The following is a 109,284-nucleotide window of genomic DNA, read 5'->3' as shown; positions in this document are numbered from 1 at the left end:
TCGTTGACATCTGCTGCCTCCAGGTTGTGCGTACCGGTCGTTCGGCCGCCGTCCGGAGCAGTCTCGGGGTCGTCCGCGACACCGTCCTGTCGGTGTTTCCAGATCACCCGACAGGGCTTCCTCCGACCGGGCCGTCAGCACCGCCCGCCGATGCGCCTCAGACCAGGCTCAACGCGCGGACCCGTTCGTGCGGGATGTCCAGATCCGTCGGGCGGAACTCCCGGACCACCACGTCGGGCAGCGCCTGGACGCTCCGGATCCGGTCGGTACGGAAGCAGCGCAACTCGTCGCGCAGCCGGCACCAGGCGAGCAGGTACCAGTGTCGGGGGTTGCCGAGGTAGCCCAGCGGTTCGACGTCGCGCACCGAGTCCGCGCCGGCGCGGTCGGCGTACCGGATGCGCAGCACCCGCCGCGCGGTGACCGCGTCGGCGACGATGGCCGGGACGGGCGTGGCCGGTCCGTCGCCGACGAGGTGCACCCGGCCGGCGAGGCGGTGCGCTTCGGCGGCGTCGGCGGCCGGCAGCACCGCCACCAGTTTGCGCAGCGCGGTGGCACCCGGCCCGGCGAACGGCGTGCCGTCGAGCCGGTGCAGCGCGACGGCCATCGCCACCGCCTCCGCCGCCGTCAGGTTGACCGGCGGCAGGGTGCGGCTGCGGTCCAGGACGTAGCCGCCGGTGCGCCCCGGCTCGGCCCAGATCGGCACACCGGCCTCCTGGAGAGCGCCGATGTCCCGCTCGATGGTCCGGCTGCTGACCTCGAAGCGGACCGCCAGCCAGCGCGCGCTGCGCGGCCGGGGCGACATCGCCCGCAGCTCCTCGACCAGGGCGTAGAGCCGGTCCGTACGGTTCATGCCCCGCACGCTACGACCGGGGTACGACGCCCGGACCCGCACGCGACCGGCCCGGCGACCGGACCGGGACCGACCGCCGTCAGGCGATGCAGGCGCAGACGATCAGCGCGGCGCCGAAGTGGGTGGCGGCGCTGACCCGGGCCGCCGGGTGCGGCTCCGGCGAGCAGATGACCTCGCCGAGCTTGCCCGGGGTGAGCAGGTCCAGCACCACGAAGGCCAGCGCCATGATCGCCAACCCGAGCAGCCCGAACACCACAGTGGAGGCGAGCCCCCTGCCGAAGTCGCTGTAGCTGGTCAGGATCGCGGTGAAGACGATCCCGGCGATGCCGAGCTGGTTGGCGGCCAGCAGCAGCCCCGCGTTGGCGTTGCGCTCGACCCAGATCAGGTCCCGCAACCGCCCGGGGGTGAGCAGGTCGACCAGGCCGAACCCGGCCGCCATCAGCCCCACACCGACGATCCCGAACACGACGCTCTGCCAGGCACCGCTGAGCAGATCCTCCAGCACCGACTTGCCTCCCGACTCTCCGCCCGGAGGGGTACCGGCGCGGTGATCGAGACGATAGCGGCAGTACGCAACCGCGTCAGCCCCCGGCGATCAGAGCGCCAGGTAGCGCTGCCGCTCGTACGGGGTGACCTCGCGGCGGTACTGCTCCCACTCGGCCCGCTTGTTGCGCAGGAAGAAGTCGAAGACGTGCTCGCCGAGCACCTCGGCGACCAGCTCGGACCCGGCCATCACGTCGATGGCCTCGGCGAGGTTCTCCGGCAGCGCCTCGTATCCCATGGCACGCCGTTCGGCGCTGGTCAGCGACCAGACGTCGTCCTCGGCGCCCGGCGGCAGCTCGTACCCCTCCTCGATGCCCTTCAGGCCGGCGCCGAGCAGCACCGCGAAGGCCAGGTAGGGGTTGGCAGCCGAGTCCAACGAGCGGACCTCGACCCGGGCCGAGTTGGGCTTGCCGTACGCGGGAACCCGGACCAGCGCGGACCGGTTGAGGTGACCCCAGCAGACGTACGCCGGGCTCTCGGTGATCCGGTCCGGCAGGGCCTGCGGGAAGAGCCGCTTGTACGAGTTGACCCACTGGTTGGTGACCGCCGTGTATTCCCGGGCGTGCACCAGGAGGCCGGCGATGAACGACTTCGCCACCTTGGACAGCTTCATCGGGTCGCCGCTGTCGTGGAACGCGTTGCGCTCCCCCTCGAACAGCGACAGGTGGGTGTGCATCCCACTGCCCGGCTGGTCGGTGAACGGCTTCGGCATGAAGCTGGCCTGCACACCCGTGGAGAGCGCCACCTCCTTGACCACGTGCCGGAAGGTCATGATGTTGTCGGCGGTGGTGAGCGCGTCGGCGTAGCGCAGGTCGATCTCCTGCTGGCCGGGCGCGACCTCGTGGTGGCTGAACTCCACCGAGATGCCGATCCGTTCCAGCGCCAGCACGCCCTGGCGGCGGAAGTCGCGCGCCACGGCGTGGGTGGTGTGCTCGAAGTAGCCGCCGGTGTCCACCGGGGTCGGCACCGAGCCGTCCTGGGGGCCGTTCTCCAGCAGGAAGAACTCGATCTCGGGGTGGGTGTAGAAGGTGAAGCCCTTCTCGGCCGCCTTGGACAGCGCGCGGCGCAGCACGTGCCGGGGGTCGGCCCAGGACGGACCGCCGTCGGGCAGCAGGATGTCGCAGAACATCCGGGCGCTCTCGCCGCTGACCCCGCCCTCGAACGGGAACACCTGGAAGGTCGTCGGGTCGGGCATGGCCACCATGTCCGATTCGAAGACCCGGGCGAAACCCTCGATGGCCGAGCCGTCGAAGCCGATGCCCTCCTCGAAGGCCGCCTCCAGCTCGGCCGGCGCCACCGAAACGCTCTTGAGCGTGCCCAGCACGTCCGTGAACCACAGCCGGACGAACCGGATGTCCCGCTCTTCCAGCGTACGGAGGACGAACTCCTGCTGACGGTCCACTTCCCCAACCCCTCGCGACGCTCTTTTTGTCCGCCTTGGTCGGGCTGCGCCCGACCTGATCGCCCAGTCTCCCCGGGCCTGGTTACGCAGACGTTACGCGAACTGCCGCCGGTCGTCCCCTCGTGTCCCGCCCGGCGAGCGCGAGCCCCGGCCGGGCCGCCCCGCGTCCGCCGCCGTGCCGGCCGGGCTCCTGCCGTCGCGGCCTCGCGGACGCCCGTCGCGGCAGGTGGCGGCAATCTCGTCCGAGGGTACGGATTGTCGCGCGGAGGCTGGGGCAAGATGAGGGCATGCCCACCCTGCGTCTCGCCCTGTCCCAGGTCAACCCGAGCGTCGGCGACATCGCCGGCAACGCGGACCTGGTCCGCAGCTGGACTCGCCAGGCCGCCGATGCCGGTGCCCAGTTGGTGCTCTTCCCGGAGCTGATGCTGACCGGCTACCCGGTCGAGGACCTGGTCTTCCGGCGCTCCTTCGTCGCCGCGTCCCAGGCCGCCGTCGAGCGGCTCGCCGCCGACCTCGCCGCCGACGGCCTCGGCGAGTTGCCGGTCGTGGTCGGCTACCTGGACGCCGACGGGCCGCCGCAGGTCAGCGGGGACGCCGAGCCGGGCCGGGGCGCCCGCAACGCCGCCGCGCTGCTGCACCGGGGAGTCGTTGCCGCCCGCTACTTCAAGCACCACCTGCCCAACTACGGGGTGTTCGACGAGGACCGCTACTTCGTCTCCGGCGACACGCTGACCGTGGTGCGGATCGGCGGCGTGGACGTCGCGTTGACCATCTGTGAGGACCTGTGGCAGGCCGGCGGGCCGTTCGCCGCCGCCCGGCAGGCCGGCGTCGGGCTGGTGGTCAACATCAACGGCTCGCCGTACGAACTGAACAAGGACGACATCCGACTCCCGCTGGTCCGCCGCCGGGCCGCCGAGGCGGGCGCCGCCATCGCGTACGTCAACATGATCGGCGGGCAGGACGAGCTGGTCTTCGAGGGCGACTCGATGATCGTGAGCGCCGACGGTGACCTGCTCACCCGTGCCCCGCAGTTCGTCGAGCACCTGCTCGTGCACGACGTCGACCTGCCGGCCGCCACCTCCTCGCCGACCACGGAGACCATCGCCGACGGGATGCGGATCGCGCACCACACGCTGGACGGCATTCCGCCCACGCCGTCCGGCCCGGCCGCCACCGGCGGGCTGATCGAGCCGGTGGCCGACGAGGCCGAGGTGTGGCAGGCGCTCGTGCTCGGCCTGCGCGACTACGTGAACAAGAACCGGTTCCCGTCGGTGGTGCTCGGACTCTCCGGCGGCATCGACTCGGCGGTGGTGGCCGCGCTGGCCGTCGACGCCCTCGGGCCGGACCGGGTGGTCGGTGTGTCGCTGCCCAGTCAGCACTCCTCCGAGCACTCCCGGGAGGACGCCGCCGACCTGGCCAAGCGCACCGGCCTGGACTACCGCGTCGAGCCGATCCAGCCGATGGTGGACGGTTTCCTGGCCAACCTGTCGTTGTCCGGGGTGGCCGTGGAGAACCTCCAGGCCCGGGTCCGTGGCGTGATCCTGATGGCCCTGTCGAACCAGGAGGGCCACCTGGTGCTGACCACCGGCAACAAGAGTGAGCTGGCGGTCGGCTACTCCACCCTCTACGGCGACTCGGTGGGCGGCTTCAACCCGGTCAAGGACGTCTGGAAGACGCTGATCTGGCGGCTCGCGAAGTGGCGCAACCGGGACGCGGATCGGCGCGGCGCGACCGCCCCGATTCCGGAGAACTCGATCGGCAAGCCACCGAGCGCCGAGCTGAGCCCGGGCCAACTGGACAGCGACAGTCTGCCCGACTACGACGTCCTGGACCCGATCCTGATCGGGTACGTCGACGGTGACCTGGGCCGCGACGGGCTGGTCGAGTCGGGCCACGACCCGGCGGTGGTCGACAAGGTGCTGCGGCTGGTGGATACCGCCGAGTACAAGCGACGCCAGTCGGCACCGGGCACGAAGATCTCCATGAAGGCGTTCGGCCGGGACCGCCGCCTGCCGATCACCAACCGGTGGCGCGAGCACGGCTGAGTCGTACTCCTCGGGGTGCCGGGTCGGTGCGGCCGGCCCGGCGTCGCCTCGCGCGGCCCGCGCGGCGCGGACCTCGCGCGGTGCAGTGATATCTCGCACTGGACTCTGCCGTCGCCCCGTCTCGCGGTGCGACGATCGCGACGGAACCCGGGGACCGCGCAGGCGGCCTCGAGGAAGGGAGACAGAGATGGTGGAGTCCACTCCGAGCGAGGTGACCGCGCTGTACGGCGGGCCGGTCACCCGTCGGGTCCGCACCCGTGACCTGCTCGCCGCCAAGGAGCGCGGCGAGCGGTGGCCGATGCTGACCTCGTACGACCAGTACACCGCAGGGATCTTCGACCAGGCCGGCGTGCCGGTGCTGCTGGTCGGCGACTCGGCCGCGAACAACGTGTTCGGCTACGAGACCACCCTGCCGATCACCGCCGACGACCTGCTTCCGCTGGTCCGGGCCGTGGTGCGCTCGACCCGGCAGGCACTGGTCGTCGGTGACCTGCCGTTCGGCTCGTACGAGGAGGGGCCGGCGCAGGCGCTGCGCACCGCCGTCCGGTTCATGAAGGAGGGTGGCTGCCACGCGGTGAAGCTGGAGGGTGGCCGCCGCTGCGCCGAGCAGATCGCCGCGATCGTCGGCGCCGGCATCCCGGTGATGGCGCACATCGGCTTCACCCCGCAGAGCGAACACACCCTGGGCGGTTACCGGGTGCAGGGTCGGGGCGACACGGCGGACGAGGTGCTCGCCGACGCGCGGGCGGTGGCGGAGGCGGGCGCCTTCGCGGTGGTGCTGGAGATGGTGCCCGGTGAGGTGGCCAAGCGGATCACCCACGAGCTGCCCATCCCGACCGTGGGCATCGGCGCCGGCCCGGACACCGACGCGCAGGTGCTGGTCTGGCAGGACATGGCCGGGCTACGTACCGGAAAGGCGCCGCGTTTCGTGAAGCGCTACGCGGACCTGGCCGGCGCCCTCACCGACGCCACCCGGCGTTTCGCCGACGAGGTTCGCGGCGGCGAGTTCCCGACGGCCGAACACACCTTCTAGTCCGGCCCGTCGGCCGGTCTCGCGCGGCGCGACCGGCGCGGCTTGATCCACTCCGTGTTCTTGAGGTCGGGGTGTCCCAGTGCGAGGGACACCCCGACTTCCCGGAAGCCGAGTGGATCACGCCGCTCGACTCAGAGGTCGGTGACGCGGATGCCGGCGTGTGCCTTGTAGCGCTTGTTGATCGCGATCAGGTTGGCGGTGAACGCCTCGATCTGGTGGGCGTTACGCAACCGGCCGGCGTAGATGCCGCGCATCCCCGGGATCCGGGCGGCGAGCGCGCCGACCACGTCGACCAACTCGCGGTCCTCGGTGCAGATCAGCACGTCCAGGTCGATCCGGTCGATCTCCGGGTCGGCCAGCAGCGGGGCACTGACGTGGTTGAACGCCGCGCAGACCCGGGAGTCGGGCAGCAACGCGGCGGCCTGCTGCACGGCGCTGCCCTCGGCCACGGTCAGCGCGTACGGGCCCTGCTTGTCGAAGCCGAGCGGGTTGACGCAGTCGACGACGATCCGGCCGGCGAGTGGCTCGGCGAGGGCGGCGACGGTGGCGGCGTGCCCATCCCACGGCACCGCGATGATCACCACGTCGCTGCGGCGGGCCACCTCGTCGTTGGCCGCGCCCGTGACACTGCCGGTGGCCGCCACACCGGGCAGGGCGGCGATCTCGGCTGCGGACTCCGCGGCCCGCTCAGCGTTGCGGGAGCCGATCAGCACCGTCTGCCCGGCCCGCGCGAACCGGTAGGCGAGCCCTCGTCCCTGGTCGCCGGTCCCACCGATGATGCCGACCGTCAGCCCGGACACGTCGGGCAGCGTGCTCGCGTCGTATGCCATGGGTTCATCCTCGCAAACCGGCCGAGCCGGCAGCGGCCCGGAGCACTGTGACGATCCCCGCTGAGCCGGGCCGCCGCGCCGGCGGGGTCAGGCCAGCTCGAACAGCACCGTGCGGGCCGTCGGGTCGGCGGTGACCAGTCGGACGCGGACCCGTTCGCCGAGCGGCAGTTGGCCGAGGCAGCGGGCGCGCACCGGCGGGGCGTCCAGCGCGACGGTGCCGCCCGGTGGTCGCGGGCGGGACTTGCCGTTGGGCGGGGCGTCCACGTCCAACACGGCCGCGTCGAAGGTCTCGCCCACCCGGTGCTCCAGCACCGCCGCCTCGGCCAACTCGACGGCTCCCCGGGCTGCCGCCGAGGCGACCCGGTCGGTGCTGGCCATCACCTCGGGCAGCCGGGGCAGCGCGGCGCGGGCCCAGTCGGGCACCGGAAGGCCCGCGTGCAGGGCCAGGCAGACCTCGGTGGCGTACCGGTCGGCCAGACGCCGCAACGGCGCCGTGACGTGGGCGTACGTGGCTGCCACGCCACCGTGTTCCGGGTGCTCCGGCAGCTCCCCGTCGAAGGCGGTGTACGCGGCCCCACGCATCAACTCGGCCGCCTGGTCGATGAACGCGGCGGCGCGCGGCTGGGAGGCGTCCAGACCGGCGATCACCTGACCCGGGGCCACGCCGTCCGGCCACTGCACGCCCAGCGGTGCGGCGGCGGCCCGCAGCCGCTGCACGGCCTCCGGTTTCGGCGCCGGCATCGTCCGCAGCAACCCGATCCGGCCGGCCAGCATGATGTCGGCGGCGGCCATCCCGGTCAGCAGGGAGATCTGCGCGTTGTGCTCCTCCATCGGCACCGTCGGACGCAGCACCAGCCGCCAGCCGTCGCCGTCGGGTTCCAGATCCTGCTCGGGCAGCGGCAGGTTGATGGCGCCCCGGCGCAGCCCTCGGGCCGTCAGCCGGTCGCCGATCTCGGGCAGCAGTGCGATCGGCTCGGGCAGCCGCCCGGCGTCGGCCGCCGCCTGCACCCCGGTGTAGTCGAGTTTGGCCCGGCTGCGGACCAGGGCACGTTCCAGCTCGACGGCCACGGTGCCGCCGTCGGCGTCCAGGTCGATGGTCCAGACCACCGCGGCCCGGTCGTCGTCGGGAAGCAGGCTGGCCGCGCCCTCGCTGAGCGTCCGGGGGTGCAGCGGCACGTTGCCGTCGGGCAGGTAGATGGTCTGCCCGCGCCGCCAGGTCTCCGCCTCCAGCGCGCCGCCCGGGGCGACGTGGGCGGCGACGTCGGCGATCGCGTACCGCACCCGGTAGCCGCCACCTGTCCGCCGGGCGAGGTGCATCGCCTGGTCCAGGTCGCGGGAGGTGGCCGGGTCGACCGTGACGAACGGTATGTCGGTGCGGTCGACGGGCGGCCGAGGCGGCGCTCCGGCCGCCTCGTCGGCCTCCCGTTGGGCGTCGGCCGGGAACTCCTCCGACAGGCCGAGTTCGCGGCGCAGCGCGCCGAAGTCGATGCGGGGCGCGAGTACGCGTCGAATGACCACGGGTCAATCCTGACAGCGCCGCCGGTGATCCGCTTCCCGTGACCGGCCGAGATATGTCCCCGGCGAGCCGGGGCGACAGGTGCTCAGCCGGTTGCCTTCCGGGCGGTGCTGCGCGTACTCCGGGGGGCGGTGGCGCGGGCGGCGGCAGGGCGGGCCGGTGACTTGCGGGCGGTGACCTTGCGGGCCGGGGCCTTGGCCGCGACGGTCTTCTTCGCCGGGGCCTTCTTAGCCGCCGCCTTGCGCGCGGTGGCCGACGACGTGCCCGTCGCCTTCGCGGCCGGAGCCTTCTTCGCCGGGGCCTTGCGGGCGCCGCCGCTGGGACCTGTCGACGCGGTCTTCTTCGCGGGCGCCTTCTTGGCGGCCGTCTTCGTCGCCGCCGTCCTCTTCGCCGCTGTCTTCTTCACGGCGGAGGCCTTGGTCGCGGTCTTCCGCGCCGGCGCCTTGGCCGCGGCGGTGGTCTTCTTCGCCGCCGAGGCGGTGGTCTTCTTCGCGGCGCTTGTGGTCTTCTTCGCGGCGCTTGTGGTCTTCGTCGCGGCGCTGGTGGTCTTCTTCGCCGTGCCCGTGGTCTTGTTCGCGGCGGCGGTGGTCTTGCGCGTCGCCGACGCCGAAGCCCGCGTCGCTGACGCCGAAGCCCGCTTCGTTGACGCCGGTGCCCGCTTCGTTGACGCCGAAGCCCGCTTCGTTGACGCCGGTGCCCGCTTCGCCGCGACGGTTGTCGCGCGGGTGGTGGTCTTCTTCGCGGGGGCCTTCTTCGCCGCCGTACTCGTGGCCTTGGTCGTGGCCTTCTTCGCCGGGGCCTTCTTCGCCGCCGTGGTGGTCTTCTTCGCCGGGGCGCGCCCCGCGCCGCCGGCGGCCTTCCGGGCCGGAGCCTTCGCCGCCGCCGCACCCGCGGTGGACTTGCGCACGGGGGTGGTCCGGCTCGCCGCCGTGTTCCGCTCGGCCGCGGCGGTCTTCTTCGCGGTGGTGCGTCGGACGGTCGGGCGGGTGGTGGCCTGCTGTGCTTCGGCCATCGTGGTTCCCTCCTTGGGGACGTGCTCTCGCGTGCGTCCTCGCGGAGCACGAAATACCTCGGCGCGGGACGTCCCGCGCCGTCTACTTGTCCTCCCCGGCCCAACGAGCGTCCTCGGCATCCCACGCCTCGTTGCGCTCCTGCACTCGCTGCAGGGCGTTCTCCGCGTCGGCCGCCGAGTTGTACGGGCCGAGAACGTGCTTCGCCGGACACACGTTGGCGTCCGTCTCGACCCGGTGATGCCGGGTGCACCAGTAGAACTGCCCACCACGTTCGCTGTCGCTCATGGGAATCACTGTGCACCGCGAACCGGCAGGCCGCCACCGGATCGCACAAGTCGCCGACCCTCTCCACAGTAGATATGCATGGCGTTCGTCGGGCCGAAACGGCGAAACGCGTGGGACTGGAAAACCAGAAGGTGCGCAGGTGAGCCCCGCTGTGGGCGCACACCTATGATCGTCGGATGGCGACACCGGACTACATCGTGGGGTTGCGCAAGCACGTCGGTCACGACCTGCTCTGGCTGCCGAGCGTCAGCGCCGTCATCCGCAACGACGCCGGTGAGCTGCTGCTCGGCCAGCGCGCCGACGACGGGCGCTGGTCGGTGATCAGTGGTTTCGTCGAGCCGGGCGAGCAGCCGGCCACCGCGCTGGTCCGCGAGGTACGCGAGGAGACGGGCCTGGACGTCGCCCCGGTGCGGATGTCCAGCGCCGTGTCACACCCGCACACGTATCCGAACGGGGACCGCTGCGAATACCTGAACCTGGGGTTCCTGTGCCGGCTGGTCGCCGGCACCGCCCGGGTCAACGACGACGAGTCGCTGGCCGTGCGGTGGTTTCCGCTGGACCGGCTGCCCGAGCTGGACAAGCACGCCCTGCTGGTCATCGCGTACGCGCTGCGCGAGAACCAGCTGGCCGGTTACCTGGAGCCGGGTACGACGTGGGACGACGTACCCGACTGAGGTTCACACCGGGGTCGGCGCGAGGGCGACCGGCGCGACGGGCGCGGACCGGGCCGCCCGGATGGTGTACGCCAGCGCGTACGGCGTGCAGGCCAGGTAGAGCATGGGCTCCACCAGCACCCGGTTGGTGATCAGGAAGATCTCCCAGTCGATGGGCCGGGGCAGGCCGAAGTTCCAGTCCGTCCAACAGGCGAAGAGCCACAGCGGCGCGGAGATCGGGTCGACGTGCTCCCGCGCGTGGATCGTCGGCCCCGCGCCGATCGCGGTGGGGTACGTGTCGACGACGACGAGGATCACCGCAAGGTCCGCGGCGACGAGTGCGCCGAGGACGCCCACCCACCAGGCGGCGCGGAGGCGACCCCGGGCGGCGAGGCTCGCCGCGGCCCAGAGCGCGAGGGTCAGGCCGGCCAACCAGAGCAGCAGACCGGGTACGGCGGCCAGGTCCTCCGGGCCGATGAGCTGCATCAGCACGATGACTGTCGCACCGACCGGGAGCACCACGCCGAGCGCGATGCGCAGCGGGCCGTCGAGTGCGGTGTGCCGGGCCCAGCGCGCGGCGAACACCGCCAGCAGGACCGCCAGCCCGACGGTGACGGCCGCCCAGAGTGGTTTCTGCGCCCGCTCCAACCAGTTCGGCCCCGTCAGCCAGACCTCGGCCCGGTACATGGCGGCCCCGCTGCCGAGCACGATCCCGACGCAGGCGAGCGGCGACAGCAGCAGTGCGGCGGCGCTGCGACCGACGCGACCGCGGGCCAGGGTGCGGTCGACGAGTGAGGCACCGGCACGGCTGACGGCCAGGCTCGCCGCGAAGCCGAGCATCGTCGTCCAGCGGCCGTTCTCGGCGAGGACGTGCAGCTCGGCGGCCCACTCGCGGCGCAGGTCGTCGCGGACGTCGGCCGGCCAGCGGCGCGCGGCCAACGCCAGCAGCAACACGGCGATGCGCCGGGTCACCACGCCGGCGCCCCGGTGGGCTCGGTGCCGCCCCACGAGCGGCGACCGTCGGGGATCGCGGCACGCAGGTCGGCGAGCGCCTGGCGGGCCTGCGCCACGCCGTCGGCGGTGAGGCGGTAGTAGCGGCGGGCCGGTCGGCCGGCCGCGACGGGGTCGATCGCCTCCCAGTCGGCGGCCAGCCAGCCGGCGCCCTGCAACCGGTGCAGCACCGGGTAGAGGGTGCCGCTGGGCAGGCCGGTCAGTCGCATCAGGTCCAGCCCGTAGCGCTGTTCGTCGGGCTCGGCGAGCAGCGCCGCGAGCACCTTCGCGACCGGAATGGTGATCCGCATCCGACCACTGTATCGGAACTCTACATAGGGTAGGGGTCGTATCCTGGCGGACTTTGCGTCGTCGGGAGGTTGGCGTGGCCGAGTATCCGCAGGACGTCGTGCAGCGCTTCCACGGCACCCCCGAACAGGTCGACGCCGGCCTGGTGGGCGAGCCGCCACGGACGTGGGAGTCCGTCGTCATCGAGGAGTACGACCCGGCCTGGGCGCAGCGGTTCCGCGCCGTCCGGTCGTCGCTCACCGAGGCGCTTGGCGGGCTGATCATCAGCCTGGAACACGTCGGGTCCACGGCGGTGCCGCAGCTCGCCGCCAAGCCCGTCATCGACGTCGACCTCGTCATCGAGGACACCGCCGAGGAGGCCGGCTACCTTCCCGCCCTGGAACGGCTCGGCTACCGGCTCGTCCTGCGGGAGCCCTGGTGGCACGGGCACCGGATGCTGCTCAGCTCCGCCGAGGACGTCAACCTGCACGTGTGGCCGCGGGGTGCGCCGGAACCGGTCCGGCACCGGCTCTTCCGCGACTGGCTGCGCACGCACCCACACGACCGGGAGCGGTACGCCGCGACGAAACGACGCCTCGCGCGGGACACCGCCCATCGGCCCCGGGAGTACAGCCTGGCGAAGAACGAGGTCATCGACGAGATCTACGCGCGCATCTTCGCCGCCTCGGAGGCAGCAGCCGAGGTCGAGCAGCGGGGCGCCACGACCCGGGCCGACGGTTGATAATCCTGGCGGTCACTCTGCCAAAAAGGGGTCTTCGATGGTGCGATGGCGCTGGGTCGCCGGGGTGGTGGCGGCGGCGATGCTCGCTGCTTGTGACACCGACGCGAACGCCACGGTCGACGCTGCGCTACCCCGCGGAGAGAGCCTCGTTGAGCTGCGTCAGCAGGCGCGGGAGGGCTTGGCCCGGTACGACCAGGCCTTCATCGACGCAGGTGGCGCTGACGCCGTCACCCCGACACCCCCACCGTGGAACTCCCCGCCGGGCATCGCCATCGAATCGGCGGCCACGACCGGGGCCGGTACGCAGTTGATCGTCGGCTTCACCGGAACCTTCGGGCCGGCGACCGGACGCTGTGGCGCCGACTACCACGCGGAGTCGGTCGAGTCGGCCAACGCCGTCGTGGTCATCGTCATCGCACAGCACCACAACGGCGGCGAGGTGTGCGACCTCATGGGCTCGCCGCGTACCGCGACCCTCAATCTGGCCCAACCGCTGGGCAAGCGGGTGGTCCTCGACGTACGCCAGGGGCAACCGGTCCCGCTCACCCGCAGGTGAGCGCGTCGGCTGGCCATCCGGAAGTCGTCAGGAACAGTCGAAGCGGTAGTCGAACGGCCTGGTGGGGCAGGCGGTGCAGACGAAGAGGTAGATGCCGCCGACGTCGCCCAGCATGAGCCCGCTCGGGTTCTGGATCGTCCGCCACGGGTGATCGTCGTCGGTGTCCCATCCCCAACCGGCCATCGCCGGACGATCCTCCACCGGAATCCACCGCTTTTCGTGGTGTCGTCCACGGCTCGTGGTCGAACGGGCACCACAGGACCTGAAGCATGTCCGTGCCGGCGAGGAACGGCACCTCGGGCACGTCCTCGGCCAGCAACTGCACCACCGGCACCAGCGGCGCCGCCGGTTCACCCGGACAGTCGCGGTAGTGGTCGTCGGGCTCCGGTCCGTCACACATCGGCCAGGCTTCGTCGGCCGGCCACAGCAGCGGGCCGCCTACCGAACTCTGCTCCGCTGTCGGCGAACCCGGGCGGGGATGTAACCGGACGGTCGTCCGCGCGAAGGGGGCGACCGCCGGAAAGACCTGCGGCACGTCGATGGGGCTGGAAGGGGTGATGTGCACCCGCCGATCGTAGAATGCGCGAAATCCGGCGGCGTTGACCCTGACACGGTGGCAGACCGGAGACTGGTCCCATGGACCTCGATGACTACCGGAGCCACTCCCCCTACAGCGACCCCGGTCGGCACGGCGGGCTCCTCGACGCCGTGGCGACCGACATCCCCGCCGTGGCGGCGACCGCCCGCAACGTGATCGTCCACTACCGCGCGGGCGGCGTCGAGCTGCCCGACAGCCGGCTGGACGAGGTGAACTGCCGCTGGGTGGACCGCATCCTGGACACGGACCAGTCCCGCTTTCCGCTGCCACTCACCGCCGAGCGTCCGGCCGTCGACCGGGTGGCCGGCTGCTGCCGGGACCACACGTTGCTCGCGGTGGCGGTGCTTCGCCAACACGGCATTCCCAGCCGCAGCCGGGTCGGCTTCGCCTCCTACCTCACCCCAGGCTGGCATTATGATCACGTACTGGTCGAGTACTGGGACGGCCACCGTTGGGTGTGGGCGGACCCGGAACTCGACCCGGCCGGCGACTGGCAGTTCGACGGCTACGACATCGACCCGACGGCAGGGCTCTTCGACTCGGCAGCGCGGGTGTGGTCGGCGTACCGGGCCGGGACGATCGACCCGGACGCCTACGGCGTGGCCCCGGAATCCCCGATCCGCGGCGCCTGGTTCATCCACGACTACGTCATCCAGGAACTCGCTCACCGGCAGAAGGACGAGCTGTTGCTGTGGGACCGCTTCGGCGCGATGACCGACGACCTCGCCAACGCCGACCTCACGCTCACCGACGAGATCGCCGCCCTGCTGCTCGAGGCCGACGGCGGCGACGAGGCCGCCGAGAAGGCGCTCGCCGACCGGTACGCGACCGACAGCCGCCTGCGTCCCGGCGCTCGGATACGCAGCTTCTCACCGGTCTCGGACACGGTGAGCACTGTCGATCTGCGCGTCAGCCGAAGGTGAAGGCGTACGCCTCGGCGCCGGGCTCGTCGAACGTGATCTCCAGGGTCCGCTCCCGGACCGCGCCGTCCTGGCGGATGAGCTGGTAGAGGCGGCCGTCCTCCAGCACGCCGTTGCCGGCCTCGTCGACGTCGACGCCGTGAGACGGGCCGGGAGGCGTCCCGTCGAGCAGCACGCGGAACGGGATCGGCGCTCCCGTCCCGGGGGCCAGCACGAGATGCGCGTCGCGGGCGTGGAACCGGAAGGCGATGCCGCCGCCCGCCCGGTCGAGCACGACGTTCTCCGACCCGATCGTCCACTCCCCCGCCAACGCCCACTGGTTGAGGCCGAGGCTCTCCGGCACCTGGTAGACGCGGCGCTCGTCGAGCACCGGGCCGTTGGGCGACGCGAAGTGTTCGCCGCGACTGAAGCCGAGGTACGTCTCGGGCGTGCGCAGATTGCCCCAGTCGGCCTCCGCCTCCGGGCCGAGCCCCTTCACGGGTACGGGTTCGCGCTCGATGCCGAGCAGTTGCTGGAGAACCCGCTCGGACTGCTCGTAGCGCCCCTCGCCGAAGTGCTCGTCGCGGATGACCCCGTGGTCGTCGACGAAGTAGAGCGCCGGCCAGTACTGGTTGGCGAAGGCGCGCCAGATCGCGTAGTCGTTGTCGACCGCGACCGGGTAGTCGATCGATCGGGCCGCCACCGCCCGCCGCACCCAGTCGACCTCGTGCTCGAATCCGAACTCGGGGGTGTGCACCCCGATGACGACCAGCCCGTCGTCGCGGTAGGCCTGCGACCAGGCCCGCACGTACGGCTCCTGGCGCAGCCAGTTGATGCAGGTCAGCGTCCAGAAGTTGACCAGGACGACGCGCCCACCCAGGTCGGCGGGGCCGAGTGGCTCGGAGTTGAGCCACTCGGCCGCCCCGTTCAGCGGGGGCAGGTGCACGGCCATCTAGCGCAGCGACCGGAAGGCGGTGCGAAGCTCCTCGGAGAAGATCTTCGGCTGCTCCCAGGCCGCGAAGTGCCCGCCCACGTCGAGCTTGTTGAAGTAGATGAGGTTGGGGTACGCCTGCTCGGCCCAGCTCTGCGGCGCCTCGTACAGCTCGTCGGGAAAGACACTCACGGCGACCGGGACGGTCACGCCCTTGGCGGCGAAGAACGACAGCTTGTTCTCCGCGTACAGCCGGGATGCGGAGACCGCGGTGTTCGTCAGCCAGTAGAGCGAGATGTTGTCCAGGATGTCGTCGCGGGTGAGGCCGGCCGTGGCCCCGTCGAAGACCTGTGCGATCAGGGCCAGGCTCTTCGCGTCGTGGTCGAGCAGGAAGGACGCCAGACCGACCGGGGAGTCCGCCAGCCCGGTCAGCGTCTGCGGACGCGTCGCCATCATGAGGGCATACGCGACGTGCTTCCAGACGTAGTTGACTTCCTCGGCAGCGCGCATCTCGTCGGCGGACAGGCCGGACGGCAGCGAGCCCATGGCGTTGTTCGCGCCGGTGGTGTCGCCCTGGAACAACAGGTCGATCTCGGGTGGGACCGCACCGGGCATGTTGGTGTGGATGCCGAGCAGCTCCGGCGGCGCCTGCTTACCCATCTGGTCCACGATGACGGCGCCCCAGTCGCCGCCCTGGGCGACGAACCGCGAGTAGCCGAGACGCTTCATCAGCTCGGTCCAGGCGGCCGCGATCTTCTCCGGATTCCAGCCCGACTCGGTCGGCTTGCCGGAGAAACCGTGGCCCGGCAACGACGGGATCACCAGGTGGAAGGCGTCCGACGCACTGCCACCGTGGGCGGTGGGGTCGGTCAGCGGTTCGATGATCTTCATCTGCTCGATCACCGATCCGGGCCACCCGTGGGTCACGATGAGCGGCAGCGCGTCCTCGTGCTTCGAGCGCACGTGGATGAAGTGGATGTCGACGCCGTCGATGGTGGTCATGAACTGCGGTACGGCGTTCATTCGTGCTTCGACCTTGCGCCAGTCGTACTCGTTCTCCCAATAGCGGGCGACGGCCTGAATGGTGGCGAGTGGGACGCCCTGCGACTGGTCGTCCACCGTTTCCTTGTCCGGCCAGCGGGTGGCCGCGATGCGCCGTTTCAGGTCGTCCAGGTCCGCCTGGGGAATGTCGACCGAGAACGGCCGAATCTCCGTGGTGCCGGGGCGAGTCTTGGTCTTGACAGCCATGCGTGTTCCTCTCCGTCTAGGTTTGCGCCTCGTGAGGGGAATCATGGGGTGAGGGCACTGCCCGGACCTGTGTGCCAATTCGAGATGGGCACGCCGCCGCCATATCTCGGAGCCTAGAACGCCGCGCCCCGGGCTCGTGGCGATACGAGCAGTCCCTCAGTTGTCGTGCTCGGGGGCGGGCACCGCGTGCTCGGCGGCCCGGCTGACCTGTTCCCAGCCCGCCCAGGTGTCCATCCGTCGGCGGGCGATGTCGAACGCCAGGTCGTACACCATGCTCCCGAGCAGGAGCCGCAACGGCGGGTCGTCGCTGTCGACCAGGCGCAGCAGCGCCTCGGCGGCCAGCCGGGGCTCGCTGTCGATCGACCCCTCCGCCCACTGTCGTTCCAGTTCGGCGCGCAGCGGCGCGTAGTCCTCCATCGGAGTGGTGGCGCTCAGACTGGTGTAGAGGTCGGTCCAGTAACCGCCCGGCTGCACGATGCTGAGTGTGATGTCGAAGGCGGCCGCCTCCATTGCCAACGCCTCGCTCATGCCTTCCAGGGCGAATTTGCTCGCGCTGTACATGCCGGTGCTCGGAAAACCGCCGAGCGCGGCGATGCTGGACACCTGCACGATGTGGCCGGACCGTTGGGCGCGCAGGTGCGGCAGCACCGCCTGACTGACCCACAGCGCCCCGAACAGGTTGACCTCGAACTGGGCTCGCGCCTGCGCCTCGGTGAACTCTTCGACCATTCCCATGGACAGGGTCCCCGCGTTGTTGACGACGATGTCGAGCCGTCCGAAGTGCTCGACGGCGACGGCCACGGCGGCGAAGACCGCCGCCCGGTCGGTCACGTCGAGGGTCAGGGTCAGCAGTCGGTCGCCGTACCGCTCGTCGAAGTCCTCCCGGGTGATGGTCCGAGCGGCGGCGACCACCCGGTCCCCACGGTCGAGCGCCGCGTTGGCGAAGGCGCGGCCCAGGCCGCGGCTGGCACCGGTGATGAACCAGGTACGCATGTCGGTCTCCACTCTCCAAGCGAGACGAGACGGTCCGTCTCGTTGTGATGGAGGTTAGGCCGCGCCACGCCTGCCGTCAAGACGAGACGGTTCGTCTCGTCGCTGATATCGTGGTGCCCCATGACGCCCAACACGGCCCGCCGGAGAGAGACCTCCCGACGCGCCATCCTCACCGCGGCCTTCGACCTGCTCCAGGAGATCGGGTACGCGAAGGTCAGCATCGAGGGCATCGCCGCGCGAGCCGGCGTCGGCAAACAGACCATCTACCGCTGGTGGCCGTCCAAGGGCGCGGTCATCTTCGACGCCTTCCTCATGCTCAGCGAGACCACCGAGGGTGGACCGCCAACGTTGCCGGACACCGGCGACCTGGCCGCCGACCTGACCCTGGTGCTCCGCGCCACGGTCGAGGAGATGAACGATCCCCGCTACGAGCAACCGATGCGCGCCCTGGCCACCGAGATCGCGCTCGACCCCGAGCTGGCGGCCGCCTACGCCGAACGCCTGGACGGGCCGTTGAAACAGGCCAAACGGCAGCGCCTGCGCAGCGCCCAACAGGCCGGACAACTGGCCGAGGACATCGACCTGGACGTGGCGGTGGACCTGATCTGGGGACCGCTGCTCAGCCGATGGCTGCACCGCAGCGGCCCGCTCACCGCCGAGTACGCCGACCTCGTCGTCACCACCGCCCTGAGCGGATTACGCCCCCGGCCATGACCACCGCCGGGTGGACTCTCGGCAGGGACGCTGGCACTGGCACCGAGGTCAGGCGAACGACAGTTCGGCGAAGCTGATCCCGGCACGCTCGGCGGGGGTGAGCATCTGCCGGGCGACATGCTGCGGCGGCGTCCGAAGGAACTGGGTGTAACCAGAAGCTCGGAGGCGGAGATCGAAATTCTGACCCTCGATGTGCCACAACGGCTCCGGGTTGCTGTCCGGGGATTCGAGGCGGTGCAGGTCGGCGATCTCCATGATGTCGTGGAGCGGGCCGAGCCGGCCGTCGACGTCCCACGCGCCGTCGAACACGAGCGTCGCCGGCGCGATCCAGAAGGTGAAGCGCTGGCCTTCTTCCGCAGGTTGCACCCACCGCACGATGTAGTCGAGATCCAGCAGCATCCTGGCGGGCGGAAGGGTGTCGTCCACGCAGTCGGCAACGCTCAGCGCATGGATCCGGCAGTCATGCCATCCCATGCTCGGGAAGTCGGCGTCGGTCCAGGTGGCCTTGGACAGTCCTGACGGACCGTGCGGCAAGCTGATCACCGAATCAGTATCCCCGAGTGGTCCGCTCGTTCATCAGGCGCGCCGCCTGGAGTCGAGCCATTCAGCTTCGTTCCACATTACCGGAGTTGCGCCGACCGGTTCGAATCGAATGCGCGGATCATTGCTCTGCACCAGGCACATCAGACGGCGACCGAGGAGGGCAGCGCTGCGCGACTGGTCAGCCACGATGTCGAGCACGCTCTGAGCCGCACGGGGGCAGCGGGCGGCGAAGCTGTCGTAGCTGCGGAATACCAGCGCCAGTCCGGTGGTATTCGACGCCCAGCCGTAGCCCTGACTGACGACGTCTCGCATGCAGTCGTTGAGGGCGTCAAGGTTATGCCCGTAATAGTGGGGAAAGTCCAGTGCAGCGGCAATATCGCGGTGGAGATCGCGCTCGGTGGCCCAGTGTGCGGCGTCGATACGGGTGACCTGGTAGCCGTGCGCGCTCAACCAGGCGGTGGTCTGATCCAGGATCGCCGAACGCCAGAACAGGGTCACCGAGGTATTGGTCAGCAGTCGGAGATCGAGATCGTGCCCGAGCTCATCCGCGGGGTCAGAGGCCACCATGATTCCCGAGGCTAACGGCAAGTCGTCACCACCGCCCTGAACGGACTGCTACGCCGCTGTTTCGACGCGTGACGGTTCGCCCGACGACTTTGCGCTGCCCCGCCATGCTGCGGCAACATCAGGCGCCGTGACGGCACCAGACGCGGCTCCCGAGAACGACACCCCGGTCGGCACCAACGACACACCCCGGCGGAGTCGGCGGGTCAGACACCTGTTGGCCGGTGCCGGAGTCACCGCTCTGGCCGCCGTACTCGGCATCACCCTCGCCGTCCGCGGCGGCGCCACCCCGGCCTGCGCCGCACCACCGACGGGAAACACCGTCCACAAGGCGAAGGCCAGCTTCTACGACGCCGGCCGTTCGGGCGGCAACTGCTCCTTCCCGGGTCCACCGGCAGACCGGCTCTACGTGGCCCTCGGCTCGTCGGCGTACTCCGGGTCCGCGGCCTGCGGCAGCTACCTGGACGTGACCGGTCCGAAGGGCAGCGTCCGGGTCATGGTCATGGACCAGTGCGGCGGGTGCGGTACCGGCAAGATCGACCTCTCCGACGAGGCGTTCGCCAAGATCGCCGATCGGGCGCAGGGCATCGCGCAGGTGACGTACCGGGCGGTGGTGAACCCTCCGCTCGACGGCGGCCTCACCTTCCGGATGAAGGGTGGCGCCTCGCGGTACTGGTTCGCGGTGCAGGTCGGCAACCACGGCAACCCGCTCCGGTCGGTGGAGGCGAAGGGACCCGGCGGCGGCTTCCGCAAGGCGGCCCGCCAGAGTGACAACTACTGGACCGTCGAGGGCGGCCTCGGCCCCGGGCCGTACAGCATCAGGGTCACCGACGTGTACGGGCGCCAGGCGACCGCCACCGCCATCCGGATGGTCACGAAGCAGGTCCAACGCAGTACGGCCGCCCTCGCCACGCCCACGCCCAGCAGTTCGCCCTCGGCCCCGCCGTCCCCCAGCATCGCGCCCTCGCCGGCCCCGTCCGAATCGGTCGCGCCAACGGCGACCGTCGAAGCGCTCGCCGGTGCCGTCCCGCTCAACGCCCCCCGCTGCTGACTCACCCGCCCTAACCTGCCTGGGTCCGGGCGCGGTTGAGGATGGTCCGCGCGAGCGCGGCGAGCTGGGTCCGCAGCTCGTCGTCGGCCCGTCCGTGGAGGTCGTCCTCAAGACGAGTGGCCAGCGCGCTGACGGCCGGAAGCAGGTCGTCCAGCTGGCTGCCCTCGTATCCCACCACGTAGAGACCGTGCGTCCCCACCTCGGCGGTGATGCTCCTGTCGAGGATCCGCTCGGCGGTGTCGGCCGCGATCAGTGCCACCGCGGTTGGCAGGTCTGGCTCCCCGAGCCCCAGTTCGGCGAGGACCGCCGCCAGGCGCCGGTTCGCGTCATGCACCGGCAGTGTCCGGGCTGACTCCGACGCGAGCGCCACCACGGCCTCGCCGTCGACGCCGGCCACCAGCAGGTCGCAGGCCAGCATCACCGCGTGGTGCGGGTCGGCGTTGTCGAGCAGCGCTCGGGCCTGCTCGACCCGGAGCCGGCGACGGAGTGTGTCGTCCACGAGCCGAGGCTAGGCGACCTCGCACAATCGGCTCGGACAGTCGTTGGTCAGTGTGAGCACGGCTTCCCGCCCCGGAGTTGATCCATCCGATCACCGGAGGGGCAGGGGGCAGCAGGCGCTGTCGGCGCAGGCGACCAGGTCGTCACAACCGGCCGAGATGGCGTCCCGCAGGGTGTCGCGGATGACCGTCAGGTCCGCCAGCCGCTGCTCGACCTCGATGAGCTTCTCCCTGGCCCGTGCCTGGAGGCCGATGTCGGACCGGCCCCGGTGCCGGCCGGCGTCGAGCAGGTCGGCGACCTCCTTGAGGGTGAAACCCAGGCGTTGCGCGGTCTTGATGACCCGCAGCAGGGTGACCGTCTCGGGCGGGTAGAGCCGGTGCCCGCCCGGCGACCGCTGCGGCGAGTCGAGCAGACCCCGGCGCTCGTAGTAGCGCAGCGTCTGCTGGTTGACTCCTGCCGCATCGGCCAGTTGACCGCTGCGCAGGCCCGACCCGGTCACCTCTGATCCCGCAGGGACACGGCCCGTTCGGCGAGGGCGTCGAGCACGTCGACGTGGGCCGCCGGCACCCGGACGTCCAGCGAGAGCGAGTCGGGGTCCGGCCGGGAGAGGTCGAACGTGAAGAACGAGCAGCAGGACGACTCCCGGGCCGTCAGGTCCCGCGCCATCTCCTCGGTCCGCGCACCACCGTCGAGCCGCAACCGCAGGTGCCGCGCCGACAGCCGGTCGAGGCCCCGCACGGCAGCGGCGCAGAACTGATCGAACTCGGCGAGCCGCAGCGGCCGTTCCGCCGTCGGGAGGGTGCAGGCCTCCGGCACCCGGGCGTCGTCAGTCGTGACGTGGCGATCACTCATACCGTCGACGGTAAGCCTGTACCCAGGTATCAGATGCAAGCCCGACGCACGGGACCTCAGGCTCGACCGGACCGGCGAGGCCGTCGGGCCAGGGACAACCACCCGAGGAACCGGGCGTGCATGGCCGGCAGGTTCGGACGCAGACCCAGACCATGTACGTCGTCGATCGCCTCGTGCATCGACGCGGCCAGGTAGAACGCCAAAGCGATCGAATGACCGTAGAACTCGGCCGCGAGATCCAGTTGAGCCCGGCCACACGGCCAGGGCGCGGCGCAGTTTCGGCACAGCCACGCCGGGCGCATCGGCAGGTGTGGGCGAGGGCGGGCGGTCATCCGACCCGCACCGAACCCCGGCGGACGGGCCGGCGCCTGGCGGGTTTGGTCGGTGCCGCGGGCTGGGCCTGGAGCCGTACGCCCGCCCGCAGCACGTACAACTCTCGCCGCGCCACCGCGTCGCCGGCGGCGCTCAGCTCGTACCCCTCAATCCACACCCAACCGTCGTACGTGTGCCGCTCGGGCAGCTCACGGATCACGCGCACGAAGATCGGGCGCAGGAACTGCACGCTCGCCGCCGTGGTCAGGAGGACCACATCGCCGGCCTTCATCGTCCCGATCACCACGACCCCCTGGGGTACGCCACAGCGCGGCTCACGCCGTCTGGCGCGTCCGGGTTCGGGGGCTTGCGCTTCTCGGGCATGTTGTCGGGCACCGGTCTCCCCCTGGTGTCGTTGGGAAGGGGCCGCTCCCGTGAGTGCTCGCCCACCGGGAGCGGCCCCGCTACGAACGCGACCGCCAGACCTCTTCGTCCTTACGGCCGCGCCGCCTGGTGACACTCTGCTGTGGAGACCACTACGCTCGACAGGTGCGCCCGGCGTCTGGGCTGACCTGGCAGAACACGCCCGACCGGTGGGGAATCTCAGGAAGCGGATCTCCGATCTGAGGAGCGTTGCATGGCTGATGTGCCAAGTCCCCTCGCGGACTTCATCGTGAGTGAGATCCGCCGCGCCCGTGGAGCGTCCGGAATGACGCAGGAGGCGTTCGGCCGGGCAGCGGGCTTCAGCGCATCGCATGTCAGCGCCGTGGAGAGCGGCACCCGGGCGCTGACGATCGACTTCATCCGGGGAGCGGACCGCGCCTTCAGTAACGGCGGGCTGTTCGGACGACTGGTGGTGAAACTCGGCGCACCGTCGTGGTTCCTGCCATGGCTGGACGCCGAGCGCGGCGCGCGACAACTTCGCCTCTTCGAGCCACTACTGATCCCGGGGCTACTCCAGACCGAGAACTACGCCCGCGTGGTGATGCGCCTGAACGACCTCATGTCAGCCACCGAGGTGGACCAGCAGGTAAGCGCTCGCATGAGCCGACACAAGATCCTGACCGGTGACACGCCGCCGCAGGTGGTAGCCGTGCTGGATGAATCCACGCTCCGTCGCGCCGGCGACGAGCACGCCGGCATCATGGCGGAGCAGGTCGCGCACCTCATCACCGTCGCTGAGTTGCCGCACGTCCACGTGCACGTGATCCCGGCGGGAGCCGGCCTCCACATCGGGTTGTCCGGACCGTTCGCGCTGGCGCGGGCCAGCGACGGAACATGGGTCGGGCACCTCGAAAATCAGCTGGGCGGGATCGTGGTCGACAGCGAAGATGGGCTACATACTCTTCAGACGAGGTGGGAGAACGTGCGGAACGAAGCGCTCCCGCGCCGACAGTCCAACGATCTGATGAAGGAAGTGCACAGCGATCATGGACCTCACTAACGCCACCTGGCGCAAGTCCCGGCGCAGCGGATCGTCCGGGGGCAACTGCGTCGAAATCGCCGACAACCTGCCCGGCGTCATCGGCGTTCGGGACAGCAAGGACCCTGCCGGCCCGGCACTGACCTTCGCCCCGGCTGATTGGCGGGCGTTCGTCGCTCAGGTCGCCGAGCGGCGGTAACGGGAGCCGTCTCGTCGGACCTCGGTGCCAGACTGCCTGGATGACCGAACGCCTTGCGCCTGTCCTCCGAACCACGGACGCCAACGCCGCCGCGACGTGGTACTCCCGCCTTGGTTTCGTGCAGCAGTGGGAGCACCGGTTCGCCCCTGACCTACCGCTCTACGTGAGCATCGTCCGCGGCGGTGTGGAGATCCATCTGTCGGAGCACACCGGGGATGCGCGGCCAGACACCCTGTTGTACCTGTACGTCGACGACATCGATGCGGCGGCGGCTGCCTGCGGCGTGGGAGCCGTCGGACAGAAGGACTGGGGACGTGAGTTCGAGGTGGTCGACCCGGACGGCAACCGGCTCCGCATCGGGGCTCTGCACCGATGAGCCTCCCGCCGTCATCGACGGCGCCCACTCGGAAGGAGTATCGGTGAATCAGCCGTACCATGCAGTCGCCGCGTGGCGTGCCGCCGGCGAGGCAGGTGACGCCGCGGCGGCGGTCGCCGCTCTCAGCCCGGACGTCACACTGGTCTCGCCGATCACCGAGCAGTTCGCCTTCCACGGTCGCCAACAGGTACGCGACCTGCTTGAGGTGGCCCTGGCCACGATCGAGGGCATCACCTACACCGACCAGGTCGCCGAGGGTCGTACCGTGGCGCTGTTCTACGAAGCCCGGATCGGCGACCGGCGCCTGTACGAAGCGCAGCGCCTCCGCCTGGCCGCCGACGGCCTGATCACCGAGATCACGCTCTTCATCCGCCCTCTGCCTGCGCTGACCCGGCTGATGACCAGGCTCGGCCCCGAACTGGCCCGGCGCAACAACCAACCCGGTCTTGCCCGGCTCATCCCGCTCGCCGCCGGCATGTTGCACTCGATGGCCGACACCGGGGAACGGCGCATCATGCCGCGCGCCGCGCCTCGATAGCATCGCTTGTGCCTGCTCTCCACGTACTCCGGGTGTTCTGCGGTCCCGGCGGTCGGTACGGGAACCCGCTCGGCGTTGTTCTCGACGGCCCTGCCGTGGCTCCTGGGCAGGACCGTCAAACCGTGGCCGCGCGGTTGGGTTTCAGCGAGACCGTCTTCGTCGATGACGCCGGGAGCGGGGTCGTCGACATCCACACGCCGAGCGTGCGGCTGCCGTTTGCCGGGCATCCCCTGGTGGGCACGTCCTGGTTGCTGAGTCGGCTCCACGCCGGCCCGGCAGTCCTGCACCCGCCGGCGGGTCCGGTGCCAACCTGGCAGGACGGCGAGTTCACCTGGATCAGGGGTCGCGCGCAGTGGGCGCCCGACAGGCTCATGCAGCAGTACGCCTCGGCCGAGGTGGTCGACGGGCTGCCGGCTCCGCCGCCCGGTGAGGGATGGCTGTACGCGTGGGCGTGGCAGGACCGCACCGCCGGTCGGGTACGTACCAGGGGATTTCCCCGCCGGGGCGACGGCATCATCGAAGATGAGGCCACCGGGGCGTCCGCGATCGTGCTCACCGCCGAACTGCGCCGCGCGTTGGACATCAGGCAGGGCAAGGGATCGCAGATCCTGACCCGACCTGGCCCGGACGACACCGTCGAGGTGGGCGGCCGAGTCGTCCTCGAGGAAATCCGCTCCCTCTGAATGAGATTCCGGAGCGAGGAGCAGTGGGGTACGAGTAGCAGGATCCCCAGCGGGTAGGGGAATGTCGTGAATAGCAAGGATTCGACCGACGAACAGCACTCCCGCCCAGCAGGGCTGGACGACACCACAGTCGAAGCGCTGGGCGAACTCAGCAAGGCGATGGAGACGATCCATCGGGTACGCGGCCACCTGTATTCGGCGCACCAGCTCGTGGGCGGGGCCGACCTCACCCTCGATCGGGTGGTGAAGCTGCTGCGCGACGCGGGTCACGACGACGTCGCCAACCGCGTGGAGAAAGAGCTACTGGGCCGGAACCTCCTGCCCGGCCGCTGGACCTTCCAGATCGTGGAGGAGTTCGACGACGGCTACTACGCCACGTTCCAGGAGATCGAGCGGGATGCGCGGGAGAAGCTGGCCGGCGGACGGCGGCACATCTACGAAGCGGAGATGAAGGAGCGACGGCGTAGCCACGGGATGCCGGGGCACGAAGCCACGCCGTAGGGATCACCCGAGGGCGCTCAGGCCCCCAGGCGTGCCGTCCACGACGCCACGTCGGCGACCGTGGAGTTGCCGCCACAGAGCACGAGGCCCAACCGGGCATCGTCACCCACCCGCTCCCGTACCCGGCGGGCGGCCGGCAGCAGGCATCCGGCGGCCGGCTCGGCCCAGACCTTCGCATGCTCGGCCAACTCCACCGTCCCCCGCACCGCCTCGGCGTCGGAGACCACGAGCACGTCGCTGACCAGGGCTGTCACGTGGTCGTAGGTGAGCTGCGAGACGGTCGGCGCGCTGAGCGTGGTGACGATCGACGACAGCGGCACCTCGACCGGCCCACCCTTGGCCAGGGCCTGCGACATCGCCTGCGCGCCCTCGGTCTCCACACCCCAGATCCGTACCCCCGGCCGGCGTGCCCGCAGCGCCGCGGCCACCCCGGAGATCAGCGCCCCGCCGCCGATGCTGACCAGCACGTCGGTCAGCTCACCGGCGTCGTCGGCGAGCTCCAGTCCGACCGTGCCCTGCCCGGCGAGCACCACCGGGTCGTCGAACGGGTGCAGCAGGGTCAGGCCGTCCTCCCGCAGCCGGGACATGAGCGCGAACGCGGCGGCCATGCCGTCGGTCAGATGGACGTCGGCACCGGCCGCGCGGGCTACCTCGACGGCACGCGCCGGCGCTGTCCGGGGCATCACCACGGTCGCCGCCACGCCCAGGGCGCCGGCCATCACCGCGACCGCGATGCCGTGGTTGCCGCCACTGACCGCCAGCACGCCCGCCGCCCGCTCGGCGTCGTCCAGGACGAGCAGCTTCGCCGCCGCGCCACGCGCCTTGAATGACCCGGTACGTTGCAGCAGCTCCAGCTTGGCGGTGACGGGCACGCCGAGCAGCTCGGACAGGCCGGGGCTGGGCACGGTGGGCGTGTGGACCACATGGCCGGCGATCCGGTCGGCGGCCGCCTCGATGTCCGCGAGCTCGATCATCACCGAAGCGTGCCACAGCAGCGGCACGGGCCAGCCCGCGGCTCAGGAGCAATCGACGTGAAGCCCCATCAGCGGTACCGGGTCAACTGCTCCGACCGAAGGTCGACGCCTGTTTGGGTGTACGCCTCGAAAACGTCCCCGAGCCGCAGCGCGGGGAGGTCTTCCAGCTGGTATTCGGAGATCAACGAGAAGATGACCTTGCCCTCCGGTATCCAATACATTTCGAGGGAAGCCAGATGCACACGGCGGACGTGATAGATCTCCACGCCCGCGCTGACGAGCCGGTCGGCCACCTCCTCGAACGGCACCCGGGGCGGGAAGCTCCCGTACCGGCTGCCGATCACCTCGGGGACCATGTCGTCGAACCGATGCAACTTCTCCGGCTTGACGTTGACGCAATCACAGATCCACTCGCCCGACCCGTCATGGAAGTTGGCGTCGACGATCCCGAACTGCCGCACCAGGTGGCGCTCGTTCCACGACCCCTCATCGAAATCGGACCCCAGTACGCCCGGCCAGTCGTCCGGACGGGAGCCGAGACCGACGCCGAGGACCATGCCGCTGACCGCGAAGTCAGCGAAGAAATCCAGATACGAGGACATCTCCCAAGTCCACACCCCCGCTCCCGGAGCACGCCACCATAAAACCTGGCAGCCTGGATTAGGGCGGCTGAACTGGTAGGTGACGGACGAGTCGCGTCTGGCGAAATCAGGGAGCCTTGACGATGCAACCGCTTGGAGACAAGCCGGCCGGATCGCACTGCCACTATCGGGCCGCCGTCGGGCCTAAGAGGTCCGGGGACACGAGGAAGACGGCCGTTCCGTCCTCGGCCGTTACGCTGTCAGGCTCGGTCGAGACCAGGACCAGCGGCCCCGACGAGGCATAGGACTCATCCCGGAACGCCTTGACGACGCACCGCACCGCAGCCGGCCTCGGCAACGCGGACTCGGGATCGAGGTCGGCCCGTCTTCTCGTCGTATTCCTCGGGTCTAGCCGCCGAAGGCCTCGGCCAGCAGGGCAAGGCGGTCAGCCGGCGCTCCCAGGTGACGAGGGCCGTGGTGGCCGAGGCAGACGGGCAGCCCCTTCTGCTCTGTCCAATCGCTGTCGCCCCAGAATCGATTGCTTCCGGCCAGCAGCTCCCCGGCAACCTCGTTCTGTCGCCGTTGAGCGCCTACAGCGGTGACGGCCGCCGCTACCATCTGTTTGGCTCCGCGCGGGATGGCAGCATCGCCCACAGCAGGAAGGAGCAGGAGGAGACGTTCCGCCTGACTGTGCTTCGGGTCCGGTTGACTCGCTGTCCTGACCAGCTCGGGCCAGGAGAGTGCCGGCCCGTGGAAACCGCCCTCCAGCGACGCGGCGGTGATCACGTCGTCGGATCCCGCTTGCTGAAGCAGGTAGTCCCATCCCGAATCGTCCTCGTAGTTGCGGAAGAGGATGTGCATGCGGTGGCCTTGGGCGAGGTTCAGAGAGATGACGGGCCAGATGCCGTGCTGGTGCATCTCCTCCGCGTAGACCTCGACATCTGCCGGATCGAGGTCGAAGGTCACCGCAGCCGTGTACGAGCCGCCCACGGAGAGCAGGAACGCCGGCCAGAACAAGGGGTCAGTAAGCCACGGCGTCGCGTCGACAAGCACGGATGCATCAACCGGTGGGCGGAAGCGGTTGAGATAGCCGAGGAGGGGCATCTGCCGATCCTCGCAGAGGCGTAGCCACTCGCGCTGGTGCGGGCTGACTGAGCTTGGCTGGTGACGCCGGTACGTTGGTGCGTGCCCCTACGTGCCCGTCGCGCCGGGAAGCCACGGGGAACGGCGGTCAACCACGGGCACCGTGACCAGGAGCGCGGTCCGTTGACTTCGGCCCGGACCGGCACCCCAGCGATTTCCCAAGCTGACGGTGCTGCCCCAAGATCAGGGCGCGCTCAGTGCGTCAGGGCGTCAAACGTCGCCCAATGTTGACCGTCAACGCCAACCAGCGTCAGAACATGCGACCAGGTCAGGGCCTTGATCGCGGCTCTGAGCTGGTGGGCGACGGACGAGTCGACCTGTACGCCGGATTCTGTGCGCGGCGCGTACCCCGAAAGGTTTGCGCCGGCGGCGGCCATCCATCTCGGCCTGCCGTTGCCGGCAGGCTCCAGCGGCCTACCCGCAGACATCGGGCGGGCAGCCCTCAAGCGTCTGCGCCGGGTCGTCATCTTGCGGTGACGGCCCTTGCTTGGCCTTGCTCCGGGTGGGGTTTACCGAGCCACCCCGGTCACCCGGGGTGCTGGTGGGCTCTTACCCCACCGTTTCACCCTTACCGTCCCCGATGGGGTCGGCGGTCTGTTTTCTGTGGCACTGTCCCGCGGGTCGCCCCGGGTTGCCGTTAACAACCACCCTGCCCTGTGGAGTCCGGACGTTCCTCGGCGGCGGGCCGAAGCCCGCCGACGCGACCGCCCGGTCGACTCGTCCGTCGCGCTCTCATCCTAACGACGGACGCACTACCGGTATTGCCGCCCCGCCTGCACAAGATCGCGCTGCTCAAGGGCGGCGGTCCGGCGGGCCCTCCCGGTCGGGCAGCGGCTAGCCTCGTGGGGCTATGGATTTCCCCCACGCCGCGCTGCTGCTCGCCGCCGGACTCGCTGCTGGCACGGTCAACGCGGTGGCCGGCGGTGGTTCGCTGATCACCTTTCCGGCGATGATCGCGATCGGGTTGCCCCCGGTCGCGGCGAATGTCAGCAACTCCATCGCGGTGTTCCCCGGTTACCTGGCCAGCGTGGCGGGCAGCCGGATGGACCTGCCGCGCCCCCGCGCCCTGGCCACGCTGCTGCCCACCACGATCGTCGGCACGATTCTCGGCGCGCTGCTGCTGCTGGCCACCCCGGCCCGCGCGTTCGAGCTGGTCGTACCCTTCTTGGTCCTCGGCGCGACCGCGGTCCTGGCCTTCCAGGACCCGCTGCGCCGGCTGGTCGGTCACCCCCGGGATCTGTCCCCGCGCCAGCGGACGGTCACGGTGCAGACGATGGTCGCGCTGGGTGCGGTGTACGGCGGGTACTTCGGGGCGGCCCTCGGGGTGATGCTGGTCGCCGGGTTGGCCCTGGTGCTGGATGCGACCCTGGCGCGGGTCAGCGCGATCAAGAATCTGCTCTCCGCGCTTGTCGGGTTGACCACGCTCGTGGTGTTCGCCGTGTTCGGCCCGGTGAACTGGACGGCCGTCGCGGTGGTCGCGCCGGCCACGCTGATCGGGGGGTACGCGGGCGCCCGGCTGGTGCGCCGGCTGCCGCCGGTGCTGCTCAAGACGCTGATCGTGGTGTTCGGCACGACGATCGGCCTGTACCTGCTCTGGCGCGCCCTGAGTTGAGCCTCCCGCAGGGCGCGGCGGGTGCCCGCTCAGTACGCCTCGCCCACCGGTTCCTCGGCGGCGTTCTCGGTGCTCGCGGCGGCGCGGTTCCAGCGGGACCAGAGCACCCGTTCGCCGTAGCCGGCGGCCATCAGGTGCGCGAAGGCCAGGTAGACCAGCACGCCGACGGCGAGGACCCCGAAGCCGACCCAGAACGGCAACGACAGCGAGTGTTCGGCGAGCTTGCCGGAGATGATCGGTGCTGGCGCTGCGGCACCCCAGCGGACCAGGTTGAACGCGCCGGTGGCGACGCGCCGGTCGCTGGAGCCGAGGCCGAGAGCCAGGTCGGTGAGGTTGGCGTTGGCCAGGCCCATGCAGAGTCCGGCGAGCACCAGCACCACGAGCGCCTCGGCGGTGCTGCGGGAGGTGGCGAAGAGGACCATGCAGACCAGCAGCCCGGCGATGGCCACGCCGACGGTCTGCACCGCGCCGATGCGGTGGGCCAGCCGGTGGCCGATCACCATGATGCCGGCGGCCAGGCCGAGCCCCCAGCCGGTGAAGGCGAGCCCCAGCGGGATGACGTCCAGGCCGAGGAAGAGCGGCGTGTAGCCGAGCACCACGAAGAACACGAAGTTGTACGCGGCGGTCACCACGCAGAGGGCGATGAACGCCGGCCGGCGGTAGGTGGCGAAGATCTGGCCGACGCGTACCGGGGCCTGCCGGTTGGTGGGCTCGCGCAGTTTGCGGGAGGCCACGCCGAGGGCGAGGACCATGAAGACGCCGCAGACGAAGAACGGCAGCCGCCAGCTGACCTCGCCGAGCAGGCCACCGATCAGCGGTCCGACGGCGAAGCCGAGACCGAGGGCGGTCTCGAAGAGGCCGACCACCCATTCCCGGTCGACGGCCAGGTTGACGAGCACCACCATGGCGGTGGCGAAGAACATCGCGTTACCCAGCCCCCAGACACCGCGCAGCACGGAGAGCTGCACGATGTTGTCGCTGAACGAGGCGAGGATCGCGGCGAGGCCGACCACGGAGACGCCGGTGATGAGCACCGGCTTGAAGCCGAACCGGCCGCTGGCCAGCGTCGCCGGGATCATGCCGAGGGCCATGACCGCGATGTACGCGGTGAACAGCAACTCGACCTGCCAGGCGCTGACGCCGATCGCCTCGCCGATGGCCGGCAGGATCGGGTCGACGACGGCGATGCCGGCGATGGCGAGGAAGGCCACCAGCGTGGTGGCGTAGATGGCACTGCGGTTCGGTTCGGTACGCCGATCCACTCCGACTCCCCAACTAGCTGTATCGTACAGGTACTTATTCTGTATCATACAGCTATGAGCGACGACCACGACGAGACCACCCTCGGCCAGATCGAGACCGAGGTGGCCCTGCTGATGCGCTTCGGCGAGGCCACCCGGCGGGCCACCGGCACCGCCGAGCACCGGGTGCTGGACCGCGCGGCGTACGTCATCCTGCGCCACCTGGCCGACGCCGGCCCACAGAACGTCTCCGCGCTCGCCGCCCGCCTCAACCTGGACGGCTCCACCGTGACCCGGCAGGTCTCCGCGCTTCAGCGCGACGGCCTCATCACGCGTACGCCGGACCCGTCCGACGGCCGCGGCACGGTCATCTCCCCCACCCCGGCCGGTCTCCAGCGGATGGCCGTCGTGCAGGCTGCCCGCACCCGGCTCTACGGCGACATGCTGGCCGACTGGACCACCGAGGACCGGGCCACCCTGGCGAGTCTGCTGAGCCGCCTCAACCAGGCGCTGATCAACCGCAACCGCCGCTAGACCGCGCCAACCCCACCCCACCCCGACCCACCCCGACCCACCCCACCCCGGCCCACCCCACCCCGGCCCACCCCACCCCACCCCACCCCGGCCCGTCGATCTTGCAGTTGTGGTGGGGGACAAAAGGACGGAATCACCATCTGCTGGGCACCACAACTGCAAGATCGACGCGGGAGACGCGGGAGGCGCGAGCGACGCGGGAGACGCGAGCGACGCGGGAGACGCGAGCGACGCGGGAGACGCGAGCGACGCGGGCGCGGGACAGGGCGCGGGACAGGTACGCCCGGGCACCGACACACGTCGGCGCCCGGGCGTACGTGCCTGGGGTCAGGCGACCGGCTCGCGGGCCGAGTCGGCGTCGCGATCGGTGCCGGGGGTGATGCGCGGGTCGCCCTCGTCGGCGAAGTAGTCGTCCGGCTCGGTGCCGTCGACCCCTTCCTCGACCTTCGCGGCCCGCAGCGCGAGCGTCACCAGTGCCGCCACGGCCAGGTTGACCGCCACCGCCACGATGCCGACGTAGATCGTCTTGGTGGTGTCGAACCCGAACTCGGACAGCGGGAACGCCGAGCCACCGAAGTGCTTCCGGGTCGGGCTGGCCACCTGGTAGAGCATCCACATGCCCAGCCCCATGCCGACCGCCCAGCCGACGATCAGGCCGGTGCGGTGGAACCAGCGGGTGTAGAGACCCAGCGCCACCGCCGGCAGCGTCTGCAGGATGATCACGCCACCGATCAGCTGGAGGTCGATGGAGAACTGCGGGTCGAGGAAGACGATGCAGGCCACCGCGCCGACCTTCACCACCAGCGAGGTGATCTTCGAGACGTTGGCCTCCTGGGCCGGGGAGGCGTCCCGCTTCAGGTACTCCTTGTAGATGTTGCGGGTGAACAGGTTCGCCGCCGCGATCGACATGATCGCCGCGGGCACCAGCGCGCCGATGCCGATCGCCGCGTACGCGACACCGGCGAACCAGTCCGGGAACTGCTGGTCGAACAGCAGCGGCACGACCGTGTTGCTGTCGACCGTGCCCTCCTTCGCGCCGGGCAGCGGCTTCACACCGGCCGCGATCGCCATGTAACCGAGCAGCGCGATCAGCCCGAGCAGCAGGCTGTACGCGGGCAGCGCCGACATGTTCCGCTTGATCACGTCACGGTTCCGGCTGGCCAGCACACCGGTGATGCTGTGCGGGTAGAGGAAGAGCGCCAACGCCGAGCCGAGCGCCAACGTCACGTACTGGAGCTGGTTGTTGCCGTTGAGCAGGATGCCGTCGTTCGGGTTGGGTGAGGCGTCGAACTTCGCGTCGGCGGCGGCGAAGATGTCCCCCCAGCCACCCAGCTTGTACGGCAGGTAGACGACCGCCACCAGGATGACGATGTAGATCAGGCTGTCCTTGACGAACGCGATGAGCGCCGGCGCGCGCAGCCCCGACTGGTAGGTGTACGCGGCCAGGATCGCGAACGCGATGATGATCGGCAGGTGCCGGGCCACCGCGTTGTCGCCGGTGACCCCCATCGTCTTGAGCACGGCCTCGATGCCGATCAGCTGCAACGCGATGTACGGCATGGTGGCCACGATGCCGGTGATCGCGATCAGCAGGGCCAGCACCGGCGAGTCGAACCGGTTGCGGACGAAGTCGGCCGGGGTGACGAACCCGTGCCGGTGCGACACCGACCAGAGCCGGACCAGCACCAGGAACACCAGCGGATAGATCACGATGGTGTACGGCACGGCGAAGAACCCGGCCGCTCCGGCACCGAACATCAAAGCCGGCACCGCCACGAAGGTGTACGCGGTGTAGAGGTCACCACCGACCAGGAACCAGGTGATCCAGCCGCCGAAGCTGCGCCCGCCCAGCCCCCACTCGTCCAGGTGCGCCATGTCCTTCGGCGCCCGCCACCGGGCGGCCACGAAGCCCATCACGCTCACCAGCAGGAAGAGGAACGAGAAGACGATGATCTCGGTGAGATGGTCACGCCACATCAGGAACCACCCCGCTTCTTCGTCATCTGGTAGACCAGCGTCGTGGTGCCGACGCCAAGCAGGATGAACGCCAGTTGCAGCCAGTAGAAGCGCGGAAAGCCGAAGACCCGGGGCGAGTCGCCATTGAAGAAGACCGGGATCAGCGGCACCACGATGGGGATGAAGAGCAACCAGTTCCAGGGGCTGTGGTCCTTCGCCCTGGTTGGCGCCGTGGTCGGCGCCTCCGGTTCCGGTGCAGCCATCTGACACACCTCCGGGGAGTCGAGGCTCTCGATGTAACGGCCGGAGGCTACGACTCTGTGACGGCGGTCACCTGACCCGCCCGGAGGGTGCTGCGCCGAACGGCCGACCGGCTGCGCCGAACGGCGTGACCGACCAGCCGGGCGGGAACGTGTGAGGAGCGCCGGCTCAGATTGCGGCGAGGTGGGCGGTGTCGTTGACCGTGCGGACCGCGATGCCGCCGTCGGGCCACATGTCGAGCACCGAGATGCCGGCCGCGTCCAGGAAGAGCCGATGCAGGAACCCGTCGCCGGCCGCGAGGGCGTCGCGCAGCACCAGCTTGATCGGCGAGACGTGCGAGACGACCACCACGGTCTCGCCGGGGTACGCGGTGACCAGCCCGGTGACGACGCGCTGCGCGCGTTCGGCGACGTGGGTGAACGACTCCCCGTCCGGCGGCGCGATCCGGGGTGAGGCGAGCCAGGCGTCCATCTCCCCCGGCCACTGCTCGCGCACCTCGGTGAAGGTGCGACCCTCCCACTGGCCGAAGTCGCACTCGATCAGGTCGTCCTCGGTGCGGACCGGCACGTCGCCGTCGAGCGCTTCGGTGATCGCCGCCGCGGTGGCCGTACACCGGGACAACGGTGAGCTGAGCACGGCCGCGACGGACGGGGCCAGCGCGGCCACCCGGGCGCCGGTGGCCAGGGCCTGGGCCCGGCCCTTCGCGGAGAGTGGCACGTCGCCGCGGCCGGAGTAGCGCCGCTGCTCGGTGTACTCGGTCTCGCCGTGCCGGACCAGGATCAGCCGGGTGGCGGTGAACGACGGCCGCGGCTCCCACGAGGCCGGCGCGGTGGCCGGGTCGCTGCCCGTCGCGGGCGTCGCCGGAGGTTGGCCCGTCGTCGGGGTCCGCGCGGGTCGGCCGGCGGCGGCGTCCATGGCGGCGTTGGCGAGCGCGTCGGCGTGCCGGTTCTGCTCGCGGGGGATCCACGCGAACCGGACCGCGGCGAAGCGGCCCACCAGCACGGCCGCCTCGGCGGCGAGGGGTCGCAGGCCGGGGTGCTTGATCTGCCACCGACCGCACATCTGCTCGACCACCAGCTTGGAGTCCATCCGGACGTCGACCTCGGCGGCGCCCAGCTCGGCGGCGGCGGTCAGCCCGGCGATCAGTCCCTGGTACTCGGCGACGTTGTTCGTCGCCGTGCCGAGCGACTCGGAGCGCTCGGCGAGCACCTCGCCGGTCTCCGCGTCCCGCACCACCGCGCCGTAGCCGGCGGGGCCGGGGTTGCCCCGGGAACCGCCGTCGGCCTCGATGCTGACAACCCGCGGGGCCACGACCTACAGACCCGACTCGTTGGTGCGGACCATGATCCGCCGGCAGTCCTCGCAGCGGACCACGTCGTCCGGGGCGGCCTTGCGGATCCGGGCCAGGTCGGCGCCGGACAGGTCCAGCCGGCAGCCGCCGCAGCGGCCCATGGTGAGCAGTGCGGCACCCAACCCCGTGTCCGCGCGGATCTTGTCGTAGAGGGTGACCAGGTCGGCCGGGAGGTCGGCGGCGAGCGGCTGACGGGCGCCGCGCTTGAACTCCTCCTCCTTGGCGATCTCGGCCATCGCGTCGTCGCGGCGCTGCTCGGTCGCGGCCCGCTTGTCCCGGGTCTCGGCCAGCCGCTGCTCCACGCCGTCCAGGACGCCCTGCGCGGTCTCGCGCTGCTCCATCAGCTCCAGCTCGGCGTCCTCCAGGTCGCCCTGGCGCCGGTTCAACGAGACCAGCTCGTGCTGGAGCGCCTCCAACTCCCGGGCCGGGCCGGTGCCGGCGGCGAGCCGGTTCTCGTCCTTCTCCTTGCGGGCGCGGACCTGCTCGACGTCCTTTTCCAACCGGGCGATGTCCCGGTCCAGGTCGTCGACCGCCACCTGGGCGCGGACCCGCTCATCCTCCAACGACGACAACTCCCGGGCCAGCGACTCCAGTTCGGCCCGCTCCGGCAGCGAACGCCGGCGGTGCGCGAGCTGGGCGAGGTTGGTGTCGATCGCCTGGAGGTCGAGCAGGCGGCGCTGCACCTGAGGGTCAGCCTTCACGGTCGGGCTCCTTGTCGTCCACAGCGGGTGCGGCGGCGTGCACGGTCCACGGGTCGGTGTCCAGGTCGGACACCAGCGTCTCGACGCCCAGCGCCTCCCGCAGGAGGGCGGCCAGGTCGTCCAGCCACGGTCGTTCGGTCGCCCAGTGGGCGGCGTCGATCAGGGCGGGACCATCGGCGGCGAGGTGCTCGCCGGCCGGGTGGTGCCGCAGGTCGGCGGTGAGGAACGCGTCCACCCCGGCGGCGGTCGCGGCGCCGAGGAAGCTGTCCCCCGACCCGCCGCTGACGGCGAGGGTACGAACCATACGCCCGGGATCCCCCGCCGCGCGAACTCCCCAGGACGTGACGGGGAGCACGGCGGCCGCGTGTCGGGTCAGCTCGGCGAGAGTCATCGGCTGGGGCAGCTCCCCGATCCGGCCGAAGCCCCGGTCGTCGCCGTGGGCGGCCGAGCCGGACGCGGGCCGCTGCAGCGGGCGCAGCCCGGTCAGCCCGAATCGGGCGGCGAGGGCGTCGGAGACGCCCGGGGCGGCCACATCGGCGTTGGTGTGCGCCGCGTAGAGCGCCACCCCGGCCCGGATCAGCTGGTGGATGATCCGGCCCTTGAAGGTCGTCGGAGCCACCGAGGAGACCCCGCGCAGCAGCAGGGGGTGATGCGCGACGATCATGTCCACGTCGGCGGCGAGGGCCTCGGCGACCGTCTCGGGCACCACGTCGACGACGCAGAGCACCCGGCGGACCGGGGCGGCCGGCTCGCCGAGCACCAGGCCCACCCGGTCCCACTCCTCGGCCCAGGCCGGTGGATAGCGCCGTTCCAGCTCGGCCACCACCTCGGTCACCGTGGGGGCGGATCTGCTAGTGCTCACGGCGGGCCAGCTTACCGGCGCGGGGGCGGTCCAGCGGTGACACCCGGCCAGGCCGGGTCGCGGGCAGGCCGTACGGGTGAGCGTCAGGCAGCGCTCACGGAGACGGCGTCCAGGGCGGCGAGCGGCATCGCCCACGGGAAGGTGTGCAGGTACTGCTCCCCCGTGCCGGGCGGATGCAGGGCGATCACGTGGTCACCGAAGAGCACCGTGACGCCCCACTCGGCCAGCCGGGCCACCCCGGCGCGGAACGCGGGGTGGACGGCCATCGCGGCGTTGGTGTACGGCACCGCGACGATGGGGACGCCCTTGCCCTGCGCCTCGACCAGCAACCCGAGCGCCAGGGTGTCGGTGATCCCGGCCGCCCACTTGTTGACCGTGTTGACGGTGGCCGGGCAGACGATCATGGCGTCGGCGGGCGGCAACACGTCCGGGTCACCGGGATTCTTGTAGTGCGTCCGCACCGGGTGGCCGGTCTGCCGAGCCAGTGCGGCCTGGTCGACGAACTTCGCCCCGTCCGGGGTGACGACCACGCAGACGTCCCAACCATCCTGCTGGGCAAGGTCGACCAGGCGACCGACGTGCCGGGCCAGCGGTGAACCGCAGGCGATGACGTAGAGCACCTGGCGGTGCCCGCTGTGGCGTGCTGAACCGGCCATCACACCGGCTCCGCGCTCATACCCCTACTCCCATGTGCTCAGCCAACTCCGCTACCGGAGAAGGCGGCGCACCACGTGTGCGACGAAGGATGTCCGACATCACCTCGTGGGCGATCGGCCGGCAGCGGACCTCCGACGGAGCGAGTCGGTCACCGAGCAGCAGCATCTCGCCGGCGTTCGCCACGTCGCCCAGTTGGGCGTACCCGCGGGCGATGTCGAGCAGGTGGTGGGCGCGACGTTCGGGCAGCAGCGCGTTGAAGGCGGGCTCCGCGATGCGCATCTGGTGCACCTCCACGGCCCGCCCCCCGTCACCCAGCTCCACCGCGGCGGCGGCCCGGTGCAGTTCGACGTTCGTCGGACCGAACGACGTCCAGTAGTGGTTGTGGTCGCCGCCGAGCAGCGTGGCGGCCTCCTGCGCGCAGTTGATGAGGTCGTCGACGCTCGCCGTGTCACCGATGCGCGACGCGGCCATCGCACCCTGGAGCAGCAGCATCCCGTAGACGGAGAGGCGGGCCGGGGTGACCCCGTTGCTCCCACCCGGGGCCAGCCGGTTGGCGATCTGGACGTTCAGCTCCAGCGCGGGGCGGGCCCGGCCCATCGCGACGAGCGCGTTGCAGACCCGGGTGGTCGCGATGCCGGCCAGCAGAGGGTCGTCGGCCCGCTGGGCCACCGCCATCGACCGGTCGGCGGCCAACCAGGCGAGGTCGCACTCGCCGAGCTTGCGCAGCACCGAGGAGGCGATCTGGTAGACCTGCCCGAGCAGGTGGGCCGCCTCGGGTGCCCGGTCACCGCCGTAGGCGGCGTCGGCGGCCTGCGCGTCGCGCAGCAGCTTGGGCAGCGCCCGGGTGAGCATGCCGTAGCGGCCGTACTGGTAGGTCAGCCAGGCGTGGTTGACGGCCTTGCGCAGGTCGTCAAGCGGCGGCGGACACGGCACCGCGTCGAAGTACGCGCTCATCGAGTCGTAGCGTTCCAGCGCCGCCCGGATCTCCTGCACCTCGACCTGGTCGATGCAGTTCAGCGCGTCGGTGCGGCGCTCCGGGTCCTTGCCCAGCAGGAGCTGCACGTCGACCTGGAGGATGTCGGCGATCTCGTAGAGGACGGAGAACTTGTCCAACCGGCGGACGCCGCGTTCGACCTTGTCCACCCAGCTCTTGGACTTTCCCAGGCGGTCGGCGAAGACCTGCTGGGACATCTTGCGGCGTCCCCGCCAGTACGCCACTCGCCGTCCTATGGGTAGCTCGTCCATCTGCCCATCCTCCCCTGCCGCCGCCGACCGATCGAGCCGGGGCGATGTCCGCGGGTGCGACGACGGCCGTTCGCTTTCAGGTTTTCGCTGGTCGCACACGATGTACGTCAGCCGTACAGCCAGTCCTCGTACTTTTCGTGCAAGTTGCACGAGCCGTTCGTCAACCTCAACGATCGTGGGTTACGGCAGTGACGGTGCTCGACATGCGACCTGGCGACCGCCGGGCCCGACGAAGGGAGATGGCACACATGTGGGGGAACGTCGGACCGCGCGTCGCCGAACTGTCACCGCTGGAACGAGTCCGGCTGCGCCGGGTCGCCATGCGGTACGCCACGCACGGGTGGGAGGTCACGCCGGGGGCCTGTCTGGCCCGCAGCCGTTTCGTCTGCGGCCGGGCCGGCTGTCCCACCGTGGGTTGCCATCCCGCCCTGGAGAACTGGGAGTTGGCCGCCAGCGCCGACCCGGCCCGGGTGGCCACCTGGTGGCGGAACCGTCCACACGGGGTGCTGCTGCCCACCGGCCGGGCCTTCGACGTGCTGGAGGTGCCCGCCCACCTGGGCCGGCACGTGCTCGACGCGGTGCAGATCCACCCGGCCGGCACCGGCGTACGAGGGCCGGTGCTGGTCACCCCCACCGGGCGGTGGATGTTCCTGGTCCGCCCCGGCGACCCGCTCCGGCCGGAGTTGGAGCACTGCTTCCACGTGGTCCGGCACGGGCCGGGCTCGTGGGTCCCCGCGCCGCCCACCCGGCTGCCGGAGGGCACGGTCCGCTGGGCGGTCGCCCCCGAGCAGGCCCGCTGGCAGCTGCCGGATTCGTACCTCGTGCAGAACACGTTGATCGGGGCGCTGCGCGCCGCCGGGGTGACGCTCGCCCCCGACCTGCTCCCCGGTCACCTGCCACTGCCCCGACGAGGCAGGTGAGACGTGCCGGGCCGGCGATTCCATCAGGTGCCCGACAGCGTCGCCGGGGCGCCGGTCCTCGTTGACAGGGAGACGGCGCGAACGCGCGCCACGAACGGGGGAACGATGTCCACGAACGACAGGGCGCCTCATCCCGGCGGCACCGAACCGCCCCGCCGCAGCCACCCACGCCACCGGTGGGCCGGCACCCGGCCGTCCGGCTCGCGTCCCGGCCGCCCACGCCCCACCGGCTCCCGCCCGGCCGGCACCCACCGCCCGGTCCGCTAGGAGCCCCGGCCGGGCTGCGCGGCCTTCTAGTCGGTGAGCGGCAGGCCGGCGGAACCGTACTGGCGGGCGTCGTCGGTCACCACCGCGTGGGTGTGGTCGTCGAGGCCGTTCAGCCAGCCGAGGCCGGGTGTTCCCATGGCGAGGGCGGCGGTGGCGTACGCGTCGGCCACACCGAGGTCCGCGCCGACCACTGTCACCGAGCGCAACCCGCTGGCCGGGGCGCCCCGGCGCGGGTCCAGCACGTGCCGGCCACGCTCGTAGACGCCGGACGTGGCCACCGCCAGGTCGGTGCCGGTGAGCACCAGGCAGGTCGCCATGGCGTCCCAGGGGTGCCGGATGCCGACGCGCCACGGCGCCCCGGCCGGGGAGAGGCCGCGCACCCGCACGTCACCGCCGGCGTTCACGCAGTGGTTCGCGGCGCCGGCCGCGAGCAGGCGATCCGAGGCGACCTGAGCGGCCCAACCCTTGACGAAGCCGGACGGGTCGAGCCGCCCGGTGGCGTACGCGTCGAAGAAGCCGTCGGTGGCACCCCACAGGTCCGCGCAGGCCTCCAGCACGAACCGCAGATCCGCGGACGCCTCGGAGAGCAGCACCTCACCCCGGTCGAAGCGGCACACCTCGCTGTCCGGCCGGTACGTGCTGAACCGGGCGTCCACCTCGCGCATCCAGGCGAAGACGTCGTCGGCCAACTCGTGCAGGGCCGCCGGGGGCAGGTCGTCGGCCAGGTCCAGGGTGATCGCCGTACCCATGATCTGCTCGACCCGGCACAGCCCGGGTCGGATCATCGCGGCCGGCACGTCAGAACGCCTGCTCGATCGCGCCCCGCAGGGACTGCTTGTAGGAGTTGCTGGTCTCGGTGGCGCCGGAGACGGTGTTGACGTTGGCGCTCTGCTTCTGCACCACCTCGCCGCCGGTGCCGTCGTACCTGCTGCTGACGTCGTCGCTGTGGATGTCGGACTCGCCGCCGCTGGGCAGCGACAGCGAGACGGCCTCGACGATCCGGGTGCCGGAGACGACGATCTGCACCTGGACGAAGCCGTACTCGTTGTCCACGCCCGGCCCCGTGACCCGCCGCGTGGTCGACTCCGGCGCCTTGGTGGTGGTCCGCGGCGCGGAGGGAGCCTTCGTGGTGGCGCGGGGGGTGCTGGGCGGCCGGGTGGTGCTCTTGGTGGGTTTGGCCGACGACGGCGCGCTGGGCTTCACCGACGGCGTCGGTGCCCCGGCGGGCGGTTCGGCGGTCGCGCCGGCGGGCGGTTCGGCGGCCGGGTCGACACCCTGCGGGGTGGGGTTGACCGGCTGGGCGGTCGGCAGGTTCTGGGCGACCTGGGTGGCGCCCGGCGAGCCCTTGAACACCACGAGCGCGGTGGTGCTGGCGGCCAGGCCGGTGATCGCGAGCAACGCGCGACGCATGGGGATGCCTTCCTACAACTCGAACGTGGCCAGATGGATCTGCCGTCGGGGCACGCCGGCGCCGCGCAGCGCGCGGACCGACTGCTCCACCAGGCCGGGCGGCCCGCACAGGTAGACGTCGCGCCGGGCCACGTCGGGCACCAGTTGCCGCAACCCGTCCGGGCTCATCAGCTGACGGGGACCGGGGTCGTCGCGGGAGCCGATGACGTACCAGACCGAGGTGTGCCGCTCCTGCGCCAGCCAGTCCAGCTCACGGCTGAGCAGCACGTCGGCGGGCGTACGGGCCCGGTAGATCAGGGCCGCGCCCGGCGGCAGCTCCTCCAGCATCGCCCGGATCGGCGTGATGCCGCTGCCGCCCGCGATCAGCAGTGCCCGCTCGCGGACCCGGTGCGCGGCCGTGAAGGTGCCCGATGGGCCTTCCGCCCAGACCCGGCTGCCCGGGGTCAGGTCGCGCAGGTCCGCGGTGTGCGTGCCGACGACCTTGACGGTGAGCCGCAGCCAGCGACCGTTCGCGGCGGCGGAGACGGAGAACGGGTGCGACTGCCACCAGCAGCCCCGGGTGAGGAAACGCCAGCGGAAGTACTGGCCACCGAGCATCGTCAGCCGGCCGAGCCGCTCGCCGGTGAGATAGATGGAGATGGTGTCGGGGCTCTCGGCGACCACGTCGGCGACCCGCAGCCGGTAGCGCAGGTTGAACGCCAACGGCGCGAGCACCCGGCCCCAGAGCAGGGCGGCGACCACCAGCACGTAGAGCGCGATCCAGCCGGTGCGCACCGGACCGGGCTTGTACAGCTGCGCGCCGTGGGCGAACTGGTGGCCGAAGCCGAGCAACAGGATGAGGTAGCTGGACAGGTGCAGCAGGTGCCACATCTCGTAGGGCAGCGCCCGGCGGATCCCCCGGATGCTGCTGAACCCGACAAGCATCATGAGGCCGGCGGCGACGAACGCCGACACCATGTCCTCGTAGTCGCCGAGCAGCGTGCCGACCTCGGCGAGGAGCGATTGGTTCCGCAGGTCCGAGTAGCCGACGATGATCAGCGACAGGTGCGCCAGCACGGCGACCAGCAGGGTGGCGCCGACGTCGCGGTGCCAGCGGGCTATCTGCTCACCGCCGATCCACCGCTCCAGCACCGGCAGCCGGCTCATCATCAGCACCTGCACCAGCAGCAGGTAGCCGGCGATCAGACCGCTGATCCGGCCGGCCGCGGTGACGGTGGACGCGGTGCTGCGCAACGAACCGGCGGGGGTGCCCAGCCACCACGGCAGCACGCTGGCGAGCAGGCCGACCAGGAGCAGCAGGCCCAGCAGCCGCCGGCCGCCGGGTCCGCGCCGGTCCGGGACCTGCGGGGGTACGGGAGCAGCCGACCGGCCGCCGTGCCGGGACGAGGTCCCGGTACGACGGCCGGCGGCGTGGGTGTGCGGGTACGTCACGCGTACAGCTTCATCGGGGCGTACTTCTGGCGGGGGAAGACCTTCTCGACCTCCGCGTTGGTGAGCCCGAACCGGCCCTGGGCCACCGCGCCGTACACGTTGAACATGTTGTTGTACTCCGGCACGTCACCGGAGTCCGGCTTGTCCAGACCGTTCCAGTCGCCGAGCAGCGAACCGGCCAGCTTCTTGCCGGAGAGGATCGTGACCACCCCACCGTGCCCGTGGTCGGTGCCGCCGGTGTTGGAGCGGATCCGACGACCGAACTCGCTGGACACCATGATCGTCACGTCGGCGGCCTGCGGACCGAGGTCGGTGAAGAAGGCCGCCATCGCGGTGGCCAGCTCGTTCAACTTGCGGTGCAGTTGGCCGCCCGCGGCGGTGCCCTGGTTCTCGTGGGTGTCGTAACCGCCCATCCCGACGGTGGCGACCCGGACGTTCGCGCCGCCCTTGATCAGTTGGGCGAGCTGCTTGAACGAGTTGCCGACGCCCTCGTACTTGACGCCCTCGGCGGGCTCGTACGGCTTGGCCGCCAACTGCTGGGCGGTGGCCAGCGCACCCATGCCCTCCTGCACGGCCTCCTCCACCGGGTGGTTGATCCCGGTGAAGAGCCCCCGGATGGCCGCCTCGGTGGCGGCCCGGTACTTCTGGTCGCCGTTGAGCCGCAGCGATCCCACGTTGTTCAGCGACAGGGCGCCGTTGGTGCCCACCAGCGAACGGGGCAGCGTGCTGCCGATGCCGACGCTGCGGAACGCGGTGCCCTTGCCCAGGTGGTCGACGAGGCCGTCGAGCCAGCCCCGGCCACCGGTCTCGTTGGGCAGGCCACCCAGGTTGCAGGCGTCCGCGGCCTGGAAGTGGCTGCGCGACAGGCGCGGGTCCGAGGTCCCCGGGACGAAGCCCAGCTGACCGGCCGCCAGCCACTTCTCCAACGGCTTGAACGCGCTGGTCATCTTGAACCCGCGGTCCAGGGCCAACGAGTCGTTGCCGAGCAGCAGGTCGGGACGGTCCTTGGCGAGCACGGGGTCGTTGTCCGGCGCGACCAGGCTCAGCCCGTCCAGGCCGCCGTAGAGGAAGACGTGGATCAGGGTGCCGGTCGGGGTCGCGGCGAACGACGCCGACGTGGTGACGAACTGGGCGGTGGCCAGGGCGGTGGCGGTGGCCGCGGCACCCACGACGAAGGTCCGGCGGGTGACGCCACGACCGTCCTGCTGCGCCTCCTCCAGATTCTCCAGGGTGCGGTAGCGGTCCCGCTCGGCGGCGCTCTCGGCGGCGACGATGTCCGCCTCCGCGCGCAGCAACGCCTCGGCCGGGTTGTCGGCCAGCCGTCGCACGTCGGGGCATTCGGGGTGCAGGGGGAAAGAGTTGTACACAGTCTTCTCCATCGGGTGCCTCACCGGAGGTGGTGCTGGGGGGAAGCGAGGATCGCCCGCGCGACGGCGGTGATGGCCCCGTTGAACGTGGCGTCGACCTTGGCAGTCGGCGGGACACCGGCCACATTGAGGATCAGGTCCTTCTCCCGCGTGCTCAGCTTCTGACCCACCAGCCGCTGGGAGAGCGCGTCCACGTACGCCCCGGCGGTGGCCGGCGGCGCGGCGACCAACTTCTCCGGGGCTGTGTACGTGAAGGTGGTGCGGTAACCGCCGATGATCTCGCCCGCCTCGTTCCAGCCGTTGACCATGGTGCCGGCCGACGTCCAGGCGACGTAGACATCCGGGTAGCCGTCCGGGGTGGGCTGACCCATCGGGAAGTGGCCCAGCTCGCGCAGCTTGTCGTGGATCTGCCGCAGGCCCCGGGCGTACGGGGTGCGCTTGTTGTCGCCGTTGTTGTGCTTCGGCGACGCCTCCGGTGAGACACCCAGGGTGCGGTACGTGGCGACCAGGTACTCCATCGGCCGGCGCACCTTCTGGCCCACACCGGCCCAGAACTCCGAGGAGGAGAACAGCGCCATCAACACCGGCTTGATCAGGCCGTTGTTCGTGGTGTACGTCTTCGCGAGCCGGTCCACCAGGGACTTCGGCGGGGTGTCCGAGACGAACCGGGTCGCCAGGCTCTGCGCGACGTACTTCGCCGTCGACGGGTGCAGCGCGATGTAGGCGATGTACGCGTCGATCGCCGCGTCGGCCTTCTTCGGGTCCAGCGAGTCGTTGGCGTGGGTGAAGCCGAGGATCTTGACCTTGCCGACGTAGTGCTGCTCGGGCTTGAAGACGTACTTGCCCTCGCGGTCGATGCCGCGGCCGGTCTGCAGCATCGCCGCCTGCCGGACGTCCTGCTCCTCGTAACCACCGTCGACGCCGACCGAGTAGAGCTCCAGGTTCTCCCGGGCGAGGTTCTCGTTGATCGCGTCCTTGCGGGAGTCCTTCTGGTTCAGGTAGATCAGCAGCGCGGGGTGCTTGTTCGCGGCGACAAGCATCTCCGGGTAGCTGCCCAGCGCGTGCTTGCGCACGACGTCCTGGTCGAACGAGTTGCGGTAGGCCTCGCCGCCGTCGAAGTCGGCGGCGACGTGCAGGAAGTCGTTCCAGAAGTCGACCATCACCTCGAACAGCTGGCGCTTGGACCAGATCTGCCGGGCGATGGTGGCGTCGACCATCTCCCGCTCCGGCTGGGCGCCCTGGTCGTTGAGCTGGTCCCGCTGGGCGCGCAACTGCTGTGGGTCGAGCTTCAGGGTCGGCAACTCGGCGAGCTTCAACTCGGCCTTGCTCGGCTCGATCTTGTCCGGCTCCAACTGGGCGCGGATCCAGGCGTCGATACCCTTGCTCTTGATGTCGGCGATCACCTCGGGCGTCGGTCCGAAGGTGGCGCGCCGGGCCAGGTGCAGGATCGGGTCCTTGGCCAGCACCGTCTTGACGGTCACCTTGGTCGACGTGGCGGCGGCGGCGGGGCCGGACAGGGTCCGTCCGGTCGTTGGCGCGTTCTTCTTCAACGCCTCGCCGGCCCGGGAGCCCATGTAGCTCTCGTTCTGCTCGGTGTACGTCCGCACCGTGCTGGGCTGCTGGCCGCTGGGCCGCGCCGCGGTGCCGTCGGTCACCGTGCTGCCGGTCGCGTCGCCAGCCTTCGCCGCCGCCGTCGTCTCGTCGCCGAAGAGGCCACGGATCTGCGGGGTCATGGCGAGCGCCGCGCCACCGGCGACGACGGCAGCGGTACCGCCGAGGGCGAACACGGCCTTGCGCCGGCCGACCTTGCGACCCGAGTCGTCGTCATCGTCCAGAGCGGGCAGTCCGGCACCGGCCGGTCGCGCCGGCGCCGGCCGGCCGAGACCCTCCGGGCCGACCCACTGCGGTCCACGCGGACCGGGGGCGGGGTGTCCGGCGTGGGCGTAACCGTCGCCGTACTGCTCGCGCGGGTCGGCCTGCGCGGGGTAGCCACCCTGGTAGGGGTGGGGCGACTCGTACCCGTAGGGCGCGGACGTGCTGGGGTCGCCGTAGCCGTCCGCGTTGTGGTGCTGGCGTCCGTCCCAACCGCGGTCGTCCCGCGGTCGGCGTGGTGGCACATTCTGGTCGGCCATGTACCAATCCCGATTTCTGATGAGCGCCGGAAGCTGCGACCGGGCAGGTGCGGCAGGTGCGGCGACTGTTGCCTGAGGGGGGTTGCTACGGCAAGGTAACCAAGCACTCAGGTGCCTTCAAGGTGGGCTGAACACCCTCGCGAGGGCACTTAAGACAGCGCTCAGTGCGGCATCGCGGTCGGGCGCCGGGCGCCGGGCGGGCGCGGAGCTTCCCAGCAGGGCGGACGCGCGGCAGCCGGGCACAGACCGGACCGCTCCGCCACACGCGACACGTTCCGCGTCGTTCACCACCACAGGCAAACTTAAGGTTTGGGTAAGCCGGACATGAGGTGACCTCACGTGGCGGAAAAGTAGCAGCAGCGGGTGAGCGTGAGCCGCCGCAGCAGCGGGTATGCCGCCGAACCGCTGAACGCGTGAGGGGAAGGCAGCGCCATGCTCAGCAAAGAGGATCAGCGCAGATTCGACCAGATCACCCGTCAGCTCCGGGAGAGTGACCCGGCCTTCTTCAACCGGCTGGACCACCGGGCCCGGGCCCGCAGGGGCCGCTACCTGATGTTGTTGACCATCGTGCTGTGGGCGTCGCTGCCGGCGATAGCCGTGTTCGCCGGTCGGTTGACCGGCGCGATCTGCGCGGTGGTGCTGGTGGCCAACGCCGCGGTCATGTGGCGGTTCCGCCGCCGGTGGACGTGACGGCTCACCGGTCGGCCGGGTTGAACGCCCGGTACGCGCGGCGCAACCGTTCGAGCAGTCCCGGCCCGCCGATGGCCGGCGCTGGCGCTCCGAGCTGGCGCAGCAGCAGGTCGGGGCCGGTCGCCAGCCGGGGTGGCCGATCGGGCAGCGGCACCGGCGGCATCCAGAACCGGTCCGCGGCGTCGGCCAGCGGAGTTGCCGGCAGACCGGCCAGCGCACGGGCCGCACCGACGGGTGCCACGACGTCCACAGTCGATCCCTCGTCGTCCGCTTCGGACGGTGGATCGACCGGGGCGGGTGGCAGGGCCGTTCCGGTGGCCTCGACCCGCCGGGCACGCAACTCGTCGAGCAAATCGGCACGGGATCGACCGCGCCAGTGCAGCAGCTCGAACGGGTCCGCGTCGAACGCCTCGGCCAGCAGGTAGAACGTCGCCGCGAGGTGCTTGCACGGCACGGCGAAGTCGGGGCAGTTGCACCGCTGGGTCAGCTCGTCCACGCCGGTCGGGAAGAGCGGCGCGCCGGCGGCGATGAACAGCTCCTCCAACTCGTCGGGGAGGTCCCCGGCGAGCAGCCGGGCGCTGAAGAACGCCTGGCCGGCCAGCTCCGCCTCGATCCGGGACCAGAGCGCGGACGGAAACGGCTTCAGCGCGATGGATGCCTGGTACGGCTGCGGCCGGGAGCCCTGCACCACCGCGCTGACCCGTCCGGGCGCGATGTCCAGCGTGAGCACCTGGCCGGCCCGCGCGTACGACCGACCACGGGTCAGCCGGGTGCCGAGCGCGAACGACTCCAGCACCTCCAGAAACCGCCGCGACCACCAGGAGCGACCGATCGCCCCTCGGGCGCTGCGTGCCCGCAGTCCCCCGTCGACCCGGCGGGGGCGCCCGTAGTCGGCGAAGTCGGTCACGCCAGCGCTCCGCTGCGCTCCGCGCCGGCGTGAGGCACCACGCTGTGCCTGATGGTTCGCGCGCTCCGCTCGCTCACTCCACCACCGCCCCGGCCTCCAGGGTGAACAGGTCCCGCAACTGACCGGTGGACAGCTCGGTGATCCACTGCTCGCCGGTGCCGACCACCCGCTCGGCGAGGCTGCGCTTGTCCGCGATCATCGCGGCCACCTTCTCCTCGACCGTGCCGGCGCAGACGAACTTGCGGACCTGCACCCGTCGACGCTGCCCGATCCGGAACGCCCGGTCGGTGGCCTGGTCCTCCACCGCCGGGTTCCACCACCGGTCCACGTGCACCACGTGGTTGGCGGCGGTCAGGGTGAGCCCGGTGCCACCGGCCTTGAGGGAGAGGACGAACAGCGACGGACCGTCCGCCGACTGGAAGCGCTGCACCATGGCGTCCCGTTCGGCCTTACCGAGGCCGCCGTGCAGGAACAGCACCTCCCGGCCGAACCGCGCCGACAGGTGACCCCGCAGCATCGCGCCGAACTCGGCGTACTGGGTGAACAGCAGTGCCCGCTCCCCCGCCGCCAGCACCTCTTCCATGATCTCGGTGAGCCGGGCCAGCTTGCCGGAGCGGCCCTCCAGGGGCGAGCCGTCACGCAGCAGTTGGGCCGGGTGGTTGCAGACCTGCTTGAGTCGGGTCATGGTGGCCAGCACCAGGCCGCGTCGCTCGATGCCGTCGCTTGTCTCGATCCGGGCCAGCATGTCGTCGACCACCACCCGGTACAGGGCGGCCTGCTCGGCGGTGAGGTTGCAGAGCACCTCCATCTCCAGCTTCTCCGGCAGATCCGAGATGATCGACGAGTCGGTCTTGAGCCGGCGCAACACGAACGGCCCGGTGATCCGGCGGAGCCGTTCGGCGGCCTCGGCGTCGCCGTGCCGTTCGATCGGCTCGGCGAACTGTTTGCGGAACGTCGCCGCCGGCCCCAGCAACCCCGGATTCGCGAACTGCATGATCGACCACAGGTCGGCGAGCCGGTTCTCCACCGGCGTACCGGTCACCGCCACCCGCTGCCGGGCGGGCAGCGCGCGGACCGCCTCGGCCTGCCGGGTCGACGCGTTCTTGATCGCCTGCGCCTCGTCCACCACCACCCGGTGCCAGTCGATGCCGGCCAGGTCGGCGGCGTCGCGGGCGGCCACCGAGTAGGTGGTGACGACCAGGTCCGCGCCGTGCGCGGCCGCGGTGAACTCCGCCCCCCGCGCCCGCTCCGCCCCATGGTGTACGTGCACCCGCAGCTGCGGGGTGAACCGGGCCGCCTCCCGCTGCCAGTTGCCGACCAGTGACATCGGACAGACGAGCAACGTCGGTCCGGCCTCCGGTGGGTCCCCGGCGAGCAGCGCGAGCAGTTGCACCGTCTTGCCCAGCCCCATGTCGTCGGCGAGCACGCCACCCAGGCCGAGTGAGCGCAGGAACGCCAGCCAGGCCAGCCCACGCTGCTGGTACGGCCGCAACGTCCCCTGGAAGCCCGGTGGTGGGTCCAGCGGGGTGAGCCGACGCTCGACCGCACCGGCGAGCAGGTCGCCCAGCGCCCCGTCGGCGGTCACCTCCAGCACCGGCAGCGCCCCGGTGGCCTCACCGTCGGCCAGCCCGAGGCGGAGCAGGTCGGCGACGGTCAGCTCGCCCGCCGAGCGGAGCAGCCGCAGACCGGCGGCGAGCCGCCCCGGGTCCAGCTCGACCCACCGGCCGCGCAGCCGTACCAGCGGGGTCTTCATCTCCGCCAACGCGGCCAGCTCCTCGGCGGACAGCGGCTGGTCCCCGAGGGCGATCTCCCAGCGGTAGTCGACCAGGGCATCCAGCCCGACACCGGCCTCCATGCCACCGACCGTGCCGGGCGCGGTGCGGCTGCGGGCCCGCAGCCGGGCGCCGAGCCGCGCCGACGAGCGCTGCCACCAGGACGGCAGCAGCACCCCGAACCCGGCCGCGTGCAGCACCGGAGCGCCCTCGCTGAGGAACCGGTGCGCCCCCTCGACGTCGAGGTCCATCGCCTCGGGGGCGGCGGTGCGCAGTGCGGCGTCCAGGTCCGGCCAGAGCCGGCTGGCCCGGCCCAGCTCGGCGAGCAGCGTCTCCTGCGGGCTGGTCGTCCGGCCGGCCAGGCCGCCGAGCGTCTGCGGCGCCCGCCAGACCTGCCCGGCGTCGACGTGCAGGCCGGGCTCGTCCGCGGCCTGCAACCCGAACTCCAGCCGCCAACGCCCACCACCGACCGACTCGACCGGCGCCGGCACGATGTCGTTCGGCGCCGGTCGGGTCGCCAGGATCGGTTCGGTGACCTCGTCCGGGGCCGGCTCCACCAGTCGGAAACTGGCCCGCACCGGGCCGCCGGCGGCGTCCCGCTGCCAGGCGTCCAGCTCTTCGCGCAGCGTGGCCAACGCCGTCGGATCGACGGTGAAGTCACGCTGCGGGCCGGCGAGCGCCGCCAACCAGGCCGGTGCCGGGCCACCCGGGCGCAGTCCCCGGGCCAGGGTGGTGGTCGCCAGGGCGGCCCGCGCGGCGGCGTCGGTGAGCGCGTCGAGCGCATCCGCGACGACCTCGGCCGCGGTCAACTCGCTCCCACCCGAACCACCGGCCAAGGCCGCGATGCCGGCCGGGTCAAGGGTGGCGGAGTCCACGGCGGCTCGGGCGGCTGGCGGCAGGGCCAGCGCCAGCGAGCGCGCCCAGGCGGCGTCGGTGCCGGTCAGCAGCGGACGCCAGACCGCCTGGGCCGGCACCTGGACGGAACCGCCTGACGACGCCCCTGCGACCGTGCCACTGACCGCCGCTGCGCTCGCCGACGTCCTGCCCGGCGACGCGACGACCGCCGGCGTCCTGTTTGCCGCCACCCCGCTCGCCGACGGGACAGCCGTCGTGGCGACGCCGGGGAGGACTCGACCGCGGGTCACCAGGTCGGCGGCGAAGTCGGCCAGGTCGGCGAGGTGGCGCAGGGTTGACCCGGGCACCGCCGGGAGGTCGTCCAGGGCGCGGAGCAGCGAGAGCGCGTCGTCTGGGGCGTACATCAGCACGGGGACGCGCCACCCGGCCAGGGTGAGCCGGCCGCGGGCCGGGGGTGCGACGGCGGTCCGGATCAGCTCGGGCGAGTCGACCGGCGCGCCCGCCCGGGTGGGCAGGGTGAGCAGCGCGGTGCCGGGGTGGGCCGGTTCGGCGGCGTCGGCGAGGACGGCGACCAGGTCGGCGTGCCCGGCGGCGAAGGGGTGCGGGCGTTCCCGGGGCGGCCGGCCGGACCGGGTCGGCGCCTGTGGCGCGGCGCTGTCCTCGGCCCAGACGGCGAGGCCGCCGGTCGAGTCGTCGCCGGGCAGCCACAGCCCGTGGATGACCAGCACCTGCTCCTCCTCGTCGCCGCCCGCGCCCAGGATAGGCGGCCCCCGCGCGACCCCGGCGCGACCCGGCGCACCCCTCGCGCGATCTTGCAGTTTCTGTCGGCGATGCGTGGCGTATGCCCCTTATGCCGCGACAGAAAGTGCAAGATCGCGGGGCAGCGGGGTTCAGAGCGCGCCGCACTCGCCGTCGGTCAGCTCGCGCAGGATGTCGGCGTGACCCGCGTGCCGGGCCGTCTCCTCGATCAGGTGCACCAGAATCCAGCGCAGCGACACCTCGCCGAGCTGTGGGTGCGGCACCACGTGGTCAAGGTCGAAGCGGGCGGCGATCGCCCGCGATCGGGCGCAGGCCCGCTCGTACGCCTCGGTGAGCTCGGCGACGGTGTCCTGGTCACCGAGCGTGAAGCTCGCCACCGCATCCTCCTCCGAGGTCAGGTAGACGTCGCCCGGCTCGGGGGCCAGCAGGGTCGGGAACCAGTTCCGCTCGACCAGGGTCAGATGCTTGACCAGCCCGGCGAGCGTGGTCGCCGAGGGCACCAGCCGTCGGCCCGCGTCGGCGTCGGAGAGACCGCGTAGTTTGCGCAGCAGCACGGCCCGGTGGAAGTCGAGGAACGAGTCCAGTACGGCGCGCTCGTCGCCGGTACGGGCGAGCACCGGGCCGAGCGTCGGATCGATCGTCTGCTCCACCCGCCGACCCTAGCCACGGGTCGGGTCGCCCCGCTGCCCCGCTATCCGCTGCGGGCGGGCGGCACGACGGGCAGGATGGGCGCATGGCTTCATCCGTGCGGATCCTTCTCGTCGGCGGCACGGCGGACGGGCAGACCATCACCGTCGAACTGGACAGCAACGGCCGTCCACCGCTGACCCACCACCACCTCGGCTCGGGTGGGCTGGCGCAGGCACAGATCTACGAGCTGGAGACCGCCCACGAAGAGGCCCGCGAGTGGCGCTACCGGTGGACGGGTCCCGCCGTGTGACCGCCCACTCAGACCCGGGTGAGGGCCTGGCTGCGTAGGCCCTCCAGCACCCCGCGGGTGACCTCCGAGGTGCCCCGCGCCTGCTCGCACACCTCGGCCACCCGTCGGGCGGTGGCCTCCGCGCGTTGCTCCCGCTCGTCCCACAGCCGGTCGACCTCGGCCAACAGCGGCCCCTCGACCTCCCGCTCCACGCCGCGCAGCGCCGGCACGCCGAGCCGCTGGGCCAGGTCGAAGACCTTGCCGGCGTACGGCAGGGGCAGGAACGGTGTGCCGACCATCGCCGCGAAGATCAGGAAGTGCAGACGCATGCCGACGGCCAGGTCGAAGTGGCGCATCAGTCCGAGCACCTGCTGCGGCGAGTAGGTGCCGTGCAGGATCCGACCGTGATCGGCGGCGACCATGTGGGAGAGCACCCCGTGGGCGTGCCGGATGTCGTCCCGTTCCATCGGCACGAACAGCACGTACGCGTCGATCCGGTGCACCAGGAAGTCACCGATCTGGGCCAGCAGCCGGTGGTAGCCGTCCACGTCGAGCCGCTCGGCGGCCCGCCCCGGCTCCCGCACGCTGATCCCGACCAGCCGTTTACCGACCGGCACCCCCTCCTCGGCGAGCAGGTGGGCCGGGAAGTCCTCGGGTTGCAGGAGGAACGCCGGGTCGGCGGTGACCGTGATCGGATTGAGCAGACCCGCCTCCTCCAGCACCATCCGGGACTCCTGGTCACGGACCGTCACCTGGGTCGCGCCGGAGAGCGTCTCCCGGACCATGCCGGTGTCCACCGCGTCGCTGAGCGGCCCGACCCCCACCGCGTACGTGATCAGGGGCAGGCCGCGTTCCTGTGCGACCCGGACCACCCGCAGGTAGCGGCGGGCCTCCCGGTCGTAGAGGATGCCGCCGCCACCCAGGATCAGTAGGTCGAGTTGGGCCAGGACGAGGGCGGAGTCGGTGCGGCTGACGCCTTCCCAGGGCACCGCCTCGACGTCCGGGTGGGCGGCCCGCGTGTGCTCCGGGTTACGGGAGAAGACGATGATCCGGGCGTTTGGTTCCTGCGTACGCAGATCGGTGAGCAGGCCGGTGAGGATCGCCTCGTCGCCGAGGTTTCGCCCACCGTACGAGCCGAGCACACCGATGGTCAGTCCGACACCGTGCGTCATCCGTCGCTCCTCCCCAGGTGCGGTCCGCGCCGGTTTCCCGCTGGGCAGGTGAACAGTCCTGCCCAGGGGACCGGCCTGGGGTCGCTCCGGGGCCGCGCCGCCGGCTCAGCCCGCCGCGGCGATCCGCTTCACCATCTGCTGCGACGTGACCTCGAAGCCGAGACTCCGGTAGAGCCCGATCGCCGCGGTGTTCGTACCGAAGACGTTCAGACCCAGCTCGGGCACGTTGAGCTGGGCGAGTTCGGCCTCGATGAGCTGGATCATCCGACGTGCGTACCCGCGTCCCCGCTGCGCGGGATGCACCTCGATGTTGTCGATCCAGGCCTGGCTCGGGGCGGCCGTCGTCGGCAGGGTCACCCAGATCCAACCGACCTCGATGCCGTCGACCCGGCCCACCCGCAGCAGCGCCCTCTCGGACGCCGCGCCCGCCGGCAGCGACTCCCGGATCTGGGTGGCCGACCGCTCGTGGGCCGCCTCCGGGGTCAACCCCCGGTGCGCCACCAGGTCCTCGGCGTACGCCTGCTCCAGCTCCCCGAGCAACCGGGCCAGGTCCTGCTCCGTCATCGGTGTCAGCGTCAACTCCACCGAGTCCTCCCCTCCGTCGTCGACGGGGAAGAGTGCAGCAGATCCGACCCGGGTACGCCACCGGGTTCGCCGGTCAGCGCGCGGTGGGCGACGGGTCCAGGTGGCGCGTCAACTGCGTCAGGTCGTCGAGCCGCAGGTCGCCATCGAGCCCTTTCAGCGCGGCGGTCATCGCGCCGGCGGCCCGCCCGGCCCGCAGGCCCACCTCGGCGTCCTCGACGACCAGACACCGCGGCACGGGTACGCCCAACCGGGCGGCGGCCCGCCGGTAACCCTCCGGATCCGGCTTGCCGACACGCACGTCCTCCACGGTGACCAGCACGGGAGCGATGATGCCGGCGGCACCGAGCCGAGCCTCGGCCAGCCGCCGGTCGGCGCTGGTCACCACCGCCCAGGGCAGTCCCAGCCGGGCCAGCGCGGTCAGCAGGTCGTGCGCCCCCGGGGTGGCCACCACGTCGGACAGGTCGTCGTACTGCAACGCGAGCTGCCGCGCCGCCGCCGCGGCGACAGTGGTGTCGTCGAGCGCGGGCAGCAGGCGGCGGATGGTCCGGTCCGCGGGGCTGCCATGGGCGATCGTCAACGCCGCCGCCGGGTCGACCCCGTACTCGGCGGCCCACTGTTCCCAGGCCCGCTCGACGGCGGCGTCGGAGTCGACGAGGGTGCCGTCCATGTCGAACAGCACCGCCCCGATGCCACCCAGCCCCACGATCACCCTCCCCGTCGCCCGGTCCCCAGGCCACCCTCCCCCGCAGCCCAAGATCCGCGCAACTTCGGTGCTCCTGCTGTCTCGTCGGCCGTTGAGGCAGCACGATCCCTGAAGCTGCGCAGATCTTGAGGCTGGGTGGGTGCGGTCGCGGGTATCGGACCTGGAGGTGGGAACGAGGGGTCCGATCGCCGCCAGACCGGGAGGTCGGCACGGCCGCATGATCGTTTGCATGACGACACTCAGCGACAAGGTTGCCCTGGTGACCGGTGGTTCCCGCGGCATCGGGGCCGGCATCGCCCTGCGCCTGGCCCAGGACGGGGCCGACGTGGCGTTCACCTACCGACAGGACGCGGAGCGGGCCGCGACAGTGGTGCGGCAGATCGAGGCGCTCGGCCGGCGAGCACTGGCCGTCCAGGCCGACGGCGCCGACCCGAGCGCCGTGCGGGACGCGGTCGACCGGACGGTCGCCGACCTGGGTCGGCTGGACATCCTGGTGAACAACGCGGCGGTCTTCCTCGTCGGCGCCGTGGACGAACTGGGCATGGCAGAGGTGGAGCGGACGATCGCGGTGAACATCCGGGCGCCGTACGTCGCCGTGCAGGCGGCGCTGCGGCACCTGGGCGAAGGCGGACGGATCATCAGCATCGGCAGCAACGTCGGAGAGCGGGCCGTCTTCCCCGGGCTGACGCTCTACTCGATGAGCAAGACCGCTCTGGTCGGCCTGACCCGGGGCCTGGCCCGCGAGCTGGGACCACGGGACATCACCGTCAACCTGGTCAACCCCGGGCCGACGGACACGGACGCCAACCCGGCGGACGGACCGAACGCGGCGGCCATCAGAGGATTCACCGCCGTCGGCCGCTACGCTCGGCCCGCCGACATCGCCGCCACCGTCGCGCACCTGGCCAGCCCCGAGGCCGGGTACGTGACCGGCGCGGTGGTCAACGTGGACGGCGGCTTCACCAGCTGAGGACCCCGGGCGGCGTCGCCGCGCCCTCCGGCGCCGCCCGACCTCAGGTTCGACCCGCTGGACGGCTTGACCGGACGGCCTACGGTGCCGGCCATGCCCCTGCGCGCGGCACGCCTGCTGGTCTGGCCCTTCGCCGTGGCCGCGTTCGCCCTGCGGGTGTGCGCCGAACTGTGGTTCAGGCCGGTGACCTGGCGGATCGACCCGAGTGGCGTCGCCTTCCTGGCGTGGATGGCTGTCCTCTCCGGCACGCTCCTGGTGCCGTGGGTCGGCTACGCCCTGTTGACCAGACGCAACCGGCGGCCCGCGACCTGGCTGGTGGACCCGCAGCGGCACCGCTTCGTCGCGCCGGCGAGCCCCGCGTGGATGGGCTCCTGGTCGATGGTTCTTGGCTGGATCGCGGCGGCCTTCGTGCAGACCGAACGGATCGCTGGCGGGGATCGCGCGCAGCTCGTCCGGACCACGGGCGCGGTGGCGCTGGCCATCGCTGTCGCGGCCGTCGTCCTGGGCGGTATCGCGCTCACCCTGCTGCTGAACCGGCCACTGCTCACCCTGGACCGCGATGGCATCACGGAACAGGGCCTCGTCAGGCGGACCTTCCTGCCCTGGGATCGCCTACTGCCGGGTGGTCCGCCTCCTCCGCCCCGCAGGGCCGCGAGCATCCCCCTGATGCGGTTGGCCGCGGCGCCAGGAAAGCCGCCCCACCCGTATCCGCTGCCGGTCGGGCGGCTGCACGTGGACCCGGCGTTCCTCGCGAACACGGTTCGGCAGTACGTGGAGCACCCCGAGCACCGCCAGGCCATCGGCACCCAGCGCGAACTGGATCGGCTGCACGCGACCCTGACGTGAACCCCTCAGCGGGGCGGGTCCTCGCCGGTGAGCCCGTCCACCGACTCCCGGATCAGGTCGGCGTGACCGACGTGCCGGGCGTACTCCTCGATGAGGTCGACGAGGACCCGGCGCAGGCTCGGTACGCGATCGTCCGGCCACTCACCCCGGGCCAACTGCTCCGGTCCGGCGTCGGTCAGCAGCTCGGCGACGGTGGCACGGGAACGGGCCACCGCCTCCCGCCAGAGCGTGTAGAGCTGCTCCGGGGTGTCCTCGGCGGCGGAGCGCCATTCCCAGCCGGGGTTCGCGGCCCAGTCGACCGTCTCCCACGGTGCTCCCGGTGAGCGCCCGGCCAGCTTCAGCGAGAAGTAGAGATCCTCGACGAAGGCCAGGTGCTTGAGCAGCCCACCCAGGGTGATCGACGACGGGCCGAGCGTCGCCCGCAGGCTGTCGGCGTCGAGCCCACCGGTCTTCCACGCGAGGGTCGCGCGCTGGCGGTCCAGGGAACCCAACAGGGTGGCGGTCTCGTCGCCCGCGATCGGCGGCTCGGGGTGACCGTCCTCGTCCACGTTGGTCATGGTGGACGAGGCTAACGGGCCGATCGGGGTCGGTCCATCCCGCGTGGACCCGAATAGAATTCGGTGGGTGAGGCCACAGGCGGTCCTGCTGGACCTGGGAGTTTCTCCGTCGCCCGCCGGGTCGGGTGAGCTACTGCTGGCGGACGAGCGGAGCTGTCGTCTCGTCTTCGTCGCCGAGGCGCCGCACCGCGTGGCGATGGCCACCTTCGTCGGTTTCACGCAGGTGCTCTTCGGCTATCCGAACGACGAGGCGTTGCCCGGTCACCCTCTCCACGACCCCGACTGGGAGTACGGGTTCTACGAGGTGCAGGGTTCGCCGTGGCCCGGCAGGTTGGAGGCACAGAACGCGGTGCCGCTCCCGGATCAGACATCCTCGGGCTGGCGGCAGCTGCGCCACTTCCTCGTGGTCTGCCACGAAGACCTCGTCGAGGTCCTCGCCGACGACGTGAGCGTCGAGGTGTTCGACACGTCGTTCGAGGAGGTGGCGATGCACGCCCTACGGCTCAACCTGGGCAGCGACTCCTGATGCCCGACGAGATCCTCGTCGGGCTGTGGGACAGCGGCCCGTACGACTACGGCGCGTTGGAGTCCAGTTGGGTGTGCCTGCGAAGTGACGGCACCGGCTGGAGCGCGTGGGCCAACGCCGCCGGTGGCGCTTCGGTGAGCCAGTTGAGCTGGAGTTGCCCCGAGGACGGCGTGTTGGAGTTGCGGTACCGCTGGACCGCCTCGGGCAGCGGTCGCCCGGGCACGCCGCCCGAGCTGATGGACATCGACGAGGAGGGCCCGGACGACACGCTGGTGCGGACCCGCTTCGTGGTTCGCCGCGACACCCCACCGTTGGTGGACTCGCCCGTCACCAGTCTCCACCTCGACGCAGCCGTCGAGTTCGCGCATCGCTTCGCGATCGTCACCCGGGACCTGACGGATCCCGCACACTGACGCGCACGGTCCGTCCCGGGGGGCAGGCGTCAGGGCAGTTCGTAGCCGGCTTCCTCGACGGCGGCACGCACCTCGGCGATGTCGAGAGGTCGGTCGCTCGTCACCGTGGCGGTGTCACCTTCGACGTCCACTGCCACGTCGGTGACACCGGGAATCCGTTCGATCTGCTCGGTGACGAAGCCCGCGCAGTGCCCGCAGGCCATACCGATCACGCGATAGCTGCTGACGGTCATGTCGACAGCTGCTCCTCGTCGCTGGCCCGGACGGGAACGGCACGGGTGAGCATGTGCGCCTGCCGCATCCGCCCGTCGTCAGCGAACTGCCCGAAGAAGTACACGTCCACACTGCCCACCCGTTTGGGGGTCTGGAAGTGCAGGGTGTAGCGGGCGGCGATCCGGTCCCCGTCGGCGATCGCCTCGTGCACCTCCCACCGGGCGCCGGTCTGGTGCTTGCGGGCCGGGCGGGTGTGCGCGATGAGCTTGGCGCGGTCCATCAGGTGGCCGTCGGCGACCTGCACAATGTCGGGCGTGTGGTAGCGGTCCACGACCGTCGCCGGATCCTCGTCGCCACGGACCAGATCGTGCATGAAAGAGGTGAAGAAGTTGGCGATGAACTCCTTCGGGTCAGTGCCGTCGGAAGCCTTCATCTCACCCATCCTTCGGTCGAAGCTTTACAGCTTGTAAAATATCGACCCTCAACAACTTTGGCAAGGTGTAAGAGATGAGTGGTTCAGCGGACCGCAACCGCCGCGCGGACGCGCGCCGCAACAGCGGTGCGATCCTCGACGCGGCGCTCCGACTGCTCGACGCGCAGCCCGACGCCAGCCTCGATGCCATCGCCGGTGCCGCCGGCGTCACCCGGCAGACCGTCTACGCCCACTTCCCGTCCCGTGAGCACCTGATGGTGGCCGTCGTCCGACGGATCACCGACGAGGCCGTCGCCGCGATGGACGCCGCCGAGCCGGACCGCGGACCCGCCCCGGACGCGCTCATCCGCGTCCTCACGGCCGGCACCCAGATCGCCGAGCGCTATCCGGGCCTGACCCAGCAGATCGCGTCACTGCCGGTGAGCCCGCAGGTCGACGAGGAACGGCACGCGCCGGTCGCCGACCGGATCGACCGGGTGGTCCGGCGCGGACAGGCGAGCGGCGAATTCGACAGTGGACTACCGGCCGGGTTGCTCGCCGCGATCACCATCAAGATCGGCCACGCCGTGGGCGAGGAGGTCGACGCCGGCCGGATGTCCCGGGCCGAGGCCGCCGACGCGCTGCGTACCGTCCTGATCAGGCTGCTGCGACCCAGCAGGTGATCATCCGCGGACGCTGAGGTGCGGCCGCGGCCGAGCCTCGATCGGCAACGATGGGCGACATGACCCGGCTGAGAAAACCGATGACGTGCGACGACCGACCCGGGGAGGCGCGGTGACGCAGCGCCCGCCGCACCAGCGGGGCCGGTGTCCCGTCTGCAAACGCCTCGTACCCCTCACCGCCGAGGGCGACGTGGCGCGACACAACGGCACCATTCGTGCCTACGCCCCGCCCGAGGAGTGCCCCGGGGGTGGACAGCGAGCGGAGGCCACGGGGTCGTGAGCGGAAGCGCGAGCAGGCCTCGTGGGCTGGGCCAGGAGACGAGATGGGCCGCCGGATCACCGGCAGCCCATCTCGCTTGCTGGACTGAGGGGTGGGCGCGGCAGGTTTCGAACCTGCGACCCCCCGCTTGTAAGGCGGGTGCTCTCCCACTGAGCTACGCGCCCGGATCGCCCGTGCGGCGGGCCGGTGGCTGGCAAGCTTACCTGCTCGCCGCCGGCCCCGGCGCACGGCGTACTCCGGTCAGCCGGTCACTTCGGCGAGGGCCTTGCGCCAGCCCTGCTGGTCGCGGGCCTCGCCCGGGCCGTTCATCTCGGCGAAGCGGACCACGCCGGCCTTGTCGATGACGAAGGTGCCCCGGTTGGCGATGCCGGCGACGTCGTTGAAGACCCCGTACGCCTGGGCGACGGCGCCGTGCGGCCAGAAGTCGGCAAGCATGGGGAACTGGTAGCCCTCACGGTCGGCCCAGATCTTGTGGCTGTAGACCGAGTCGACACTGACCGTCAACACCTGGACGTCGTCGTTCGCGTACGCGTCGAGGTTGTCCCGCACCTCGCACAGCTCACCCTGGCAGGTGCCGGTGAAGGCGAGCGGGTAGAAGACCAGCAGGACGGAGCGCCTGCCCCGGAAGTCCGACAGTCGGACCTCCTGGTTGTTCTGGTCCTTCAGGACGAAGTCCGGCGCCTCGGCACCAACCTCGATGGGCATGCGTACTCTCCTCGGGGGTCGAGTCGGGTTACGGCACCAGCCTGCCACCCGACGGTGCGGACCGCCGGGCTGCGAAGCGGCGCGGGCTACTTCTTGGCCTTGGCCCCTCGGCGCAGCACGAGACGTGCGCCGCTCCAGTCCCGGCCGGCGTTGACGGTCGAGGTCTGCTGAAGGCCGGCGGTGGGCGCGGACTCCGCGACCTCGCTCGGCTCGACATGCCCGTCACGCCCCGCCTTCGGGGTGAGGAGCCACACGACCCCGTTGTCGGCCAGCGGGCCGAGGGCGTCGACGAGAAGTTCGAAAAGGTCACCGTCGCCGTCGCGGTACCACACCAGCACGGCGTCGACCACCTCGTCGGTGTCCTCGTCGACCAGATCTCCACAGCGGTCGGTCAGGGCGTCTCGGAGATCCTGGTCGACGTCGTCGTCGTACCCCATCTCCATGACGACCATCCCCGGTTCGATACCGAACCGGTCCGCCAGGCTGCGTACCCCGTCGGCGGCCTGACCAGCGGTCGCGCTCACTGTCGCGTGCCTCCTCATCTCGTCCCTGCTCGCGGCGTCGGTGCGACGGCCGTCAGGCAAAGTCCACACAGTTGTTGGTCCGCGCGCAAGTGGCGCACCGGGTGGAACGGAATTTACCGTGCCAGCAGCGTACGGGCACCGTCGGTAATGGCTTCCGCGGAGACCAGTACGTGACGCGCTGCCGGACCTAATGGTACAAACGAGTCAACTCCGGCCACCCGACGTGCGGCACCGACATATCCCGCGTCGACCAGGGCGGCGATGACCCCCTCGCCCACCCCGCCGGATCGGCGCGTCTCGTCCACCACCAGCACCCGGCCGGTCGCCGACGACTCCCGGATGATGTCGGCCACCGGCAGCGGCGCCAGCCAGCGCAGATCCACCACCCGGGTGCCCACCCCCTCCTCGGCGAGGACCGCCGCGGCCCGCAGCGACATCCGCACCCCGTTACCGAAGGTGATGATGGTCAGGTCGTCGGCCGAGCCGACCCGGTAGACCCGGGCCCGGCCGATCGGCACGTGCCCGGACACCCACGCGCCCGGCTCCGGATAGCCGGCCAGCCACTCCCCGTCGCCCTCGGCGTACAGGTCGCGCGTGTGGTAGAGCGCTATCGGCTCCACGAACACGCAGACGCTGCCATCCACCGCCGCGCTGGCCAGGCAGGTCCGTAGCATCGGTGCCGCGTCGTCCGGCCGCGCCGGCACCGCGACCACCAGACCGGGCACATCCCGGAGTACGGCCACCGAGTTGTCGTTGTGGAAGTGCCCGCCGAACCCCTCCTGGTACGCCAGCCCGGCCACCCGGACCACCATCGGGTTGCGGAACGCACCCCGCGAGAAGAACTGCATGGTGGCCGCCTCGCCGCGCAGTTGGTCCTCCGCGTTGTGCAGGTACGCCAGGTACTGGATCTCCGGCACCGGCAGCATCCCGGCCAACCCGGCGCCGAGGCCCAACCCGAGGACCGACGTCTCGTCGAGCAACGTGTCGAAGACCCGGGCCGCCCCGAAACGGTCACGCAGCCCCTTCGTCACCCCGTACACGCCGCCCTTGGCCGCCACGTCCTCGCCGAAGATTGCCATCTGCGGGTGGTCGAGCATCCCGTCGGCGAGTGCCGCGTTGATGCTCTGCGCCAGGGTCATCGGCCCGGCCAGCTCCGGCGGTTTGCCCCCGAACGCCTCGGCCCGCGCACCGGCGCCCGGTCCGCTGGCCCGCGCCGCGGCGTCGCCCACCGCCCGCGCCACCCGCACCGGACGGCGGGGCGCCAGCGCCGACACCACGTCGGCCGCGGAGGCCAACTTCGGCTCGCCCAGCACCTCCTCGGCCAGCCGCCGTACCTGCCAGCCGGTCTCGTCGTACCGGGCCAGCAACTCCTCGCCGGTGGCCACGCCGGCGTGTACGAGCAGCCGCGCGGTGGCGACCACCGGGTCCCGGTCCAGGTCCTCGGCCAGTTCGGCCGCGCTCCGGTACGCCGACTCCGCGTCCGCGCCGGCGTGTCCCATCAGCCGTACCGTCCGCAGGTGCAGCACGGCCGGCCGCCGGGTACGGCGTACCCAGGCCGCGGCCTCCGCCGCCACCGCGTACGTCTGCACCGGGTCGGCCCCGTCCGCGCTGAAGTAGCGGATGCCCGGCCTGGCCCGCAGGGTGGCCTCGACCCAGCCCTCCGGTGAACGGACGCTGATGCCCAGCCCGTTGTCCTCGCAGACGAAGAGCACCGGGATACGCAGCTTGGCGTGGTCGTACCACCCGGCGGTGTTGAACGCCGCGGTGGCACTGGCGTGGTTGACCGAGGCGTCGCCGAAGGAACACACCACGATCGCGTCCGGGGGCCACGGGGCGGCCGCTGGGACCGCGCCACTGCCGACCCCGGTACGTCGCCCGGCGTTGTCCAGCCGGCGCAGCCGCTGCACGGCCAGCCCCATCCCGACCGCGCGGGGCAGGTGCGAGGCGATGGTGGAGGTGGTCGGCACGATGGCCAGATCGGCCCGGCCGAACACCTTGTGCCGGCCGCCGGCGACCGGTTCCTGACTGGAGGCGACCATCCCGCGCAGCACGTCCCGGGCCGCGTCCACGTACGGCGCGAACCCGCCGGTGGGCGACTCGGACCCGATGGGCTGGGCGTCGGTCGGCTCGGAGTCGGTCGGCTCGGAGTTGCTCCGCTCGGCGTGGGTCAGCTCGGAGTCGGGCGGCTCGGAGTCCGTCGGCTCGGCGTCGGGCGGCTCGGCGTCGGGCGGCTTCGGGTCGGCGGTCGATGCCGAGTCGGCGGCGACCTGCGCGGCGCGGACGCAGTAGAAGGCGCCGGAGCGGTAGTGCAGCAGCGCCGGATCGGTGGGGCGCAGCGCGGCGGCGACCGCGGCGTTGCCCTCGTGCCCGGCCGAGCCGATGGTGTAGAAACCCTCCCCGAAGCTGCGCAGCCAACGGCCGGCCAGGTCGAGCTGCCGGCTGGTCACCTGCGCGTCGAACAGGTCCAGCACCTGCGCGCCGGTCAGTGGGGCATCGTCGCTGACCGGGTCGGCGGGATCACGCCGCCGCCCCGCGGCGGGCAGAGCCGCCAGGGTCTCCCGGAACCGGTCGTCGAGATCTTGCGGGGTTGTCACGTGGGACAGCATTACCGACGAGGGCCCTGGTCGCCCAGTGGGACACGGTCGGCGCGTGTCGACTCACTCCGGCCCGCAGGGCTCCAGACGGTCACCGGAGGACACCTTCCGGACCAGGTCACGAAGGGTGCTCAGCTCCCGGTCGGTCAGCCCGGACAGGAGTCGGGAGTCGGACATCACCTCGGTCACCCGGTCCCGTTCGATGCGTCCCCTCTCGGTCACCACCAACGTCTTCTGCCGACGGTCCCCGGGGTCGGTGCGGCGCTCGACCAACCCGGCCTGCTCCAGCTTGTCGACCAGCATCGTCACGTTCGACCTGTCGCAGCCCAGTCGACCGGCGAGATCACGGGCGGGCAGCGGGTGGTCCGGGTCCAGTTCGCGCAACGCCCGGGCCGCCGCCGGCGTGAGCCCCAGTTCGGCGAACGCGGAGCCCTGCCGGTGACGCAGAGCGTCGCTCACGTGGGCCATCCGGCGCAGCACGTCGGCGGCGAGATCAGCCCGATCCACCGGTCCACCTGCTGCGGAACCCACCTCCTGCGTCACGGCCACATCGTACGCAGTGCGCCCAGGACGAATCGACAGCGGTCGTCGGTGTTCGACTGCCGGCGACGAGCCGGGCCACTGACTGTCATCTGTCGGCCACCGGGGCTCGCCAGGCTCCCGGTGTCACGCAGATCGGACTCTGGGGAGGATTCGTGTCACTGTCCCGACGTACCATCCTGCTGTCCGGCGCCGCAATCGGCGCCGCAGGCGCGGTCACCGGGCTGCCGGCGGCGGCCGGCGCGGCGGCGGCCCGGCCGCTGGCCTACCCGTTCACCCTCGGTGTGGCCTCCGGCGACCCCGACCACGACGGATTCGTGTTGTGGACCCGCCTGGCCCCGCAGCCACTGGCCGAGGACGGCCTCGGCGGCATGCCGGACCGCGCCGTGCCGGTCCACTGGGAGTTGGCCGTCGACGAGCGGTTCCGGCATGTGGTGCGCCGCGGCGTCGCCGTCGCCCGCACCCGCTCGGCGCACAGCGTGCACGTGGAGTTGGCCGGCCTGCTGCCCGGGCGCGAGTACTTCTACCGGTTCCGGGCCGAGCGCCACGTCTCGCCGACCGGACGTACCCGCACCGCCCCGGCACCATGGAGCATGCCGGCCGCCCTGGCGATGGGCTTCGCCTCCTGCTCCCAGTACGAGCACGGTTACTTCACCGCCTACCGGCGGCTGGCCGAGACCGAGCCGGAGCTGATCCTGCACCTGGGCGACTACCAGTACGAGTACGCCCCGGACACGTACAACGTCCCCGGTGGCAACCCGCGTGACCACGAGGGACCGGAGACCCGGACGCTGGCCAACTACCGGCAGCGGCACGCCCAGTACAAGACCGACGCCGACCTGCAGGCCGCGCACGCGGTGGCGCCGTGGGCGGTGGTGTTCGACGACCACGAGGTGGAGAACAACTGGGCCGACGAGGTGCCCGAGGCGCCGGACCCGGAGTTTCCCGCGCGGCGGGCGGCGGCGTTCCAGGCGTACTACGAGAACATGCCGCTGCGGCGCACCTCGATCCCCCGCGGCATCGACATGCAGCTCTACCGGCGGGTGCGCTGGGGGCGGCTCGCCACGTTCCACCTGCTCGACACCCGGCAGTACCGCGACGACCAGGCCTGCGGCGACGGCTATCGGGACTGCGCGGCGGCAGCCGACCCGTCCCGGTCGATCACCGGGGCCGAGCAGGAGGCGTGGCTGCTGGACGGCTTCCGTCGCTCGGACGCCCAGTGGGACATCCTGGGCCAGCAGGTCTTCTTCGCTCAACGGGACAACAACTCCGGTCCGCTCACCGTCACCAGCATGGACTCCTGGGACGGCTACGTCGCCTCCCGGGACCGCATCACCCGGGGTTGGTTGGCCGCCGGGGTACGCAACCCGGTGGTGCTGACCGGCGACGTGCACGCGCACTGGGCCAGCGACCTCAAGCTGGACTACGCCGATCCGACCTCGCGCACCGTCGGTACCGAGCTGGTCTGCTCCTCGATCACCTCGACGGGTGACGGCGCGGACTCGGCGTCCGGCTCGCACCCGTGGTTCGCGTTCAACCCGCACCTGCGCTTCCAGAACAACCTGCGGGGATACGTGCGCACCACGATCACCCCGGGACAGCTCACCGCCGACTTCGACGTGCTGCCGTACGTCAGCCGACCGGGCGCGCCCGCGTACACCCGGGCCTCGTTCGTGATCGAGGACCGCGTGCCCGGCCTGCACCAGACGGCGGACAACCCGGTCCCGTCGGCGGTTCGCAGCGCCGCGCCGTCCGCGGACCCCGGCCAGCAGACCGTCGATCAGGAAACCGTCCGCCCCTAACCGCCCGACGCCGCAAGATCCGCGCAACATCGGGGAAACTGCTGCCTCGGCACAGGCTGAGGCAGCAGTTTCGGAGATGTTGCGCGGATCTTGAGCTGAGCGCCGACACGGAGCGGCGGCACGGGTCGAGGCCCAGGACGGCGATCAGCCGGGGAGGAACGAGAAGCGGACCTGGCGGGTCGGGTTGTCGCCGTTGGTGTCGACGAGACAGATCGACTGCCAGGTGCCGAGCGCGAGCCGGCCGCCGAGCACCGGCAGCGTGGCGTACGGGGGGACGAGCGCCGGCAGCACGTGGTCGCGGCCGTGGCCGGGCGATCCGTGCCGGTGCCGCCAACGATCCGTCGTGGGCAGCAGGTCGTCCAGCGCGCTCAGCAGGTCGTCGTCGGAGCCCGACCCGGTCTCGATGATCGCCAGACCGGCGGTGGCGTGCGGCACGAAGACGTGCAACAGGCCGTCGTCCTCGCCGGAGACGAACTGCTGGGCCTCTGCGGTGATGTCCCGGACGGTCGGCCGTGACCCGGTCTGGACGGTGATGACGTCGCTGCGCATACGTCGCATTCTGCCGCAGGCACGAGTCAGGATCCGCCGCCACCGCCACCCGAGTCGCCGCCACCGCCACCACCGGAACCGCCACCGCCTCCGGACCAGCCACCGCCGTCGGACCAGCCCTCAGCGCCGGTGCCGCTCCCGTAGTCGCTCGAGCCGCTCCCGTAGTAGGTATGTGGGGTGTAGGTGTCCTCGTGCCCGCGGCGCTGACCCGGCACCGGCCGCGTCCTCGCGGGGGCCGGGGCCCGCAGGCCGCGGCGCGCCTGGACCGCGCCGAACACCACGGCGGCCAGACCGAAGATCACGACCGGGAGTACGGCGGGGTCCCCCGACGCCAGCACCCATGTTCCGGGGATCGCCGCGAGGGTCCCGACCGCCAGAAGCGCACCGCCCGCAGCCACTCGTCGCCCGTTCATGGCGTCACGATAAAAGGCCCAGACAAGGGGTCGAGGGCACTTCGTAGCGCTAAGTTACCGGCGGGTACCTGTGTTCAGCATCGCGTCCGGGGGACCTAGGCGTGACGAGGGGTGCCACGAGAGGGCAGGATGGCGCTAGAGACCTATCCCACACACAACCGAGGGAACGCCTGTGGCTACGGAACGCAAGCGCCCGGTGATCAGCGACGGCCTACCGAGCCAGCTTCCGGACATCGACCCTGAAGAGACAAGCGAATGGGTCGAGTCGCTTGACGGTGTCATCGACGAACGCGGTGCCAAGCGCGCCCGCTACGTCATGCTGCGCTTGCTGGAGCGGGCCCGTGAGCGCCAGGTCGGGGTTCCGCCCCTGACCACCACCGACTACATCAACACCATCCCGTCGGAACGCGAACCGTGGTTCCCGGGTGACGAGCACGTCGAGCGGCGGATCCGGGCGTACGTCCGGTGGAACGCCGCGATGCTGGTACACCGGGCGCAGCGCCCGGAGATCGGCGTCGGCGGGCACATCTCGACCTTCGCCAGCTCGGCGTCGCTCTACGAGGTGGGCTTCAACCACTTCTTCCGGGGCAAGAACCACCCGGGCGGCGGCGACCACATCTTCTACCAGGGCCATGCCTCCCCCGGCATGTACGCGCGGGCGTTCCTGGAGGGGCGGCTCAGCGAGCACCAGCTCGACGGGTTCCGCCAGGAGTTGTCGCACCCCGGCGGTGGGCTGCCGTCGTACCCGCACCCGCGGCTGATGCCGGACTTCTGGGAGTTCCCCACCGTCTCGATGGGTCTCGGCGGTCTGAACGCGATCTACCAGGCCCGGTTCAACCGCTACCTGCAGCACCGCGGCATCAAGGACACCTCGCAGCAGCACGTGTGGGCGTTCCTCGGCGACGGCGAGATGGACGAGCCGGAGACGCTGGGCGCCATCGGCGTGGCCGCCCGCGAGGAGCTGGACAACCTCACCTTCGTGATCAACTGCAACCTCCAGCGGCTGGACGGCCCGGTCCGGGGCAACGGCAAGGTCATGCAGGAGCTGGAGTCGTTCTTCCGGGGTGCCGGCTGGAACGTCATCAAGGTCGTCTGGGGCCGGGAGTGGGACCCGCTGCTCGCCGCGGACACCGACGGCGCGCTCGTCAACCTCATGAACACCACGACCGACGGCGACTACCAGACCTACAAGGCGGAGTCGGGCGCGTACGTGCGGGAGCACTTCTTCGGCCGCGACGCGCGGACCCGCAAGATGGTCGACCCGCTCAGCGACGACGAGATCTGGAACCTCAAGCGGGGTGGGCACGACTACCGCAAGCTCTACGCGGCCTACAAGGCGGCCACCGAGCACACCGGTCAGCCCACCGTCATCCTGGCGAAGACGATCAAGGGCTGGACGCTCGGCTCGCACTTCGAGGGCCGCAACGCGACCCACCAGATGAAGAAGCTGACGCTGGAGGACCTGAAGACCTTCCGCGACCGGCTCTACCTGGACATCCCGGACAAGGCGCTGGAGGACAACCCCTACCTTCCGCCGTACTACAACCCGGGTGAGAAGTCCGAGGAGATCCAGTACCTGAAGGAGCGGCGCGAGCAGCTCGGCGGCTACCTGCCGTCCCGGCGGACCAGCACCAAGCGGCTGACCATCCCCGGTCCGGAGCGGTTCGCCGACGTCAAGCGCGGCTCGGGCAAGCAGAAGGTGGCCACGACGATGGCCTTCGTCCGCCTGCTCAAGGACATCATGAAGGACAAGGAGTTCGGCAAGCGCTGGGTGCCGATTATCCCGGACGAGGCCCGTACCTTCGGTCTCGACTCGATCTTCCCCACCGCGAAGATCTACTCGCCGCACGGCCAGCGCTACACCTCGGTCGACCGGGAGCTGTTCCTGTCGTACAAGGAGTCGACCACCGGGCAGATCCTGCACGAGGGGATCAACGAGGCCGGCTCGGTCGCCTCGTTCACCGCCGCGGGTTCGGCGTACGCCACGCACGACGAGCCGATGATCCCGATGTACATCTTCTACTCGATGTTCGGGTTCCAGCGGACCGCCGACGGGCTCTGGGCGGCAGCCGACCAGATGGCGCGGGGCTTCCTGCTCGGCGCCACCGCCGGTCGGACCACGCTCAACGGTGAGGGCCTCCAGCACGAGGACGGGCACTCGCTGCTGATCGCGGCCACCAACCCGGCCGTGGTCGCGTACGACCCGGCGTTCTCGTTCGAGATCGCGCACATCATGGAGCACGGCCTGCACCGGATGTACGGGGACGCGCAGGAGAACGTCTTCTACTACCTGACGGTCTACAACGAGCCGATTTTGCAGCCGGCCGAGCCGGCCGGGGTGGACGTGGAAGGCCTGCTCAAGGGCATCTACCGCTACTCCCCGGCACCGGAGGTCGACGGCCCGAAGGCCAACGTGCTCGCCTCCGGCACCGGCATGCAGTGGGCGCTCAAGGCCCAGCAGTTGCTCGCCCAGGACTGGGGGGTGGCCGCCGACGTCTGGTCGGTGACCTCCTGGACGGAGCTGCGTCGCGACGCGGTGGAGACCGAGGAGTACAACCTCCTCAACCCGGGCGCCGAGGCGAAGGTGCCGTACATCGCGCGGAAGCTCGCCGACGCGGACGGGCCGAAGGTCGCGGTCAGCGACTGGATGCGGGCGGTGCCGGACCTGATCGCCCGCTGGGTGCCCGGCGACTACACGTCGCTCGGCACCGACGGCTTCGGCATGTCGGACACCCGGCACGCGCTGCGCCGGCACTTCCACGTCGACGCGGAGTCCATCGTGGTGGCCACGCTGCGGCAGCTTGCCCGCAGCGGTGCGGTGGCGGCCAGCGTGCCGGCCGAGGCCGCCAAGAAGTACGCGATCGACGACGTCAACGCCGCCCCGGTCGGCGAGACCGGCGGCGACAGCTGATCCAGCACCATCGAGAAGGGCCCGGCGCTTGCGCGCCGGGCCCTTCTGTTCGATCACACCCCCCCCCCCCCCGCTCGGGTCGATCATGGAGTTGTGGTGGGGGACGAAGCAGTCAAGACACCTCGCACCGGGCACCACGACTCCATGATCGACCCGAGCAGGGGTGGGCGCGACCGCGCGGCCGGCGGGGTCGGGAGCCGGAAGCGGCGGCGGTCCGGGGTCCCTGGCGGGGATCCGGACCACCGCCGTCGCGGGTGACGCCGGGAGGATGGGCGCTCGTCAGCCGACGGCGGCCAGGTCGGTGAGCCGGGCCAGCGAGTCCTCCAGGTCGGCGCCGACCCGACGCAGTCCGAGGCGCAGCAGGGCGGCCTTGACCGGGCCGGCCGGCCAGCGGACCACGATGAGCCGCACGATGGTCCCGCCCTCCTCCTCGTCGGTGGTGAGCTGGACGTAGATCTCGGTGCGCGCCTCCGCCCGAGAGCCCGCGCCCTTGGCCCGTTCCCGCCAGCCGATCAGCGTCGGCTCCTGGTAGGCGATCACCTCGGCCTCGTGCGCCGAGCCGCGCCCTGCCTGGACCAGTTGTCGCCGGCCGAAGCCCTCTCCCGAGAGCACCTCGGCCGCGCGGACGCCCGCCAGCCAGGCCGGCAACTGCTCGGCCCGCTGGACGACATCCCAGACCACTTCAATTGGCGCCGCCACGTGCGCACTGCGTTCAACGAGGATCATTTCCGTCTTTCCTCCGGTGAGGACATCACACGATATCGGCACTCTATGCGCTAAATCGGACTTACCTGGACGGGTTCGGAAAAAGACACGCCGATCAACCATTGCGGATTGCGCCAACCCGGCCTATGGCGCATTGATGGAGAGCGCCCTAAAGTCCCGAGCACGTTTCACGTTGACCGGGAGGGCGCATGTCGACCGCACCGATGCCGGGGTTCCCCGCCGGCTTCCGTTGGGGCGTATCCACCTCGGCCCACCAGATCGAGGGCGCCGCCACGGCCGACGGTCGCGGAGCGTCCATCTGGGACACGTTCGCCCACTCCCCCGGACGGATCAGCGACGGCAGCAGCGGCGAGGTCGCCTGCGACCACTACCACCGGTACGCCGAGGACGTCGCGCTGATGTCCGGCCTGGGCGTCGGCGCGTACCGGTTCTCCATCGCCTGGCCCCGGGTGCGGCCCACCGGCACCGGCCCGACCAACCCGGCCGGCCTGGACTTCTACGACCGACTGGTGGACGAGTTGCTGGCCGCCGGCGTCGACCCGGTGGCGACCCTCTACCACTGGGACCTGCCGCAACCACTCGAAGAGGCCGGCGGCTGGCTGCACCGCGACACCGCCGCCCGGTTCGCCGAGTACGCCGACCTGACCGCCGCCCGACTCGGCGACCGGGTCCGGCTCTGGATCACCCTGAACGAGCCGTTCATCCACATGAGCCTCGGGTACGGCATGGGCGAGCACGCCCCCGGCCGGGCGCTGCTCTTCGACGCCTTTCCGACCGCCCACCACCAACTGCTCGGGCACGGGCTCGCGGTCGCCGCGCTGCGCACCCACACCAGCAGCCCGGTGGCGATCGCCAACAACTACTCGCCGGTGCGGGTGCTCGGCGACCGCGACGCCGACCGGGCCGCCGGGGCGGCGTACGAGGCGCTGCACAACCGGCTCTTCACCGACCCGCTGCTCGGCCGCGGCTATCCGGAGCTGCCCGGCCTCGACCCGAGCGTCGTGCGCCCCGGCGACCTGGACACCATCGCCGCGCCGATCGACGTGCTCGGGGTCAACTACTACAACCCCACCGGCGTACGGGCCGCCGAGGAGGGTTCGCCGCTGCCGTTCGACCTGGTGCCGCTGGACGGCTATCCACGGACCGCCTTCGACTGGCCGGTGGCCCCCGACGGCCTGCGCGAGCTGCTCGGCTGGCTCCGCGACACCTACGGCGACGACCTGCCGCCCATCGAGATCACCGAGGGCGGCTGCGCGTACGACGACGCACCCGACGCCGACGGGCAGGTGGCCGATCCGGAGCGGATCGCGTACCTGGACGGGCACCTGCGGGCGGTCCGGGCCGCCATCGACGACGGGGTGGACGTCCGCGGGTACTTCGTCTGGTCGCTGCTGGACAACTGGGAGTGGGCCGAGGGGTTCACCAAGCGCTTCGGTCTGGTGCACGTCGACTACGCCACCCAGACGCGTACGCCGAAGTCGTCGTACACCTGGTTGCGGGACGTGATCGCGGCCTCCAGGGACGGGTCGGCGCGGTGACCACCCTCGACCCGACGCCGGCGTCGCTGCCGGCCGCGCTCGCCGAGCCGACCGTGCCGGTCCGGCGCGGCTGGATCGGTCTGATCTTCGCGGCCAACCTCGGGGTGTGGATGGCGTTCTTCACGCCCATCCAGGTGCTGCTGCCGCAACAGATCGAGCAGATCGCGCCCGGCGACAAGGAGAACATGCTGGCGGTGGTCACCGGCCTCGGCGCCCTGGCCGCGGTGCTCGCCAACCCCCTCGCGGGGGCGTACTCCGACCGGACCTGCCTGCGGATCGCCGGCCGGGAGTTCGGCCGCCGGCACGTCTGGACCGCGGGCGGGGCGCTGCTCGGCGCGGTGGCCCTGGTGCTGCTGGCCCAGCAGCGGACCATCCTCGGGGTGGCCCTCGGCTGGGTGGCGGCGCAGGTCTGCTTCAACGCGATGCTGGCCAGCCTCAGCGCGGCCATCCCGGATCGGGTGCCGGTCACGCAACGCGGCGGCGTCTCGGGTTGGGTGGGCATCCCGCAGGCGCTCGGGCTGGTGCTCGGCGCGGTGCTGGTCACGGCCGTGGTCACCGGCAACGCGGCCGGCTACCTGGCCATCGCGGCGGCCATTCTGGTGCTGTCGCTGCCGTTCGCGCTGTTCACCCCCGACGAACCGCTGCCGCGTGCGCATCGGCCCGTGGTGCGCACGCGGGCACTGCTGGCCTCGATGTGGATCAGCCCGCGTCGACACCCGGACTTCGCCTGGGCCTGGATCACCCGGTTCCTGGTCCAGCTCGGCAACGCGTTGGGCACCCTCTACCTGCTGTACTTCCTCACCGACGGGGTGCGCCACCCCGACCCCGAGGGTGGGCTGCTGGTGCTGATCCTGCTCTACACGCTCGGCATGATGCTGACCGCGGTGGTCGCCGGCCGGCTCTCGGACCGCTCCGGGCGCCGCAAGATCTACGTCATCGTGTCCGGGCTGATCATGGCGGTGGCGGCGCTGCTGCTCGCGGTCGCGCCGGTCTGGCCGATGGCGATCGTCGCCGCGCTGCTGCTCGGCGCCGGCTACGGCGTCTACCTCGCGGTGGACGCCGCGTTGATCACCCAGGTGCTGCCCCGGGCCACCGACCGGGCCAAGGACCTGGGCGTCATCAACATCGCGAACTCGGCGCCGCAGGTGCTCGGCCCAGCCCTGTCCGCCCCGCTCGTGGTGTACCTGGGCGGTTACCCCACGCTCTACGCGGTCACCGCCGTGGTCACCCTGGTCGGCAGCGCCCTGGTGGTGAAGATCCGCTCGGTGCCGTGAGTCGAGGCCCCTGGCGGAATGCGGTCGCGGGCCGCCGTAGGCTGGGGGACGTGACGGTACGTGTGCGCTTCGCCCCCTCCCCGACCGGTATGTTCCACGTCGGCGGTGCCCGCTCGGCGCTGCAGAACTGGATCTACGCCAAGCAGCAGGGCGGGGTGTTCGTGCTGCGCGTCGAGGACACGGACGCGGCGCGCAACAAGCCCGAGTGGACCGAGGGCATCCTCTCCGCGCTGGACTGGATCGGCATCTCCCGGGGCAGCTACGAGGGTCCGTACTTCCAGTCGGAGAACGCCGGCGAGCACCGGGCCGCCGCCGCTCGTCTCTACGACTCGGGCCGCGCCTACTACTGCGACTGCACCCGCGAGGACGTGCAGGCCCGCACCGGCTCCCAGTACCAGGGCTACGACGGCTACCACCGCGACCGTGGCCTCGGCCCGGGTCCGGGGCACGCACTGCGCTTCCGGACGCCCGACGAGGGCACGACAGTGGTGGTCGACCTGATCCGCGGTGAGCCCACCTTCGAGAACAAGCTCATCGAGGACTTCGTCATCGCCCGCGGCGACGGCTCGCCGGTCTTCCTGCTGGCCAACGTCGTCGACGACATGACCATGGGGATCACCCACGTGATCCGGGCCGAGGAGCACCTGCCCAACACGCCCAAGCAGCAGTTGCTCTGGGACGCCCTCGGGGTCAAGCCGCCGATCTGGGCGCACGTGCCGGTGGTGGTCAACGAGAAGCGGCAGAAGCTCTCCAAGCGCCGGGACAAGGTCGCCCTGGAGGCGTACCGCGACGAGGGCTACCTCGCCGGCGCGATGCGCAACTACCTGATGCTGCTCGGCTGGGCACCGTCCGGCGACCGGGAGATCGTCCCCTGGTCGGTCATCGAGGACGAGTTCCGGCTGGAGGAGGTCAACCCCTCCCCCGCGTTCTTCGACGAGAAGAAGCTGCGCGCGTTCAACGGCGAGTACATTCGCGCGCTGCCCGTGCCCGACTTCATCGACGCCTGCCAGCCGTGGCTGACCGGCACCGGGACCATCGCGCCGCCGCCGTGGCAGCCCGAGGAGTTCGACGCCGACGCGTTCGCCGCCGTCGCCCCGCTGGCCCAGACCCGGCTCGCGCTACTCAGCGAGATCGTGCCGAACGTCGACTTCCTCTTCCTCGCCTCCCCGCTGATCGACGAGGCCGCCTGGGCCAAGACGATGAAGGACGGCTCGGCCGAACTGCTGGACGCCGCCATCGCGGCGTTCGAGGCGCTGGAGCCGTGGGACGCCGAGGCCCTGAAGTCGACGCTGGAGGCGGTCGGCGCCGAGCGTGGCCTCAAGCTCGGCAAGACCCAGGCACCGGTACGCGTCGCGGTCACCGGCCGCACCGTGGGCCTGCCGCTGTTCGAGTCGCTGGAGGTGCTCGGTCGCGAGCGCACCCTGACCCGGATGCGCGCCGCCCGACTCCGACTGGTCTGACCGTGCGGCTGGCCGGGTCGGCCACCGCGCTCAGCGGCGGGTGGCCCGGCGGCGGATCAGAAGACCGCTCACCAGCGCTGCGAGCAGCACCAGCGCGCCGAGCGCCCCGAACCACAGGCGTGCGGCGGAGTTGTCGCGCTCCTTGTACAGCGGCGCGACCACCGTCGGGATGACGCCCTGCGTTGCCGAGGCCGGTCCGCCCGACGGTGAGCCGACCGTGGCACCCGGCGGCACGGCGGTGCCACCGTCCGCCGCCGGCAGGGCGGACGGGCTGGCTGAGGCCCCGGTGGTGAGGGTGAACCGCACCTCGCCCTTCACCGGGTGCCCGTCGCTGGACGCGAGCTGGTAGCCGACGACGTAGAGCCCCGCGGCCGCCGGCGTGAACGGCACTCGCACCCGCTTGCCGGCGAAGACGGGCGGGCCGCCAGCGACCACATTGTCCGGTCCCGTTATTGTGATCTTCGTCGTAGCCGGTGCGGGCGTGGCGAGGAACCGCAGCTCGATCCGGGCGGGCGCCGTCGCCACTCGGGCACCGTCGCGCGGATCGCTGCCGGTCAGCGAGTTGTGCGCGGCGGCCGGAGCGGCCGGCACCAAAAACGACACACCGAACGCCACGCCGAGCACCACTGGCACGACCCGTGCCATACGTGTAACCCTGCCCCCCATGAACCCCTCCGTAAGGGTACGATCCGCCCGCTGATCAAACGGCTCCTCATTAGTCGAGCAGAGATCGCAGATAGTTCCAATTACTGTTCCACAAGCTGCAACTCATCGACGTTTTGCGGAGTCTGTAGGTGTAGGACCGACCCTCCTGGTCGGCGTCGCATCGACAGACCGCTCCAGGCGTCACACCGAAGCCATCCATCGAACGGGGCGAGGAGGCGGGATGGTCCGACACATGAGGCGGTTGGCCACCGTGGTGGTGGGCGCGCTGGCGACGGCGCTGCTGTCGTTCGGCACCGCCGGTCCGGCCTCGGCGGCGCCGAACCCGGCACCAGCCGGGGTGGACATCACCGGTGTGGGCCTCGACGCGCCGCTGCGCCTGCGCGCGGACACGCAGCCCGCACACGTCGGCGCGGTCATCGACCAGGTCAACTTCCTCGGGCAGACCGGCATGCGGACCGGGCCGAAGCCGGCCGACCTCGGTCCGAAGTACACGGTCGTGGTGTTCGCCGGTGAGACGGCGCAGCAGACGTACGACCTCTATCCCAAGGCGGTCGGCGGCCCGCGGGTCTACCGACCGGCGAAGCAGCCGGACGCCCGCAAGATCAGTGCTGGCTGGTTCCTGGGTCGGCTCAGCATGTCCGAGACCCTGCGCACCGCCGGTGTGCCGCTGGAGCGGCAGTTCGACACGGTCAGTGGCGGCGCGGGCGGTGGCGAGCGGGTGCTCCCGGAGGACACGCTCGACCCGGCGAAGGACCTCGACGACGCGCTCGGCGATCTGCAGCGCCTGCTACTGCTCAACGTCGGAGTGATGTTGACGATCACGGTCGGCCTCGCCGGGATCGCCCTGCTGATCCGCCGTCGTACCCGTTAGCTCCGGGCCGCCGTCGCCGAGGCGCCGAGGGGCTCAGCACCAGCGGCGCGGTGGCCGCTCCCGGCGGGTGGCGCGTCGGCGCGGCCGGACCGGACCGTGCCGATGGGCCCCGGCCCAGCCGGCAAGGTCGCTGAGGCAACCAGCGGGGACGTCCGCGTCGGGCTCGCTCCGGGCGGGCGGCTCGGCGGAGCGCTGACGCGGGAGGGTGGACTCGTCGTCGGCAAACGGCTCGACCGGGTGCGAAGGCGCGCCGGCGGTCGGCCGACGGTGCTTGCCACTCACCTGCGGGTCGTGGTGCCCCGGCCGGCAGGACTCGCCCTGGGCGCAGCCGTGCTCGGCCTCCCCGTGCGCCATTCCCGGTCTCCTCACGCTCGCCTCACCCGCGGGTGCTCCCCCGACGTGCCCCTGTCACCGTACTGGCCGGGACCGACGGGCCGCGCGCAGCGTACCTGGGGTCGGCACCGGCCAGCTCACGCAGACGACGGCGAGCGCGGAACCTGGTCGCGCAGTTCACAGCTTCTTTTCGTGCCGTTCACGCGGCGGCCGCAACCCGGTCCGGGCGGGCGCTCAGCCGACGCGGTGCGCCTCCAGATCCGCCCGGCGCAGGAGCGCCCGCAGCGCCACGCCGTGACCGGCGAGCGCCTCGGCCCCACCCTCGGCGCGGTCGATCACGCAGAGTGCGTGTTCCACCCGGGCACCCAGGTCGCGGAGTTGGCCGGTGGAGATGACCACCTGTCCGCCGGAGGTGACGACGTCCTCGACCACCAGCACCTGCCGCCCGGTCAGGTCCGCCCCCTCGGCCAGCCGGGCCGTCCCGTACGGCTTGGCGCTCTTGCGGACGAACGCGCACGGCAGCCCGGTGTGCCGGCCGAGCGCGGTCACCACCGGGATACCCCCCATCTCCAATCCGGCCAGCACCTCGGTGCCCGTCGGGACCAGGTGCGCGAGGTGGGCGGCCACCCGGTCCAGCAGGCGGGGATCGGCCTCGAAGCGGTACTTGTCGAAGTACTCGTCGGCGGTCCGCCCGGAGCGGAGCACGAACGTGCCGGTCAGTCGGCAGGTCGCGTCGATCTCGCGGGCCAGGGCGGCCAGGTTCTCCCGATCAGTCATGTTGATCATTCTCGCGCTGTCGGGCATCGCCGCGCGTACCCCTTTCGGCGCATGTCGGTGCCGTCGGGCTCCTTCTCCGGGCGGTGTCGAAGCGTCGGCGGCTGTGGTGGGATCGTGGGCATGCGACCGCCACCGTGGCTCGGCTCCGGCACCCTCGGCCGCGACCTCGCGCTCGCCGCCGCGTCGCTGGCCGGCGGCCTGGTCCTCTACGCCCTGGGTTGGCAGCCGCAGGTCCGTCCGAACACGGGCGTGCCCTCGGCGCTGTTCCTGCCGCCGCTGCTGGTGATGTGCGCCGCCGTGGGCATGCGTCGGGTGGCCCCACGCGCCAGCCTGGCCGTGGGCACCGGGGCGCTGGCGGTGGACACCGCGCTCGGCAACTCGCTGGGCACGATCCTGGTCTACACGCAGGTGCTCTACGACGCCTGCGTGTACGGCCCGCCCCGGCTGTGGCGGTGGCTGCTGCGGGTGACCATCGGACTGAGCCTCGTCGGTGCCGTCGTCGGCGTAATCTCCCTCGACAACTGGCGCGGCGTCACCATCGGGGTGCTGGTGGTGCTCGCCGGACTACTGCCGGTCCTGACCGGGATCAGCGTGCGTCAGTACCGCGACCAGGCCGCCGCCGAACGGGCGCGGGCCGAGCAGACCGCCCGGCTGGCCGAGCTGGACCGCCAGCAGGCGGTCAGCGCCGAACGTGCCCGGATGGCCCGGGAGCTGCACGACGTCGTCGCCAACCACCTCAGCGCGGTCGCCATCCACGCCACCGCCGTGCTGTCCGTACCCGGCCTGGACCGCGGTCAGATCTCCTCGGCGTTGCGGGTGATCCGGGAGAGCAGCGTGCAGGGCCTGGCGGAGATGCGTCAGATGATCGAGCTGCTGCGCGAGCCGGCGACCGGTCGCGGGCCGGCTCCGACGGGCGACGGCCCGGCGCTGCCGGAGGTGGTCACCGCGCGGCTCGCCGAGGCGGACGGGTTGGTCGAGCGGATCCAGGCCGCCGGCCTCGCCGTGCGGGTGCGCACCGACGGCACCCCCGGCCCGCTGCCGGTGGGGGTGGACCTCGCCGCGTACCGGATCGTGCAGGAGTCGCTGACCAACGCGCTCAAGCACGGCACGGGTGAGGCGGAGCTGACCATCGCGTACCGGCCGTCGGAGGTGGTGGTGACGGTGGAGAATCCGGTGCGCGCACCCGGCGCCGGGTTGCCGGGCGCCGGAGCCGGGCTGATAGGGATGCGGGAGCGGGCCACGCTGCTGGCCGGGCGGTTCACCGCCGGGCCGCAGGACGGGCGCTGGCAGGTCCGGGCCGCCCTGCCCACCGGGGAGGTCGGGTGACCGGGCCGGCGGACGACGCGACGGTGCGGGTGGTGCTTGCCGACGACCAGCCGGCGGTACGCGCCGGCCTGGCCCTGATCCTGGGCGCCGCCGCCGGCCTGACGGTGGTCGGCGAGGCGGCCGACGGCGACGAGGCGGTCCGGCTGTGCCGGGAGTTGCGCCCGGACGTGGCCGTGCTGGACGTTCGCATGCCCCGCCGGGACGGGATCTCCGCGACCCGGGCGATCGTCACCGAACTACTCGCCGACGTGCTGGTGCTCACCACCTTCGACCTCGACGAGTACGTCTTCGGCGCGCTGCGCGCCGGCGCGGCCGGGTTCCTGCTCAAGGACACCGACGCCGAGGGCCTGGTGGCCGCGGTGCGGACGGTGGCGAGCGGCGACGGATTCATCGCCCCTGCCGTGACCCGCCGGTTGATCGCCGCCTTCGCGGCCACCGCACCGGGCGCGTCGGCGGACACCCGGGCCGCGCTGGGCACCCTCACCCCGCGGGAACGCGACGTGTTGGCCTGCCTCGGCCTGGGCCTGTCCAACCAGCAGATCGCCGACCGGCTGGTGCTGGCGGAGAGCACCACCAAGACGCACGTGAGCCGGATCCTGGCGAAACTGGGGCTGCGCAGCCGGGTACAGGCCGCGATCCTGGCCCAGGAGCTGGGGTTGCCCGCTCCCCCGCAACCGTGAGTCCCCGCGTCCACTCCGGACGCCGACGGACCGCCTGCCTGCCGTACGCTGCGCGCCACCGACGTCGATGTCGGCCGCTGAGAATGGGGAAACCGTGCGACGGTGGTGGGGGACGACGGCCCTGACGGTGTTGATCATGGGCGCGGGCGGTTGCGACGCCATCCTCGCCGAGGAACCATCCTCGTTCCTCATGCCCGAGGCCGGGGTGTGCCATGCCACCGCCTCCGACGAGCGCAGCCCGGAGGCGTACACGCCGATCCCCTGCTCGTCGAAGCACGAGACGGAGACCTTTCTGGCCGGCCTGTTCGGTGGCGCGGACGCCGACGCGTCGAAGCCACCGCCCGCCGACAGCGAGGGCATCGGGCGGGCGTACAAGTCCTGCGACGCCGAGGCTGCCCTGTTCCTGGGCGGCGAGTGGCGCGAGTCACGGCTGGCGATGCGGGTGCTGACCCCGTCGGCGGCCCGTTGGGATGCGGGTGAGCGGTGGTACCGCTGCGACCTGCTGGAGATGCATGCGGTGGACCGGTGGTTTCCGAATCCCCGGGCCAACACCCTGGCCGGCGCCCTGACCGGTGACTCGCCGCTGCGGCTGAGCTGCTTCACCGAACCGGAGGAGACCGCCAGCGGCGTCAACCTGCCGCCAACCGACTGCACCGGGCCGCACGCCACCGAGTTCGCCGGCCTCTGGCGGCCCGGTCCGGAGGCCGGCGAGGTCACCGACGAGGTCATGGAGGCGGGTTGCCGGTCACGGATCGCGCAACACGTCGGGCTGCCGGAGCGGGACCTGGGCGACCGGTTCGAGGTGGCGGCGCTCTTCCCGACGACCGAGCCCGAGTGGCAGGCGGGCGCCGGCGCCTGGTGTTTCCTGCACAGCCCCGGCCGAGTGCTCAACACTTCGGTGAAGGGCGCCGGTCGACGCGTGCTCCCGGCGACCCGCTGACCGGTGCCGACGTGGATGGCCTGCTCACGACGTGTCAGGCTAGGGCGGTGAGTACGCCGGGGGGTGGAGAGCTGGCGGCCACGCTGCGCCGGATCGAGCGTTCGGCGGGGGCGTTGGCCACCTCCAGCGTGGCCCGGATGGACGAGACGCTGCCGTGGTTCCGGGCGCTCCCGGCCGACCAGCGCTCCTGGGTGATGCTGGTGGCCCAGGCGGGCGCCCGGTCGCTGGTGCAGTGGTTGAGCGAGGGTGGTGGCACGGCGGACAGCACCCAGGAGGTCTCGGACGAGGTCTTCGCCGCCGCCCCGCAGGCGCTGGCCCGGTCGATCACCCTCCAGCAGACCGTCGCGTTGATCAAGGTGACCATCGACGTGGTCGAGGAGCAGGTGTCGCACCTGGCCGCCGAGGGTGAGGAGCAGCAGCTACGCGAAGCGGTGCTGCGCTTCTCCCGGGAGATCGCGTTCGCCGCCGCCCGGGTGTACGCGCGGGCGGCCGAGTCGCGTGGTGCGTGGGACGCCCGGTTGCAGGCCCTGCTCGTCGACGCGCTGTTGCGCGGTGACTCACCCGATGTGCTGGCCAGTCGGGCCGCCGCGCTCGGCTGGGCGGACGCGCCGCCGGTGGCGGTGGCGGTCGGTCGCTCCCCCGGTGGGGAGGTCTCCGCGGTGCTGCACGTGGTCTATCGGCAGGCCCGCCGGATCGGTGTGGAGGTGATCGGCGGGGTGCACGGCGACCGGTTGGTCATCGTGTTGGGCGGGGCGGCGGACCCGTTGACCGCCACCGCCAAACTCCTCGGCGCGTTCGGCGACGGGCCGGTGGTGGTCGGTCCGGCCGTACCGAGTCTGGACGAGGCGACCGAGTCGGCGCGGGCCGCGTTGTCCGGTTTCCGGGCCGCGCCGGCCTGGCCCGGTGCTCCCCGCCCGGTGCCGGCCGCGGATCTGCTGCCGGAGCGGGCCCTGGCCGGCGACGCGGAGGCTCGTCGACGGTTGCGCCACGACGTGTACGCGACGCTGGTGCGCGCCGGCGGCGAGTTGCTGGCGACGCTCGACGCCTTCCTGGCCGCCGGTGGCACGCTGGAGAGCGCCGCCCGCGCGTTGTTCGTCCATCCGAACACGGTGCGTTACCGGCTGCGGCGGATCGCCGAGGTGACCGGCTTCTCGCCGCTGTCGCCCCGGGACGCGTTCGCGCTTCAGGTCGCGCTGACCGTGGGGCGGTTGGACCCGGTCGTCCCGCTCTCCTCGACCGGACCGACCCAGACAATGACCCCGGCCAACCGGAAAACGGCACAAAACGAGGATGATCCTCGCCGATTTTTGTAGGAAACCTCCAAAGGTTCTAGTGCGGTTTGGTCGAAGGCGGCACAGCGTTACCCGCGCGAATCCGGGAGAGTCTTAGGCGTGCTCGCCGTACTTAGTCCCGGCCAGGGTTCTCAGAAACCCGGCTTCCTGACCCCCTGGCTCGACCTGACCGGCACCGAGGCGCGGCTGCGCGAGTGGTCGGCGTTGGCCGGGGTCGATCTGGTGCACCTGGGCACCGCCGCCGACGCGGACGAGATCATGGACACCGCCCGCACCCAGCCGCTGCTGGTCGCGGCGGCGTTGCTCGCGGCCGAACACCTGCCCCTGGACGGCGTCGGACTCACCGCCGGGCACAGCGTCGGCGAGTTGGGTGCCGCCGCCGTCGCCGGCGTGCTGACCCCGGAAGCCGCGATCACCCTCGCCGGCGTACGCGGCCGGGAGATGGCCGCCGCCTGCGCGCTGGAGCCGACCGGCATGGCCGCCGTGCTGGGCGGCGACCCGGACGAGGTGCTCACCGCGATCACGACGCACGGGCTGTACCCGGCCAACCGCAACGGCGCCGGGCAGACCGTCGCCGCGGGCGCGCTGGACGGGCTCGACAAGCTCGCCGCCGAGCCGCCCGCCCGTGCCCGGGTCATCCGACTCAAGGTGGCCGGCGCGTTCCACACCCCGTACATGGCCCCGGCGGAGACCGCGCTCGCCGCCGTCGCCGCCGAGATCACCCCCGCCGACCCGGTCCGGATCCTGCTGTCGAACCTCGACGGCACCGCCGTCGACAACGGCCCCGAGCTGGTGCGGCGCCTGGTCCGCCAGGTCACCGCGCCGGTGCGCTGGGATCTGTGCATGCGTACGCTGGCCGACCTCGGGGTCACCGGCGTGATCGAACTACCACCGGCCGGCACTCTCGCCGGGCTGGTCAAGCGAGACCTCAAGGGCGAGGGCGCGCCGGAGATCGTCACCCTGAACACCCCGGACGACCTGCCGGCCGCACGGGACCTGATCGCCCGCATCGGAGGTCGTTCATGACTGGCAGTCGCATCGTCTCGATGGGGCACTACCAGCCGTCCCGGGTGGTGACCAACGACGACATCGCCCAGCTCGTCGACACCAACGACGAGTGGATCCGCGACCGCGTCGGCATCGTCAGCCGGCGGATCGCCGACACCGAGACGGTGGCCGACATGGCCGCCGCCGCCGCCGGCAAGGCGCTGGCCAACTCGGGTCTGAGCGCCGCCGACATCGACCTGGTCGTGGTCGCCACCTGCACGTCGATCGACCGCAGCCCCAACGTGGCCTGCCGGGTCGCCGCCAAGCTGGGCATCACCGCCCCGGGCGCGTACGACCTGAACACCGCCTGCTCGGGCTTCGCGTACGCGCTGGGCACCGTCGACCACGCCATCCGGGCCGGCGCGTCGCGCAACGCGATCGTCATCGGGGCGGAGAAGCTGTCCGACTTCACCGACTGGACCGACCGTTCCACCTGCATCATCTTCGCCGACGGCGCCGGTGCGGCGGTGGTCACGGCCACCGCCGACGACGAGCCGTCCGGGATCGGGCCGGTGGTCTGGGGTTCGGTGCCGGAGAAGAGCGACGCGGTCCGCATCGAGGGCTGGCGCCCGTACGTCCAGCAGGAGGGACAGGCGGTGTTCCGCTGGGCCACCACCGAGCTGGCGCCGCTCGCCCTGCAGGCCTGCGAGCGGGCCGGGGTCGACCCGTCGGAGCTGGCCGCGTTCGTGCCGCACCAGGCCAACTCCCGGATCATCGACGGCATCGCCAAGCGCCTCAACATCCCCAACGCGATCATCGCGAAGGACATCGTCGAGTCCGGCAACACCTCCGCCGCGAGCGTGCCGCTGGCCCTGTCCAAGCTGGTCGAGCGCCGGGAGGTGCCCTCGGGCGCACCGGTGCTGCTGTTCGGCTTCGGCGGCGGCCTGACCTACGCCGGTCAGGTCGTCCGCTGCCCCTGAAGACCCCCTTCGACGCGTACGCGTCGAGGAGTGGCGGTCGGCGACGCCGTCCGTCGGACAACCCCGATGAAAGGAACCAACCGCAATGACCCGTGACGAGATCACCACCGGCCTCGCCGAGATCCTCGAAGAGGTTGCCGGAGTGAACCCGGACGACGTGGCCGAGGGGAAGTCCTTCACCGACGACCTCGACGTCGACTCGCTCTCCATGGTCGAGGTCGTGGTGGCCGCCGAGGAGAAGTTCGGCGTCAAGATCCCGGACAACGAGGTGCAGAACCTCAAGACCGTCGGTGACGCCGTCAGCTACATCGCGGCGCAGTCCTGATCATGAGTCGTCCTGACGTCGTCGTCACCGGGCTCGGCGCGACGACCCCGCTCGGCGGGGACGTCGCGTCGACCTGGGACGCCATGCTCGCCGGCCGCTCCGGGGTGAGTGCCCTCACCCAGGAGTGGGCCGCGCAACTGCCGGTCCGGATCGCCGCCCAGTTGGCCGTGGAGCCGTCCGAGGTGCTGGACCGGATCCGCCTGCGCCGACTGGACCGTTCCGAGGCGATCGCGATCATCGCGGCGCAGCAGGCCTGGGCGGACGCCGGCCTCGCCGGCTCCGACCTCGACGGGGAGCGGCTGGCCGTCAGCGTCGGCTCCGGCATCGGCGGTGCCACCACCCTGCTCGCCCAGGACGACATCCTCGAAGCGTCCGGGCCACGGCGGGTCTCCCCGCACACGATCCCGATGCTGATGCCGAACGGTCCGGCCGCCTGGGTCGGGCTGGAGTTGGGCGCCAAGGCCGGGGTGCACGCGGTGGCCAGCGCCTGCGCCACCGGCGCCGAGGCGATCGCGCTGGGCCTGGACATCATCCGTTCCGGCCGGGCCGACGTGGTGGTGGCCGGCGGCACCGAGGCGGTCATCCACCCGCTGCCGATCGCCGGCTTCAGCTCGATGCGGGCCATGTCGACCCGCAACGACGAGCCCGAGCGCGCCTCCCGCCCGTGGGATCGGGGCCGCGACGGCTTCGTCCTCGGCGAGGGCGCCGGCATCCTGGTGCTGGAGCGGGCCGAGCACGCCGCGGCCCGGGGCGCCCGGGTGTACGCGCGCCTCGCCGGCGCCGGCATCACGTCCGACGCGTACGACATCGTGCAGCCGCACGCCGAGGGCGAGGGCGCCATCCGGGCCATCGCCAAGGCGATCGCGGACGCGGACGTGGCCAAGCGGGACATCGTGCACGTCAACGCGCACGCCACCTCGACGCCGGTCGGTGACATGCTGGAGATCGGCGGGCTGCACAAGGCGCTCGGCGACCACCCGGTGCTGTCCGCGACGAAGTCGATGACCGGTCACCTGCTCGGTGCGGCCGGCGCGCTGGAGTCGATCGCCACCATCCTGGCGATCCGCGACAGTGTCGTCCCTCCGACGATCAACCTCGACGACCCGGAGCCCGGTCTCACGCTGGATGTCGCGGCGCACAAGGCCCGCCACATGGAGATCCCGGCCGCGTTGAACAACGCGTTCGGCTTCGGCGGCCACAACGTGGCGCTCGTCTTCGCCCGTCCCTGAGACGCTGCGCGCAGGGCCTCTCCTCGTCGAGGAGGGGCCCTGCGTCGTTCAGCCGCGGTTGCGGGGGTGCTGTTTCGCGGTGCGCTCGTTGCCGTGGCGGTAGTTGCCGGTCCAGCGGGCCATCACCAGCTGCGGGTCGTCGTCGACCTCGGCGAGGAACTCCGCGGCCCGAGCGCCGCGCAACGTGCCGGCGACCCGTCCGTGGTGGGTGATCACCACCGTGCCGTCCGCCCGCTGCGTGTGCCGGAATCCCGCTGCCTCTCCCATGCGGTGAGGTTGTCAGACCGAGCGGGGCGGCGGCGACCCGATTTCCGTCGCGCGGGCACACGATCCCCTGTTGACATGGAAACACCGCACGGATTGGATGGGCCGACTGTAGATCAATTGACGGGGACCACCACCATGCACACTCGTACCCGCGTCGCCGTCTCGGCGGCGCTCGCCCTCGGCCTGCTGGCCGGTTGCGGCGACGACGCCGCCGCTCCCGCCCGGCCCGCGGCCGGCGGCCCGGCCCCGCAGGCCACGGGCGAGCCCTGGTACGACGAGGTGGCCCCGGCATCGCCCAGCGGCACCGCCGGCGGCCCGGGTTCCCCCTGCCCGGTACCTGTGTCGTTTCCGCTGGCCGAAGGGTGGACGGCCAAGGCGATCGAGCCGCCCAAGGGCGAGCTGGCCGAACTGGTCGGCGAGGCGCTCACCAAACGCGGCGGCACCACCGTGCGCTGCGAGGTGGACGGCCGGGCGGCCGGTGGCGGGTTCCTGCGGATCTGGGCGGCGGACTCACCGACGGTCACCCCGCGCGCCGCGCTGGAGAGTTACGCCACCGGAGGCGGCGAGAAAGTTGCCGGCCAGCAGTTCCGCGACCTGCGCGCCGGCGGCTTCGACGCCACCGAGATGACCTGGCTCGCCACCGACGCGCTGGCCGAGGAGGAGTCGCGGAACTGGGCGCTGGCCGTCCAGTCGGCGGGTCAGACGCTGGTCTTCGAGGTCAGCGAGGGGCTGATCGTCGAACGGACCGACGTGCTGCCGGCGTATCGGCTCGCGGTGCGAGGGCTCGCGAAGAGCGAGTGAGGTGGGCGCCGACCGGTCCGCGCCGACCGGTCAGGTGCCACAGGTCGTGGCGGGCAGTCCGGGGACGGTCACCGGGGACCGTCCGCCCGGCCGGGCCTTGCCGGCCAGCACGGCGGCCAGCCCGGTCATGGACGCCCGGCTGGAGGAGTAGGTGGCCAGCAGCGTCGGTGACGTCGCACCACTCAGCACGTACGGGGTGTCCATGGCGACCGTGACCGCCGCGTCGGTGCGCAGGTCCTTGGCGCCGTCGCCGTAGCCCACCAGGTGCACGATCGTGCCGCCGCTGGGCTTGACCTGCACCCCGGCGGCGGTCAGCGCGGCGGTGAGCGCGGCGCGGGTGCCGTCCCGACCGCCGGAGGAGGTGACGGTGACCGGCCCGCGTACCGGGGCGCCGCAGGTGCCGCGCAGCACGGTGACGGCGGCGGCGGCCAGCGCGTCGGCCGCGGCGCGGTGAGCCGGGGCGTTGAGCGTGGACATCTGCGCGGCGGGGGTCTCCGCAAGCCGGAACTTCATGGTCAGCACCCGGGTGACCGCCTCGACCAGCCGGGTCCGGGGCAGCGACCCGCCGCGCAGAGCGGCGAGCAGCCCGTCGTACGCCTGACCGACGTTCGGGGTCATCAGGATGAGGTCGTTGCCGGCGTTGAGCGCCCGGACCGCCGCCTCGCCGGGAGCCCAGCGCTTCGCGGGCGGCATGTTCATCCCGTCGGTGATCACCACGCCCTTGAAGCCGAGCTGACCGCGCAACACGTCGGTGAGCAGCTTGTGGGAGAACGTCGCCGGGGTCCCCGGGTCGATCGCGCGCGCGTCCAGGTGCCCGGACATCACCGCCATCGCCCCGGCGTCGATGCCGGCGGTGAACGGCGGCCAGGCGCCGCTCTGCAACGCCGCGGCCGACTGGGTGAGCACCGGCAGATCCTGGTGCGAGTCGTCGGCGCTGTGGCCGTGCCCGGGGAAGTGCTTCAGGGTGGCCGCGACACCCTCCGCCTGGAGGCCGCGGACGGCGCCACCCACCTGCGCCGCGGCCTGCTTCGGGTCGGCGCCGAACGAACGGGAGCCGATCACGGTGCTGCGGGTGGCCAGCACGTCGGCCACCGGGGCGAAGTCGACGTTGATCCCCATCGCCGCCAGCTCGGCACCGGCGGCCCGCCAGGCGGCCTCGGTCAGCTTCGGGTCGCCAGCCGCGCCCGCCGCGAGGGCGCTGGGCAGCACGGTGACCCCGTCGGTCACCCGGGTGACGACGCCGTACTCCTGGTCGGTGCCGACCAGGAGTGGCGCGGGGCCGGCGGCGAGCCGACCGGCGGCGGCACGCAGCCCGCTGGTGAGTTCGTGCACCTGCTTCGGGTTGTCGACGTTCGTGGTCTCCTGATTGCCCTTGGTCGGGTCGTCGGCGCTGAAGCCGACCAGGATCAGGCCGCCCAGCCGGTACTTGGTGATCATGTCGGCGGGGGTGTCGACCCCGGCGAGGGCCTGGTTGCCGGCGGCCGAGCCGGCGGAGACCTTCGTCGCCGAGTCGCCGTAGGCGTACGGCATCAGCACCTGACCGACAAGATCTTCGTCGGACAGCGTGGCGACAAGCGCCGCGGCACGGGCGGCGGGGTCGCTGGCCGGCGTCGCGGCGGGGGCGCTCGGGGCGGCGGACGCGCCGACCGGGCTGGCCGTCGGCGTGGGGCGCTCGGCGGCACCCGAGCAGCCGGAGACGAGCAGGGCGGTCAGGGCGGCGACTGCGACGGTGGCGCGCCAGGGGCGATTCGACACGCCGCCCATCCCACCAGCTTCTTCCTTATCGGGGCAACTTGACCTTACCGGTCGCGCCCGGCCCGACGCGTACGGCCAGCGGACGGGCGACCGGGTCAGCCCACGCGGGTGAGCAAGGTCACCGGGGCGCCGTCGCCGGCGTACCGGTAGGGCTCCAGGTCGGCGTCCCACGCGGTGCCGAGCGCCTTGTCCAGAGCGTGTGCCAGCGCCTCAGGCGCCCGGGAGGCGACCATCAGGGCGCGGAGCCGGTCCTCGCCGAGCTGGATGTCGCCCGCGACACCGACGGTGGCCCGGAACAGACCCCGCGCGGGCACGTACATGAACCGCTCGCCGTCGACACCGGGACTCGGCTCCTCGGTGACCTCGAAACGGATCATGGGCCACTGCCGGAGGGCAACAGCCAGCTCGGCGCCCGTCCCCGGACGACCGGTCCACCCGCACTCGGCCCGGCGTGCGCCGGGGTCGACGGGCTGAGCCGTCCACTGCAGGTTGACCGGCGCGGCTAGGACGCGCGCGATCGCCCACTCGACGTGTGAGCACACGGCGAGCGGGGTCGAATGGACGTATACGACGCCACGCGTTGGCACGGTGACCTCCCGGGAGAGCGAGGTGCGTCTTCCCCTACGACCTCGTCCACCCAGGTGGCTGCTGCAACACATGATGACTCCTGTGACGCGTGGTGCGCCAGGGAATCGGAAAAAACGCCGGCCGGAATAGCCGGACGGGTGGCTGCGGTTACCTCTCAGGACACCGCGACGACCAGCATGATGTCGTGGTCCTGTACAGTTCCACCGGCGGCTTATGCCGCGTTACACCTTCGCGGGCCGAGCGCAGTGTGGCCCGCACACAGCCCCCGGACGTCCAGTCCTCCCGTACGTCTTGCAAGGAGTACCTCCGTGGCGAGCAACACCTCTAAGACCGCGCGCGCGTCCGTCCGGGCCGGCCAGGCTGGCCAGGGTGGCGCCCTCAGCGTGCTGGGCGAGTTCAAGTACCTCATCCCGCTCAACGGCGGCAAGCACGCCTACGTGCGGAACCTGACCAACGGCAAGACCGCGCACCTGCGCACGGACTCCGACGCCTTCGTCGAGGAGATCCGCGTGCTGGCCGCCGCCGGCCACGCCGCCAAGATCCGGGCCGAGATCAACAACCTGGCTGTCACCCACCCGGGTGACGGCTGGGAGGCCACCGAGAAGCGCCTGGTCGCGGCCGGTGTCTTCGAGGGCTGAGCCCTCCCCCACCGCATCATCGAAACCGCCCGTCGGGAGTCCCGGCGGGCGGTTTCGCGTGTCCACGGTCCCGGTCAGCCCGGATCGAGCAGGGCGACCTCGCCGGTGGCCAGGTCGTAGAGGCCGCCGGCCACGGCCACCCGACCGGCGGCGACCGGCCCGGCCAGCAGGTCGTCCTCGCGCAGGGTGCGCACCGTCCGGCGGACGTGCCGGCGGATCGCGAGCGGCAGCACCGCCGGGTCGTCGATCCCCACCCCGGTCACCGCCGGGGCGATCTCGTCCACCAGGTACGCCAGCGAGCCACCGGGGCGCTCCCCGGCGCGCACCGCCGCCACCGTGGCCTCCACCGCGCCGCACCGCTCGTGCCCGAGGACCAGCACCAGCGGTACGCCGAGCTGACCGACCACGTACTCGATCGACCCGCACACCGCCCGGTCGAGGACGTGCCCACCGGTACGGATCACGCAGATCGCGCCGAAGGTCTGGTCGAAGATCGCCTCCAGCGGCACCCGCGAGTCGATGCAGCCGAGCACCACGGCGTACGGCTGCTGGTCGCCCGAGGCGGCGGCCGCGGCGGCCGTGACGTCGTGCCCGTGGATCGGCTGCCCGCTGACGAACCGCCGGTTACCGGCGAGCAGGTCGGCCAGTGCCGAGCGAGGAGTGCCGCCGGCCTGCCGCCGCTGCCCCGACGCCTCGCCCATGGGCGCTCCCGACGACCCCATGTCCTCCAGCTTGGCCCGCCGTCGGGCCCCACGGGCGAGGTCGGGGAATGTCAGCCGCGGCGCGATTGGCGTGGTGTCCTGGCGGGTAGCCGGATATTGGAGGGACTGGTGGTGCCGGGCGGCCCTGGGGAGGTGACGATGCCGGAGCGCTTCGAGGTCGGTATGCCCGACGGTGTACGGCTCAACGTCGAGGTGACGGGGCCGACGGACGCCCAGGTCACCGCCGTCCTGTTGCACGGCTGGACGTTGGACGGGCGCGCCTGGCACCGGCAGGTCGACGCGCTCACCGCGGCGTCGGTCGGCGGGTCGGTGCGGGTGGTCACCTACGACGCGCGGGGCCACGGCCGGTCCAGCTGCATGGCGTTGCCCTCGGCCACCCTGGCCCAACTCGGCGACGACCTGGCCGCGGTGCTCGACACGGTGGCGCCGGGCGGCCCGGTGGTGCTGGTCGGGCACTCGATGGGCGGCATGACGATCATGGAGTACGCCCACCGCCACCCCGCGCACTTCGCCGCCCGTACCGCCGGTCTGGTCTTCGTGTCCACCACCGCCGAGGGGCACACCCACACCGTCTACGGGCTCTCGCCGCGGATCGCCCGACTGATCCGGCTGGCCGAGACGACAGGCGCCGGTGTGCTGGCCCGGTGCGGCTCGTGGCGAGCGCCCCGGGCGCTGCTGAACGCGCTGCAACCGAGCATCAGGTGGATGCTGTTCGGAGACCGCTGCGAGCCGGCCGACATCCGGCTGGTGACGTCGGCGGTGGCTCGTGCCTCGCTGCGCTCGATCGGCGGGTTCCGTGCCTCCATCGGCACCCAGCACCGACTGGACACCCTCGGCGCGTTGGCGCACCTGCCGGCCGCCGCCCTGGTCGGCGACCGGGACCGGCTGACCCCGCCGCCCTGCGCCGAGTCGATCGCGGCGGCCCTCCCGGCCACCGAGCTGACCGTCTGCCCGGGCGCCGGGCACATGTTGATGATGGAGCGCCCGGACGAGGTCAACGCCGCGCTCACCGGCGTCCTGCGGCGGGTACTCACCGGGCCGACGTCCCCGATCGCCGGCGCGGCCGCCGCCGGGACGGGCGGCTGAGCGCGTTCCCGCACCTCGGGCGCGGCGGGCACGGCCCGGGGCCGTACCCTTCTGCGGTTGGCTTGCGCGGTTTCCGCCGCCTGCCGGCGACCTTCGAAGGAGCGTGTGTTGACCGACCAGACCGGCCTGGAGCAGGAGATCGCCGTCGAGCAACGACACCTCGACCGGGTGTACGCCCGACTGGCCGAACTGCGGCGCTCGGCGGTCCGCGCCGAGCGTGACGGCTACCGGATCGCCCGGGTGGGCACGTTCGGCGCGTTGGTCGAGCGCGACGCGATGGTCTTCCACGCGGCGCAGCGGCGGCACGTCCTGGACGCCGAGTACGAGGGGTTGGTCTTCGGCCGGCTGGACCTGCGGGACCGGCAGGTGCTGCACGTGGGGCGACTCGGGATCCGGGACGAGGACGCCAGCACGCTCGTCGTCGACTGGCGGGCACCCGCCGCCGCCGCTTTTTACCAGGCCACGCCGGCGCAGCCACTGGACGTGGTGCGTCGCCGCACGATCCAGTCCCGTGCCGAGCGGGTCACCCGGATCGAGGACGACCTGCTGGACCCGACCGCCGCCCCGGAGGGGATGACGGTCGTCGGCGACGGCGCCCTGCTGGCCACCCTGTCCAAGGCGACCGGCCGGGGCATGCGCGACATCGTGGCGACAATCCAGCGAGAGCAGGACGAGGCGATCCGTTCTCCCGGCTCCGGGGTGACGATCGTCGCGGGCGGCCCGGGCACCGGCAAGACCGCGGTCGCCCTGCACCGGGCGGCGTTCCTGCTCTATTCCGAGCGCAGCCGCTACGCCGGGGGCGGGATCCTGGTGGTCGGCCCGTCGGGGGTCTTCGTCGAGTACATCGCCTCGGTGCTGCCCTCGCTCGGCGAGGACACCGCCACCCTGCACTCGCTGGGCACTCTGTTTCCGGGGATGACCGCCACCCGCACCGACCCGCCCGAGGTGGCGGCGGTGAAGGGCTCGCTGCGGATGCGTCGGGTGCTGGAACGCGCGGTCCGGGACGCGGTTCCGGACGGCCCGGGTGAGCTGCGGCTGCTCTACCGGGGCACGCTGCTGCGGCTGGACCGGGCCGCGCTGGACCGGATCCGGGACCGCGCGCTGCACCGCGGCGCCCGTCGCAACGAGGTGCGCCGGGCCGGCTTCGACGGGGTGTTCGCCGCGCTCTGGGCGCAGGCCCGCGAGGTGGGCGTTCGCCTGCCGGACCAGCGGACCTTCGAGGCGGAGATCGCCGACCGGGCCGAGTTCCGCGAGTTTCTCAAGGCGTGGTGGCCCCGGCTGCACCCCCGGCACGTGCTCGGCTGGCTGGCCCGGCCGGAGCGGCTGCGCCGGTACGCGGGCGGGATCCTCTCCTCCGCGGAGATCCGGCTGCTCGGCGCCGCGTACCGGAGCCTGGAATCCGATGGGCTGACGATCGCCGACATCGCGCTGCTCGACGAGTTGGACGCCCTGCTCGGCAAGCCGGCGCAGCCGGCCAAGGCCCGCCGCGACCCGTTCCAGCTCGCTGGCGGCGTACGCGAGCTGACCACCGCGAGCGAGCGGCAGCGGGCGGCCCGGGCGGCGGCCCGGGAGCGTCCGGAGGACTACCGGGACTACGCGCACGTGGTGGTGGACGAGGCACAGGACGTCTCGCCGATGCAGTGGCGGATGGTCGGACGGCGCGGCAGCCTGGCCTCCTGGACGGTGGTGGGTGACCCCGCGCAGACCGCGTGGACCGGCGATCCGGAGGAGCTGACCCGGGCCCGGGACCAGGCGCTGGGCCGGCGTAAGCGGCACGATTTCACGCTCACCACCAACTACCGCAACTCGTCGGAGATCTTCGCGGTGGCGGCGGCGGAGATCCGCCGGCTCTACCCCGACCTGCCGCTGCCGACCGCGGTGCGCTCCACCGGGGTCGATCCGGTCGAGCTGGTGGTGCCCGCGAGCGGGTTGGAGACCGCCGTCGTGAAGGCGGCCGCCGGGCTGCTGGCCGAGGTGGAGGGCACGGTCGGGGTGATCACGCCGGTCCCCCGCCGCGACGAGGTCGCCGGTTGGCTCGACGCGCTCGACGCGCCGCGCCTACAGGTGGTGACCAGCCTGGAGGCCAAGGGCATGGAGTACGACGGGGTCGTGCTCGTCGCCCCGAGCGAGATCCGGGCGGATCCGGGTGCGGGGGTACGCACCCTGTACGTGGCGCTCTCCCGGGCCACGCAACGGCTCACCACCATCGATCCAACCGGCTGATCCGGCGCGTCTCGCCCGGCGGACCAGCGGTCCACGCCACACTTGCATACATAGCGATGTGAGCATACATTTGACCGGGCCCCAACCGGCGGCGGAAGGTGGATCTCGTGGGCGCAGGTCATGACCACCACCATGGGTCGGTCGCCAATGCCGCACACCAGCACAGGGGTCGACTCTGGGCGGCATTCGGGCTGCTCGCCGCCCTGATGGTGGTCGAGGCGGTGACCGCCCTGCACACCGGTTCACTCGCCCTGCTCTCCGACGCCGGACACATGTTCACCGACGTGCTCGGCATCGGGATGGCGCTCGCCGCGATCACCGCGACCCGCCGGGCCACCATCGACCCCCAGCGCACCTTCGGGCTCTACCGACTCGAGGTCCTCGCCGCGCTGGCCAACGCCGTTCTGCTCTCCGGCGTCGCGATCTACGTGTTGATCACCGCGATCCGCCGCTTCGGCGACCCGCACGAGGTCGTCGCCGGCCCGATGCTCGTGGTGGCCGTGCTCGGCCTGCTCGCCAACATCGCCGCCTTCGCCCTGCTCCGCGCCGGAGCCCGGGAGAGCATCAACATCCAGGGCGCCTACCTGGAGGTGCTCGGCGACCTGCTGGGCTCACTCGGCGTGATCGGCGCGGCGCTCCTCATCTCCGTCACCGACTGGTGGTGGGCCGACCCACTGGTCGCCGTCGCCATCGGCGTGTTCATCCTGCCGCGCACCTGGCGGCTGGCACGGGCCGCCGTCCGCATCCTGGTGCAGGCCGCCCCGGAGCACCTCCAGGTGACCGCCGTGCACGACCGGCTGGCCGCGGTCCCCGGGGTGGTCGAGGTGCACGACCTGCACGTCTGGACGCTCACCTCCGGCATGGACGTGGCCTCCGCGCACCTGACCATGGCACCCGGCGCCGAGGTCGGCGCGGTGCTCACCGCAGCGCGTACCGCCCTGCACGACGACTTCCGGATCGAACACGCGACGTTGCAGATCGAGCCCGGCGCCGCCTCCGGAGCCTGCGGCTCGATCGAGTGGTGACACTTTTCTCGTGACGACGTACGCACCGTCCGTCACATCGGCTGCAGCCGCCCCACCCGCACCGGTAGGCTCGGTCCCGGCCTCCACCAGGCGGCGCCCTCCAGGCGCCGGTGGCGGCCGCCGCCTAATCGCCCAACCGGGCGAACCGGGGAACCACGTTCCTGGGGTGCATCCGCGTCAGCGGTAGGGATCTTCCGTCCCGAACCCGTCAGCTAACCCGGTCGGCGGCTGACGGAAGGACATGCGCAGTGGCACCAGCACGACCACCCGCCGCCCGACTGGCGGCCCTGATCGTCGCGATGTTCGCCCTCGGCGTCGCGATCCCGGCCGGCACCGCCTCGGCCGCTCCCCCGACCGGCCTGCGGGCCGCAGCCGCACCCGACTCCGACGAGGAGGGCGGCACCCCCTCGCTCCGCGCCCAACTCGAGGCAGCCAGCAAGGGCTACCTGGACGCGAAGCGCGCTCTGGACACCTCCGTGCAGCGGCAGCAGCAACTCGCCACCCAACTGAAGACCATCGAGGTCGAGCTGGCCCAGCGCGACGGCAAGGTCGGTCAGATCGCCGGCGTGGCGTACCGCACCGGCCGGCTCGGCGCGGTGTCGGCGCTACTCAACAGCAACAGCCCGGAGGGCTTCATGGACCGGGCCGCCGCCCTGGAGGCGGTGGCCGCCAACGAGGACCGAGTGCTGCGCGATCTGCTCGCCACCAAGGACCAGGCCAACCGCACCCGGACCGCCCTGAACGGCGAGATCACCGAACAGCGCAAGCAGGTCGCGGTGATGGCCAAGCGCAAGGACCAGGCCGAACGGGCCCTGACCGTGGCCAACACCCCCAAGCCGCAGCCCACCGCCGACAGCGGCTCCAACCGGGGCACCTCCACCGCCAACGCGAAGGCGGCACCCCGCAACTCCGACGGCTCCTGGCCATCCGAGTCGTGCAGCGTCAACGACCCCACCCCCGCCAACGGCTGCATCACCCCGCGCACCCTGCACGCGCTCAACCAGGCCAAGGCCGCCGGCTTCACCCGGTACGTCTCCTGTCACCGCCCCAGCGGCTCCGGTGAACATCCCAAGGGCCGGGCCTGCGACTTCGCCGCCCAGGCGAGCGGCTTCGGCGGCAACGCCACCGGCGGCGACAAGACGTACGGCAACAACCTGGCCGCGTACTTCATCCGCAACGCCGACCGGCTCGCCGTGCTGTACGTGATCTGGTACCGGCAGATCTGGCTGCCCAGCAGCGGGTGGAAGTCGTACAGCGGCGCGAGCGGCACCCCCTCCACCGACCACACCAACCACGTACACCTGTCGGTCTACTGACCCACCCGACGGCTCCCCCGGACCGGTCCGGGGGTGATCCACTCGCAGTCGCCGACTCCGGGGTGTCCGGACGACGGGATACCCCGGAGTCGGCGATTGTCGTGTTGATCAGGATGGTGTCGCCGGGCCGGGGTACGTCGCCGGGCGTACCCCGGATGTCGTCGGCGGTCGGACGACCCGGCGCGGGTCGGCGGGCAGCATCGCGGTATGCGTCGGATCCCACCCACCGCCCGCAAGGGGCTCCTCACCCTGCACCTGGTCACCTCGCTCGGCTGGCTCGGCGCCGACCTGGTGCTCCTCACCCTCGGCATCGCCGTGCAGCGGGGCGCCGACCCGGCGGTGGTCTACCCGGTCACGGCGCTGGTCGGCACGGTGCTGTTCGCGCCGCTGAGCGTCCTGGTCTGGCTGATCGGGGTCGCCAGCGCGCTACTCACCCCGTGGGGGCTGTGGCGCCATCGCTGGGTGCTGGCCAAGCTCGTGCTCACCACGGTGATGGTCGGGCTGGTGTTGTTCCTGCTCACGCCGAATCTGCGGCACGCCGGTGCGGTGGGCGCCGCCCTCCCCGCCCGGGACCGCGTGGACCTGGTCATCGCGCCGGCGGTGTCGACGACCTTGATGATCATCGCGACGGTGCTGTCCACGTACAAGCCGTGGGGCCGACGTCCCGCCGCCCGACCCGCCCTGGCAGGCCACGGCCGCAACCCGTGACCGCGCCACCACGACCGGGCTGCCGGGATCGCGCCGCCAAGATCGCGCTAAAACCAGGATGTAGTGGCCTCCCGACGCCCGCAGGCCACTAGATCCTGGATCGAGCACGATCATGAGGCGGGACGGCGGCGTGGAGGGGCCAGGCCGGCGGGGCGGGGGGCGGGGGCGGGGGCGGGTCAGGCTGGGGGTGGTGGGTCACCGGCGCGGTCGAGGGCCGGGCCGAGGCGGGCGGCGAGGGCGAGGTGAGCGGCCCGCGCCTGGCGGAACGCGTACCGGAACAGCGGCGTCGGCGCGGTCAGGGTGATCTCGACGTCGATCCGGACCAGACCCTCCGGCTCGGCGCGCAGTCGCGTGTGGTTGCGCACCGTGGTGGCGGGCCACTGGCGGGCCACCGTGACGATCTCGTCGTGCTCGCTGATCAGCACGTCCGCGTGGTACGTGGTCCGGAAGCGCAGTGGGCCGGCCACCAGCCTGTCGTTGATCGTGTAGCTGGCCCGGGCGCCGGGTCGGGGCGGCAGTTGGCGGACCTGGACGATCAGCGGATGCAGTTCGCCCTGTCGGGTCAGGTCGCTGAGCATCGCCGCGGCGTCGGCCAGCGTGCACCGGGCCTGGACGGTGTAGCTGAAGGTATCGCTGCTGAGCACTCTTCTCCCACCGTCGCGTGTCGCACGATCGTCCCGTACCGATGTCTGCCTGGCAACGCCCGACGGCCGCCGATGCCAGGGCGAACCGCGGCCGATGGGATGCCCCGCCGCCAGATGTCGCATTAGGGTCGGTTGGTGAGGAATCACCCAACCGTGCAGGAGGGCGGCATCATGAGTGGCGACGACGGATGAGCGGGCACGTGATGGTCTTCGCGCCCACCCCGCAGCTCACGGTCACCGTGGACCAGCCGAACGAGCACCCCGAGCTGCATCTGCACCCCGGCGGGCAGGGCGTCTGGCAGGCGCGGATGGCGATGTCGCTCGGTGTCGACGTGGTGCTCTGCGCCGCCCTCGGCGGCGAGATCGGTCAGGTGCTGGAGCCGCTCCTGGTCAGCGAGGGCGTGGACCTGAAGGTGGTGGTCCGTGACTCCGGCAGCGGCGGGTACGTGCACGACCGCCGGGACGGCTCGCGGCAGGAGATCGCCGACATACCGGGGCAGCCGTTGAGCCGACACGAGTTGGACGAGCTGTACAACCTGGCCCTCGGCGAGGGCCTGCGGGCCGCGGTGAGCATCCTCAGTGGGCCGAACGAGCCGTGGCTGGTCCCGGCCGATCTGTACCGGCGCTTCGCCGCCGACCTCGCCGCCAACGGCGGCCGGGTGGTGGTCGACCTCTCCGGCGACCACCTCGGCGCGGTGTTGGAGAGCGGTGTGTTCTTCCTCAAGGTGAGTCACGAGGAGCTGATCCGCGACGGCCGCGCCTGCAGCGACGACAGCCTGGAGCTGACCCGGGCCATGTACGAACTGCACGCCGCCGGCGCCGAGACGGTGGTGGTGAGCCGGGCCGAACAGCCGGCGTTGGCGCTCATCGACGGCGAGTTGTTCGAGGTCGAGATGCCCCGGTTGGAGGCCGCCGATCCGCGCGGTGCGGGCGACTCGATGACCGCCGGGGTGGCCGCCGTCGTGGCCCGGGGCGGGGACATCCGGACCGCCATCCGCACCGGCGCCGCCGCCGGCGCGATGAACGTGACCCGGCACGGTTTGGGCACCGGACGACTGGACTCGATCACCGGCCTGGTCGACCGGGTCCGGCTGGTGCCGGCGGACAGCCGACCCCAGGAGCGGACCACCCCGGACGAGTTGGCCGGCCGGGTGGTCGAACGATGACGCTGCGGGTGCTGATCACCAACGACGACGGGATTGCCGCGCCCGGCATTCAGGCACTGGCCTGGGCGGCGGCACAGCGGGGCCTGGACGTGGTGGTCGCCGCGCCGTTGGAGGAGGCGAGCGGGACCAGCGCCGCGATGAGCGCCGTGGAGCGCGACGGGAGGGTCGTCGTGAACGACCATCCGCTGCCGGACCTGGCTGGCGTGCCGGCGTACGGGGTGGGTGGCTCCCCCGGCTTCATCACCCTGATCGCGCTGCACGGCGCATTCGGCCCACCGCCGTCGGTGGTGCTCTCCGGGATCAACCGGGGTGCCAACGCGGGGCGGGCCGTGCTGCACTCCGGAACGGTGGGAGCCGCCTTCACCGCCGCCACGAACGGTTGCCGGGCGATGGCGGTCTCCCTCGACGTGCTGTCCGCGGGCGAGGCGACGGCAGCCAGCGGTGGTGCCGCGGTGGACGCCGCCGCCCGGGTACGCGACGCCGAGCGGCACTGGAGCACCGCCGCGCGGGTCGCCCTGGACCTGCTCCCCCGGTTGACCTCCGGGCCGATGGAGAGCGTGCTCAACGTGAACGCCCCGGATCTGCCGCACGGGCGGCTGCGCGGGGTGCGACGCGGCACGCTGGCCAGCTTCGGTCAGGTGCAGATGACGGTGGCCGAATCCGGCCACGGCTTCGTGCGTACCTCACTGGAGGAGCCGGGGCAGGCCGCGCAGCCCGGCACCGATGTGGCGTTGCTGGCCGCCGGGTACGCGTCGGTGACGGCCATCCGAGCAGTCACCGAGGCGACCGACATCGACCTGACCGGACTGGACGACCAGCCCTGACCGTGCTGTCTGGTGGCGCTCAGGCGCCAGGCAGCACCTCGGGGGTGGCGGCACCGGCGAAGTAGGGCTCGGGGGCACCGAACAGGCCGAGCAGACCGGTCACCCAGAGCTGCCGGTGCACGAACCGGCTCGGCTCGGTGACCACCAGCTTGACGTTGCTGACCTCGGCCGTCTGGAAGCCGGCAACCATGGCGCTGATGCCGACGGAGTCGATGAAGGTGACCAGCCTCATGTTCAGCTCGATGCGGAGCGGCCGGCCCTTGGCCAGCACCTCCGCGATCGCCTCGCGCACCTCGTACGCAGTGTCGACGTCGATCTCGCCCCGCGGGGCGATCTCCACGACTCCACCGGACAGAACAGACTTCACGATCGACAGGCTCACGCGAGCACCTCCACCCGCCCGTCCCCCGGGCGCCTCATCAGTACGCGGGCCGCGACCGAGAGTATTCCTCTGACAGCCTCGGTCGCCACCCCTCGGGATGAGCAATTCACGGATCCGGACCCACAAAGGCACCCATATCCGCACTTTTGAGTATCTGATTGCTCAAGACTTTTTGTTATTTGACCTCCGACGACCGGTCGCGACCGATGCGCCGCGGACCAGGGTAGCCGTCCCGACCCGACGCGCCCGACAACCGACCCCCGACCGGCGGCCCGCCCCGTGCCACCGGCGTGTCGCGCGCGGACACCCCCCGACCCGGGCCCACCAGTTGCCGACGCCACCTAGCATCGGGCCGGGACACCCCCCATACGGAGAGGACCTTCGATGATCAAACGACTTGCCGGTCTGGCCGGCGTCGGCGTTCTACTCGCTCTCGTACTGGCCTGCGGTTTCGGCGGTGGAGACGACGATGACGACGATGACGACGACTTCGCCCGCGGCGTCGCCGTGGTGGTGGTGCGCTGAGTCGCGGCGGCGGGCCGGAGCCGGCCGGGTTTGCGCTCGGGCGGCCCTGGGCACTGGCGGGGTAGGCGAACCGTGACGCGCTGAACAGACGCCGAAGTCCGAAGTGGCCGGCGGCTTCGGCACCCGAGGAGGTAACCACGATGTTCGGAACCAACGTGCTGGACCGCCGCAGCAAGCCGGAGCGGATTGCGGACCATGCCTGGGAGCAGCTGCTCTCTGCCGTGAACTCGGCCGGAGACAGCGTGCGGGACACCGCCCGCTCGGCCCGTCGCAACAGCGGCGACATCGCCGACGGTGCGGGTGACCTGGTGGGCTCCGCCGCCGAGGAGGCGCGACGCCGGGCCTCGCTGGCCTTCGACGCGCTCGCCGGTCGACAGCCGGCTCTGCCGTGGACGCTGCTGATCGGCGCCGCGCTTGTCGGCGCCGCCGTCGGCTGGGCCGTCGGCTCCGCCGCGCGGGCCGCCGGCAGCCGGGACGCCCACGCTGTCGACGACGTGGAGTTCGTCGACGTGGACCGACCCAACTCCCCGGCGGTCTGACCGACAGGTCCACCAGCACCAGCACGGACCCCGCTCACCCCTGGTCGGGCGGGGTCCGTCGTCGTGCCGCCGGCCGGTGCCGTACCCAATATGAAGTTGTGGGCCGGCCCGCCGGGTGCCGGACCCCTCAGGCAGCCCGGCGGACCGGTGTTCGGGCGGGGGCCGGCGGGGTGCGGACCCACCACGACGGCGGTGGCCAGCACGCAGCGGACCAGGCCCGCGAGACGTGCGGGTATCGGTGGCTTGCTCGCGGATCGAGACCGGGGGACGGAGTCGATCCGCTGGGGACGTCGTGGCCCGGGGGACGAGCACGACGACGGGGACGAGGTGGAGTTGCCCTGACTTCCACCACCCGACGCGACGGCTCCCGCAATCGAGGACTGCGATTACGGTAACCGAAAGGCGCTCGCTTTGGAAGCGCTCCCATGCATCTGCCTTCGGACACCCTGGCACTCGGAGCTGCGACTCCTCACCCACCGTGGGTGAGGACGGATCACCCGGACCGACGGCAGGCTCGGACCCCGGCGGACCTCCGGCCGCAGCCGCCACCGGTCCGCCACCCACGCAGGGAGGAGGCCCAGATGGCGATCGCGGAGATCGACCGCACCGACCAGGACATCCAGTCCGCCGTACTCGACGAGCTGACCTGGGAACCGAGGGTGCAGCCGCACGAGATCGGTGTGACCGTCGCCGAGGGCGTCGTCACGCTGACCGGCCGGGTGGACAGCTACGCCAAGAAGTGGGCCGCCGAACGGGCCGCCCACCGGGTCGCCCGGGTCCGGGCGGTCGCCAACGACCTGGCCGTGCAGCTGGCCGACGCCGCCGAACGCACCGATCCCGACCTGGCCGCTGCGGCCAGCCACGCGCTGGAATGGGACGCGTTCGTACCCATCGAGAAGCTCCAGGTCACTGTCTCGGCCGGCTGGGTGACGCTGCACGGCGACGTCGAGTGGGAATACCAGCGCCGCGCGGCAGAGCGGGCGGTGGGACGGCTCACCGGCGTACGGGGGCTGAGCAACGGCATCACCGTACGGCCCGCCGCCGCACCGGACGGCCGACAGCTCGCCGATCGGATCATCGACGCGCTCGCCCGAGCCGGAGCGACCGAGGCCGAACGGATCAGCGTGCGGGTGCACGGCGACACCGCGGTGCTCGCCGGGTTGGTGCACTCCATGCCCGAACGGGCCGAGGTCGAGCAGGTGGCCTGGTCCGCCCCGGGCATCCGGGAGGTGCAGAACCACATCGCGGTCGCCCCGGTGCTGCGCTGAGCGAGCGCGGGCGAGCGCCCGGCTGGCACTGAGCGAGCGCGAAACCACCCGGGGTGGGTGAGCCGGACTCACCCACCCCGGGAGCAGGCTGGGGGCATGAGTGATCCGAACGGGCTGATCCAGCCGGGGCGTTCCGCGCCCGGTTTCACCCTGCCGGCCACCCCGGACGGTGCCCTGACCGGGCCCGAGCAGTTCCGCGGACGACCGGTCGTGCTCGCCTTCTATCCGGCCGACTGGAGCCCGGTGTGCGGCGACCAGATGTCGCTCTACCAGTCGGCGGCACCCGTCTTCGCGCAGTACCGGGCGGTGGTGCTCGGCATCTCGGTGGACAGCATCTGGTCACACCGGGCGTTCGCGGAGAGCCGGGGCATCGAGTTCCCGCTGCTAGCCGACTTCGAGCCGAAGGGCGAGGTGGCCCGCCGCTACGGCGCGTACAACTCGCAGGGTGAGGCGGACCGCGCACTCGTGGTGCTCGACCCGGCCGGGCAGGTGACCTGGAGCTTCGTTTCGCCGCCCGACGTCAACCCGGGCGCCGACGGCATCTTCGACGCGCTCGACCAACTCGCCGCCGATCGGAAGGTGATGACCGGATGACCACGCCACTGCAGGTGACCGCCCGACTCCGGGACCCGGTCACCACCGAGGACCACGTCCGGGGGCCGGCCGACGCGGCGGTGACCGTCGTCGAGTACGGCGACTTCCAGTGCCAGTTCTGCGGTGCGGCCTACCCGAACCTGCACGAGTTGCTGCGGCAGCGGGCCGACACCGTCCGGCTGGTCTACCGCTACTTCCCCATCGCCAACGTGCACCCGTACGCCGAACGGGCCGCCGAGACGGCCGAGGCCGCCGCGGTCCGGGGCCGGTTCTGGGAGATGCACGACTGGCTCTACGAGCACCAGGACCAACTCGACCCGGTGCACCTCTCGCTCGGTGTCGAGCAGGTCGGACTGCCGCCGGACGAGCTGAACGCCGAGGTGGAGAACCGGGCGCACGCGGACCGGGTGCGCCGGGACTTCGTGGGCGGCATCCGCAGCGGGGTGAACGGCACCCCCACCCTGTTCGTCAACGGCGTCCGCCACGAGGGCGGGTACGACCTGCCCGATCTGCTGGCGGCCGTGGACGCGGCGGGCGACGCCTGACCTGTCGGCCCGCTCAGATCAGCCGCAACTCGCGCGCCCGCCGGACCGCCTCGCGCCGGCGGGTCGCGTCGAGTTTGCGGTAGATGTTGCGAACGTGGGTCTTCACCGTGTTGACCGAGAGGGACAACTCGCTGGCGATCTCCACGTTGGACAGGATGCTCTGCAGGTAGCGCAGGATGGTCAACTCCCGCTCGGTGAGCGGCTCGTCGAGCGGGCCGCTCGGCTCGGCGGCCGGCCGGGCGGTGCTCGGCCCGGCCCCGCGTACCAGGTCACTGACCAGGGTGAAGTGGGCGGTCCCCGCGTCCAGGTGCGCGGCCAGCAGGTCGCGCACCGGCGGCCCGGCGTGGGTGAAGACGCGCCGACAGCCCTGCGGCCCGGCCAGATCCAGCACCTGCTCGAGGAGCCGACCCGCCCGCCTTCCGTCCCCGGCGCGACCGGCCAGCACCGCGTCCAGCAGGCCGGCGTCCAGGCGTACCGGCAGGGGCCAGGCGGTGGCCGCCGGCGCCTGCCAGGCCGGCAGCCCGCGGCCGGCGGCAGCGGCGTCGCCGGCCAGCAGCTCCACCTTCGCCGACGCCACCGCGAGCACCGGGTCGGTGTCCACGCCGACCAGCAGGTCGCGGGCGGCGTCCAGGTCGCCGCGCTCGGCGCGCAGGTCGGCCTCGGCGGCTCGCAGCAGGCTGGTCAACTCGGCGGCGGACGGCAGGTCGACGAGCGCCTCCCGGGCCTGGACGAGCAGTCGCTGGCCGGCTGCCGGGTCGCCGGAGTCGCGGTGCAGGTGCGCCCGGCACAGCGCGGCCACCGCCGTGGCCACGGGCTCGCCCCGGACGGCCGCGAGCCGGCCGCCGCCCGCGTCTCCCGCGGAGCCGTCGACCAGGCCGCCGGCGACGCCGAGCGCCGGGCCGGCGAGGTTGAGGTTCGCGGTGGCCTCGTCGGGCTGGTCGCGCAGTAGCGCCACCTGGGCCAACGCCAGATACGCGTAGGCGCAGTCGAGTCGACAGGACCAGCCCCGACAGGGCGGCATGCCCAGCGCTTCCCGGGCCGCCTGCTCGGCCGCCCGCAGTTCACCGCGTACGGCGAGCAGCAGCGCGGCACGACTGACGCCGACCAGCTCGGTACGTGGCCGGCCCGCCTCCCGAGCGGCCGCCCGGGCCCGGACGAACCGGGCGGTCGGCAGCCCACCGCCGGCCAGCTCGACCAGCCCCAGGGCGGTGCCGGTGAACGCCCGCAGGTCGGCGTCGTCGGCGGCGCCGCTCCCGCCGGCCGTCAACGTCGCACCGCCCGACGACGCGGCACCGCCCGACGACGCGACACCGCCCGACGACGCGACACCGCCCGACGACGCGACACCGCCCGACGACGCGGAACCGCCCGACGACGCGGCACCGCCCGACGACGCGGGGTCCGGCAGGCGGGTCGGTGTGGCGCCCGGCGGGCGGGTCCGCAGCAGCCGGGCGGCGGCGGCCCGCACCTCCACCGGGTCGTCGGCGAGCCGGGCCACCGTCAACTCCAGCGCGGTGACCAGCCGCAGGAACCGTTGCCGGCGAGGCACCGGCAGGCCCGGTGCGTGCCCGGCGGCGGCGCGCAGGTGACCGGTGGCGGCCGGGAGGTCGCCGGCGTACGCGCGTTCGGCGGCGTAGGCGAGGGCCACCTCCGGGTCGGCCCGGATCACCTCCACCGGCGGGGCGCCCGGTGCCGGGGCGTGCACGGGGTCACTGTCGTACCGGGTCAGCTCCGGCCAGTGCGCGACGAACAGGTCGCCGGCCAGGTCCCACCGGCCGGCGGTCAGCGCGTGCCGCAGCGCGTCGGCCGGCCGTCCGTCACCCGCGTACCAGTCGGCCGCCCGCACGTGCAGATCGCGCAGCTCCGGGCCGGGCAGCCGGGCCAGGTCGGCGCGGAGCAGGTCGGCGAGCAGCGGATCGCAGCGGTACCAGGGCGGACGGGTGTCCTCCCGGTGCAGCAGGCCACCCGTCCCGGCCAGGTCGGCAAGCGCCTGCCCGGCGTCGGCGCGGCCGGTCAGCGCCCCGGCCAGGTCGGCGCAGACGCTCTCGACGACGGCGGTCCGGCGCAGCAGGTCCTCCTCGGCCGCGTCGAGCGTCGCCAGCACCTCCTCACGCAGGTAGCCGGCGATCTCCGGTTGGTCGCCCCCGAACTGCCCCACCCAGCGCCCCGGGTCGGGCTGCCCGCGTACCGCCAGGGCGGCGATGCGCAGCGCGGCCGGCCAGCCCCCGGTGCGTTCGCGCAACTGGCGCACGTCGGCCGCCGGCAGGGCCGCGCCGTGCGCGGTGAGCAGGTCGGCCACCTCGTCGTCGGTGAACGCCAGCTCGTCCGGGCCGATCTCGGTCAGCTCGCCCGCGAGGCGGAGCCGGTGCAGGGGCAGGTGCAGCCCGGCCCTCGCCCCGATCACCAGACGCAGCCGCTGCCCGGCGTGCCGCAGCAGGAACTCCACGCCGTGCAGCGCCGCCGGGTCGGCGACCCGGTGCAGGTCGTCCAGGATCAGCAGCACCGGCCGGTCCGCGGCGGCGAGGGTGGCGGCCAACAGTTCCAGTTGGTCGGGGCGGGGTGGCCGGTCGGGCACCGGGCCGTCCTCCGCCGACCCGGTCGCGGTCCGCAACGCCGCCGCGAGGTACGCCCAGAGCCGATCGGCGTCGTCGCCGACCTCCACCGACACCCAGGCCGAGACCGGGCTGTCCTCGGGCGACACCGAGAGGTCACCAGAGTCGGGTACGACCGCGCCCGGCTCGACGTCGGGCGTCCCACCGTCGAGCCGCGCCCAGGTGGCGAGCAGTGTGGTCTTGCCCCAGCCGGCGGGGGCGGCGACCACGGTGACGGGTCCGGCAGCGCCCTCGTCCAGCCGGCGCAGCAGCCGGGGCCGGGCGAGCACCGGCTCCGGTGGCACGGCCGGGGTCAGCCGGGACGCCAGCAGCGGTGACTCCGCCGCGGGGTCGACGCGCACGCGACTCTGCTGTTCTGGCACCCAGCCCCACCCCCACCACGCGCTCCGCCCCCGGTCGGCGTGCGGTTACCCGGCGCGGGGCGGTTCACCCCTTCCGGGCGAGCACGCTTCACCCGACCGCGACCGACGATCGGGGACGTGGACGGGGAGGACGTGGAACCGGTGGGAGCGATGGGACGGCTGGTGCGGGCGGGCCTCGGTGGCGTGGCGCTGCCCGGGCTGCGCCGGCTGCGCGTACCCCGGTGGGGCCGCCGGACCGGCGCGGACCGCGACCCGGTCACCTCGCTCCGGTGGGAGGTGGTGACCGTCGATCGGCCGCCCGAGCAGGTGCTTCCGGCCGGTCGGTGGCCGGAGCCCTTGCGCCGCCTGGACGGCGCGGTCGAGGTGCGGGTGCGCCCCGCGCCCGGCGATCGGGGCACCGAGCTGGCCGCCCGACCGGTGGCCGGTGCCAGCCCGCCGGTCGGGCTGGCCGCGCACCTGGTCGGCGACGACCCTCATCTGCTGGTCCGCCGGGTCCTGCGCCAGATCAAGCAGCGGGCGGAGACCGGCGAGGTGCTGCGCGCCGACCGGTCCGCGCTCGACCGCCCCGAGGTCCGCGGGTGAGGGCGCTGTGCTGGGTGGCCACCGATGAGGTGGCGGTACGCGAGGTGCCCGACCCGGAGCTGCGCAACGAGCGGGACGTCATCGTCCGGGTCCGCCGCAGCGCCACATCCGGCGGGGACCTGCCGCTGCTGGCCGGCCGGAACCCGCTGCTGCGGGCCGGTGACGTGCTCGGGGCGGAGTTCCTGGGCGAGGTGGTCGAGGTCGGTCCCGGCGTGCGCCGGCACCGCACCGGCGATCGGGTGGTCGTCGGCGCGAGCGTCGCCTGCGGCGGCTGCTGGTACTGCCGCCACGGCCTGCACTCCTGCTGCGACAACGCCCATGCCGACCCGGCGAGCGCCGACCCCGGCTGGGGACACTCGGACGCCGGCTCCTTCGGCCGTCCCCGCGCGGCGGGCGGATTCGCGGGCGGGCACGCCGAGTACGTGCGGGTGCCGTACGCCGACGTGGGCGCGTTCCGGGTGCCGGACGCGGTCGACGACGACCGGGCGGTGTTCGCCGCCGACGCGGCGCCGACCGGGTGGCTGGCCGCCGAGTTGGGTGCCGTGCGTCCCGGCGATGTGGTGGCGATCTGGGGCGCGGGGGCGGTGGGTCAGTTGACCGCTCGGGCGGCGGTGCTGCGCGGAGCCGCCCGGGTGCTGGTCGTCGACCGGTACGAGGAGCGGTTACGGATGGCCGAGCGGCACGTCGGCGCGGAGCCGCTTGACTACCGTCGCACCGACGTCGCGGCGGAGTTGCGCGAGCGCAGCGGTGGGCGGGGGCCGGACGTCTGCGTGGTGGCGGTCGGCGCGCCGCCGCCCGAGCGGCTCGGCGGCCGTGCCGACCGGCCGGACGCGACACGCGAGGCCGTGTACGCGTGCCGCAAGGGCGGTGTGGTGGTGCTGCTGGGCGGGACGGACGGGTTCGTCGACGCGTTCGGCCTGGGCGCGGTGACCGAGCGACGGCTGACGCTGCGCGGGGCCGGTCGGCCGGACCTGCGGGACGTGCCGATGCTGCTGGACCGGATGGCCCGCGGCGAGCTGCGCACCGAACACCTGGCCACCCACCGGTTGCCGTTGGCGCGCGGCCCCGAGGGGTACGCGCTGTTCCGGGACCGGGCCGACGGCTGTGTACGAGCCGTGTTCACACCCTGACGCCCTCGTGCGCTGCCGTCGGGGACCGTGAATGGCACACTCTCAGAATGGCTGGGGAGCGGACGTACGACGTGGTGTTGTTCGGGGCGACCGGGTTCACCGGTGGCCTGACCGCCGACTACCTGGCCCGACACGCCCCGGCCGGACTGCGGTGGGCGCTGGCCGGCCGCAACCCGGACCGCCTCGCCGCCGTGCGGGACCGGCTCGCGGCGGTCGACCCGACACTGGCCGACCTGCCGCTGCTCACGGCCGACGTGACCGACAACGACTCGCTGCGGGCCGTGGCGGAGAGCGCCCGGGTGGTCGCCAGCACGGTCGGCCCGTACGTCCACCACGGCGAGCCGCTGGTCGCGGCGTGCGCGGCGGCCGGCACCGACTATCTGGACATCACCGGCGAGCCGGAGTTCGTCGACCTCATGTACGTGCGCCACCACGCCGAGGCGACCCGCACCGGCGCGCGGCTGGTGCACGCCTGCGGGTTCGACTCCATCCCGCACGACCTGGGCGTCTGGTTCACGGTCAAGCAGCTCCCCGCCGACGCCCCGATCACCGTGGACGGTTACGTCCGCGCCGGTGGCCGGTTCTCCGCCGGCACCTACCATTCGGCGCTCACCGCGTTCTCCCGTAGCGGGCAGGCCAGTCAGGCCGCCCGGGAGCGCCGGGCGGTCGAGCCGCGCCCCACCGACCGCCGGGTCCGCGCGGTGCCCGGCCGGCTGGCCCGCTCCGCCGAGCTGGGCATCTGGACCGTGCCGCTGCCGACCATCGATCCGCAGGTGGTCCGCCGGTCGGCGGCGGCCCGTCCGGAGTACGGCCCGGACTTCCGGTACCGGCACTTCGCCGCCGTGAAGCGGCTGCCCACCGTGCTGGCCGGCGCGGTCGGGCTCGGCGCCCTGGTCGGGCTGGTGAAGCTGCCGCCCAGCCGACGGTGGCTGCTCGGCCGGCTCGCCTCCGGGCAGGGACCCACGCCCGAGCAACGGGCGGCGTCCTGGTTCCGGGTCCGGTTCGTCGGCACCGGCGGCGGGCAGCGGGTGGTCACCGAGGTGGCCGGCGGCGACCCGGGGTACGACGAGACGGCGAAGATGCTCGCCGAGTCGGCGCTCTGCCTGGCGCTCGACGAGCTGCCGCCGACCGCCGGCCAGCTCACCCCCGTCGCCGCGATGGGTGACGCGCTGCTGGACCGGCTGATCCGGGCCGGGCTCACCTTCCGGGTGCTGGAACCCTCGGCTTGACCCTCGACCGGGTCGAGGGGGCAGGATGCCCGACGTGAGTGACCTGCACAGCATCGGCGAGTTGGCCCGGGCCAGCGGCCTGACCGTCAGCGCGCTGCGCTTCTACGACTCGGCGGGGGTGCTGGAGCCGGCCCTGGTGGACCCGGTGACCGGCTACCGCTGGTACACCGACGAGCAGATCACGCCGGCCCGGTTGGTGGCCGGGCTGCGCCGGATCGGGATGCCGGTCCCGGAGATCGCCGCCGCGGTCCGCGCCCAGCCGGCGGCCGTGCACCAGTTGCTCGACACGCACCTGCGCCGGTTGGCCGACGGGCTCACCGACGCCCGCCGTGAGGCCGCCCGACTCCGCGCGCTTGTCGACCCGGCCCAGCCGGCCACCACCACGCTGCTGTTCTCCCCCACCGACCTGGCCGCCGCGCTCGACGCGGTGCGCTTCGCCGTCGGCGTCGACCCGGAGCTGCCGATGCTCTCCGGTGTCCTGCTGGACGTGGAGCCGGACGGCGTCCGGCTCGTCGCCACCGACCGGTACCGGTTGGCGCTCGCCCGCGCCACGGCCGACGTCGACGGCCCCCGGGCGCGGGTGTTCGTGCCGGTCGCCCTCGTCGATGACCTCCGGCCGCTGCTCGACGCCACCGACGCCGGACCGGTGTGGCTGACCGTGGCCGGCGCGGAGCTGCGGGTGCTGGTGGCCGGCCGGACGTTGACCGGCACCGCCCTGCCGTACGACTTCCCGGA

At 72.1% G+C, this 109,284-nt stretch carries 118 protein-coding genes, 1 tRNA gene, 1 other RNA gene, 1 pseudogene and 1 riboswitch (2 of these 122 only partly in view); of the genes and pseudogenes, 56 read left to right on the top strand and 65 right to left on the bottom strand.

All coding sequences use genetic code 11. The features are described from left to right. The 4 genes from AB0A90_RS10970 to glnA all read right to left on the bottom strand — a co-directional run. Positions 1-10: the 5' end (the start) of a VOC family protein gene (locus AB0A90_RS10970; RefSeq protein ID WP_357245011.1), read on the bottom strand. 362 nt of this gene lie to the left of the window's left edge; 10 of the gene's 372 nt are visible here — the first part of the coding sequence; it begins with the start codon at positions 8-10; its stop codon lies off the left edge, out of view. Between the two features lie 147 nt (positions 11-157). Next, positions 158-850: a WYL domain-containing protein gene (locus AB0A90_RS10965; RefSeq protein WP_357245009.1), complete on the bottom strand. Its 693-nt coding sequence runs from the start codon at positions 848-850 to the stop codon at positions 158-160. A 79-nt stretch (positions 851-929) separates the two neighbouring features. Next, a complete protein-coding gene (locus AB0A90_RS10960) occupies positions 930-1,355 on the bottom strand; it encodes a DUF350 domain-containing protein (protein ID WP_357245007.1) in 426 nt (141 codons plus the stop codon). A 90-nt stretch (positions 1,356-1,445) separates the two neighbouring features. Beyond that, positions 1,446-2,795, bottom strand: a complete 1,350-nt coding sequence (gene glnA / locus AB0A90_RS10955; RefSeq protein ID WP_354974466.1) for a type I glutamate--ammonia ligase — start codon at positions 2,793-2,795, stop codon at positions 1,446-1,448. Positions 2,796-3,082: 287 nt separating this feature from the next. On the opposite strand from glnA, the gene AB0A90_RS10950 reads away from it, so the two are divergent. Both AB0A90_RS10950 and panB read left to right on the top strand, forming a co-directional pair. Further along, positions 3,083-4,840 carry an NAD+ synthase gene (locus AB0A90_RS10950; RefSeq protein WP_357245005.1) on the top strand — a complete coding sequence of 586 codons (1,758 nt, stop codon included), beginning with the start codon at positions 3,083-3,085 and terminating at the stop codon, positions 4,838-4,840. A 187-nt stretch (positions 4,841-5,027) separates the two neighbouring features. Further along, positions 5,028-5,873, top strand: coding sequence for a 3-methyl-2-oxobutanoate hydroxymethyltransferase (panB, locus tag AB0A90_RS10945; RefSeq protein WP_357245003.1), 846 nt, complete (start codon positions 5,028-5,030; stop codon positions 5,871-5,873). A 131-nt stretch (positions 5,874-6,004) separates the two neighbouring features. Here panB and npdG read toward each other — a convergent pair whose 3' ends face one another. The 4 genes from npdG to AB0A90_RS10925 form a co-directional block, all read right to left on the bottom strand. Then, positions 6,005-6,703, bottom strand: a complete 699-nt coding sequence (gene npdG, locus AB0A90_RS10940) for an NADPH-dependent F420 reductase (RefSeq protein ID WP_357245001.1) — start codon at positions 6,701-6,703, stop codon at positions 6,005-6,007. Between the two features lie 87 nt (positions 6,704-6,790). Beyond that, a complete protein-coding gene (locus AB0A90_RS10935; RefSeq protein WP_357244999.1) occupies positions 6,791-8,221 on the bottom strand; it encodes an RNB domain-containing ribonuclease in 1,431 nt (476 codons plus the stop codon). An 83-nt stretch (positions 8,222-8,304) separates the two neighbouring features. Beyond that, on the bottom strand, positions 8,305-9,231 hold the full coding sequence (locus tag AB0A90_RS10930; RefSeq protein WP_357244997.1) for a histone: 927 nt from the start codon (positions 9,229-9,231) through the stop codon (positions 8,305-8,307). 82 nt (positions 9,232-9,313) lie between these two features. Next, positions 9,314-9,517, bottom strand: coding sequence for a hypothetical protein (locus tag AB0A90_RS10925; protein ID WP_357244995.1), 204 nt, complete (start codon positions 9,515-9,517; stop codon positions 9,314-9,316). 176 nt (positions 9,518-9,693) lie between these two features. Here AB0A90_RS10925 and AB0A90_RS10920 point away from each other — a divergent pair, with 176 nt between their 5' ends. Next, on the top strand, positions 9,694-10,191 hold the full coding sequence (locus AB0A90_RS10920; protein ID WP_357244992.1) for an NUDIX domain-containing protein: 498 nt from the start codon (positions 9,694-9,696) through the stop codon (positions 10,189-10,191). Between the two features lie 3 nt (positions 10,192-10,194). Here AB0A90_RS10920 and AB0A90_RS10915 read toward each other — a convergent pair whose 3' ends face one another. Then, on the bottom strand, positions 10,195-11,145 hold the full coding sequence (locus AB0A90_RS10915) for a hypothetical protein (RefSeq protein ID WP_357244990.1): 951 nt from the start codon (positions 11,143-11,145) through the stop codon (positions 10,195-10,197). Then, positions 11,139-11,471, bottom strand: coding sequence for a helix-turn-helix transcriptional regulator (locus tag AB0A90_RS10910; RefSeq protein ID WP_357244988.1), 333 nt, complete (start codon positions 11,469-11,471; stop codon positions 11,139-11,141). The genes AB0A90_RS10915 and AB0A90_RS10910 overlap by 7 nt, the downstream gene beginning before the upstream one ends. A gap of 74 nt (positions 11,472-11,545) precedes the next feature. Between AB0A90_RS10910 and AB0A90_RS10905 the strand changes: the two genes are divergently transcribed. After that, positions 11,546-12,190, top strand: coding sequence for a GrpB family protein (locus AB0A90_RS10905; protein WP_357244986.1), 645 nt, complete (start codon positions 11,546-11,548; stop codon positions 12,188-12,190). Positions 12,191-12,227: 37 nt separating this feature from the next. Next, positions 12,228-12,746 (top strand): hypothetical protein, encoded by a 519-nt coding sequence (locus AB0A90_RS10900; RefSeq protein ID WP_357244984.1) that lies wholly within the window; start codon positions 12,228-12,230, stop codon positions 12,744-12,746. 27 nt (positions 12,747-12,773) lie between these two features. Here the strand turns inward: AB0A90_RS10900 and AB0A90_RS10895 are convergent, their stop codons facing one another. Then, on the bottom strand, positions 12,774-12,947 hold the full coding sequence (locus tag AB0A90_RS10895; protein WP_357244982.1) for a hypothetical protein: 174 nt from the start codon (positions 12,945-12,947) through the stop codon (positions 12,774-12,776). A 435-nt stretch (positions 12,948-13,382) separates the two neighbouring features. Here AB0A90_RS10895 and AB0A90_RS10890 point away from each other — a divergent pair, with 435 nt between their 5' ends. Next, the gene (locus tag AB0A90_RS10890) at positions 13,383-14,267 is read left to right on the top strand and encodes a transglutaminase domain-containing protein (RefSeq protein ID WP_357244980.1); all 885 of its coding nucleotides are present in this window, start codon (positions 13,383-13,385) and stop codon (positions 14,265-14,267) included. On the opposite strand, the gene AB0A90_RS10885 is transcribed toward AB0A90_RS10890, so the two are convergent. The 3 genes from AB0A90_RS10885 to AB0A90_RS10875 form a co-directional block, all read right to left on the bottom strand. Next, on the bottom strand, positions 14,254-15,195 hold the full coding sequence (locus AB0A90_RS10885; RefSeq protein WP_357244978.1) for a redoxin family protein: 942 nt from the start codon (positions 15,193-15,195) through the stop codon (positions 14,254-14,256). The two genes, AB0A90_RS10890 and AB0A90_RS10885, sit on opposite strands and share 14 nt — an antisense overlap. After that, positions 15,196-16,422, bottom strand: a complete 1,227-nt coding sequence (locus AB0A90_RS10880) for an epoxide hydrolase family protein (RefSeq protein WP_357244976.1) — start codon at positions 16,420-16,422, stop codon at positions 15,196-15,198. A gap of 156 nt (positions 16,423-16,578) precedes the next feature. Continuing rightward, positions 16,579-17,415, bottom strand: a complete 837-nt coding sequence (locus tag AB0A90_RS10875) for an SDR family oxidoreductase (RefSeq protein ID WP_357244974.1) — start codon at positions 17,413-17,415, stop codon at positions 16,579-16,581. Positions 17,416-17,535: 120 nt separating this feature from the next. On the opposite strand from AB0A90_RS10875, the gene AB0A90_RS10870 reads away from it, so the two are divergent. Next, positions 17,536-18,129, top strand: coding sequence for a TetR/AcrR family transcriptional regulator (locus tag AB0A90_RS10870; protein WP_357244972.1), 594 nt, complete (start codon positions 17,536-17,538; stop codon positions 18,127-18,129). A gap of 48 nt (positions 18,130-18,177) precedes the next feature. Here the strand turns inward: AB0A90_RS10870 and AB0A90_RS10865 are convergent, their stop codons facing one another. After that, complete coding sequence (locus AB0A90_RS10865; RefSeq protein WP_357244970.1) at positions 18,178-18,672, bottom strand: hypothetical protein; 495 nt, start codon at positions 18,670-18,672, stop codon at positions 18,178-18,180. Positions 18,673-18,705: 33 nt separating this feature from the next. Further along, a complete protein-coding gene (locus AB0A90_RS10860) occupies positions 18,706-19,239 on the bottom strand; it encodes a barstar family protein (RefSeq protein WP_357244968.1) in 534 nt (177 codons plus the stop codon). 127 nt (positions 19,240-19,366) lie between these two features. Here AB0A90_RS10860 and AB0A90_RS10855 point away from each other — a divergent pair, with 127 nt between their 5' ends. Beyond that, positions 19,367-20,287 carry an expansin EXLX1 family cellulose-binding protein gene (locus tag AB0A90_RS10855; RefSeq protein WP_357244966.1) on the top strand — a complete coding sequence of 307 codons (921 nt, stop codon included), beginning with the start codon at positions 19,367-19,369 and terminating at the stop codon, positions 20,285-20,287. A gap of 10 nt (positions 20,288-20,297) precedes the next feature. Here the strand turns inward: AB0A90_RS10855 and AB0A90_RS10850 are convergent, their stop codons facing one another. The 5 genes from AB0A90_RS10850 to AB0A90_RS10830 form a co-directional block, all read right to left on the bottom strand. Then, positions 20,298-20,786, bottom strand: a complete 489-nt coding sequence (locus AB0A90_RS10850) for a hypothetical protein (RefSeq protein ID WP_357244964.1) — start codon at positions 20,784-20,786, stop codon at positions 20,298-20,300. 90 nt (positions 20,787-20,876) lie between these two features. After that, positions 20,877-21,284 carry a MerR family transcriptional regulator gene (locus AB0A90_RS10845; protein ID WP_357244962.1) on the bottom strand — a complete coding sequence of 136 codons (408 nt, stop codon included), beginning with the start codon at positions 21,282-21,284 and terminating at the stop codon, positions 20,877-20,879. After that, positions 21,281-21,637, bottom strand: a complete 357-nt coding sequence (locus tag AB0A90_RS10840; protein WP_357244960.1) for a hypothetical protein — start codon at positions 21,635-21,637, stop codon at positions 21,281-21,283. The genes AB0A90_RS10845 and AB0A90_RS10840 overlap by 4 nt, the downstream gene beginning before the upstream one ends. A 56-nt stretch (positions 21,638-21,693) precedes the next feature. After that, positions 21,694-21,969, bottom strand: coding sequence for a hypothetical protein (locus AB0A90_RS10835; protein ID WP_357244958.1), 276 nt, complete (start codon positions 21,967-21,969; stop codon positions 21,694-21,696). Further along, positions 21,966-22,241 (bottom strand): hypothetical protein, encoded by a 276-nt coding sequence (locus tag AB0A90_RS10830; RefSeq protein ID WP_357245202.1) that lies wholly within the window; start codon positions 22,239-22,241, stop codon positions 21,966-21,968. The genes AB0A90_RS10835 and AB0A90_RS10830 overlap by 4 nt, the downstream gene beginning before the upstream one ends. Before the next feature lie 345 nt (positions 22,242-22,586). Here AB0A90_RS10830 and AB0A90_RS10825 point away from each other — a divergent pair, with 345 nt between their 5' ends. From AB0A90_RS10825 to AB0A90_RS10800, 6 genes are all read left to right on the top strand, one after another. Continuing rightward, positions 22,587-23,393 carry a helix-turn-helix transcriptional regulator gene (locus AB0A90_RS10825; RefSeq protein ID WP_357244956.1) on the top strand — a complete coding sequence of 269 codons (807 nt, stop codon included), beginning with the start codon at positions 22,587-22,589 and terminating at the stop codon, positions 23,391-23,393. After that, a complete protein-coding gene (locus AB0A90_RS10820; protein ID WP_357244954.1) occupies positions 23,380-23,571 on the top strand; it encodes a DUF397 domain-containing protein in 192 nt (63 codons plus the stop codon). The genes AB0A90_RS10825 and AB0A90_RS10820 overlap by 14 nt, the downstream gene beginning before the upstream one ends. Positions 23,572-23,611: 40 nt before the next feature. After that, positions 23,612-23,947, top strand: a complete 336-nt coding sequence (locus tag AB0A90_RS10815) for a glyoxalase superfamily protein (RefSeq protein WP_357244952.1) — start codon at positions 23,612-23,614, stop codon at positions 23,945-23,947. Positions 23,948-23,990: 43 nt separating this feature from the next. Further along, complete coding sequence (locus AB0A90_RS10810; RefSeq protein WP_357244950.1) at positions 23,991-24,485, top strand: nuclear transport factor 2 family protein; 495 nt, start codon at positions 23,991-23,993, stop codon at positions 24,483-24,485. An 8-nt stretch (positions 24,486-24,493) separates the two neighbouring features. Next, positions 24,494-25,168, top strand: a complete 675-nt coding sequence (locus AB0A90_RS10805; protein ID WP_357244948.1) for a PhzF family phenazine biosynthesis protein — start codon at positions 24,494-24,496, stop codon at positions 25,166-25,168. Positions 25,169-25,234: 66 nt separating this feature from the next. Continuing rightward, on the top strand, positions 25,235-25,669 hold the full coding sequence (locus tag AB0A90_RS10800) for a hypothetical protein (protein WP_357244946.1): 435 nt from the start codon (positions 25,235-25,237) through the stop codon (positions 25,667-25,669). Between the two features lie 17 nt (positions 25,670-25,686). Here AB0A90_RS10800 and AB0A90_RS10795 read toward each other — a convergent pair whose 3' ends face one another. The 4 genes from AB0A90_RS10795 to rnpB all read right to left on the bottom strand — a co-directional run bounded on the left by AB0A90_RS10795 (position 25,687) and on the right by rnpB (position 29,087). Beyond that, a complete protein-coding gene (locus AB0A90_RS10795) occupies positions 25,687-26,643 on the bottom strand; it encodes a threonine/serine dehydratase (RefSeq protein WP_357244944.1) in 957 nt (318 codons plus the stop codon). A gap of 68 nt (positions 26,644-26,711) precedes the next feature. Then, positions 26,712-27,245, bottom strand: a complete 534-nt coding sequence (locus tag AB0A90_RS10790; RefSeq protein ID WP_357244942.1) for a hypothetical protein — start codon at positions 27,243-27,245, stop codon at positions 26,712-26,714. A gap of 387 nt (positions 27,246-27,632) precedes the next feature. Beyond that, entirely contained in the window at positions 27,633-28,328 is a 696-nt protein-coding gene (locus AB0A90_RS10785) for a hypothetical protein (RefSeq protein ID WP_357244940.1), read from the bottom strand. A gap of 343 nt (positions 28,329-28,671) precedes the next feature. Continuing rightward, positions 28,672-29,087, bottom strand: an RNA gene (rnpB, locus tag AB0A90_RS10780) — RNase P RNA component class A. Between the two features lie 130 nt (positions 29,088-29,217). Here rnpB and AB0A90_RS10775 point away from each other — a divergent pair. Further along, positions 29,218-29,979, top strand: coding sequence for a sulfite exporter TauE/SafE family protein (locus AB0A90_RS10775; RefSeq protein WP_357244938.1), 762 nt, complete (start codon positions 29,218-29,220; stop codon positions 29,977-29,979). A gap of 29 nt (positions 29,980-30,008) precedes the next feature. On the opposite strand, the gene AB0A90_RS10770 is transcribed toward AB0A90_RS10775, so the two are convergent. Beyond that, on the bottom strand, positions 30,009-31,241 hold the full coding sequence (locus tag AB0A90_RS10770) for an MFS transporter (protein ID WP_357244936.1): 1,233 nt from the start codon (positions 31,239-31,241) through the stop codon (positions 30,009-30,011). A 54-nt stretch (positions 31,242-31,295) separates the two neighbouring features. Between AB0A90_RS10770 and AB0A90_RS10765 the strand changes: the two genes are divergently transcribed. Continuing rightward, the gene (locus AB0A90_RS10765) at positions 31,296-31,754 is read left to right on the top strand and encodes a MarR family transcriptional regulator (protein WP_357244934.1); all 459 of its coding nucleotides are present in this window, start codon (positions 31,296-31,298) and stop codon (positions 31,752-31,754) included. A 327-nt stretch (positions 31,755-32,081) separates the two neighbouring features. Here AB0A90_RS10765 and mctP read toward each other — a convergent pair whose 3' ends face one another. The 7 genes from mctP to AB0A90_RS10730 form a co-directional block, all read right to left on the bottom strand. Beyond that, a complete protein-coding gene (mctP, locus tag AB0A90_RS10760; RefSeq protein WP_357244932.1) occupies positions 32,082-33,731 on the bottom strand; it encodes a monocarboxylate uptake permease MctP in 1,650 nt (549 codons plus the stop codon). Next, on the bottom strand, positions 33,731-33,973 hold the full coding sequence (locus AB0A90_RS10755; protein WP_238647498.1) for a DUF3311 domain-containing protein: 243 nt from the start codon (positions 33,971-33,973) through the stop codon (positions 33,731-33,733). Before AB0A90_RS10755 ends, mctP begins: the two co-directional genes overlap by 1 nt. Before the next feature lie 166 nt (positions 33,974-34,139). Further along, a complete protein-coding gene (locus AB0A90_RS10750) occupies positions 34,140-35,282 on the bottom strand; it encodes a bifunctional RNase H/acid phosphatase (protein WP_357244930.1) in 1,143 nt (380 codons plus the stop codon). Between the two features lie 3 nt (positions 35,283-35,285). Beyond that, the gene (locus AB0A90_RS10745) at positions 35,286-36,023 is read right to left on the bottom strand and encodes a C4-type zinc ribbon domain-containing protein (RefSeq protein WP_357244928.1); all 738 of its coding nucleotides are present in this window, start codon (positions 36,021-36,023) and stop codon (positions 35,286-35,288) included. Further along, a complete protein-coding gene (locus tag AB0A90_RS10740) occupies positions 36,013-36,885 on the bottom strand; it encodes a Nif3-like dinuclear metal center hexameric protein (RefSeq protein ID WP_357244926.1) in 873 nt (290 codons plus the stop codon). Before AB0A90_RS10740 ends, AB0A90_RS10745 begins: the two co-directional genes overlap by 11 nt. 83 nt (positions 36,886-36,968) lie before the next feature. Next, on the bottom strand, positions 36,969-37,541 hold the full coding sequence (locus AB0A90_RS10735; RefSeq protein WP_357244924.1) for a flavoprotein: 573 nt from the start codon (positions 37,539-37,541) through the stop codon (positions 36,969-36,971). Between the two features lie 16 nt (positions 37,542-37,557). Further along, positions 37,558-38,787 carry a helix-turn-helix domain-containing protein gene (locus tag AB0A90_RS10730; protein WP_357244922.1) on the bottom strand — a complete coding sequence of 410 codons (1,230 nt, stop codon included), beginning with the start codon at positions 38,785-38,787 and terminating at the stop codon, positions 37,558-37,560. Between the two features lie 248 nt (positions 38,788-39,035). Here AB0A90_RS10730 and AB0A90_RS10725 point away from each other — a divergent pair, with 248 nt between their 5' ends. Further along, positions 39,036-39,707, top strand: a complete 672-nt coding sequence (locus AB0A90_RS10725) for a bifunctional DNA primase/polymerase (RefSeq protein WP_357244920.1) — start codon at positions 39,036-39,038, stop codon at positions 39,705-39,707. A gap of 293 nt (positions 39,708-40,000) precedes the next feature. Here the strand turns inward: AB0A90_RS10725 and AB0A90_RS10720 are convergent, their stop codons facing one another. From AB0A90_RS10720 to AB0A90_RS10700, 5 genes are read right to left on the bottom strand one after another with little or no spacing between them, the layout of a single operon-like run. Further along, positions 40,001-40,723 (bottom strand): FAD:protein FMN transferase, encoded by a 723-nt coding sequence (locus AB0A90_RS10720; RefSeq protein ID WP_357245200.1) that lies wholly within the window; start codon positions 40,721-40,723, stop codon positions 40,001-40,003. A gap of 49 nt (positions 40,724-40,772) precedes the next feature. Then, complete coding sequence (locus tag AB0A90_RS10715) at positions 40,773-41,384, bottom strand: FMN-binding protein (protein WP_357244918.1); 612 nt, start codon at positions 41,382-41,384, stop codon at positions 40,773-40,775. A gap of 12 nt (positions 41,385-41,396) precedes the next feature. Then, positions 41,397-42,815, bottom strand: coding sequence for a ferredoxin reductase family protein (locus AB0A90_RS10710; RefSeq protein WP_357244916.1), 1,419 nt, complete (start codon positions 42,813-42,815; stop codon positions 41,397-41,399). Further along, positions 42,812-44,194, bottom strand: coding sequence for a DUF1501 domain-containing protein (locus tag AB0A90_RS10705; protein WP_357244914.1), 1,383 nt, complete (start codon positions 44,192-44,194; stop codon positions 42,812-42,814). Before AB0A90_RS10705 ends, AB0A90_RS10710 begins: the two co-directional genes overlap by 4 nt. Before the next feature lie 8 nt (positions 44,195-44,202). Beyond that, positions 44,203-46,314: a DUF1800 domain-containing protein gene (locus AB0A90_RS10700; RefSeq protein ID WP_357244912.1), complete on the bottom strand. Its 2,112-nt coding sequence runs from the start codon at positions 46,312-46,314 to the stop codon at positions 44,203-44,205. Positions 46,315-46,746: 432 nt separating this feature from the next. On the opposite strand from AB0A90_RS10700, the gene AB0A90_RS10695 reads away from it, so the two are divergent. Then, complete coding sequence (locus AB0A90_RS10695; protein WP_357244910.1) at positions 46,747-47,004, top strand: DUF3040 domain-containing protein; 258 nt, start codon at positions 46,747-46,749, stop codon at positions 47,002-47,004. 4 nt (positions 47,005-47,008) lie between these two features. Here AB0A90_RS10695 and AB0A90_RS10690 read toward each other — a convergent pair whose 3' ends face one another. The 3 genes from AB0A90_RS10690 to AB0A90_RS10680 all read right to left on the bottom strand — a co-directional run bounded on the left by AB0A90_RS10690 (position 47,009) and on the right by AB0A90_RS10680 (position 51,914). Further along, on the bottom strand, positions 47,009-47,911 hold the full coding sequence (locus AB0A90_RS10690; protein ID WP_357244908.1) for an SWIM zinc finger family protein: 903 nt from the start codon (positions 47,909-47,911) through the stop codon (positions 47,009-47,011). A 73-nt stretch (positions 47,912-47,984) separates the two neighbouring features. Next, positions 47,985-51,266: a DEAD/DEAH box helicase gene (locus AB0A90_RS10685; RefSeq protein ID WP_357244906.1), complete on the bottom strand. Its 3,282-nt coding sequence runs from the start codon at positions 51,264-51,266 to the stop codon at positions 47,985-47,987. Positions 51,267-51,428: 162 nt separating this feature from the next. Next, a complete protein-coding gene (locus tag AB0A90_RS10680; RefSeq protein WP_357245197.1) occupies positions 51,429-51,914 on the bottom strand; it encodes a DinB family protein in 486 nt (161 codons plus the stop codon). 116 nt (positions 51,915-52,030) lie between these two features. Here AB0A90_RS10680 and AB0A90_RS10675 point away from each other — a divergent pair, with 116 nt between their 5' ends. Then, positions 52,031-52,237: a hypothetical protein gene (locus tag AB0A90_RS10675; RefSeq protein ID WP_357244904.1), complete on the top strand. Its 207-nt coding sequence runs from the start codon at positions 52,031-52,033 to the stop codon at positions 52,235-52,237. 8 nt (positions 52,238-52,245) lie between these two features. Here the strand turns inward: AB0A90_RS10675 and AB0A90_RS10670 are convergent, their stop codons facing one another. From AB0A90_RS10670 to AB0A90_RS10660, 3 genes are all read right to left on the bottom strand, one after another. Beyond that, positions 52,246-53,388, bottom strand: coding sequence for a polysaccharide pyruvyl transferase family protein (locus AB0A90_RS10670; RefSeq protein ID WP_357244902.1), 1,143 nt, complete (start codon positions 53,386-53,388; stop codon positions 52,246-52,248). A 105-nt stretch (positions 53,389-53,493) separates the two neighbouring features. Next, positions 53,494-53,973, bottom strand: coding sequence for an N-acetyltransferase (locus tag AB0A90_RS10665; RefSeq protein ID WP_357244900.1), 480 nt, complete (start codon positions 53,971-53,973; stop codon positions 53,494-53,496). Positions 53,974-54,046: 73 nt separating this feature from the next. After that, positions 54,047-54,676, bottom strand: coding sequence for an HAD-IA family hydrolase (locus AB0A90_RS10660; RefSeq protein ID WP_357244898.1), 630 nt, complete (start codon positions 54,674-54,676; stop codon positions 54,047-54,049). A 229-nt stretch (positions 54,677-54,905) separates the two neighbouring features. Here AB0A90_RS10660 and AB0A90_RS10655 point away from each other — a divergent pair, with 229 nt between their 5' ends. Together AB0A90_RS10655 and AB0A90_RS10650 are read left to right on the top strand one after the other, a co-directional pair. Beyond that, complete coding sequence (locus tag AB0A90_RS10655) at positions 54,906-55,646, top strand: 3-oxoacyl-ACP reductase family protein (RefSeq protein ID WP_357244896.1); 741 nt, start codon at positions 54,906-54,908, stop codon at positions 55,644-55,646. A gap of 93 nt (positions 55,647-55,739) precedes the next feature. Next, the gene (locus AB0A90_RS10650; protein ID WP_357244894.1) at positions 55,740-56,492 is read left to right on the top strand and encodes a hypothetical protein; all 753 of its coding nucleotides are present in this window, start codon (positions 55,740-55,742) and stop codon (positions 56,490-56,492) included. A gap of 5 nt (positions 56,493-56,497) precedes the next feature. Here AB0A90_RS10650 and AB0A90_RS10645 read toward each other — a convergent pair whose 3' ends face one another. Then, a complete protein-coding gene (locus AB0A90_RS10645) occupies positions 56,498-57,049 on the bottom strand; it encodes a DinB family protein (protein WP_357244892.1) in 552 nt (183 codons plus the stop codon). A 67-nt stretch (positions 57,050-57,116) separates the two neighbouring features. On the opposite strand from AB0A90_RS10645, the gene AB0A90_RS10640 reads away from it, so the two are divergent. Together AB0A90_RS10640 and AB0A90_RS10635 are read left to right on the top strand one after the other, a co-directional pair. Then, positions 57,117-57,575 (top strand): hypothetical protein, encoded by a 459-nt coding sequence (locus tag AB0A90_RS10640; RefSeq protein ID WP_357244890.1) that lies wholly within the window; start codon positions 57,117-57,119, stop codon positions 57,573-57,575. After that, a complete protein-coding gene (locus AB0A90_RS10635) occupies positions 57,575-57,988 on the top strand; it encodes a hypothetical protein (protein WP_357244888.1) in 414 nt (137 codons plus the stop codon). The genes AB0A90_RS10640 and AB0A90_RS10635 overlap by 1 nt, the downstream gene beginning before the upstream one ends. A 29-nt stretch (positions 57,989-58,017) precedes the next feature. Here AB0A90_RS10635 and AB0A90_RS10630 read toward each other — a convergent pair whose 3' ends face one another. Continuing rightward, a complete protein-coding gene (locus AB0A90_RS10630; protein WP_357244886.1) occupies positions 58,018-58,221 on the bottom strand; it encodes a heavy-metal-associated domain-containing protein in 204 nt (67 codons plus the stop codon). Beyond that, positions 58,218-58,634, bottom strand: a complete 417-nt coding sequence (locus tag AB0A90_RS10625; RefSeq protein ID WP_357244884.1) for a nuclear transport factor 2 family protein — start codon at positions 58,632-58,634, stop codon at positions 58,218-58,220. Before AB0A90_RS10625 ends, AB0A90_RS10630 begins: the two co-directional genes overlap by 4 nt. A gap of 74 nt (positions 58,635-58,708) precedes the next feature. On the opposite strand from AB0A90_RS10625, the gene AB0A90_RS10620 reads away from it, so the two are divergent. Further along, a complete protein-coding gene (locus AB0A90_RS10620) occupies positions 58,709-59,296 on the top strand; it encodes a TetR/AcrR family transcriptional regulator (protein ID WP_357244882.1) in 588 nt (195 codons plus the stop codon). A 372-nt stretch (positions 59,297-59,668) separates the two neighbouring features. On the opposite strand, the gene AB0A90_RS10615 is transcribed toward AB0A90_RS10620, so the two are convergent. From AB0A90_RS10615 to AB0A90_RS10595, 5 genes are all read right to left on the bottom strand, one after another. Beyond that, positions 59,669-59,740: transfer RNA gene (locus AB0A90_RS10615), tRNA-Val, on the bottom strand. A 76-nt stretch (positions 59,741-59,816) separates the two neighbouring features. Beyond that, positions 59,817-60,281, bottom strand: a complete 465-nt coding sequence (locus AB0A90_RS10610; protein ID WP_357244880.1) for a peroxiredoxin — start codon at positions 60,279-60,281, stop codon at positions 59,817-59,819. An 86-nt stretch (positions 60,282-60,367) separates the two neighbouring features. Then, on the bottom strand, positions 60,368-60,805 hold the full coding sequence (locus AB0A90_RS10605; RefSeq protein ID WP_007463483.1) for a DUF3052 domain-containing protein: 438 nt from the start codon (positions 60,803-60,805) through the stop codon (positions 60,368-60,370). A 113-nt stretch (positions 60,806-60,918) separates the two neighbouring features. Further along, on the bottom strand, positions 60,919-63,411 hold the full coding sequence (locus AB0A90_RS10600; protein ID WP_357244878.1) for a thiamine pyrophosphate-dependent enzyme: 2,493 nt from the start codon (positions 63,409-63,411) through the stop codon (positions 60,919-60,921). Positions 63,412-63,462: 51 nt separating this feature from the next. Beyond that, the gene (locus tag AB0A90_RS10595; protein ID WP_357245195.1) at positions 63,463-63,867 is read right to left on the bottom strand and encodes a MarR family winged helix-turn-helix transcriptional regulator; all 405 of its coding nucleotides are present in this window, start codon (positions 63,865-63,867) and stop codon (positions 63,463-63,465) included. Positions 63,868-64,094: 227 nt separating this feature from the next. Between AB0A90_RS10595 and AB0A90_RS10590 the strand changes: the two genes are divergently transcribed. Beyond that, the gene (locus AB0A90_RS10590; RefSeq protein ID WP_357244876.1) at positions 64,095-65,741 is read left to right on the top strand and encodes an alkaline phosphatase D family protein; all 1,647 of its coding nucleotides are present in this window, start codon (positions 64,095-64,097) and stop codon (positions 65,739-65,741) included. A gap of 144 nt (positions 65,742-65,885) precedes the next feature. On the opposite strand, the gene AB0A90_RS10585 is transcribed toward AB0A90_RS10590, so the two are convergent. Continuing rightward, positions 65,886-66,290: a YjbQ family protein gene (locus AB0A90_RS10585; protein ID WP_357244874.1), complete on the bottom strand. Its 405-nt coding sequence runs from the start codon at positions 66,288-66,290 to the stop codon at positions 65,886-65,888. 26 nt (positions 66,291-66,316) lie between these two features. Beyond that, positions 66,317-66,703: a hypothetical protein gene (locus AB0A90_RS10580; protein ID WP_357244872.1), complete on the bottom strand. Its 387-nt coding sequence runs from the start codon at positions 66,701-66,703 to the stop codon at positions 66,317-66,319. Between the two features lie 172 nt (positions 66,704-66,875). On the opposite strand from AB0A90_RS10580, the gene aceE reads away from it, so the two are divergent. Then, positions 66,876-69,614 (top strand): pyruvate dehydrogenase (acetyl-transferring), homodimeric type, encoded by a 2,739-nt coding sequence (gene aceE / locus AB0A90_RS10575; RefSeq protein WP_357244870.1) that lies wholly within the window; start codon positions 66,876-66,878, stop codon positions 69,612-69,614. A 279-nt stretch (positions 69,615-69,893) separates the two neighbouring features. On the opposite strand, the gene AB0A90_RS10570 is transcribed toward aceE, so the two are convergent. Beyond that, positions 69,894-70,340, bottom strand: a complete 447-nt coding sequence (locus AB0A90_RS10570; protein WP_088988232.1) for an SRPBCC domain-containing protein — start codon at positions 70,338-70,340, stop codon at positions 69,894-69,896. Positions 70,341-70,528: 188 nt separating this feature from the next. Between AB0A90_RS10570 and AB0A90_RS10565 the strand changes: the two genes are divergently transcribed. From AB0A90_RS10565 to gltX, 3 genes are read left to right on the top strand one after another with little or no spacing between them, the layout of a single operon-like run. Next, a complete protein-coding gene (locus tag AB0A90_RS10565) occupies positions 70,529-71,878 on the top strand; it encodes a GH1 family beta-glucosidase (protein WP_357244868.1) in 1,350 nt (449 codons plus the stop codon). Beyond that, complete coding sequence (locus tag AB0A90_RS10560; RefSeq protein ID WP_357244866.1) at positions 71,875-73,152, top strand: MFS transporter; 1,278 nt, start codon at positions 71,875-71,877, stop codon at positions 73,150-73,152. The genes AB0A90_RS10565 and AB0A90_RS10560 overlap by 4 nt, the downstream gene beginning before the upstream one ends. A 50-nt stretch (positions 73,153-73,202) precedes the next feature. Next, complete coding sequence (gltX, locus tag AB0A90_RS10555) at positions 73,203-74,612, top strand: glutamate--tRNA ligase (RefSeq protein WP_357244864.1); 1,410 nt, start codon at positions 73,203-73,205, stop codon at positions 74,610-74,612. Positions 74,613-74,642: 30 nt separating this feature from the next. Here the strand turns inward: gltX and AB0A90_RS10550 are convergent, their stop codons facing one another. Continuing rightward, positions 74,643-75,257, bottom strand: a complete 615-nt coding sequence (locus AB0A90_RS10550; RefSeq protein WP_357244863.1) for a copper resistance CopC family protein — start codon at positions 75,255-75,257, stop codon at positions 74,643-74,645. A 241-nt stretch (positions 75,258-75,498) separates the two neighbouring features. Here AB0A90_RS10550 and AB0A90_RS10545 point away from each other — a divergent pair, with 241 nt between their 5' ends. After that, positions 75,499-76,149, top strand: a complete 651-nt coding sequence (locus tag AB0A90_RS10545; RefSeq protein ID WP_357244861.1) for a hypothetical protein — start codon at positions 75,499-75,501, stop codon at positions 76,147-76,149. Between the two features lie 33 nt (positions 76,150-76,182). Here the strand turns inward: AB0A90_RS10545 and AB0A90_RS10540 are convergent, their stop codons facing one another. Beyond that, positions 76,183-76,503: a hypothetical protein gene (locus tag AB0A90_RS10540; protein WP_357244859.1), complete on the bottom strand. Its 321-nt coding sequence runs from the start codon at positions 76,501-76,503 to the stop codon at positions 76,183-76,185. A gap of 213 nt (positions 76,504-76,716) precedes the next feature. Continuing rightward, positions 76,717-77,259 carry a phosphoribosyltransferase family protein gene (locus tag AB0A90_RS10535; protein ID WP_357244857.1) on the bottom strand — a complete coding sequence of 181 codons (543 nt, stop codon included), beginning with the start codon at positions 77,257-77,259 and terminating at the stop codon, positions 76,717-76,719. A gap of 120 nt (positions 77,260-77,379) precedes the next feature. Between AB0A90_RS10535 and AB0A90_RS10530 the strand changes: the two genes are divergently transcribed. From AB0A90_RS10530 to fabF, 8 genes and pseudogenes are all read left to right on the top strand, one after another. After that, positions 77,380-78,585 carry a histidine kinase gene (locus tag AB0A90_RS10530; protein ID WP_357244855.1) on the top strand — a complete coding sequence of 402 codons (1,206 nt, stop codon included), beginning with the start codon at positions 77,380-77,382 and terminating at the stop codon, positions 78,583-78,585. Continuing rightward, the gene (locus AB0A90_RS10525; RefSeq protein ID WP_357244853.1) at positions 78,582-79,265 is read left to right on the top strand and encodes a response regulator transcription factor; all 684 of its coding nucleotides are present in this window, start codon (positions 78,582-78,584) and stop codon (positions 79,263-79,265) included. Before AB0A90_RS10530 ends, AB0A90_RS10525 begins: the two co-directional genes overlap by 4 nt. Before the next feature lie 136 nt (positions 79,266-79,401). Continuing rightward, positions 79,402-80,205, top strand: coding sequence for a septum formation family protein (locus AB0A90_RS10520; protein WP_357244851.1), 804 nt, complete (start codon positions 79,402-79,404; stop codon positions 80,203-80,205). An 11-nt stretch (positions 80,206-80,216) separates the two neighbouring features. Continuing rightward, on the top strand, positions 80,217-81,518 hold the full coding sequence (locus AB0A90_RS10515; RefSeq protein WP_357244849.1) for a helix-turn-helix domain-containing protein: 1,302 nt from the start codon (positions 80,217-80,219) through the stop codon (positions 81,516-81,518). A 78-nt stretch (positions 81,519-81,596) separates the two neighbouring features. Further along, a pseudogene (locus AB0A90_RS10510) lies at positions 81,597-82,505 on the top strand (ACP S-malonyltransferase); the annotation flags it as partial. Between the two features lie 14 nt (positions 82,506-82,519). After that, positions 82,520-83,464, top strand: a complete 945-nt coding sequence (locus AB0A90_RS10505) for a beta-ketoacyl-ACP synthase III (protein ID WP_357244847.1) — start codon at positions 82,520-82,522, stop codon at positions 83,462-83,464. An 85-nt stretch (positions 83,465-83,549) separates the two neighbouring features. Continuing rightward, a complete protein-coding gene (locus AB0A90_RS10500) occupies positions 83,550-83,789 on the top strand; it encodes an acyl carrier protein (protein WP_030330276.1) in 240 nt (79 codons plus the stop codon). A gap of 2 nt (positions 83,790-83,791) precedes the next feature. Beyond that, positions 83,792-85,018, top strand: coding sequence for a beta-ketoacyl-ACP synthase II (gene fabF, locus AB0A90_RS10495; protein WP_357244845.1), 1,227 nt, complete (start codon positions 83,792-83,794; stop codon positions 85,016-85,018). A 48-nt stretch (positions 85,019-85,066) separates the two neighbouring features. Here the strand turns inward: fabF and AB0A90_RS10490 are convergent, their stop codons facing one another. Continuing rightward, positions 85,067-85,285: a hypothetical protein gene (locus AB0A90_RS10490; protein ID WP_357244843.1), complete on the bottom strand. Its 219-nt coding sequence runs from the start codon at positions 85,283-85,285 to the stop codon at positions 85,067-85,069. A 135-nt stretch (positions 85,286-85,420) separates the two neighbouring features. On the opposite strand from AB0A90_RS10490, the gene AB0A90_RS10485 reads away from it, so the two are divergent. Continuing rightward, on the top strand, positions 85,421-86,086 hold the full coding sequence (locus tag AB0A90_RS10485) for a lipoprotein (protein ID WP_357244841.1): 666 nt from the start codon (positions 85,421-85,423) through the stop codon (positions 86,084-86,086). 30 nt (positions 86,087-86,116) lie between these two features. Here AB0A90_RS10485 and AB0A90_RS10480 read toward each other — a convergent pair whose 3' ends face one another. Further along, on the bottom strand, positions 86,117-87,850 hold the full coding sequence (locus AB0A90_RS10480; protein ID WP_357244840.1) for a glycoside hydrolase family 3 N-terminal domain-containing protein: 1,734 nt from the start codon (positions 87,848-87,850) through the stop codon (positions 86,117-86,119). Positions 87,851-87,936: 86 nt separating this feature from the next. Further along, entirely contained in the window at positions 87,937-88,428 is a 492-nt protein-coding gene (locus AB0A90_RS10475) for a DUF3145 domain-containing protein (RefSeq protein WP_357244838.1), read from the bottom strand. Between the two features lie 309 nt (positions 88,429-88,737). On the opposite strand from AB0A90_RS10475, the gene AB0A90_RS10470 reads away from it, so the two are divergent. Beyond that, positions 88,738-89,067, top strand: coding sequence for a hypothetical protein (locus tag AB0A90_RS10470; RefSeq protein ID WP_238687209.1), 330 nt, complete (start codon positions 88,738-88,740; stop codon positions 89,065-89,067). Between the two features lie 74 nt (positions 89,068-89,141). On the opposite strand, the gene AB0A90_RS10465 is transcribed toward AB0A90_RS10470, so the two are convergent. Beyond that, positions 89,142-89,768: a carbonic anhydrase gene (locus AB0A90_RS10465; protein ID WP_357244836.1), complete on the bottom strand. Its 627-nt coding sequence runs from the start codon at positions 89,766-89,768 to the stop codon at positions 89,142-89,144. A gap of 159 nt (positions 89,769-89,927) precedes the next feature. Here AB0A90_RS10465 and AB0A90_RS10460 point away from each other — a divergent pair, with 159 nt between their 5' ends. The 5 genes from AB0A90_RS10460 to AB0A90_RS10440 all read left to right on the top strand — a co-directional run bounded on the left by AB0A90_RS10460 (position 89,928) and on the right by AB0A90_RS10440 (position 96,147). Next, positions 89,928-90,875 (top strand): alpha/beta hydrolase, encoded by a 948-nt coding sequence (locus AB0A90_RS10460; protein ID WP_357244834.1) that lies wholly within the window; start codon positions 89,928-89,930, stop codon positions 90,873-90,875. Between the two features lie 108 nt (positions 90,876-90,983). Then, positions 90,984-93,098: an AAA family ATPase gene (locus AB0A90_RS10455; protein ID WP_357244832.1), complete on the top strand. Its 2,115-nt coding sequence runs from the start codon at positions 90,984-90,986 to the stop codon at positions 93,096-93,098. Positions 93,099-93,205: 107 nt separating this feature from the next. Beyond that, positions 93,206-94,123, top strand: coding sequence for a cation diffusion facilitator family transporter (locus tag AB0A90_RS10450; RefSeq protein WP_357244830.1), 918 nt, complete (start codon positions 93,206-93,208; stop codon positions 94,121-94,123). A 111-nt stretch (positions 94,124-94,234) separates the two neighbouring features. Next, positions 94,235-94,366, top strand: a riboswitch (cyclic di-AMP (ydaO/yuaA leader). 56 nt (positions 94,367-94,422) lie between these two features. Continuing rightward, the gene (locus tag AB0A90_RS10445) at positions 94,423-95,439 is read left to right on the top strand and encodes a hypothetical protein (protein ID WP_357245193.1); all 1,017 of its coding nucleotides are present in this window, start codon (positions 94,423-94,425) and stop codon (positions 95,437-95,439) included. 207 nt (positions 95,440-95,646) lie between these two features. Continuing rightward, on the top strand, positions 95,647-96,147 hold the full coding sequence (locus AB0A90_RS10440) for a hypothetical protein (RefSeq protein WP_357244828.1): 501 nt from the start codon (positions 95,647-95,649) through the stop codon (positions 96,145-96,147). 176 nt (positions 96,148-96,323) lie between these two features. Here the strand turns inward: AB0A90_RS10440 and AB0A90_RS10435 are convergent, their stop codons facing one another. Then, positions 96,324-96,791 (bottom strand): SRPBCC family protein, encoded by a 468-nt coding sequence (locus AB0A90_RS10435; RefSeq protein WP_357244826.1) that lies wholly within the window; start codon positions 96,789-96,791, stop codon positions 96,324-96,326. 188 nt (positions 96,792-96,979) lie between these two features. Between AB0A90_RS10435 and AB0A90_RS10430 the strand changes: the two genes are divergently transcribed. Both AB0A90_RS10430 and AB0A90_RS10425 read left to right on the top strand, forming a co-directional pair. Next, the gene (locus AB0A90_RS10430; RefSeq protein ID WP_357244824.1) at positions 96,980-97,957 is read left to right on the top strand and encodes a PfkB family carbohydrate kinase; all 978 of its coding nucleotides are present in this window, start codon (positions 96,980-96,982) and stop codon (positions 97,955-97,957) included. After that, positions 97,954-98,781: a 5'/3'-nucleotidase SurE gene (locus AB0A90_RS10425; protein WP_357244823.1), complete on the top strand. Its 828-nt coding sequence runs from the start codon at positions 97,954-97,956 to the stop codon at positions 98,779-98,781. The genes AB0A90_RS10430 and AB0A90_RS10425 overlap by 4 nt, the downstream gene beginning before the upstream one ends. A 19-nt stretch (positions 98,782-98,800) precedes the next feature. Here AB0A90_RS10425 and AB0A90_RS10420 read toward each other — a convergent pair whose 3' ends face one another. Beyond that, complete coding sequence (locus tag AB0A90_RS10420) at positions 98,801-99,163, bottom strand: STAS domain-containing protein (protein WP_357244821.1); 363 nt, start codon at positions 99,161-99,163, stop codon at positions 98,801-98,803. Positions 99,164-99,547: 384 nt separating this feature from the next. Between AB0A90_RS10420 and AB0A90_RS10415 the strand changes: the two genes are divergently transcribed. From AB0A90_RS10415 to AB0A90_RS10395, 5 genes are all read left to right on the top strand, one after another. Further along, complete coding sequence (locus AB0A90_RS10415) at positions 99,548-99,688, top strand: hypothetical protein (RefSeq protein WP_204941479.1); 141 nt, start codon at positions 99,548-99,550, stop codon at positions 99,686-99,688. 140 nt (positions 99,689-99,828) lie between these two features. Further along, on the top strand, positions 99,829-100,227 hold the full coding sequence (locus AB0A90_RS10410; protein ID WP_357244819.1) for a hypothetical protein: 399 nt from the start codon (positions 99,829-99,831) through the stop codon (positions 100,225-100,227). A gap of 581 nt (positions 100,228-100,808) precedes the next feature. Further along, positions 100,809-101,495, top strand: a complete 687-nt coding sequence (locus AB0A90_RS10405; protein WP_357244817.1) for a BON domain-containing protein — start codon at positions 100,809-100,811, stop codon at positions 101,493-101,495. A gap of 96 nt (positions 101,496-101,591) precedes the next feature. After that, entirely contained in the window at positions 101,592-102,089 is a 498-nt protein-coding gene (locus AB0A90_RS10400) for a redoxin domain-containing protein (protein WP_357244815.1), read from the top strand. Beyond that, positions 102,086-102,634 (top strand): DsbA family protein, encoded by a 549-nt coding sequence (locus tag AB0A90_RS10395; protein ID WP_357244813.1) that lies wholly within the window; start codon positions 102,086-102,088, stop codon positions 102,632-102,634. The genes AB0A90_RS10400 and AB0A90_RS10395 overlap by 4 nt, the downstream gene beginning before the upstream one ends. A 13-nt stretch (positions 102,635-102,647) precedes the next feature. Here AB0A90_RS10395 and AB0A90_RS10390 read toward each other — a convergent pair whose 3' ends face one another. Further along, the gene (locus AB0A90_RS10390) at positions 102,648-105,587 is read right to left on the bottom strand and encodes a LuxR C-terminal-related transcriptional regulator (protein WP_357244811.1); all 2,940 of its coding nucleotides are present in this window, start codon (positions 105,585-105,587) and stop codon (positions 102,648-102,650) included. A 171-nt stretch (positions 105,588-105,758) separates the two neighbouring features. On the opposite strand from AB0A90_RS10390, the gene AB0A90_RS10385 reads away from it, so the two are divergent. The 4 genes in view from AB0A90_RS10385 to AB0A90_RS10370 are tightly spaced (at most 47 nt apart) and all read left to right on the top strand, a layout consistent with a single transcriptional unit that may run on beyond the window. Beyond that, entirely contained in the window at positions 105,759-106,190 is a 432-nt protein-coding gene (locus AB0A90_RS10385) for a hypothetical protein (RefSeq protein ID WP_357245191.1), read from the top strand. Further along, positions 106,187-107,320 (top strand): alcohol dehydrogenase catalytic domain-containing protein, encoded by a 1,134-nt coding sequence (locus AB0A90_RS10380; protein WP_357244809.1) that lies wholly within the window; start codon positions 106,187-106,189, stop codon positions 107,318-107,320. Before AB0A90_RS10385 ends, AB0A90_RS10380 begins: the two co-directional genes overlap by 4 nt. Before the next feature lie 47 nt (positions 107,321-107,367). Beyond that, positions 107,368-108,549 carry a saccharopine dehydrogenase NADP-binding domain-containing protein gene (locus AB0A90_RS10375; protein WP_357244807.1) on the top strand — a complete coding sequence of 394 codons (1,182 nt, stop codon included), beginning with the start codon at positions 107,368-107,370 and terminating at the stop codon, positions 108,547-108,549. Between the two features lie 25 nt (positions 108,550-108,574). Continuing rightward, positions 108,575-109,284 carry the 5' portion of a MerR family transcriptional regulator gene (locus tag AB0A90_RS10370; RefSeq protein ID WP_357244805.1) on the top strand. It continues 373 nt past the right edge of the window, so only the first 710 of its 1,083 coding nucleotides appear in the window; the start codon lies at positions 108,575-108,577; its stop codon lies off the right edge, out of view.

Origin of the sequence: Micromonospora sp. NPDC049204, assembly GCF_040647935.1 — a bacterium.
Lineage (GTDB): Bacteria > Actinomycetota > Actinomycetes > Mycobacteriales > Micromonosporaceae > Micromonospora.
The sequence above is the reverse complement of the archived record's forward strand: the minus strand, read 5'-3'. Positions and strand labels throughout refer to the sequence as shown.

Bases quoted from the DNA above. Each gene is read 5' to 3' on its own strand.
- AB0A90_RS10535 (WP_357244857.1), bottom strand. From the start codon at position 77,259: ATGACTGATCGGGAGAACCTGGCCGCCCTGGCCCGCGAGATCGACGCG.
- AB0A90_RS10620 (WP_357244882.1), top strand. From the start codon at position 58,709: ATGAGTGGTTCAGCGGACCGCAACCGCCGCGCGGACGCGCGCCGCAAC.
- AB0A90_RS10425 (WP_357244823.1), top strand. From the start codon at position 97,954: ATGACGCTGCGGGTGCTGATCACCAACGACGACGGGATTGCCGCGCCC.
- AB0A90_RS10670 (WP_357244902.1), bottom strand. From the start codon at position 53,388: ATGACGCACGGTGTCGGACTGACCATCGGTGTGCTCGGCTCGTACGGT.
- AB0A90_RS10875 (WP_357244974.1), bottom strand. From the start codon at position 17,415: ATGCGTACCTGGTTCATCACCGGTGCCAGCCGCGGCCTGGGCCGCGCC.
- AB0A90_RS10595 (WP_357245195.1), bottom strand. From the start codon at position 63,867: ATGGCCCACGTGAGCGACGCTCTGCGTCACCGGCAGGGCTCCGCGTTC.
- npdG (WP_357245001.1), bottom strand. From the start codon at position 6,703: ATGGCATACGACGCGAGCACGCTGCCCGACGTGTCCGGGCTGACGGTC.
- AB0A90_RS10830 (WP_357245202.1), bottom strand. From the start codon at position 22,241: ATGAAGGCCGGCGATGTGGTCCTCCTGACCACGGCGGCGAGCGTGCAG.
- AB0A90_RS10785 (WP_357244940.1), bottom strand. From the start codon at position 28,328: ATGCCCCTCCTCGGCTATCTCAACCGCTTCCGCCCACCGGTTGATGCA.
- AB0A90_RS10505 (WP_357244847.1), top strand. From the start codon at position 82,520: ATGACTGGCAGTCGCATCGTCTCGATGGGGCACTACCAGCCGTCCCGG.
- AB0A90_RS10610 (WP_357244880.1), bottom strand. From the start codon at position 60,281: ATGCCCATCGAGGTTGGTGCCGAGGCGCCGGACTTCGTCCTGAAGGAC.
- AB0A90_RS10715 (WP_357244918.1), bottom strand. From the start codon at position 41,384: ATGCGTCGCGCGTTGCTCGCGATCACCGGCCTGGCCGCCAGCACCACC.
- AB0A90_RS10720 (WP_357245200.1), bottom strand. From the start codon at position 40,723: ATGGGTACGGCGATCACCCTGGACCTGGCCGACGACCTGCCCCCGGCG.
- AB0A90_RS10445 (WP_357245193.1), top strand. From the start codon at position 94,423: ATGTTCGCCCTCGGCGTCGCGATCCCGGCCGGCACCGCCTCGGCCGCT.
- AB0A90_RS10410 (WP_357244819.1), top strand. From the start codon at position 99,829: ATGTTCGGAACCAACGTGCTGGACCGCCGCAGCAAGCCGGAGCGGATT.
- AB0A90_RS10625 (WP_357244884.1), bottom strand. From the start codon at position 58,634: ATGAAGGCTTCCGACGGCACTGACCCGAAGGAGTTCATCGCCAACTTC.
- AB0A90_RS10755 (WP_238647498.1), bottom strand. From the start codon at position 33,973: ATGGCTGCACCGGAACCGGAGGCGCCGACCACGGCGCCAACCAGGGCG.
- AB0A90_RS10885 (WP_357244978.1), bottom strand. From the start codon at position 15,195: ATGGCCGTGCACCTGCCCCCGCTGAACGGGGCGGCCGAGTGGCTCAAC.
- AB0A90_RS10635 (WP_357244888.1), top strand. From the start codon at position 57,575: ATGCCCGACGAGATCCTCGTCGGGCTGTGGGACAGCGGCCCGTACGAC.
- AB0A90_RS10840 (WP_357244960.1), bottom strand. From the start codon at position 21,637: ATGAGTGATCGCCACGTCACGACTGACGACGCCCGGGTGCCGGAGGCC.
- AB0A90_RS10395 (WP_357244813.1), top strand. From the start codon at position 102,086: ATGACCACGCCACTGCAGGTGACCGCCCGACTCCGGGACCCGGTCACC.
- AB0A90_RS10530 (WP_357244855.1), top strand. From the start codon at position 77,380: ATGCGACCGCCACCGTGGCTCGGCTCCGGCACCCTCGGCCGCGACCTC.
- AB0A90_RS10675 (WP_357244904.1), top strand. From the start codon at position 52,031: ATGGCTTCATCCGTGCGGATCCTTCTCGTCGGCGGCACGGCGGACGGG.
- panB (WP_357245003.1), top strand. From the start codon at position 5,028: ATGGTGGAGTCCACTCCGAGCGAGGTGACCGCGCTGTACGGCGGGCCG.
- AB0A90_RS10920 (WP_357244992.1), top strand. From the start codon at position 9,694: ATGGCGACACCGGACTACATCGTGGGGTTGCGCAAGCACGTCGGTCAC.
- AB0A90_RS10930 (WP_357244997.1), bottom strand. From the start codon at position 9,231: ATGGCCGAAGCACAGCAGGCCACCACCCGCCCGACCGTCCGACGCACC.
- AB0A90_RS10890 (WP_357244980.1), top strand. From the start codon at position 13,383: ATGGACCTCGATGACTACCGGAGCCACTCCCCCTACAGCGACCCCGGT.
- AB0A90_RS10825 (WP_357244956.1), top strand. From the start codon at position 22,587: ATGGCTGATGTGCCAAGTCCCCTCGCGGACTTCATCGTGAGTGAGATC.
- AB0A90_RS10630 (WP_357244886.1), bottom strand. From the start codon at position 58,221: ATGACCGTCAGCAGCTATCGCGTGATCGGTATGGCCTGCGGGCACTGC.
- AB0A90_RS10700 (WP_357244912.1), bottom strand. From the start codon at position 46,314: ATGGCCGACCAGAATGTGCCACCACGCCGACCGCGGGACGACCGCGGT.
- AB0A90_RS10790 (WP_357244942.1), bottom strand. From the start codon at position 27,245: ATGTCCTCGTATCTGGATTTCTTCGCTGACTTCGCGGTCAGCGGCATG.
- AB0A90_RS10925 (WP_357244995.1), bottom strand. From the start codon at position 9,517: ATGAGCGACAGCGAACGTGGTGGGCAGTTCTACTGGTGCACCCGGCAT.
- AB0A90_RS10545 (WP_357244861.1), top strand. From the start codon at position 75,499: ATGGTCCGACACATGAGGCGGTTGGCCACCGTGGTGGTGGGCGCGCTG.
- AB0A90_RS10870 (WP_357244972.1), top strand. From the start codon at position 17,536: ATGACGCCCAACACGGCCCGCCGGAGAGAGACCTCCCGACGCGCCATC.
- AB0A90_RS10725 (WP_357244920.1), top strand. From the start codon at position 39,036: ATGTGGGGGAACGTCGGACCGCGCGTCGCCGAACTGTCACCGCTGGAA.
- AB0A90_RS10440 (WP_357244828.1), top strand. From the start codon at position 95,647: ATGCGTCGGATCCCACCCACCGCCCGCAAGGGGCTCCTCACCCTGCAC.
- AB0A90_RS10910 (WP_357244988.1), bottom strand. From the start codon at position 11,471: ATGCGGATCACCATTCCGGTCGCGAAGGTGCTCGCGGCGCTGCTCGCC.
- AB0A90_RS10735 (WP_357244924.1), bottom strand. From the start codon at position 37,541: ATGGCCGGTTCAGCACGCCACAGCGGGCACCGCCAGGTGCTCTACGTC.
- AB0A90_RS10860 (WP_357244968.1), bottom strand. From the start codon at position 19,239: ATGGTGGCCTCTGACCCCGCGGATGAGCTCGGGCACGATCTCGATCTC.
- AB0A90_RS10730 (WP_357244922.1), bottom strand. From the start codon at position 38,787: ATGGACGAGCTACCCATAGGACGGCGAGTGGCGTACTGGCGGGGACGC.
- AB0A90_RS10520 (WP_357244851.1), top strand. From the start codon at position 79,402: ATGGGCGCGGGCGGTTGCGACGCCATCCTCGCCGAGGAACCATCCTCG.
- AB0A90_RS10835 (WP_357244958.1), bottom strand. From the start codon at position 21,969: ATGACCGCCCGCCCTCGCCCACACCTGCCGATGCGCCCGGCGTGGCTG.
- AB0A90_RS10485 (WP_357244841.1), top strand. From the start codon at position 85,421: ATGCACACTCGTACCCGCGTCGCCGTCTCGGCGGCGCTCGCCCTCGGC.
- AB0A90_RS10820 (WP_357244954.1), top strand. From the start codon at position 23,380: ATGGACCTCACTAACGCCACCTGGCGCAAGTCCCGGCGCAGCGGATCG.
- AB0A90_RS10645 (WP_357244892.1), bottom strand. From the start codon at position 57,049: ATGACCAACGTGGACGAGGACGGTCACCCCGAGCCGCCGATCGCGGGC.
- AB0A90_RS10480 (WP_357244840.1), bottom strand. From the start codon at position 87,850: ATGGGCGGCGTGTCGAATCGCCCCTGGCGCGCCACCGTCGCAGTCGCC.
- AB0A90_RS10880 (WP_357244976.1), bottom strand. From the start codon at position 16,422: ATGGCTGTCAAGACCAAGACTCGCCCCGGCACCACGGAGATTCGGCCG.
- AB0A90_RS10540 (WP_357244859.1), bottom strand. From the start codon at position 76,503: ATGGCGCACGGGGAGGCCGAGCACGGCTGCGCCCAGGGCGAGTCCTGC.
- AB0A90_RS10765 (WP_357244934.1), top strand. From the start codon at position 31,296: ATGAGCGACGACCACGACGAGACCACCCTCGGCCAGATCGAGACCGAG.
- AB0A90_RS10950 (WP_357245005.1), top strand. From the start codon at position 3,083: ATGCCCACCCTGCGTCTCGCCCTGTCCCAGGTCAACCCGAGCGTCGGC.
- AB0A90_RS10465 (WP_357244836.1), bottom strand. From the start codon at position 89,768: ATGGGCGAGGCGTCGGGGCAGCGGCGGCAGGCCGGCGGCACTCCTCGC.
- AB0A90_RS10405 (WP_357244817.1), top strand. From the start codon at position 100,809: ATGGCGATCGCGGAGATCGACCGCACCGACCAGGACATCCAGTCCGCC.
- AB0A90_RS10965 (WP_357245009.1), bottom strand. From the start codon at position 850: ATGAACCGTACGGACCGGCTCTACGCCCTGGTCGAGGAGCTGCGGGCG.
- AB0A90_RS10570 (WP_088988232.1), bottom strand. From the start codon at position 70,340: ATGATCCTCGTTGAACGCAGTGCGCACGTGGCGGCGCCAATTGAAGTG.
- AB0A90_RS10795 (WP_357244944.1), bottom strand. From the start codon at position 26,643: ATGATCGAGCTCGCGGACATCGAGGCGGCCGCCGACCGGATCGCCGGC.
- AB0A90_RS10490 (WP_357244843.1), bottom strand. From the start codon at position 85,285: ATGGGAGAGGCAGCGGGATTCCGGCACACGCAGCGGGCGGACGGCACG.
- AB0A90_RS10815 (WP_357244952.1), top strand. From the start codon at position 23,612: ATGACCGAACGCCTTGCGCCTGTCCTCCGAACCACGGACGCCAACGCC.
- AB0A90_RS10650 (WP_357244894.1), top strand. From the start codon at position 55,740: ATGCCCCTGCGCGCGGCACGCCTGCTGGTCTGGCCCTTCGCCGTGGCC.
- AB0A90_RS10500 (WP_030330276.1), top strand. From the start codon at position 83,550: ATGACCCGTGACGAGATCACCACCGGCCTCGCCGAGATCCTCGAAGAG.
- AB0A90_RS10580 (WP_357244872.1), bottom strand. From the start codon at position 66,703: ATGAACGGGCGACGAGTGGCTGCGGGCGGTGCGCTTCTGGCGGTCGGG.
- AB0A90_RS10460 (WP_357244834.1), top strand. From the start codon at position 89,928: ATGCCGGAGCGCTTCGAGGTCGGTATGCCCGACGGTGTACGGCTCAAC.
- AB0A90_RS10565 (WP_357244868.1), top strand. From the start codon at position 70,529: ATGTCGACCGCACCGATGCCGGGGTTCCCCGCCGGCTTCCGTTGGGGC.
- AB0A90_RS10585 (WP_357244874.1), bottom strand. From the start codon at position 66,290: ATGCGCAGCGACGTCATCACCGTCCAGACCGGGTCACGGCCGACCGTC.
- AB0A90_RS10550 (WP_357244863.1), bottom strand. From the start codon at position 75,257: ATGGCACGGGTCGTGCCAGTGGTGCTCGGCGTGGCGTTCGGTGTGTCG.
- AB0A90_RS10400 (WP_357244815.1), top strand. From the start codon at position 101,592: ATGAGTGATCCGAACGGGCTGATCCAGCCGGGGCGTTCCGCGCCCGGT.
- AB0A90_RS10695 (WP_357244910.1), top strand. From the start codon at position 46,747: ATGCTCAGCAAAGAGGATCAGCGCAGATTCGACCAGATCACCCGTCAG.
- AB0A90_RS10705 (WP_357244914.1), bottom strand. From the start codon at position 44,194: ATGGAGAAGACTGTGTACAACTCTTTCCCCCTGCACCCCGAATGCCCC.
- AB0A90_RS10600 (WP_357244878.1), bottom strand. From the start codon at position 63,411: ATGCTGTCCCACGTGACAACCCCGCAAGATCTCGACGACCGGTTCCGG.
- fabF (WP_357244845.1), top strand. From the start codon at position 83,792: ATGAGTCGTCCTGACGTCGTCGTCACCGGGCTCGGCGCGACGACCCCG.
- AB0A90_RS10655 (WP_357244896.1), top strand. From the start codon at position 54,906: ATGACGACACTCAGCGACAAGGTTGCCCTGGTGACCGGTGGTTCCCGC.
- AB0A90_RS10775 (WP_357244938.1), top strand. From the start codon at position 29,218: ATGGATTTCCCCCACGCCGCGCTGCTGCTCGCCGCCGGACTCGCTGCT.
- AB0A90_RS10385 (WP_357245191.1), top strand. From the start codon at position 105,759: ATGGGACGGCTGGTGCGGGCGGGCCTCGGTGGCGTGGCGCTGCCCGGG.
- AB0A90_RS10430 (WP_357244824.1), top strand. From the start codon at position 96,980: ATGAGCGGGCACGTGATGGTCTTCGCGCCCACCCCGCAGCTCACGGTC.
- AB0A90_RS10415 (WP_204941479.1), top strand. From the start codon at position 99,548: ATGATCAAACGACTTGCCGGTCTGGCCGGCGTCGGCGTTCTACTCGCT.
- AB0A90_RS10900 (WP_357244984.1), top strand. From the start codon at position 12,228: ATGGTGCGATGGCGCTGGGTCGCCGGGGTGGTGGCGGCGGCGATGCTC.
- mctP (WP_357244932.1), bottom strand. From the start codon at position 33,731: ATGTGGCGTGACCATCTCACCGAGATCATCGTCTTCTCGTTCCTCTTC.
- AB0A90_RS10375 (WP_357244807.1), top strand. From the start codon at position 107,368: ATGGCTGGGGAGCGGACGTACGACGTGGTGTTGTTCGGGGCGACCGGG.